Origin of the sequence: Citrobacter sp. Cc139 (assembly GCF_030334645.1) — a bacterium.
GTDB classification, from domain to species: Bacteria; Pseudomonadota; Gammaproteobacteria; order Enterobacterales; family Enterobacteriaceae; genus Citrobacter; species Citrobacter werkmanii.
Genome location: NZ_JAOWDM010000069.1, coordinates 57,348 through 172,690 on the forward strand (window position 1 = coordinate 57,348; position 115,343 = coordinate 172,690).

Sequence of the window (115,343 nt, forward strand, 5' to 3'; positions counted from 1 at the left end):
CATCGCAGAAATTCAAAGCTATTACGAAAGTTGCCTCAACCCAACGCTGATTGACGACCCGGAAAGCCTGATTCGATAACACGCTCGCGCGCCAGGATATGCTACCCTGTCGCGCATCATGTTTTCTTCTGGGGGGGTTCCATGCATATCAATATTGCCTGGCAGGATGTCGACACCGTGTTGTTAGATATGGACGGCACGCTGCTCGATCTGGCATTCGATAACTATTTCTGGCAAAAACTGGTGCCGGAAACCTATGGCGCAAAGCAGGGTATCTCTCCCCAGGAAGCCCAGGACTATATTCGCCAGCAGTATCATGCCGTGCAGCATACGCTAAACTGGTACTGCCTGGATTACTGGAGCGAGCGCCTGGATCTGGATATTTGCGCTATGACAACGGCACAGGGACCACGCGCTGTTTTGCGTGAAGATACCGTACCGTTTCTTGATGCCTTAAAAGCCAGCGGCAAGCGCCGTATTTTGCTCACCAACGCGCATCCGCATAACCTCGCGGTGAAGCTGGAGCATACCGGTCTGGCCTCGCACCTTGATTTATTACTTTCCACCCACACATTTGGTTATCCCAAAGAGGATCAGCGGTTATGGCACGCTGTGGCTGAAGAAACGGGAATGAGTGCAGAGAAGACGCTGTTTATTGACGATAGCGAACCCATTCTCGACGCCGCTGCTCTGTTCGGCATTCGTTACTGCCTCGGCGTAACCAATCCCGACTCAGGTATTGCGGAAAAACAGTACGCACGCCATCCGTCATTGAATGACTACCGCCGACTGATCCCCTCACTGATGTGAAGGAGACGCCATGAAAGAAAAGCCCTCTGCTGAAGTCAGGTTGGATAAATGGCTATGGGCTGCGCGCTTTTATAAAACGCGTGCGCTGGCCCGTGAAATGGTTGAAGGCGGTAAGGTGCATTACAACGGCCAACGTAGTAAGCCGAGCAAGATTGTCGAGCTGAACGCCACCCTCACCCTGCGCCAGGGAAATGACGAGCGGACGGTCATTATCAAGGCCATTACCGAGCAGCGTCGCCCGGCCACGGAAGCCGTTACGCTGTATGAAGAAACCGCGGAAAGCGTGGAAAAACGCGAAAAAATGGCGCTGGCGCGTAAACTTAACGCGTTAACCATGCCGCACCCGGACAGACGACCGGACAAGAAAGAACGCCGCGACCTGTTACGATTTAAACACGGCGACAGCGAGTGACTGTCACCTGCAAGAGAGATGATTATGCCGCAACATGACCAATTACATCGTTATCTGTTTGAAAACTTTGCCGTGCGCGGCGAGCTGGTGACCGTTTCGGAAACCCTGCAACAGATCCTCGAAAACCATACTTACCCGCAGCCGGTTAAAAACGTGCTGGCTGAACTGCTGGTCGCCACCAGCCTGCTTACCGCTACGTTGAAGTTTGCTGGTGATATCACCGTACAGTTGCAGGGCGATGGTCCGCTGAGCCTGGCCGTCATCAACGGCAACAACAATCAGCAGATGCGCGGCGTAGCCCGCATGCAAGGTGATATTCCTGAAGGCGCGGATCTGAAAACGCTGGTAGGCAACGGCTACCTGGTGATCACCATTACGCCGGAAGAAGGCGAGCGTTATCAGGGTGTGGTCGGTCTGGAAGGCGACACGCTGGCCGCCTGTCTGGAAGATTACTTCATGCGTTCTGAACAGCTACCGACACGGCTGTTTATCCGAACTGGCGACGTCGATGGCAAACCCGCCGCTGGTGGGATGCTGCTGCAGGTGATGCCGGCGCAAAACGCGCAGGCAGATGATTTTGATCACCTGACCGCCCTGACCGAAACCATCAAAACTGAAGAGCTGTTGACGCTGCCAGCCAACGAAGTACTGTGGCGTTTGTACCACGAAGAAGAAGTTACCCTCTACGATCCGCAGGACGTTGAGTTCAAATGCACCTGTTCACGCGAACGCTGCGCAGGCGCACTGAAAACGCTGCCGGACGAAGAAGTGGACAGCATTCTGGCGGAAGAAGGCGAGATCGATATGCACTGCGATTACTGCGGTAGCCACTATCTGTTTAACGCAATGGATATTGCCGAGATCCGCAGCAACGCTTCCCCGGCAGACCCACAGGTCCATTAAGTTTATCAGCCCGGTAGTGTGCTCTGCCGGGCTAACTCCCGCTTACTCAGCGCAATAATGCCTCTTTAGCCGTTCGCCAAGAATCACGATAACACGCCACACTCTGGGCGCTGAATCCAGTGACTGATTCGCTACCGCCTGCCGCAGGCCAATAGATTCCATGCCCCAGCGAGTAGTTTGTGAACGTTCAACACTAACCATGTCGTCATTCAGCATCAAGAGAAAGCCTCATATCGCATCAACTTCACAATTTTGAATATTGACTGACCTTTTTCGGACCATGACGACGGGAAGTGAATCGATATTGTTTATGTATGAGTTACGTATTTTTCTTACATGAATGCGATTACACTCACAAGATTTCCGCCAAAAACACTCTCCATTAACGTTTTAAGAACATTTTCCACAACAAAAAAGGGTTTCCTGCCATAATATCTGCCTCTTTGTGACAGGAGTCGCAGCGCATTCGGTCACCTGTGATTTTGCCCGATGCGTAAATCTATGAGCCTTGTCGCGGTTAGCAATCCCAAAAAAACCTTACTATTCCAGGTAATACATATTGGCTAAGGAGCAGTGAAATGCGTGTGAACAACAGTTTAACCCCGCAAGATCTCAAGGCTTATGGTATCAATGACGTTCAGGATATCGTTTACAATCCAGACTACGACACGCTTTTCCAGGAAGAACTTGATCCTTCCCTTCAAGGTTATGAGCGTGGCGTATTGACGAATCTGGGCGCCGTTGCAGTTGATACCGGTATCTTTACCGGACGTTCGCCAAAGGATAAGTACATTGTCCGTGACGACACGACGCGTGATACGCTGTGGTGGTCCGACAAAGGTAAGGGTAAGAACGACAACAAACCGCTTTCCCCGGAAACCTGGCAACATCTGAAAGGGTTAGTCACCCAGCAACTTTCCGGCAAGCGCCTGTTTATTATTGATGCTTTCTGTGGCGCAAACGCCGATACCCGTCTTTCCGTGCGCTTCATTACCGAAGTTGCCTGGCAGGCGCATTTTGTCAAAAACATGTTCATCCGCCCAAGCGACGAAGAACTGGTTGATTTTAAACCTGATTTTATCGTCATGAACGGCGCTAAATGCACCAACCCGCAATGGAAAGAGCAGGGTCTGAACTCAGAAAACTTCGTGGCATTCAACCTGACTGAACGTATTCAGTTGATTGGTGGTACCTGGTACGGCGGCGAGATGAAAAAAGGTATGTTCTCCGTCATGAACTACCTGCTGCCGCTGAAGGGCATCGCCTCCATGCACTGCTCGGCAAACGTCGGGGAAAAAGGTGATGTGGCGGTCTTCTTTGGCTTGTCCGGCACCGGTAAAACCACGCTGTCCACCGACCCTAAACGCCGCCTGATCGGTGATGATGAACACGGTTGGGATGATGATGGCGTGTTTAACTTCGAAGGCGGTTGCTACGCTAAGACCATCAAACTGTCTAAAGATGCCGAGCCGGAAATCTACAACGCGATCCGTCGTGACGCGCTGCTGGAAAACGTCACCGTGCGCGAAGATGGTTCTATCGACTTCGACGACGGTTCCAAAACCGAAAACACCCGAGTTTCCTACCCGATTTATCACATCGAGAATATCGTTAAGCCGGTGTCAAAAGCGGGTCATGCCACCAAAGTGATCTTCCTGACCGCTGACGCGTTTGGCGTGCTGCCACCAGTGTCTCGCCTGACGGCAGATCAAACGCAGTACCACTTCCTGTCTGGCTTCACTGCCAAACTGGCCGGTACCGAACGTGGCGTCACTGAACCTACCCCAACCTTCTCTGCCTGCTTTGGCGCAGCATTCCTGACGCTGCACCCAACGCAGTACGCTGAGGTGCTGGTGAAACGTATGCAGGCGGCAGGTGCGCAGGCGTATCTGGTTAACACCGGCTGGAACGGTACCGGTAAGCGTATCTCCATCAAAGATACCCGCGCGATTATCGACGCCATTCTGAACGGTTCACTGGACGACGCAGAAACATTCCGTCTGCCGATGTTCGACCTGGCTATTCCAACCGAACTGCCGGGCGTGGATACTCGCATTCTCGATCCGCGTAACACCTACGCGTCACCGGAGCAGTGGCAGGAAAAAGCCAACGCACTGGCGAAACTGTTTATCGAGAATTTCGAGAAGTACACCGACACCCCAGCAGGTGAAGCGCTGGTTAGCGCCGGGCCGAAGCTGTAATTGACGTTGCCGGATGGCGGTTTCGCCTTATCCGGCCTACAACAACAAAAAGGGAGGCATTTCGCCTCCCTTTCTTATGCGTCTTTCGTGGTGCCCTGCGCACGAGTGAAGGGAACCGGAAGCCAGGCGCGAATCGACAACCCACCCCGCTCGCTGGTGCCAATTTCCAGCATACCGTTATGGTTATCGATAATACGCTGCACAATCGCCAGCCCCAGGCCCGTACCGCTGGTACTACGCGCGCTATCGCCGCGGACAAACGGCTGGAACAGATGTTTACGCTGTTCCGGCTTGATACCCGGACCATCATCTTCCACCTGGAACCAGGCGCGATGCGGCTCCATACCGCTACTGACCTTAATCCAACCGTTACCATAGCGGGCGGCATTCACCACCATATTGGCAACCGCACGCTTGATCGACAGCGGATGCATCTTCACCTGAATGTTGCCCGGCAGCAGCGCAGTCTCAATTTCCCGCTCATAGCCGCTTTCCGCCGCGACCACTTCGCCTAACACCGAGTTCAGATCCGCCATCTCCATCGGCATCTCCTGACCGGTACGCAGGTAGTCGATAAACTGCTCGATAATAGCGTTACACTCTTCGATGTCCTTATTGATGGACTCTGCGAGATAACCGTCTTCCTCGCCCATCATTTCCGTCGCCAGACGGATACGCGTCAGTGGAGTACGTAGATCGTGACTCACCCCCGCCATCAGCAGCGTACGGTCATCGGCCAGTTGCTTCACGCCTGCCGCCATATGGTTAAAGGCACGGGTAACGGAACGCACCTCAGAAGCGCCATACTCACGCAACGGCGGCGGAATAATACCCTTCCCCACCTGCAACGCCGCATGTTCAAGATCCACCAGCGGTCGGTTCTGAATACGAATAAACAGCCATGCGCCGCCGATGGCCAGCAGCATGATCGCCAACGTATAGCGGAACAGCGGCGAAAAATCACCCTGATGGATCTCAGTCAGCGGCACACGTACCCAGATATTGGGCGACAGCCAGGTTTTCAACCACACGACCGGCGAGCTTTTGTTGACCTCAACGCGGACTTCGGTCGGGCCACCCAGCTGCTGCGCCATCTGATGGCTTAAGAATTCATAGTGTTGCGCCCAACGCAGTCCGGCCTCTTCAGCGGCCTCGTTGGAATAGAGGGAAATACCCAACTCACGATAAATTTCCCGGCGGAACGCGGGCGGCACCACCAGTTGCGTACCGTCCTCCAGTTGCAGTTTATCGGTCATCAGCATACGAACTTCGTAAGCCAGGACCTTATTAAACTGCTGGAGGCTCGGCAAAATCGCGAAGTTCAGCACGACCAGGTAAGTCGTCACCAGGCTGGCAAACAGCAAGGTGACGATGAGCAATAATGTGCGGGCAAACGAACTTCGTGGTGAGAAGCGCATTCGCCTCATGCTTTAGAACCGTCCGGAACAAAAACGTAGCCCAGACCCCATACGGTCTGGATATAACGCGGATGCGCCGGATCTTCTTCCACCATACGGCGCAGACGAGAAATCTGTACGTCGATGGAACGTTCCATCGCCGAGTATTCACGACCACGAGCCAGGTTCATCAGCTTGTCGCGAGACAGCGGCTCACGCGGGTGGCTTACCAGCGCTTTCAGTACCGCAAATTCCCCGCTGGTGAGCGGCATCGGTTCATCTTCGCGGAACATTTCACGCGTACCGAGGTTCAGTTTGAACTTACCAAAGGCAATAACCGCTTCTTCCTGAGAAGGTGCGCCCGGCAGTTCGTTCGCCTGGCGACGCAGTACGGCACGAATACGCGCCAGCAGTTCACGCGGGTTAAACGGTTTCGGAATGTAATCGTCAGCGCCGATTTCCAGCCCTACGATACGATCAACTTCTTCACCCTTCGCGGTCACCATAATGATCGGCATCGGGTTGCTTTGGCTGCGCAGGCGACGGCAAATAGACAGGCCGTCTTCACCCGGCAGCATTAAATCCAGCACCATCAGGTGGAAGGACTCACGGGTCAGCAGACGATCCATCTGCTCAGCGTTTGCGACGCTTCGAACCTGGAAGCCCTGCTCGGTCAGATAACGTTCCAGAAGCGCACGTAAGCGCATGTCGTCATCGACCACCAGAATCTTATAGTTCTCTTGCATTGTTATTACTCCCAAAGGTTCGCAACAATTAAGTGTATATTCTTAAGAAAGCTCACGTGAGTCACCAGCGAATTCTGGTATGAATTCCAGGCTAAATTGTTACAAAGCATATTAAACAGCAGCTTAAGTATACAATGTTTCTCGCAATACATTATTTATTCTGTTGATATGCTCACGTAATACTAATTGTGCGCATCATCACAGAGTCGAAGGTAAAACAATAAGATGAAAACGCCCCTGATAACCCGTGAAGGGTATGAAAAACTCAAACAAGAACTGAATTATCTCTGGCGTGAAGAGCGCCCGGAAGTCACCAAAAAGGTCACCTGGGCCGCAAGTCTGGGCGACCGCAGCGAAAATGCCGACTACCAGTATAATAAAAAGCGCCTGCGCGAGATCGACCGCCGCGTCCGTTATTTGACCAAGTGCATGGAAAATCTGAAAATCGTCGATTACTCCCCGCAACAGGAAGGCAAAGTCTTCTTTGGCGCATGGGTCGAGATTGAAAATGACGATGGCGACATCCGCAAATTCCGCATTGTCGGTTACGATGAGATCTTCGGCCGTAAAGATTACATCTCTATCGATTCGCCAATGGCGCGGGCGCTGCTGAAAAAAGAGGTCGGCGATCTCGCGGTAGTAAACACCCCAGGCGGCGAAGCCAGTTGGTACGTAAACGAGATCGAATACGTGAAGTGAGACCGGAACAATCCGAAGCCCCCGTAGATGACTGGCATTTTTGCCAGTCAATCCGTATAACTATCCCCTGATTTTTTATCCTATAGACGAAGCTATCCATGATGAATGATTCTTTCTGCCGCATTATCGCAGGTGAAATTCAGGCTCGTGCTGAACAGGTAGAAGCTGCCGTTCGCCTGCTTGATGAAGGGAACACCGTGCCGTTTATCGCACGTTATCGTAAGGAAATCACCGGCGGTCTGGACGATACGCAATTGCGTAATCTGGAGACCCGTCTGGGATATCTGCGTGAACTGGAAGACCGCCGTCAGGCGATCCTGAAATCTATCGGCGAGCAAGGCAAACTGACCGACGATCTGGCGAATGCGATCAACGGTACGTTAAGTAAGACCGAACTCGAAGATCTCTATCTGCCGTACAAACCCAAGCGCCGCACCCGTGGGCAAATCGCCATTGAAGCCGGGCTGGAGCCGCTGGCTGACCTGCTGTGGAACGAACCCTCCCACGACCCGGAAACGGAAGCCGCCAAATACCTCAACGCCGAAAACGGCGTGGCGGACACCAAAGCCGCTCTCGACGGCGCGCGCTACATTCTGATGGAGCGTTTCGCAGAAGACGCCGCGCTGCTGGCAAAAGTTCGTGATTACCTGTGGAAAAACGCGCATTTGGTTTCTACCGTGGTCAGCGGTAAAGAAGAGGAAGGGGCGAAGTTCCGTGACTACTTCGACCACCACGAACCGATTTCTACCGTGCCATCCCACCGCGCGCTGGCCATGTTCCGTGGTCGTAACGAAGGCATGTTACAGCTTTCATTGAATGCCGATCCGCAATTCGATGAGCCGCCAAAAGAGAGCCACGGCGAGCAGATTATCCAGGAACATCTGGGACTGCGCCTGAATAACGCACCTGCCGACAGCTGGCGTAAAGGCGTGGTGAGCTGGACGTGGCGCATCAAAGTGCTGATGCACCTTGAAACCGAGCTGATGGGTACCGTGCGCGAACGTGCGGAAGATGAAGCGATTAACGTCTTTGCCCGCAACCTGCATGACCTTCTGATGGCCGCCCCAGCTGGACTGCGCGCCACAATGGGCCTCGATCCGGGTCTGCGTACCGGGGTAAAAGTGGCTGTGGTTGATGGTACCGGCAAACTGGTCGCTACCGATACCATTTACCCGCATACCGGTCAGGCCGCCAAAGCCGCCGTCGCCGTTGCGGCGTTGTGTGAAAAATACAACGTTGAGCTGGTGGCGATTGGTAATGGTACGGCGTCGCGCGAAACCGAGCGTTTCTTCCTCGACGTACAGCAACAGTTCCCGCAAGTCACCGCGCAGAAAGTAATCGTCAGCGAAGCCGGCGCGTCAGTGTACTCCGCTTCTGAGCTGGCGGCGCTGGAGTTCCCGGACCTTGATGTTTCGCTGCGTGGGGCGGTGTCGATCGCCCGTCGTCTGCAGGATCCGCTGGCTGAGCTGGTGAAAATCGATCCGAAATCTATCGGCGTGGGCCAGTATCAGCACGACGTAAGCCAGACGCAGCTGGCGCGTAAGCTGGATGCGGTAGTGGAAGACTGCGTAAACGCCGTCGGCGTGGATCTGAACACCGCCTCCGTACCGCTGCTGGCCCGCGTGGCGGGCCTGACGCGCATGATGGCGCAGAACATCGTGGCCTGGCGTGACGAGAACGGCCAGTTCCAGAACCGTCAGCAACTGCTCAAAGTCAGCCGTCTGGGCCCTAAAGCCTTTGAACAGTGCGCGGGCTTCTTGCGTATCAATCACGGCGATAATCCGCTGGATGCCTCCACCGTTCACCCGGAAGCCTATCCGATTGTGGAACGCATTCTGGCCGCCACCGAGCAATCGCTGCGCGATCTGATGGGCAACAGCAGCGAACTGCGCAATCTGAAAGCCGCCGATTTTACTGACGAGCGCTTCGGGGTACCGACCGTCACCGACATCATCAAAGAGCTGGAAAAACCGGGTCGCGACCCGCGTCCTGAATTCAAAACCGCACAGTTTGCTGATGGCGTAGAAACCATGAACGATCTGCAACCGGGGATGATTCTGGAAGGGGCCGTCACCAACGTCACCAACTTCGGCGCGTTTGTCGATATCGGCGTACACCAGGACGGTCTGGTGCATATCTCTTCACTGTCGAATAAGTTCGTCGAAGATCCCCACACCGTGGTGAAAGCGGGCGACATTGTGAAAGTGAAAGTGCTGGAAGTAGACCTGCAGCGTAAGCGTATCGCGCTGACTATGCGTCTGGATGAGCAGCCAGGTGAAACCAACGCGCGTCGCAGTGGTGGAAATAACGATCGTACTCAGGGCAATCGCCCGGCCCCAAAAGCCGCGAAACCTCGTGGCCGTGACGCTCAGCCTGCGGGCAACAGCGCCATGATGGATGCGCTGGCAGCGGCAATGGGTAAAAAGCGCTAAGTTTAAACCATGTGCCGGATAGCGGTGTAAATACCGTATCCGGCATATTTACTATATTATCTTCTCTCTTCCTCATTATATTTATCACTTCATTAACAGATGAAACCTTAATTAAACATTAAGGATTTCAATAATTGCTAGCGCGAATCATTCGTCCCCAACCAGAATAAATATTGAGGAATATCAAAATTGGCTCAAATTATTATCTAATTGTACATTCCGTCACACTTATTCTATTGATGATAGAAACCATTCTCATTATCATTGGTTTGTTGATTATTTACTCTTTCCTTACGTTGGCTAATCATCTGGTCTCATGCCGCCCTGTCGCCCCATGAGGTAATCACCCAGTTAGCGAGATATAAGTAGGTCCCTATGCAATTCACTCCTGACAGTGCGTGGAAAATTACCGGTTTTGCCCGTGAAATCAGCCCGGCTTATCGTCAGAAACTGTTGTCACTTGGCATGCTACCCGGCTCATCCTTCAACGTGGTTCGCGTCGCCCCGCTCGGCGATCCTATCCATATTGAAACGCGTCGCGTAAGTCTGGTATTGCGTAAAAAGGATTTGGCGTTATTAGAAGTGGAAGCGGTGTCCTGTTAATACAGTGAGTCTATAAAAATGAAAAAACTAACCATTGGTTTAATTGGTAATCCTAATTCCGGCAAGACAACCTTATTCAACCAGCTCACTGGCGCGCGTCAGCGTGTAGGCAACTGGGCTGGCGTTACCGTTGAGCGTAAAGAAGGTCATTTCGCCACGACGGACCATCAGGTCACGCTGGTCGACTTACCCGGCACCTATTCACTGACGACAATCTCGTCGCAGACCTCTCTTGATGAGCAAATCGCCTGCCACTACATTTTAAGCGGCGACGCGGATCTGTTGATCAACGTGGTCGATGCCTCAAACCTTGAGCGCAACCTCTACCTGACGTTGCAACTGCTTGAGCTGGGCATTCCCTGTATCGTCGCTCTGAACATGCTGGATATTGCTGAGAAACAGCAAATCCGTATCGATATCGACGCCCTCTCCGCCCGTCTTGGCTGCCCAGTGGTTCCGCTGGTCTCCACCCGCGCCCGCGGCATTGAAGCGTTGAAGCTGGCGATCGATCGCTACAAGGAAAACGACACCGTCGAACTGGTGCATTATGCCCAGCCGTTGTTGCAGGAAGCGGATTCCCTCGCCGATGCGATGGCCAAAGATATGCCGCTTAAACAACGCCGCTGGCTGGGCCTGCAGATGTTGGAAGGCGATATCTACAGCCGTGCCTACGCCGGTGAGGCCGCGCAAAACCTCGATGCCGCCATTGCGCGTCTGAGTGAAACAATGGACGATCCCGCGCTGCATATCGCCGATGCGCGTTACCAATGCATCGCCGCAATCTGCGATACCGTCAGTAATACCCTGACGGCAGAGCCGAGCCGTTTCACCACCGCGGTGGATAAAATCGTCCTTAACCGCTTTCTCGGGCTGCCGATTTTCCTGTTCGTGATGTACCTGATGTTCCTGCTCGCCATTAACATTGGCGGCGCACTGCAGCCGTTATTCGATGTGGGTTCCGTGGCGCTGTTTATTCATGGTATTCAATGGATTGGCTATACGCTGCACTTCCCGGACTGGCTCACTATCTTCCTGGCGCAAGGTCTTGGCGGCGGGATTAACACCGTGCTGCCGTTGGTGCCGCAAATCGGCATGATGTACCTGTTCCTCTCCTTCCTTGAAGACTCCGGTTACATGGCGCGCGCTGCGTTTGTAATGGACCGCCTGATGCAGGCGCTGGGACTGCCGGGTAAATCGTTTGTCCCGCTGATCGTCGGCTTTGGCTGCAACGTACCGTCGGTGATGGGCGCCCGTACGCTGGATGCACCACGTGAACGTCTGATGACCATCATGATGGCACCGTTTATGTCCTGCGGCGCACGTCTGGCGATTTTCGCCGTCTTTGCCGCAGCTTTCTTTGGTCAGAACGGTGCGCTGGCGGTCTTCTCGTTATACGTACTGGGTATCATCATGGCGGTGCTGACCGGTCTGATGCTCAAACACACCATCATGCGTGGCGAAGCAACACCGTTCGTCATGGAGCTGCCGGTGTACCATGTGCCGCATATCAAGAGCCTGATTATTCAGACCTGGCAACGTCTGAAAGGCTTCGTGCTGCGTGCCGGTAAAGTGATTATCATCGTCAGTATTTTCCTCAGCGCCTTTAACAGCTTCTCGCTGAGCGGGAAAATCGTCGATAACATCAACGACTCTGCTCTGGCTTCCGTCAGCCGCGTCATCACCCCAGTCTTCAAGCCGATTGGCGTCCACGAAGATAACTGGCAGGCAACCGTCGGTCTGTTCACCGGTGCGATGGCAAAAGAGGTGGTTGTCGGAACGCTGAACACGCTTTACACCGCAGAAAACATTCAGGAAGAAGAATTCAATCCGGCAGATTTCCACCTCGGTGACGAGCTGTTCAGTGCGGTGGATGAAACCTGGCAAAGCCTGAAAGACACCTTCAGCCTGAGCGTTCTGGCCAACCCTATTGAAGCCAGCAAAGGCGACGGCGAGATGGCTACAGGCGCGATGGGCGTGATGGGCGAGAAATTCGGCAGCGCCGCCGCCGCGTACAGCTACCTGATTTTCGTGCTGCTGTATGTCCCGTGCATTTCCGTGATGGGGGCTATCGCACGTGAATCCAGCCGTGGCTGGATGGGCTTCTCCATCCTGTGGGGCCTGAACATCGCCTATTCACTGTCAACGCTGTTTTATCAGACCGTCAGCTACAAAGCGCATCCGACTTACAGTCTGGTCTGCATCTTAGCCGTCATTCTGTTTAACATCGTGTTGCTGGGTCTGCTGCGCCGTGCCCGCAGCCGGGTGGATCTCTCACTGCTGTCAACCAACAGAACGGCTAGCTCCTGCTGTTCCAGTACCACTGGCGATTGCCATTAAGGCTGAAAACGATGGCATCGCTTATTCAGGTTCGTGATTTACTGGCGCTGCGGGGGCGTTTGGAGGCAAAGCAAATTAGCCACACGCTGCATACCCCGCAGCCAATGATTGACGCCATGTTGAATCAGTTAGAAAAGATGGGCAAAGCGGTGCGGATTCAGGAAGATGCCGATGGGTGTCTGTCCGGAAGCTGCAAGAGTTGCCCCGAAGGTAAAGCCTGCCTGCGCGAGTGGTGGGCTTTGCGCTAGTTTGCCGCTCCTGCCGGATGGCGCTACGCTTATCCGGCCTACAAATGGCAGCAAACATCCAGGCCATATTTTGGCTGCGGGCCATAAGAAACTACCGTTGGTGATCCCCATACTTTTTTATCATGGCACCGTCAGCCCATATCCATATTCACTCTGCTGGCTGGGCGAATTTGACGACCCGGAGGCAGCCAGACCACTTTATGCCACAGCATTTCCATTGGTCGATATCACCGTTGTGCCCGATGACGAGATCATGCAGCACCGCCGGATGGCGCTATTGGAGCTCATCCAAAAACATATTCGTAAACGCGATTTGATAGGGTTAGTTGAAAAACTCGTCATCCTGCTTGTTAAAGGACATGCTAATGACAACCAGTTGAAAGCCCTGTTTAATTACCTGATGCAGGCCGGGGACACCGCACGTTTTAGCGAATTTATTCACCAGGTCGCCGAACGTTTACCTCAATACAAGGAAAAGTTGATGACTATTGCCGAAAGATTACGTCAGGAAGGGCACCTTAATGGTCTTCAGGAAGGTCACAGGAAAGGGTTACGACAGGGTTTGCAACAAGGCAAACAAGAGGAAGCTCTGCGCATTGCAACAACCATGTTGGCAGATGGCACAGACCCGCTGACCATCTGCAGAATCACCGGCCTGACCGCTGAGGATCTGGCTACGTGCAGCCATTAATCACCAGCCCGGCAGTATGATTCCACCGGGCAAAACAGCGGATTTATAGCCGCTGTTTTAACGCCACCAGCGCTGAGCAGAACTCCATCGGATGTGAGATAAACGGCGCATGCGCCGCTTTGGCAAACACCAACGACTCGCTTTGCGGCCACAAGGTATCCAGCATCGGGACGACTTTGCGCGGAACCAAACCATCAAGATAACCGTACATCCGCAGGAAAGGTATATCCACAGAACATAACGGCTCACGCAGATCGACCGTTTTCAGAATCTCCAGCCCGCCGTTGAGCACATCGACGTCCGGCATGGGTAATGACAGCACCGTTTTCTTCAGCGCTCGCGCATCCTGACGCGCGGTTTCCGTACCCATCGTTTGCAAGGCCAGAAAACGCTCCACCGTCCGCTGGAAATCTTCGCTCAATTGTTGCTGGAAACCGGCCAGTACTTCCGGCTTAATGCCCGGCCATTCGTCGCGCGCGCTAAAACAAGGTGAGGATGCCACGGTAACCAGCGCCTGAACACGCTCAGGATGCGTTAACGCCACCTGACTGGCGACCAGCCCCCCGAGACTCCAGCCGAGCCAGATGGCTTTCTCCGGCGCCTGTTTTAATACCCGCCCGGCCATCTCTTCCAGCGACATTGCGCCGAACCCCTGGCTGCGACCAAATCCCGGCAAGTCGACAAGATGCAGCGTGAAATGCGAGCTCAGTTCCTCACTTATGCAATGCCATACTTCCGCGTTCAGTCCCCATCCGTGCAGCAGCACAAGATGGCAATTTCCCGAACCCTGGGTCTGCCACCAGATGTCATTCATCAGTTATTGTTCTCTTTTAGCCTGAAAGGATGCATCTATGCTAACAGTACCAGGATTGTGCTGGCTATGCCGAATGCCGTTGACGTTGGGGCACTGGGGGATCTGTTCGGTTTGCACGCGGGCAACGCGTCAGCCTCTCTGCCGGTGTCCTCAATGTGGACTACCCGCCGCACATCCTTCGCTTCCCTGCGGTCGTTGCCTGCAAAAACCCCCGCCGTGGCAGCGTCTGATCGCCGTCAGCGACTATATTCCTCCGCTGAGCGGACTTATCCACCAGTTTAAGTTTTCACGCCGCAGCGAAATGGCCAGTGCTCTTTCACGTTTACTGTTGCTGGAGGTATTACAGGCCCGGCGCGTCAGCGCTCTTCCTCTGCCGGACATGATCGTTAGCGTCCCGCTCTGGCAACGCCGACACTGGCGCAGAGGATTTAATCAGAGTGATTTACTGTGTCGCCCTTTGGCGCGCTGGCTTGGATGCGACTGGGACAGGCAGGCCATCACACGGGTTCGGGCCACCGCCACACAACACTATCTCAGCGCCAGATTACGCAAACGTAACCTGAAAAATGCCTTTCGCCTTGAATTGCCGGTGCAGGGACTCCATATGGTTATTGTGGATGATGTCGTCACTACCGGAAGTACCGTCGCGGAAATCGCGCAGCTGCTTTTACGCAACGGCGCGGCGACTGTCCAGGTATGGTGCCTGTGTCGAACCTTGTAGAGCCTCGATGATGGGCGTATTATAACCAAGTAAAATAGTCAACTATTAGGCCATTACTATGATCCATATTTCCGATGCTGCACAAGCGCACTTTGCCAAACTGCTGGCAAATCAGGAAGAAGGGACACAAATTCGCGTATTTGTGATTAATCCCGGCACGCCTAACGCTGAATGCGGCGTTTCTTATTGCCCGCCCGACGCCGTGGAAGCAACCGACACCGCCATTAAATTTGACCTGCTGACCGCATATGTTGATGAACTGAGCGCACCGTATCTGGAAGATGCAGAAATCGATTTCGTTACCGACCAGTTAGGCTCCCAGCTGACGCTGAAAGCGCCAAACGCCAAAATGCGTAAAGTTGCCGATGATGCGCCGCTGATGGAACGCGTAGAGTACATGCTGCAATCGCAGATCAACCCACAGCTGGCAGGCCATGGCGGCCGCGTCTCTCTGATGGAGATCACCGATGAAGGCTACGCCATTCTGCAATTTGGCGGCGGCTGTAACGGCTGTTCAATGGTAGATGTAACGCTGAAAGAAGGTATCGAGAAACAGCTGCTGGCTGAATTCCCTGAACTGAAAGGCGTTCGCGATTTAACCGAACACCAGCGCGGTGAGCACTCTTACTACTAACGACCAGACCTGCAAGGCCCGATCAGGCGCATCCGCGTCGCCATCGGGCATTGATGCCGGATGGCAGCATAAACGCTTTATCCGGCCTGCATCCTTACATTTCTCTGCATGTCCCCTGCAACAACACCGCTATAATTTGACCCGCCTCTCATAATTTAAATTTTGCCTGCTCAGGTGATTTTCAAGCGCCGCATGTTACCCGTATCATTCATATCAGCACCTAACACACCCATAACAACCAGCTAAACTAATTAGTTTTGACGGTAATCAGCATTGGTGCTGTGAATACTCGGTTCCCGGTCGGGACAATCGGAATTTGTCATCTAAACACTGACGTTACCCATAACAAAGTAAAGGCCAGGTAAATCATGCCATTAGTCATCGTTGCTATCGGTGTAATCTTGTTACTTCTCCTGATGATCCGTTTCAAAATGAACGGCTTCATCGCTCTCGTCCTGGTGGCGCTTGCTGTCGGATTGATGCAAGGGATGCCGCTGGATAAAGTCATCGGTTCTATTAAGGCCGGCGTCGGCGGAACCCTTGGCAGCCTCGCCCTGATTATGGGTTTTGGCGCCATGTTGGGCAAAATGCTGGCGGACTGCGGCGGCGCACAGCGCATCGCCACCACGCTGATTGCTAAATTCGGCAAAAAACACATTCAGTGGGCGGTAGTATTAACCGGTTTCACCGTCGGTTTTGCCCTGTTCTACGAAGTCGGCTTCGTACTGATGCTGCCGCTGGTGTTCACGATTGCCGCGGCGGCAAACATCCCGCTGCTGTACGTTGGTGTCCCGATGGCTGCTGCGCTGTCCGTCACGCACGGTTTCCTGCCGCCTCACCCGGGTCCGACTGCTATCGCCACCATTTTCCACGCAGATATGGGTAAAACCCTGCTGTTTGGTACGATTCTGGCCATCCCGACCGTTATTCTCGCCGGTCCGGTGTACGCGCGCTTCCTGAAAGGCATCGATAAGCCAATCCCGGAAGGTTTGTACAGCGCAAAAACCTTCACCGAAGAAGAGATGCCAGGCTTTGGCGTCAGCGTCTGGACCTCTTTGGTTCCGGTTATCCTGATGGCAATGCGCGCCGTCGCGGAGATGATTCTGCCTAAAGGTCATGCTTTCCTGACAGTTGCAGAATTCCTTGGCGACCCGGTCATGGCTACGCTTATCGCGGTGCTGATTGCGATGTTCACGTTTGGTCTGAACCGTGGACGTTCGATGGATCAGATTAACGACACGCTGGTGTCCTCAATCAAAATCATCGCGATGATGCTGTTGATCATCGGTGGTGGCGGTGCCTTCAAACAGGTTCTGGTTGATAGCGGCGTGGACAAATACATCGCTTCAATGATGCACGGTTCGAACGTTTCTCCGCTGCTGATGGCATGGTCTATCGCTGCGGTACTGCGTATCGCGCTGGGTTCCGCAACCGTTGCAGCTATCACCGCAGGTGGGATAGTGGCGCCGCTGATTGCGACGACCGGCGTAAGCCCTGAGCTGATGGTTATTGCAGTCGGTTCCGGCTCCGTCATTTTCTCCCACGTGAACGATCCTGGCTTCTGGCTGTTCAAGGAGTATTTCAACCTGACTATCGGTGAGACCATCAAGTCATGGTCAATGCTGGAGACCATTATCTCCGTCTGCGGTCTGGTAGGTTGTCTGCTGCTGGGCATGGTGGTTTAATCCCTACATATCCCAAACAAAAAAGCCGGGGAAATCCCCGGCTTTTTTACTTCTTCTTCGCAGCGGCTTTGCGGCGCTTATCCAAATCCTTAATCAGCTTGTTCACCCCGTCATCGGCAAACATCTGCTCCAACGTAGCGGTGAGCTTACGCCGCCAGTTTTTGTACTGGTCGCTGGTCCCCGGGATGTTGACCGGATCCGCCATTCCTAACCAGTCCTCCGGTTGCAGACCCAGCAGCGCACTGTTGCTGTCAGCGATGTAGCGTTGCATGCCACGATTAAGCATCGGCGTCATCGACATCAGCGAGGCCTTGTGGCCCGCGCGTTTTGGCAGACAGCCATATTTGTGCAGCGCGTCCAGCAGCCCTTGTTTCGCCAACTCCCGGTCCTGATATAACCCTCGTAGCACAACCTCATCCGGGTACAGACCCAGCGCTCTACCCAGCGTCAGATCGCCACTATCCCAATAACCTTTAAGCGTAGGAAGGTCATGCGTCGCCGCGACTGCCATTGATTGTTCCGGGTACGCTTTCGGCGCACGGAAGTTTTTCTCATGGTCATTCTCAAAATAAAGCACTTTATAGGAGTACACGCCGCTATCGCGCAGCTTGCTGACGATCTCTACCGGCACAGTACCCAGATCTTCACCAATCACCATGCAGTGATGACGTTTACTTTCCAGCGCCAGAATTGAAAGCAGGTCGTCGACCGGATAATGCACGTAGGCGCCGTGATCGGCCGTTTCACCGTAAGGGATCCACCACAGACGCAGCATCGACATAACATGATCGATACGCAATGCGCCGCAGTTCTGCATATTGGCGCGCAGCAGCTCGATAAAAGGTTCGTAAGCGCGGGCTGTGATGATGTGCGGATCCATCGGCGGCAGCCCCCAGTTCTGACCCAGCGGACCGAGAATATCCGGCGGCGCGCCAACCGAGGCTTTCAGGCAGTACAGCTCACGGTCGCACCAGGTTTCCGCCCCCCCTTCTGCCACGCCGACCGCCAGATCGCGATACAGCCCGACAGGCATCGCAAAACCCTGACTCGTTTCCCAGCAGTCAGCGAACTGGGTATACGCCAGCCACTGAAGCCACAGGTAGAAGTCCACGTCATCACGATGCGCTTCGCAGAACTGTTTGACCTCTGGCGAGTCCACCGACTGGAAAGCCTCTGGCCACACCGGCCAGCCCCAGCGCAATGCGTCTTCTTTCACCTGATGCGCATGCAGGGCGTCAAAGGCCGCCTGCCAGTACAGGCTATCGCCTTCCTGAGCCACAAACTGGCGAAATGCCGCCATCTGCTCATCATCACGCGCAGAGAAGCTTTTCCACGCCATACGTAGAGCCGTCATCTTCAGTGCGGTAACGGTAGAGTAATCCACCCATACGGCATCTCGCGCCTTTTGCAGGGCTTGCTGAGTCGTGGGTTTCTGCCACCAGGCCTGTGCCTCTTTACTGTGGTGGAAATCGTCTACTGCGTTGACATCAATATAAATAATATTCAGCCAGCGACGTGACGACGGGCTGTATGGACTTGCACTTTCCGGGTTCGCCGGATACAGCGCATGAATAGGATTCAGGCCGATAAACGCGCCGCCGCGTTGTGCCACATCCACCAACATGGCGCGGAGATCGCCAAAGTCGCCAATCCCCCAGTTTTTTTCTGAACGTAGGGTGTAAAGCTGAACGCATGCCCCCCACAACTTCTGCCCGGCCAACAACGCCTGCGGTTCGTAACAGCGCTTCGGCGCCACGATGATACGGCAATGCGTACGCAACTCCCCCTGGGTCAGGGTAAGCGTGTGATATCCCTCCGGCAGTTTCGCCGGCAGATTGAAAGATTTACCGCCAACGGCATGCCCTTTGTACTGCACACCCTCTTCGGTGGTTAGCAGCCAGGTAAACTCTCCACTTCCCTCAACCGCCAACGGCATTTTTTTGCCCGCGGTATAAACCATGACGTTCGGCACCGGGGTCACCGCCACCTTCGTGGCGGCGGTGGTGCGATGCATGGCGTCAAGCAAACGCCGCTTGGTTTCGGCACCAATAGACTGCGGTTTACCGTGGGCATTAATGTAATGTGGGCTGATCCCCGCCGCCAGCGCGGCATTATCCAGACGTTTGCTTTCCATCGCGCTTCCTTAACGTTTCGCCTGCCAGATACGAGCTTGATAATCGCGAATGGAGCGATCCGAACTGAACATGCCGCAACGTGCGGTATTCAGAATCGCCGCCCGGGTCCAGGCGTCCTGGTCACGGTACAACACGTCAACCTGCTTCTGGGCTGCAACGTAGGCCGCGAAGTCCGCCATGACCAGATACGGATCACCGCCCTGCTTACCAATACTGTGCAGCATCTGGTCAAAGGCATGTTTATCGCCGTCGCTGAATTTTCCGCTTTCCAACTCCTTCAGAACAGCATCCAGCACCTTATCTTTCTTACGCCATTTCACCGGGTCATAGCCTTTCGCTTTCAGGGCTTTCACCTCTTCCACGGTATGACCAAAGATAAAGATATTTTCGTCGCCCACCTTCTCGGCGATTTCGACGTTGGCGCCATCCAGCGTACCGACGGTTAACGCGCCGTTCAGCGCCAGTTTCATGTTACCGGTGCCGGAAGCCTCTTTGCCCGCGGTTGAGATCTGCTCAGAGATATCCGCCGCCGGAATCAGCATTTCCGCCGCCGAGACACAATAATCCGGCAGGAAGACGACTTTCAGCTTGTCGCCGATTTTCGGGTCGTTATTGATGGTTTCCGCCACCTTGTTGATAGCGAAGATAATATTTTTCGCCAGGTAGTAACCCGGGGCGGCTTTCGCGCCAAACAGGAAGACGCGCGGCACGCGATCCGCCTGCGGGTTTTCACGAATTTCTTTGTACAGCGCCAGAATATGCAGCAAGTTCAGATGCTGACGCTTGTACTCATGCAGACGTTTGATCTGAATATCAAAGATTGCCTGCGGATTGATTTCAATACCTGTCCGTACCTTCACAAACTCTGCCAGGCGCTTTTTATTCGCCAGCTTAATGTCACGATAAGTCTGACGGAACTTCGCGTCGTCGGCGTATTTTTCCAGGCTAATCAACTGGTCGAGGTCGTTGGCCCACTCTTTTTTCAGCGATTTATCCAGCAGCGCGGCAAGCGCCGGGTTGCACTGTTTGATCCAGCGACGCGGGGTAATCCCGTTGGTGACGTTATGGAATTTGTTAGGCCAGAGCTGGTGATATTCCGGGAACAGATCTTTCACCACCAGATCGGAGTGCAGCGCCGCCACGCCGTTAACTGCAAAACCGCTGACCACGCACATATTGGCCATACGTACCTGTTTATTATGCACCACCGCCAGTTTCGCCCACACTTCAGCATTACCCGGCCAGGTTTTATCGACCAGTTTCTTAAAGCGGTCGTTAATCTCTTTGATGATTTGCATATGGCGCGGCAGTAGCGCTTTCACCAACTTCTCATCCCAGCACTCCAGCGCCTCCGGCATCAGGGTATGGTTGGTGTACGCAAAGGTTTTGCTGGTAATGGCCCACGCATCGTCCCAGCTCATCTGGTGCTCATCAATCAGCACACGCAGCAGCTCAGGGATCGCGATGGTCGGGTGAGTATCGTTCAGTTGAATCACTTCGAAATCGGCCAGCTCATGCAGTTTACGCCCTGCCAGATGATGGCGGCGCAGAATGTCGGCTACGGAGCAGGCGCACTGGAAGTACTGCTGCATCAGGCGCAGCTTTTTACCCGCGGTGTGGTTGTCGTTCGGGTACAGCACTTTGGTCAGTTTTTCGGCGTCGATGCCCTGCTGCTCTGCGCGCAGGAAATCGCCGTCATTAAATTTGGTCAGGTTAAACGGATGCGCGTGGCTGGCCTGCCACAGACGCAGCGGTTGCGCCACGCCGTTACGGTAGCCGAGAACCGGCAGATCCCAGGCCTGACCGGTGATGATAAATCCCGGCTCCCAGTGTCCCTCTTTGGTGACTTTACCGCCAATGCCGACCTGCACATCTAACGCCTCGTTGTGACGGAACCACGGATAGCTACCGCGATGCCAGTCATCCGGGGCTTCCATCTGCTGACCGTCGGCAAAAGACTGGCGGAACAGGCCGTACTGGTAGTTGAGACCATAGCCCGTCGCCGACTGGCCGACCGTCGCCATCGAATCCAGGAAGCAGGCCGCCAGACGCCCCAATCCACCGTTACCTAACGCCGGATCGATCTCTTCTTCCAGCAGATCGGTCAGGTTGACGTCGTGCGCTTTCAGTTCATCGCTCACCGCCTGATACCAGCCCAGATTGAGTAAGTTGTTGCCGGTCAGACGACCAATCAAAAATTCCATCGAGATGTAGTTAACATGGCGCTGATTTTTTGCCGGTTTCACCGCTGGCTGGGCGCTGAGTAACTCAGCCAACGCCCCACTCACTGCCTGCCACCACTGGCGCGACGTCATTTCGTGAGCCGACAGTAAACCGAAACGCTGCCACTGACGCGTCAGGGCTGCCTGAAATTGATCTTTGTTGAAGGTTGGCTGTGACATAGGGATTCCAGGTCCTTAGGTAATAAAACAACGTTATCGCTAGTTTGCCAGGCTCGTTGTTGACCTTCCTCATCCTGGCACGGATTAGGGAGGGAGGAGGAGCGGGGATGAGCATAAAAGTGTGATCGCCGCCACTTAAAGCAGAGAGGCATTGCCGGTCAATACGTAGGTTTCCCCCGTATCCCCCTGAAATGCATCACGGTTTCGCATTAACCTAAAGAGATTAGCCAGACAATATCAAACAGTAAGATGATATTTAGAAAAAATATGTAAACAGAGAAATAGTTTCTCACCTGAAATACGCATTCTGCTTGAGTTATTTCACATGAAAGTTTTAAGTCGAGCACAAAACTCATCGTCTTTTTATTAAACGTTACAGTAACAACATAAAAAAGTGGAATCTTTCCGCTGGGTGAAAGTCACGCTGGAACCAGTCGCCACGCCTGTTGCGACTCTTTAAAGAAATTATTGCAATAGATGTATAGATTTGTGACATAGTGCAAAATCAGACACACAAAAAGCCCGCTTAGCTTGCATAAAATACCAATCTGGCCGACCTTATATCTATTAATTACGAAGCGCAAAAAAAATCATTCTTCCCCATTTTCACACAGTGAAGTGACTAACTTATGTTGATTCCGTCTAAATTAAGTCGTCCGGTTCGTCTCGACCATACGGTGGTTCGTGAGCGCCTGTTGGCTAAACTTTCCGGCGCGAACAATTTCAGGCTCGCCCTGATCACAAGTCCTGCTGGTTATGGAAAAACAACGCTTATTTCACAATGGGCGGCGGGGAAGACCGAGTTAGGCTGGTACTCTCTGGATGAAGGCGATAACCAGCAGGAGCGTTTTGCCAGCTATCTGATTGCCGCGATCCAGCAGGCGACCAGTGGGCATTGCACCACCAGCGAAGCGCTGGTGCAAAAACGCCAGTATGCCAGCCTGACGTCACTGTTTGCGCAGCTTTTTATTGAACTGGCCGAGTGGCATCGTCCACTCTACCTGGTGGTGGATGATTATCATCTAATCTCCAATCCGGCCATTCACGAAGCAATGCGCTTTTTCCTGCGTCATCAGCCTGAAAATCTCACACTGGTCGTGCTGTCGCGTAATCTGCCGCAGTTGGGCATTGCCAACCTGCGGGTGCGCGATCAGTTGCTGGAAATCGGCAGCCAACAACTGGCCTTTAACCATCAGGAAGCGAAACAATTTTTCGATCGGCGTTTATCCTCCCCGATTGAAGCGGCTGAAAGCAGCCGGATGTGCGATGACGTTGCTGGCTGGGCCACAGCGTTACAACTGATTGCCCTTTCCGCCCGCCAGAACAATAACTCTGCGCACCAGTCGGCACGACGCCTCGCTGGGATCAACGCCAGCCATTTATCCGACTACCTGGTGGATGAAGTACTGGATAGCGTTGACCTCGGCACCCGTCACTTTCTGCTCAAAAGCGCCATCCTGCGTTCGATGAACGATGCGCTGATCGTTCGGGTCACCGGCGAAGAAAACGGGCAAATGCGACTTGAGGAAATTGAGCGTCAGGGGTTATTTCTGCAGCGAATGGATGACGTCGGCGAGTGGTTCAGCTATCACCCGCTGTTTGGCAGCTTTTTACGCCAGCGTTGTCAGTGGGAACTGGCGAGCGAGCTGCCTGAAATACACCGCGCGGCCGCAGAAAGCTGGATGGCGCAGGGTTTCCCTAGCGAAGCTATCCACCACGCTCTGGCGGCAGGCGACGCCCATATGCTGCGCGATATCCTACTTAATCATGCGTGGGGCCTGTTTAACCACAGCGAACTGGCGCTATTGGAAGAGTCGCTGAAAGCCCTGCCGTGGGAAAGCCTACTGGAAAATCCGCGTCTGGTTCTGCTGCAAGCCTGGCTGATGCAAAGCCAGCACCGCTACAGCGAGGTTAATACCCTGCTGGCCCGTGCGGAACAAGAGATGAAAGGCGACATGGAGCCGACGCTGCACGCTGAATTTAACGCGCTGCGTGCGCAGGTAGCGATTAACGACGGTAACCCTGACGAAGCAGAACGTCTGGCAAAACTGGCGCTGGATGAATTACCCATCGCCTGGTTCTATAGCCGTATCGTTGCCACCTCGGTGCATGGTGAAGTCCTGCATTGTAAGGGGGATCTTACGCGTTCACTGGCGTTGATGCAGCAAACCGAGCAGATGGCGCGCCATCATGATGTCTGGCATTACGCGCTGTGGAGTCTGATCCAGCAAAGCGAAATTTTATTTGCCCAGGGCTTTTTGCAGGCCGCCTGGGAGACGCAGGAAAAAGCGTTCCAGCTGATCAAAGAGCAGCACCTGGAACAGCTGCCGATGCATGAGTTCCTGGTACGTATCCGCGCGCAGTTACTGTGGGCATGGGCACGTCTGGACGAAGCTGAAGCGTCTGCCCGCATGGGCATTGAGTTGCTTTCCACATTCCAGCCACAGCAACAGCTACAGTGCCTGGCGCTGCTGATTCAGTGTTCGCTGGCCCGGGGCGATTTAGACAACGCGCGTAGCCTGCTCAACCGTCTGGAAAACTTATTGGGCAACGGTCGCTATCACAGCGACTGGATCTCAAACGCCGATAAAGTCCGGGTGATTTACTGGCAAATGGTGGGTGACAAAAACTCGGCCGCCAACTGGCTACGCCACACGCCGAAGCCGGAGTTCGCTAATAACCACTTCCTGCAAAGTCAGTGGCGCAACATCGCCCGCGCGCAGATCCTGCTGGGTGAGTTTGAACCGGCGGAAATCGTACTGGAAGAGTTAAATGAAAATGCGCGTAACCTGCGCCTGATGAGCGATCTGAACCGTAACCTGTTGCTGCTTAATCAGTTGTACTGGCAGGCAGGACGCAAAAATGACGCGCAGCGCGTCTTACTCGAAGCGCTGCAACTGGCGAACCGTACCGGATTTATCAGCCACTTTGTTATCGAAGGTGAGGCGATGGCGCAGCAGTTGCGCCAACTGATTCAGCTCAATACGCTGCCAGAACTCGACCAGCACCGCGCCCAGCGCGTTTTGCGGGAGATTAACCAGCACCACCGCCACAAATTCGCCCACTTTGATGAAGGATTCGTTGAGCGACTGCTTACCCATCCGGAAGTGCCGGAGCTTATCCGCACCAGCCCGCTGACCCAGCGCGAATGGCAGGTTCTGGGACTGATTTATTCAGGTTACAGCAACGAGCAGATCGCCGGTGAGCTGGCCGTTGCAGCCACGACCATTAAGACGCACATCCGCAATTTGTACCAAAAACTCGGCGTCGCCCACCGCCAGGATGCGGTGCAGCATGCGCAGAAACTGCTGAAGATGATGGGCTATGGGGTATAGTTAATGCCTGATGCGCTACGCTTATCAGGCCTGGAGTTAACTTAACACAGCTCTAATTGAATATGGTGGTCGGCAATAACCTGCATCACGCCAGCTGGCGGCAGCGTGTCGGTATAAACCGCATCCACCATGCTAATGCTGCCCATATTCACCATCGCGTTACGTCCGAACTTCGAGTGATCCACTACCAGCATGACGTGACGTGAATTCTCAATGATCGCGCGTTTGGTGCGCACTTCGTGGTAATCAAACTCCAGCAGAGAGCCATCGCTGTCGATACCGCTGATCCCCAGGATGCCGAAGTCCAGACGGAACTGGGAAATAAAGTCGAGGGTCGCTTCGCCCATAATGCCGCCGTCACGGCTACGCAGTTCGCCCCCGGCCAGAATAATGCGGAAATCCTCTTTCGCCATCAGCGTGTTTGCCACATTGAGATTATTGGTCACAATGCGTAAGTTGCTGTGATTAAGCAGCGCATGCGCCACCGCTTCCGGTGTGGTGCCGATATCAATAAACAGCGTTGAACCGTTAGGGATCTGCGTGGCAACTTTGCGCGCAATGCGCTCTTTTTCCGCCGTCTGCGTCGCTTTACGGTCATGCCATGGTGTATTGACCGAGCTGGATGGCAACGCCGCGCCGCCGTGGTGACGCAAAATCATATTTTGATCGGCCAGGTCATTCAGATCCCGGCGAATCGTCTGCGGGCTGACGGAGAAATGCTCCACCAGCTCCTCGGTACTGACGTATCCCTGTTTTTTTACCAGCTCAATGATCGCGTCATGTCGTTGTGTTTGCTTCATTATTGTTCCCTGGAATTTTGCCGGATGCGCTGACGCTTATCCGGCCTACAAATTGGTCCAAACGCACACCGCCTTCCGGCACCACAAAACTTGAGTCAAGTTCGTTTTCGCACATGAATAGTATCGGCAAACGCCATTGCCAGACCCACGGCCAGCCCGGCGATATGTGCGCCGTTCGCCATCGACATGCCGAACAGATCAAACCAGCCGGCAACAATCCAGATCAAGGCAAAGATAATCAAACCACGCTGCAGGAAAATACCGCTTTGCGGATCGCGCTCGCCGCGCAACCACACGTAGCCCATCAGCGCATATACCACGCCAGACAGCCCGCCAAACCACGGGCCGCTAAATTTCTGCTGAACATAACCGCTCAGCAAGGCGCTGATCACAGTAATGACAATCAGCTTTCCGCTGCCCAGGCGCTTTTCAACCGCGCCGCCGAGATACCACCACCACAGCAGGTTGAACAAAATGTGCATGAGCGAGAAATGCATAAACGCGTGGGTGAAATAACGCCAAAACTCAAATTTCAGCGAAGGATCGAACGGCCAGGCCAGCCAGAGCATTACCGCCTGGTCGCCCAGCACATTCATCGCGATAAACACCAACACACACGCCGCCATTACCGCCCAGGTCACCGGGCCGGCACGTTCGCGCAATGTAGCCAGAAACGGATAACGTTGATAGCGCAGACCGCTGTCGGTATGACCTGACTGCCAACTGGCCGCGAGGTAACGCGGATCGCCCGGGTTATCGAGAAATCGCGCCAGTTCAGCACGCACGCGTTCAGCCTGGGACTCATCCGCCAGCCAGACATCCGTTTGCTGATGTTGTTGAATCGTCAGAATAACGCCCTGCGTCGCCATATAATCAACAAATGCCTGCGCCACGCGGGGGTTAGCAAAAGAGGTAATCATCAACATTATTGCTGTCGCTTATTCCACACAAAAGAGGACAGTATATATATCCTGTCCGTTTCAGGCTGCATCTTTGTTAGCTTACGAACCGTATGTCACTTCTGCAGGAAAATGTCGATGCCAGGCGTCGAAGCCGCCGTCAACGCTGTAAACCGCATCATAGCCCTGCTGAAGAAGATACTGCGCCGCGCCTTTACTGCTGTTGCCGTGGTAACACATCACCATCACGGCAGTATCAAAATCATGCTCACGCATAAACGTCCCCAACGTGTCGTTCGTCAGATGAAAGGCCTGCGGCGCGTGGCCCATCGCATAGCTTTGCGGATCGCGGATGTCCACCAGCACCGCCATTCCGTGCAGGAGTTTCTGATGGGCTTCTTCGACATTAATACACTCAAACTGATCCATGGCGTTCTCTTGTTAAGTTCTACTTATATTCTGGCAGGTAACCAATATTACCCTCCAGTGTACGTTGCCTGCGCAGGTAAACGCCATAATGTTATATGTATCACTGTAAATTGTTTATCCAATGTTACCAATGGCGCAATTCTTTGCTATTATGCTCGATAACGAACATTAATGAGCTATAACGAAAGTGCGAGAGGCCAGCATGGAAACCAAAGATCTGATTGTGATAGGTGGAGGCATCAACGGTGCCGGTATCGCGGCAGATGCCGCTGGACGCGGTTTATCCGTGCTGATGCTGGAGGCGCAGGATTTAGCCTGCGCCACCTCCTCCGCCAGCTCCAAACTCATCCACGGTGGCCTGCGCTACCTGGAACACTACGAATTCCGCCTGGTGAGCGAGGCGCTGGCAGAACGTGAAGTGCTGTTGAAAATGGCACCGCATATCGCCTTCCCGATGCGCTTTCGTCTGCCCCATCGCCCGCATCTGCGTCCGGCATGGATGATCCGTATTGGTTTGTTTATGTACGATCATCTGGGCAAACGCACCAGTTTGCCGGGTTCTACTGGTTTGCGTTTTGGCGCGGATTCCGTAATGAAACCTGAGATTGTGCGCGGTTTCGAATATTCTGACTGCTGGGTAGACGATGCACGTCTGGTTTTGGCAAACGCCCAAATGGTCGTGCGCAAAGGCGGAGAAGTATTAACCCGCACCCGCGCCACCTCCGCTCGCCGTGAAAACGGCCTGTGGATCGTTGAAGCCGAAGATATCGATACCGGCAAAAAACATACCTGGCAGGCGCGCGGTCTGGTCAATGCCACCGGTCCGTGGGTGAAAGAGTTCTTTGATGACGGCATGCATCTGCCTTCGCCGTACGGTATTCGTCTGATTAAAGGTAGCCACATCGTGGTGCCGCGCGTACATACCCAGAAGCAAGCGTATATTCTGCAAAATGAAGATAAACGTATTGTGTTTGTTATCCCATGGATGGACGAATTCTCGATCATCGGGACGACTGACGTCGAATACAAAGGCGACCCGAAAGCAGTGAAAATTGATGAGAGCGAAATCAATTACCTGTTGAAGGTCTACAACGCGCACTTTAAGAAACAGCTTGGCCGTGACGATATCGTCTGGACTTACTCGGGCGTGCGTCCGCTGTGCGATGACGAGTCCGACTCGCCGCAGGCTATTACCCGTGATTACACGCTGGATATCCACGACGAAAACGGCAAAGCGCCGCTGCTGTCGGTCTTTGGCGGTAAGCTGACAACCTACCGTAAGCTGGCCGAGCACGCGATGGAAAAACTGTCGTCGTACTATCAGGGCATTGGCCCGGCATGGACCAAAGAGTGCATCCTGCCTGGCGGTGATATTGGCGGCGATCGCGAAGATTACGCGGCAAAACTGCGCCGTCGCTATCCGTTCCTGACCGAATCGCTGGCGCGCCACTATTCGCGTACCTATGGCAGCAATACTGAATGGATTATCGGCGACGCCACGTCAATCGCCGAGTTAGGCGAAGACTTCGGCCATGAGTTCTATGAGGCCGAGCTGAAGTATCTGGTTGAGCATGAGTGGGTGCGTCGCGCAGAAGATGCGCTGTGGCGTCGTACGAAAGAAGGCATGTGGCTGAATGCCGAACAGCAGTCCCGCATGACCCAATGGCTGACGGAGTATGTCGAGAAGCACCAGCTGTCGCTGGCCTCCTGATAAAAATGCCGGATGGCGGCTAACGCCTTATCCGGCCTGCAAGAGTGCATAAACATAGGCCGGGCAAGCGAAGCGCCCCCGGCCTCGGATGTTACAACCGCACCGAATCAATATGCCAGATGTTCTCGGCATACTCTTTGATCGTCCTGTCCGAAGAGAAGTACCCCATATTGGCGATGTTTATCATCGACTTCGTGGTCCACTCTTCCGGATGGCGATACAGCTCATCAACCTTATCCTGGCAATCGACATAGCTGCGATAATCCGCCAGCACCTGATAGTGGTCGCCAAAGTTAATCAGCGAATCGACCAGATCACGATAACGTCCAGGCTCCTCAGGGCTGAACACGCCGCTGCCAATCTGCGTCAGCACCTGATGCAACTCTTCATCTTTCTCGTAATACTCACGCGGCTTGTAGCCCTGAATGCGTAAAGCCTCAACCTCTTCCGCCGTATTACCAAAGATAAAGATATTCTCCGCACCCACATGTTCCAGCATCTCAACGTTGGCGCCATCCAGCGTCCCGATGGTCAGCGCACCGTTGAGCGCAAATTTCATATTACTGGTTCCGGAGGCTTCGGTCCCGGCCAGAGAAATCTGCTCAGACAAGTCGGCAGCAGGAATAATCACCTGCGCCAGACTGACGCTGTAGTTGGGGATAAACACGACCTTCAATTTATCGCCAATCTGCGGATCGTTGTTGATCACCTTCGCGACATCGTTGATCAAATGAATGATGTGCTTCGCCATGTAATAGGCTGAAGCCGCTTTACCCGCGAAGATATTCACGCGCGGCACCCACTCGGCGTCTGGATCGGCTTTGATGCGGTTGTAGCGGGTGATCACATGCAGCACATTCATTAGCTGACGTTTGTACTCGTGAATACGCTTGATCTGCACATCAAACAGCGATTTCGGGTTCACTACCACGTTCAACTGCTGGGCGATGAGCGTTGCCAGTCGCTTTTTGTTCTCCAGCTTCGCACGACGCACAGCCTGATTCACTAACGGGAAATCACAGTGCTGCTCAAGCTCGCTGAGCTGGCTGAGATCGGTACGCCAGGTGCGGCCAATGTTCTCATCCAGTACGTCAGAAAGCGATGGGTTCGCCAGCGCCAGCCAGCGACGCGGCGTCACACCGTTGGTCACGTTGCAGAAGCGGGTCGGGAAAATCTTCGCAAAGTCAGCAAACAACGACTGCACCATCAGGTTGGAGTGCAGTTCAGACACGCCATTAACCTTGTGGCTCACCACCACCGCCAGCCATGCCATACGCACACGACGACCGTTAGATTCATCGATAATCGACGTCCGTCCCAGCAGAGCGGTATCGTTCGGATACTGCTCCTGCAGCGTCTTCAGGAAGTAGTCGTTAATCTCAAAAATGATTTGCAAATGGCGCGGCAGGATTTTGCCCAGCATATCCACCGGCCAGGTCTCCAGCGCTTCGCTCATCAAGGTGTGGTTGGTATACGAGAAGACCTGACAGCACACCTCAAACGCGTCGTCCCAACTGAACTTGTGTTCATCGATCAGCAGACGCATCAGCTCAGGGATCGACAGCACCGGGTGGGTGTCGTTAAGGTGAATAGCAATTTTATCGGCCAGGTTGTCGTAGGTTTTATGCAGTTGATAATGGCGGTTCAGGATGTCCTGCACCGTTGAGGAGACGAGGAAATACTCCTGGCGCAACCGCAGCTCGCGTCCCGAATAGGTAGAGTCATCCGGATACAGTACGCGGGAGACGTTCTCGGAGTGGTTTTTATCTTCCACCGCCGCAAAGTAGTCGCCCTGGTTAAATTTACCGAGGTTGATTTCGCTACTGGCCTGGGCATTCCACAGGCGCAGCGTGTTGGTAGCGTCAGTGTCATAACCGGGGATAATCTGGTCGTAGGCCACTGCGAGGATCTCTTCGGTCTCAATCCAACGCGTTTTCTTGCCTTCCATCTGCACGCGGCCGCCGAAGCGCACTTTGTAGCGCGTGTTGTGGCGTTTGAATTCCCACGGGTTACCGTATTCCAGCCAATAGTCCGGGGACTCTTTTTGTCGACCATCGACAATGTTCTGTTTAAACATGCCATAGTCATAACGGATACCGTAGCCACGTCCGGGCAGACCCAGCGTTGCCAGTGAGTCGAGGAAGCAGGCTGCCAGGCGTCCGAGGCCACCGTTACCGAGACCGGGGTCATTCTCTTCGTCGATCAGATCTTCCAGATCTAATCCCATACCTTCCAGCGCACTTTTAACATCGTCGTAAATCCCCAACGATAACAGCGCATTGGAAAGCGTGCGCCCAATCAGAAACTCCATTGACAGATAATAAACCTGACGGGTTTCCTGGGATAATTGCGCACGGTTAGAACGCAGCCAGCGCTCCACGAGACGATCGCGCACCGCGAATAACGTGGCGTTCAGCCACTCATGTTTGTTGGCAATGACCGGGTCCTTACCAATCGTGAACATCAGTTTGTAGGCAATAGAATGCTTAAGTGCCTCGACGCTGAGTGTGGGCGATGCATAAGTAAATGGAGCGTTCATATAGGTGATTCCTGGATATCTATTTCAAGCGGTAGTAAAGCTCGCGGTAAGACTTCGCCGCGACTTGCCAGCTAAAATCCATGGTCATGGCCTGGCGTTGTACAAACCGCCAAAGCGAAGGCCGGGACCACAATACGAAAGCACGCCGGATCGCGCGTAGCAGCGACCAGGCATTACTGTCTTCAAAGACAAACCCACTGGCGATACCGTCCGCCAGGTTTTCCAGCGAACTGTCAGAGACTGTATCCGCCAGCCCACCGGTACGCCGCACCAGCGGCAGCGTGCCATACTTCAGCCCATACAACTGCGTTAAGCCGCACGGTTCAAAACGGCTGGGTACCAGAATGACGTCGGCCCCGCCCATGATGCGGTGCGAGAAGGCTTCGTGATAACCAATTTGCACCCCTACCTGTCCGGGATGTTCCGCCGCAGCGGCCAGGAAGCCTTCCTGTAATACTGGGTCGCCCGCGCCAAGCAGCGCCAGTTGCCCCCCCTGCTCTAACAGACCCGGCAGAGCCTCCAACACCAGATCCAGCCCTTTCTGACTGGTCAGACGGCTCACGACAGCAAACAGCGGCACTTTATCGTTAACCTTAAGTCCCATCGCAATTTGTAGCTGACGTTTGTTCTCCGCCTTCTCATCCAGCGTGTCGCGCGTATAGCGCGAGGCCAGTAGCAGATCGGTTTCCGGGCTCCATATTTTTTCATCCACGCCGTTCAGCACGCCGGAAAGTCGCCCTTCCCGATGACGCTGTTGCAACAGACCTTCCATGCCGTAGGCAAACTGCGGCTCGGTAATCTCCTGCGCGTAGGTCGGACTCACCGCCGTGATGTGGTCGGCGTAGTACAACCCGGCCTTCAGGAACGAAATCTGCCCGTTAAACTCCAGCCCGTGCACATTAAAGAACGACCATGGCAATTGGATGTCATCCATATGCTTTGCATAAAACATGCCTTGATACGCCAGGTTGTGGACGGTGAACACCGATTTCGCCGGATGGCCGCGGGCCGCCAGATACGCCGGGGCCAGACCGGCATGCCAGTCGTGCGCATGCACCACATCCGGGCGCCAGAATGGGTCAAGCCCGCAGGCCATTTCACAACCGGCCCAGCCGAGCAACGCAAAACGCAGGACGTTATCGGTATAAGCGAACAGGTTGGTGTCGTGATACGGACTACCCGGACGGTCATAGAGATGCGGCGCGTCCACGAGGTAAATGCCGACGCCGTTGTAATGCCCGAACAGCAGCGTAATTCTGCCTGCAAAGGTATCGCGACGCGTCACCACCTGAGCATCAGGAATGCCGCGACGGATATCCGGAAACGCCGGGAGCAGCACGCGGGCATCTACACCGTCGGCAATTTGCGCGGCCGGTAACGCCCCAAGAACATCCGCCAGTCCCCCGGTTTTTAGCAGGGGGAACATCTCTGAACATACGTGTAAAACCTGCATTATCGCTCCTGTTTGATTTGCAGTTTGCGCAGCATTTCACGCGTGACCAGCACAATGCCTTCTTCTGAGCGGTAGAAGCGACGAGCATCCTCTTCCGCATTTTCACCAATCACCATGCCTTCAGGGATAACGCAGGCACGGTCAATGATGCAACGACGTAACCGGCATGAACGTCCTACCCATACTTCAGGCAACAACACTGCCGAATCAATGTTACAGAATGAATTCACCCGCACTCGCGGGAACAGAACGGACTGCACCACCACCGAACCAGAAATAATACAGCCGCCGGAGACCAGCGAGTTCAGCGTCATTCCGTGGCTACCGGAACGGTCCTGCACAAATTTCGCCGGCGGCAGAGATTCCATATGCGTACGGATTGGCCAGTCCTGGTCGTACATATCCAGTTCAGGCGTCACCGAGGCCAGATCGAGGTTGGCCTTCCAGTAAGCTTCCAGCGTTCCCACATCGCGCCAGTACGGCTCGGATTCCGGGTCAGACTGTACGCAGGACAACGGGAAGGGATGTGCATACGCCATGCCAGCTTCGGTGATTTTTGGGATGATGTCTTTACCGAAATCGTGACTGGAGTTTTCATCGAGGTCATCTTCCGCCAGTAACTCATACAGGTAATCGGCGTTAAAAACGTAGATCCCCATGCTGGCAAGAGATTTGGTCGGGTCACCCGGCATGGATGGCGGGTTGGCAGGTTTTTCAACGAACTCGATAATTTTGTCGCTGTCGTCCACGTCCATCACACCAAACGCGCTGGCCTCTTCGATAGGCACCGGCATACAGGCCACGGTGCAACGCGCGCCCTTCTCGACATGGTCGATCAGCATACGCGAGTAGTCCTGCTTATAAATATGATCGCCTGCGAGGATCACTACATATTCCGCTTTGTAGCGGCGAATGATGTCCAGGTTTTGGGTTACCGCATCCGCCGTGCCGCGATACCAGTTTTCACCCTGCATTCTCTGCTGCGCAGGCAGCAGATCGACAAACTCGTTCATCTCTTCGCTAAAGAACGACCAGCCGCGCTGAATATGCTGTACCAGCGTGTGCGACTGGTATTGCGTGATCACGCCGATACGGCGGATGCCGGAGTTAATACAGTTGGATAAAGCAAAATCGATAATGCGGAATTTACCGCCAAAGTGCACGGCCGGCTTGGCACGTTTATTGGTCAAATCTTTCAGGCGGGTACCGCGGCCACCGGCCAGGATCAGGGCAACAGATTTTAATGGCAGCTGGCGCGCCAACATAACACGATCGTTCTTCTCTAAACTCACCATGACTAACTCCTTTTTTATCCTCTATGGAACACACACAATCCGTGCGCAGGTCCCTGCCAGACAGCCGTAAGCACCGGATTGTCCTCTCCGGCAAATGGGGGAATAGCTCGCCATTCCCCTTCAGGTAAAACGATATCTGTCACCTCAAGCGTGGCGTTTATTGCAATCAGGAAACGGTCAGAAAGCAGGATTTGCATCTGCCTCGGGCCGTTTTGCCACTCATCCGCACTTAAGGGTTGTGCGTACTTATTCAGCCAATGAACATTGCCATCGCCCTCTTCCCACCAGCAATCGCCCGTTAATGCGGGGATTTGCTGGCGAAGATGAATCAACGCGGCGGTAAAGGTGGTTAGTCCACCGTTTGCCTGCTGCCAGTCCAGCCAGGTTAAGGCGTTATCCTGACAGTAAGCGTTATTGTTGCCGTGCTGGCTATGGCCATGCTCGTCGCCGGCCAGCAGCATCGGCGTCCCTTGAGAGAGCAACAGCGTACTCAACAGCGCATGAATGCTGTCGCGCCGCCGTTCAATCAGGTCCAGCGAGCCGCCTAACCCTTCTTTACCATGATTATCACTGTAGTTATTGCTAGTGCCGTCGCGATTTTCCTCACCATTCGCTTCATTGTGCTTATTTGTGAAGCACACACAGTCACGTAGGGTAAAACCGTCGTGCGCGGTCACCAGATTGACCGTGGCGCTGGGTTTGCGGCCATTGCGTTTAAACACGTCGCTGGATGCGGCAAAACGCCCGGCGAATTCTCCTAAAGAGAGATTACGCTGGAGCCAGAAACGTCGCGCCGCATCGCGAAAATGGTCATTCCACTCGGCAAACGGCGGTGGAAAGTTCCCCACCTGATACCCGCCTTCACCGATATCCCACGGTTCCGCAATCAGTTTGATGCGTGAGAGCAGCGGACAGTTTTGGATTGCAGTGAACAACGGCGCATCCTGACGAAACGTAGGCGTACGTCCCATAACCGACGCTAAATCAAAACGAAAACCATCCACGTGGCAAGTTTCAACCCAGTAACGCAGGCATTCACACGCATACTCGACCACGCCGGGATGGCTCAGATTGAGGGTGTTCCCACAACCGGTCCAGTTGTAGTAATCGCCATCATCCCTGATCCAATAATAGCTACGGTTATCGATTCCGCGCAGTGAGAAGACGGGTCCTTCAAGATCCAGCTCGGCGCTGTGGTTCAAAACGATGTCGAGAATGACCTCAATCCCCGCTTTGTGCAGCGCTTTCACCGCATCACGGAACTCATCCAACGCGCTCTCCGGCGAGCAGGCGTAAGCCGGATGCAACGCGAACATAGCGACCGGGTTGTAGCCCCAGTAGTTCGACAAGCCCAGCCGCTGCAGACGCGGTTCGCTGGCGAAATGCGCCACCGGTAGCAGCTCAAGCGCAGTAATGCCCAGGCGTTTGAAATAGTCGATCATCACCGGATGACCCAGCGCTTTATAGGTTCCGCGAAGCTCTTCCGGCAGCTCAGGATGCAGATACGTCAGTCCTTTCACATGCGCTTCGTAAATCACGGTATTGCCCCACGGCGTGCGCGGCGGGGCATCGTCTTCCCAGTCATAATGGTCGGACACCACCACGCCCTTCAGCGCGATGGCGGCATTATCATGATGATCAGGTTCATTTAGCCCGCCGTGCAGCAGCGGGTTATCTTTTAACTCGCCATCCACCCGGCGCGCATAAGGATCGAGCAACAGTTTCGCCGGGTTAAACCGGTGGCCTTGCTCTGGTTGCCACGGACCATGTACGCGATAGCCATAGCGCAGGCCCGGACGGGCGTTGGCCAGATAACCGTGCCAAATATCGCCGCTACGCCCCGGCAGGTCATAGCGGAGTTCACAGCCTTGCTCATCGAAAACGCATAATTCAACGCGTTCGGCGTGGGCCGAGAAAAGCGTGAAATTGACGCCATGGCCGTCATACGTTGCACCATGCGGGGTGGCGTTGCCGGTTGCCAGATGCGTCATTCCCCCTCCCGAACCAGCCAGATCGTCGCCAACGGCGGCAACGTCAGGCTCAGTGAGTGCTGGCGGCCATGACTGGCGATTTCATCGCTATGCACCGCGCCGCCGTTACCGGTATTGCTACCGTGGTAATGCATCGAATCGGTATTGAGGATTTCACGCCATTTGCCCGGCTGATTGATACCGAAGCGATAGCCGTGGCGAGGTACTGGCGTAAAATTGCTGATAACGATAATTTCGTTGCCGGCCTTGTCACGACGAACAAAAATCAGCACCGAACGTTCTTTATCGTCAACCACCAGCCATTCAAAACCATAGCTGTCAAAGTCGAGCTCATGCAGCGCCTTGTGATGGCGATAAGTATGGTTCAGGTCACGCACCAGACGTTGCACCCCGTGGTGCCAGTTATCGCCGCCTTCCAGTAAGTGCCAGTCCAGACTGACGTCGTGATTCCATTCACGCCCCTGAGCAAACTCGTTGCCCATAAACAGCAGTTTCTTACCCGGGAAGGCCCACATCCAGCCGTAGTAAGCGCGCAGGTTGGCAAACTTCTGCCATGCGTCTCCCGGCATGCGGTCGAGAATGGATTTTTTACCGTGCACCACTTCATCGTGCGACAGCGGCAGAACAAAGTTTTCGGTGTAGTTGTACAGCATGCCGAAGGTCAGCTTGTCGTGATGATACTGACGATAAACCGGATCCAGTTTCATGTAGTCCAGCGTGTCGTGCATCCAGCCGAGGTTCCACTTATACCAGAACCCTAAACCGCCCATGTCCTGCGGTCTTGATACGCCGGCAAAGTCGGTTGACTCTTCCGCCATGCTCACGGCGCCGGGCACCTGTTCGCCAAGAATACGGTTGGTATTGCGTAAAAATTCAATCGCTTCGAGGTTTTCACGACCACCAAATTCGTTCGGGACCCATTCCCCTTCTTTGCGGCTGTAGTCGCGATAAATCATCGACGCCACGGCATCCACGCGCAGCGCGTCAATACCAAAACGTTCAATCCAGTACAGGACGTTACCCACCAGATAGTTGCTGACCTCACGGCGGCCGTAGTTGTAGATCAGCGTATTCCAGTCCTGGTGATACCCTTCACGCGGGTCACTGTGCTCATACAACCTGGTGCCATCAAACTCTGCCAGACCAAAATCATCCGACGGGAAATGGCCCGGAACCCAGTCCAGAATGACGTTCAGCCCCGCCTGATGCGCGGCATTCACAAAATAGCGGAAATCATCACGCGTCCCGAAACGACGGGTCGGCGCATACATGCCGGTTGGCTGGTAGCCCCAACTGCCGTCGAACGGATGCTCGTTAATCGGCAACAGCTCGAGATGAGTAAAGCCCATCCACTTGGCGTAAGGAATCAGTTGATCCGCCAGTTCGCGGTAGCTCAGCCAGAAGTTGTTATCAGTATGACGACGCCATGAACCCAGGTGCACCTCGTAGATAGAGATCGGCGCATCAAACTGGTTGGCTTTTTTGCGCTCCTCGCTTTGCACCACTTTTTCGGGCAGGCCGCAGATAAGCGACGCGGTCTCCGGGCGCATCTGCGCTTCGAAGGCGTAAGGGTCAGCTTTAATGCGCAACTTACCGTTAGCATCGATCATCTCGTACTTATACAGCTGACCATGCTGTGCGCCGGGGATAAACAGCTCCCAGATACCGCTCTCTTTACGCAGACGCATCGGGTGGCGACGGCCATCCCAGTAGTTGAACTGCCCGACCACCGAAACACGTTGGGCGTTGGGCGCCCAGACTGAGAAACGCGTACCGGTTACGCCATCCATGGTATCCGCATGCGCGCCCAGCGTTTCGTAAGGACGCAGGTGCGTACCTTCAGATAACAGCCAGGCATCCATATCCTGGATTAGCGGACCAAAACGATAAGGGTCATCAATAAGATTCTGCTGGCCATGCCAGACAACGGCTAACTGATAACGAAAGAAATTTTTACGGCGGGGAAGTACAGCACAGAAAAAACCGCGAGAGTCGAGGCAGTCCAGCTTGCCGACTTTACGTCCGGTTTTGGGTTCGATCACCCACACTTCTGTGGCGTCTGGAAGTAAGGCGCGGACTTCAAGTCCCGCGTCAGTTTGATGCATACCGAGTACGGAAAAAGGATCCGCAAAATGGCCTGCAATTAGCGCATTAATCACGTCTCTATCGATACGAACGGACATGGTTGTCATCCTGTTTTATGGTGTCACGCCTTCCAACTGATTTTCGACATCAGGTAGTGACACTTTTTTTGACCTGAACGGCGCAGCACAATTGTGCATCCTCTCTGCGTCGTCCCACCTTCAGGCAACAACTTAATACCTCCGGTACTAAGTCACCCTTAAAGAATAGCCAATGCTTTATCTTACTCCTGGTAAAAAATGAAACATCTGCGCTTACTCCTGTATTACGCAAAAAAAGGGGTGATTCCTCACCCCTTGATCGTTAACAAATTATTACGCCAACTGGCGCAGCATACGGCGCAATGGCTCCGCAGCCCCCCACAGCAACTGATCGCCCACGGTAAAGGCTGACAGGAACTCCGGTCCCATATTCAGCTTACGCAGACGGCCTACTGGCGTGGTCAGCGTACCGGTAACGGCCGCCGGGGTTAACTCACGCATGGTGATCTCCCGATCGTTTGGCACCACTTTGGCCCACGGATTGTGCGCCGCCAGCAGCTCTTCCACGGTCGGAATAGACACATCTTTTTTCAGTTTAATGGTGAACGCCTGGCTGTGGCAGCGCAGTGCGCCGACACGCACACACAGGCCATCTACCGGGATCACAGCAGAGGTGTTGAGAATTTTGTTGGTTTCCGCCTGTCCCTTCCACTCTTCACGGCTCTGGCCGTTATCGAGCTGTTTGTCGATCCACGGAATCAGGCTCCCGGCCAGCGGTACGCCAAAGTTATCAACCGGCAGTTCGCCGCTGCGAGACAGGGTCGTCACTTTACGTTCGATATCGAGAATAGCAGAAGAAGGGGTTGCCAGTTCATCGGCCACATGGCCATAGAGATGGCCCATCTGGGACAGCAGTTCACGCATGTGGCGCGCGCCGCCGCCGGAAGCCGCCTGATAGGTCGCCACGGAAACCCAGTCGACCAGGTCATTGGCAAACAGGCCGCCGAGGGACATCAGCATCAGGCTAACGGTACAGTTACCGCCGACAAAAGTCTTAATACCTTTGTTCAGACCGTCGGTAATCACATCCTGGTTAACCGGATCGAGAATGATGATGGCATCGTCTTTCATGCGCAGCGAGGAGGCCGCGTCAATCCAGTAACCCTGCCAACCGCTTTCACGAAGCTTTGGATAGATTTCGTTGGTATAATCGCCGCCCTGACAGGTCACGATGATATCGAGCGCCTTCAGCGCGTCCAGATCAAAAGCGTCCTGAAGCGTGCCGGTCGCGGTTCCACCGAACGTCGGTGCCGCCTGCCCGAGCTGGGAAGTAGAAAAGAAAACAGGGCGAATGGCGTCGAAGTCACGCTCCTCAACCATGCGTTGCATGAGAACAGAGCCGACCATACCGCGCCAGCCGATAAAACCAACATTTTTCATAGCGTTTTTTTCCTGCGAAGATGTGTGCTGTGTATGTATGCCAGTGTCCTGGTGGCATATCCTTCACCATACAAAATGCAGCCAAAGTCGCAAGTGAAATTAATCAATGATAGCGAAGCCATCAGTAATGCGACTTATCCCGCTGCGCAAGCAAGCAGAAAGTCCGCGGTAATTATCAGGGAATTTGAGTTATGAATGAAATCATTTCAGCGGCAGTTTTATTGATCCTGATTATGGATCCGCTCGGAAATCTGCCCATTTTCATGTCCGTATTGAAACATACCGAACCAAAACGCCGCCGCGCGATTATGATTCGCGAGCTGTTCATTGCGCTGTTGGTGATGCTGATATTCCTGTTTGCGGGCGAGAAAATTCTGGCATTTCTTAACCTGCGTGCAGAAACCGTCTCGATCTCCGGGGGCATCATTTTGTTCCTGATCGCCATTAAGATGATTTTCCCCAGCGCCACCGGCAACAGCACCGGCCTTCCGGCAGGCGAAGAGCCATTTATCGTACCGCTGGCAATCCCGCTGGTGGCCGGGCCGACAATACTGGCCTCATTGATGCTGTTATCACATCAGTACCCAAATCAGATGGGGCATCTGGTGATTGCGCTGCTGATCGCCTGGGGCGGGACATTTGTGATTTTGCTGCAGTCGTCGCTGTTTTTACGCCTGCTGGGCGAGAAAGGGGTGAATGCGCTGGAGCGTCTGATGGGATTGATTCTGGTGATGATGGCGACCCAGATGTTCCTCGATGGCGTACGGATGTGGATGAAGGGGTGACCGTTTTGAAGCTGGAGAGCATGGCATTTCAGAGAACGATTCCGTTCACGTTATGTTCATTGCTTCTCTGTGATCTCGTCACCAGTGAACGTGCAAGGGAGGCGGCGGTGAGCCTCCCTTGCACGTTCACGGGCATCAGCGCTTCAGAGAAATGACACCACTGAGGTGAACGGAACCCTGAGCAATAATCACATGTTCACCCTACATGCTTAACTGAACGGCATTGCACTGTAATACCAGGTATTCCTTATGCTTTTAAACCGCTGAGAAAACGTATTTTCATTTCTGCGAAGCGCCTTCCGGAATACCCTCTTGTCAGCATCGCGGATAAGCATTATCTTCTCGCTGCACCTGCAAAATCAGGTGCCAGGATTGGTCCCCTGATTACCTCATTCGCGATAAAATTCACTTTTGTCGTGCGACCAGCTACACCTCAATGGTGGGCTGGACGGTGGCGTCACAAGACGCACCGGTATCCAATGAGGCCGGTAGGACCAACTCCGTTCAGCCCGCCACCCAAAGGTTGGTCCCTTCGGTGGTGGTAAATTTCACTCATTGGAGGCTGCCCTATGGCGACTACCCCTCTCTTTTCACACTCTTTATTTACCCTGCCCTTTAGCCATGCCACGGACTTCACCGAACTGGCGGATAACTGCGAGCGTTTTGTCGAAGGGCTGGTTGAATGTCATGACCCGGTTGAAAAACTGGCGATTTGTGCACGTCTGTCGGCCTGTCTCGCGTTATTGCAACCGACCTTAACGGAGCCTGTACCGCAGCATCTACAGGCCAGTCTGACGGTAGAAACATTCCCGACCCGTTTTCCCCTTTTCGAGCCTGAGCCAGATCAGATGGGGCATTACTGCCAGCTTTTAACGCATTTGCTGATGAGCAAAACGCTTTCTGATGATATGGAGCGGGTGGCGGGTGATTTGCTGCAGGATTTGGTGGGGTATTTCGCCGACACACTGAAAGCGCCGCGTTGGTTGAAAACCGAGGATGGTGTGATGGTGCTGTAAAAAAGCCGGGTGGCGGCTTCGCCTGACCCGGCCTACGATGTGGATATGTGCTCGTTTCCAGGCCCGGTAAGCGCAGCGCCGCCGGGCAACAAGACTCAGCTCAACAGCTGGAAGGCAATCATACCAACAATCGCGCCGACCGTACCGAGGATGGTTTCCATCATCGTCCAGGTCTTCAGCGTTTGCGCTTCGGTCGCGCCGGTGAATTTCCCGAACAGCCAGAAACCAGCGTCGTTAACGTGGCTGACGACGATTGAGCCGCCTGCGATACAGATAGACAGCGCCGCCATCTGCGCGCCGGAGTAGTTCAGTTGCTCAATCACCGGCATGACCAGACCGACCGCCGTTAAGCAGGCCACGGTCGCGGACCCCTGAATGATACGTACCGCCGCCGCCAGCACGAAGCAGGTAATGGCAATAGGCAGCCCCATACCGGTTAACGCTTCACCCAGGGCCGGGCCAACGCCGGAATCAACCAGCACCTGCTTGAACACGCCGCCCGCACCAATCACCAGCAGAATAATCCCCGCCGGTTGCAGCGCGTGACCACAAATCTCCATCACCCGATCTTTTGCCATGCCCTGGCGCACTGCCAGGCCGTAAATCGCCACCAGACAGGCAACCAGAATCGCGGTAAATGGGTGACCGATAAACTCGAACCATTCATAGGTTGAAGAACCGACCGGCACAAAGCGCGCGGCGATGGTTTTCAGGCCAACCAGTACTAACGGCAGCAGGATCAGCGCCAGACTGAAGCCAAAGGAGGGCATTTTGCCTTCGCCCAGATGCGGCTCGGTAATGTCTTCTGGTACATGCAGTTCAACGTAACGGCTGATGAAATTGCCCCACAGCGGCCCGGCAATAATCATGCCCGGAATGGCTGCGCACAGGCCAATCAGGATCATCCAGCCAAAGTCAGCGTGCATTTGGGATGCCAGCAGCATCGGCGCAGGTCCCGGCAGCAGGAACGCCGCAGCGGCCGCCACCCCCGCAAACAGCGGAATAACCAGCTTCACCAGGTTCGTTCCGGTGTGACGCGCCATTGAGAACGCCACGCTTATCAGCAGCACAATCGCCACTTCAAAGAACAGCGGTAGCGCGCAAATCAGGCCGGCCAGGCCAATCGCATAATGCGCGCGGCTGTGACCGAAAGATTTCAGCATCTTGACGGCAATCTGATCGACCGCGCCGGTCTCGTGCAAAATCTTGCCAAACATCGCTCCCAGCGCCACCACAATCGCCAGGAAGCCGAGCGTGCCTCCCATCCCTTTTTCCATGGTCGCCGCGATTTTATCAAGCGGCATACCGGAAAAGAGACCTGCACCAATAGACACCACCATCAAAGCAACAAAGGCATGCATACGCGCCTTCATCACCAAAAACAGCAGTAATAAAACAGACCCTACTGCTGTTAAAACAAGCGTTAATGTAGTCACTACTTACTGCCCTGGTTAATCACTTCAATGGTGCTAGCTACCACACCGTCCAGCGGCTGATCGATATCAACCACCAGAACATCTTTTTCATTCGCATCCGGTTCTTCCAGCGCTTCGAACTGGGTTACCAGCATTTGCGTTTTGAAGAAGTGCCCTTTACGTGCCTTCAGGCGACTTTCGATTACGTCAAAATCGCCCTTCAGGTAAATGAATGAGAGGTTCGGGTTACCGTCACGCAGCTGATCGCGATAGACTTTTTTTAGCGCAGAACAGACGATCAGCGACACCTTATTGGTACGCTGCATCGCAAAAGCGGCGTCATTCAGCGCCTGTAACCACGGTTTACGGTCGTCATCGTTGAGTGGCTCACCGGAAGCCATTTTCATGATGTTGCTGCGCGGATGGAGAAAATCGCCATCAAGAAACGCGGCCTGCAGTTGATGCGCCACTTCACTTGCGACAGCAGATTTACCGCTGCCTGATACGCCCATCAGAACGTAAACGTGGTGATCATGATTAGTCGTGCTCAAAGCGTTGCCCCCACTGGTACAAGAATCAGGAAATTGTTACGGGTAACTGTTATCGGTAACATTGTCCAGCCGGATAAATAGAGAAGCAATATCCATTCGTGCCCGAAGTGTATAAGTGTGAGCTACTTCAAAGTTGTTGGCTTAAATAGATCCACCCGGTGACAAGGTGAAACCTAAATCTAACATTTTAGGTGTGACTGCTTCACCTCGGATGCGCGCCAGCAGGCGTTCTGCGCCAATGCTGCCCATTCGTTCACGCGGCGTGAGCACACTCGCCAGACGCGGCTCCATTACCTGACCGATATCATGGCCGTGGAAACCGGCAATCGCCATATCGTCAGGGATTCTCAGCCCTAAACGCTGACATTCAAAGGCCGCCCCTACCGCCAGGTCATCGTTGGTACAGAACACACCATCCAGTTGCGGATATTCACGCCGCGCCTGACGGATAAGTTCAATACCGGATGAGTAAGATGAAGACTGCTCCACCATCACGCTGTACGGCACCAGATTGGCATCGCGCATAGCCTGTTCGTAGCCCCTCTGTTTGATGATAGTACGTTCATCAAGACGCGCGCCAAGATAAGCAACATGACGGTGTCCACGGGCGATGATAGCGGCGGTCATCTGACGTGCGGCCTCGAAGTTATCAAAACCGACGGCGATATCCAGACACGGGGACTGACTGTCCATCAGCTCGACGACCGGGATACCCGCGACTTCGATCATTTTCAGCGTACGGGGTGTATGGCTACGTTCAGTGAGGATCAGACCATCGATATTCCACGACAGCATCGACTCCAGACGCTCTTGCTCCATTTCGGGCTTATAGCCGTAGTGCGCCAGCATGGTTTGATAACCATGCGCGTCGGTGACGGCCTCAATGCCGCGTAACACTTCCGCAAAAACCTGGTTGGTGAGAGACGGTAACAGCACGCCGATAGCGCGACTGGTGGCGTTAGACAGGATATCAGGTGCGCGATTGGGAATATAACCCAGCTCATCAAGTGCAGCGGCAATTTTGCCCCGCAGCGCCACGGAGACCTGCTCCGGGTTACGCAAAAAGCGACTGACCGTCATTTTGGTCACGCCCACGCGGTCGGCTACATCCTGAAGTACGGGTCTTTTCTTTTTCATCGTCCTGAAGCGTTAAAAAGGGATAGATTTCCCCAGTTTACCACGGACGCACGGAATTAATGACAAACGATGAAAAGCCGGATGTCGACGCTTTCGCGTCTTATCCGGCCTACAAAGGGCTACAGCACGTTAGACTGGCGGCAGGTCAAACAGTAACACTTCGCTGTCGCTATCGGCATGAATCGAAATTGCCTGCTCATCCCAGATTGCCAGACCATCGCTGGTGGTGGCTTTAGTTCCGTTAATGGTGACATTGCCTTTTACCACCTGGATCCAGACGCGGCGCTCGACGGCAATCTGATGCACCGACTGCTCATCTTTGAGCAGCGCCCAGCGGTACAACTCCATATCCTGGTACACTTTCAGCGAACCATCGCGGGCATCCGGCGACAGCACCAGCTGTTTGCCCTGCACCGCATCGAAACGGCGCTGTTCATAGCGTGGCGTAATCCCGTTTTCCTGGGGCATGATCCAGATTTGATACAGGTGTAGTTTCTCAGTATTGCTCGGGTTGTACTCCGAGTGACGGATCCCCGTCCCGGCGCTCATAATCTGGAATTCACCGGCCGGAACCTGCTCTTTGTTGCCCATGCTGTCCTGATGCTCCACCACGCCTTCCAGTACGTAGGTCAGGATTTCCATGTCTTTATGGGGGTGAGTGCCAAAGCCCTGACCTGCGTCGATCACGTCATCGTTAATCACGCGCAGTGCCGAGAATCCCATAAAGTTCGGGTCATAGTAGTTGGCAAAAGAAAAGGTATGCCAGGAATCGAGCCAGCCATGATTCGCATGACCACGGTCGTTCGCTTTGCGTAAATAGATCATTATGTTCACCCCCAGATGTTTTCGATGGAGTAAGTGTGGACCCAATCCGTCTGGGATCATAGAGGGTGAAAATTGACTCCTCTGTTCAAAAAATATGAACAAACTCAGAGGAGTCGGTAAGGGCTATTTGGCGAGGGTTATCGTCGCGGGAGACGCCTGTTCAAAGGCCCGTTCGAGGATTTCCAGGTTGGTAAGAACTTCAGATTCCTTGACGTAATTAGGCGTACCGACGGTCAGCGTCTGGTACAGCGCATCATAGACGCGACCGTAGTCCCCCACTTCCGGTTTCACCTCTTCTTTCACCGTAACGCCATCATCATTGACATACTCCAGCACACCAACAGAATCGTCAGCGGCGAAACCGGGTTCGCCGGGCATAATATTGGCCTTCAGGCTGGTTTCCTGCTGGTCGATACCGTACTTCACAAACGAGCCTTTGGTGCCGTGAACAATAAACTTCGGATAGTCGATTTTCACCAGATGGCTGGTTTTCACAATGGCTTTCAGGTCACCGTAGAACAACTGCGCTTCAAAGGTATCATCCGGGTTCGCCTTGTTGCGCAGACTGCGAATGTCATAGGCTACATGGTCGGGACGCCCGAACAGCGAGATAATCTGATCCATGGTGTGTACGCCCAAACCATAGAATGCGCCGTCCTGCGGCAGGCCCGGTTTGGTTTCTGCCACGGGTCGGTAGTAGTCAAAATGGCTTTCAACTTCCACTATTTCACCCAGTTTGCCGCTCTCAATCGCGTTTTTAGCCGTGAGAAAACAGGAATCAAAACGACGATTCTGATACGGCGTGACGGTCAGTCCTTTGCTTCGCGCCAGTTCGAACAACACTTTTGCTTCCGCCAGCGTCGGCGTGAACGGTTTCTCAACCAGCACGTTTTTACCCGCTTCCAGCGCGCGTTTGGCGTATTCAAAATGGCTATCAGCATGCGTACAGACGATCACCAGTTTTACCTGTGGATCGCCCAGCACCTCATCCAGATCGCTGGTGAAGTGAATGTGGGAATAGATCGGCGCCTGCTCTTCCGGTTTAGCGTGACGACGGAAAATATGCGCGACATGCCAGGTATCTTTACGATTCAGAACGTAAGGGAGATGGTAACGGGTGGTGCTTTTACCGAATCCAATAAATGCGCAGTGTAAGGTCATGAGACGATCCTTTTGAAGGTGATTATTTACACCATAGCGCAAAGCGTGAGGAGACTGAATGTTGGATTCTTTGCCGGGGACAAAATGGCAAGTAAGCCAGGCTGAAACAAAACCCTAAAAAAAAGCCAGCAAAAGCTGGCTAAAATAATACTGGAAGCAATGTGAGCAATGTCGTGCTTTCAGGTTCTCCGTAGGGGTTCCCCTGAACGCAGAGCAATAATAATCATTCTCATTCGCACTTGTCTACTTCTTTTTGCAAAAAAATGCAGTTGACGGAATTTTCTTTCTCAGCGAGTGTAATTGCTCAATTAACCCTGCAGGAGATAAGGAATGAGTGAGATAGTGATACGCCACGCTGAACCGAAAGATTACGACGCCATTCGTCAGATTCACGCCCAGCCGGAGGTGTACCACAACACGCTACAGGTTCCTCATCCTTCCATGGAGATGTGGCAAACGCGACTTGCCGATCAGCCGGGGATCAAACAGTTGGTGGCCTGCATCGATGATATCGTCGTGGGACATCTTTCCATTGCAGTTGCCCAGCGCCCGCGCCGCAGCCACGTCGCTGATTTCGGTATTTGCGTTGACGCTCGTTGGCAAAACCGCGGCGTCGCCAGCGCGCTGATCCGCACCATGATCGATATGTGCGACAACTGGCTGCGCGTTGACCGCATTGAGCTAACGGTATTTGTTGATAATGAGCCCGCCGTGGCGGTCTATAAGAAGTACGGCTTTGAAATCGAAGGCACCGGTAAGAGATACGGCCTGCGCAACGGTGAGTATGTTGATGCGTACTTTATGGCGCGCGTGAAATAAAACTTCCCCGCCCCACTTTGTGGGGCGAAACGTCCCAAACCTTCAGATCATTCCAGTTATTGTGATCTACTTCTCCTCTATCAGAACAATAACCACCTGAGTTTTATGGTTATTATCACTTTAATCTTTATCACCGATTTTTCCGTAATTTTAGCAATATTAATATTACATTTTTGTTTTTTTTTGGTTTCTGCCGTCACTTTATGGTGACAATCACAACAATATACTCCTCCCGGGACTAACTTAACCACGGTGAGGTAAAAAATGAAATTTGAACGCCATCATAGAATATTGAAGGAACTCAGTATTTCGGGAGCTGTAAAAGTTTCAAATCTGGCGAAATGTCTCAAGGTAACAAAGGAAACTATTCGTTCAGATCTCAATGAACTTGCCGGACAGGGATATCTTACTCGCTGTCATGGTGGTGCATTTATTACCCTTGATTCTCTTGATAACGTCGCAAAAAATGAAATTGCTTATGTGCTGGAAAAATATGAATCAGCACAGAAAATAAAAAAAGGTCTCTCTGCCATGAAAAATAATGTATGTGTTATTGGCTCGTTCAATGTTGATATTATCAGTTATCTACCGAGATTACCCTCAACGGGAGAATCATTGCTTGCCGATAAATTTATTTTTTCACCCGGCGGTAAGGGATGTAATCAGGCATTAGCCGCGAGCTATGCCGATTCTGATGTGCACTTTATTACTAAAGTAGGTTCAGACCATTTTAGTGATTACGCCATTAATTTTATAAACTCATCAAAAATCCATAAAAGTGTTATCTACCAGACCAAAGAAACACAAACAGGTACAGCAACCATCATGGTGAATGGAGATACCGGAGATAACGTCATCGCTATCTACCCTGGCGCCAACATGACAATTTCCCCTGATGAAATCACCATTCAGAAAGAAGCCATTGTTCATTCAGATATTGTTCTTGTACAACTGGAGACGAATTACGAAGCACTGCAGCAAACAATTCGCCTCGCACAAAAAAATGACATACCAGTCATTATCAATCCAGCGCCATACAATGACATGGTTAACACCATCATTGATAACATTGACTATATTACGCCGAATGAAACGGAAGCGGGCCTGCTGGCCAATATGGCGGTTAATGATATCGAATCAGCCAAATGCGCAGCCAAAATTATTCATCAGAAAGGCGTCAAAAATACCATTATTACGTTAGGTAGCAAAGGTTCTCTCGCTTATGACGGAACACAATTCATCTATTCCCCGGCATTTCCGGCAGTAGTAAAAAACACCGCTGGCGCTGGCGACGCTTTCAATGGTGCTCTCGCCTCTGGGCTTGCTAAAGGAAAATCACTGGCATCCGCATTGTGCTACGCCAGCGCATTTGCCTCGCTTGCGGTTGAAACACCGAATGCGTCTGATATGCCGGAAAACGAATCCGTTCTTCATCGCATTCAGGGTTCACATTACAAACAAACTATCTCTACTCACTAAATCAAGGGGCAGACTATGAACAATACGCAGAAAAAACTAAATGTGCTCTTTATTGGAGAATCCTGGCATATTCACATGATTCATTCAAAAGGTTATGACAGCTTCACTTCCAGTAAATATGAAGAAGGCGCCACATGGTTACTGGAATGCTTGAGGAAAGGCGGCGTTGAAATTGATTACATGCCTGCCCACACGGTACAAATTGCATTTCCAGAGAGCATTGATGAGTTAAACCGTTACGATGTTATTGTTATTAGCGACATTGGTAGCAATACCTTCCTGTTGCAAAATGAGACATTTTATCAGCTAAAAATAAAGCCAAATGCCCTGGAATCAATTAAAGAGTACGTCAAAAATGGCGGTGGACTACTCATGATTGGCGGCTATCTGTCATTTATGGGTATTGAGGCAAAAGCCAATTATAAGAACACCGTTCTTGCTGAGGTTCTGCCAGTTATTATGCTTGATGGCGATGACCGGGTAGAAAAGCCAGAGGGTATCTATGCTGAGGCTGCCTCACCTGAACATCCTGTTGTTAACGGATTCTCAGATTATCCGGTATTTCTGGGATATAACCAGGTCGTCGCCAGAGACGATGCCGATGTTGTCTTAACAATAAATAATGACCCATTGTTAGTGTTCGGTGAATACCAACAGGGTAAAACCGCCTGCTTTATGAGTGACTGCTCCCCACACTGGGGAACCCAGCAGTTTATGTCATGGCCATTTTATACCGACCTGTGGGTCAACACGCTTCAATTCATCGCCAGAAAATAAAAAACAATGGAGTAACGAAAGTTACTCCTTTTATAAAATATAAGGATTGATGTATGAACAAGAATAAGTACTCAACCCCCTTACTGATGCTTGCCACCATCTTAGCCGGTATGCTTTCCCCGATGCAGTCTGCCGTTAATGGACAGTTAGGACACTGGTTACAAGACGGTAATGCTTGCGCAGTAATCTCGTTTGCCAGCGGTCTGGTCGTCATGTTTTTTATTATTATTGCGCGCAAAGAAACACGCCAGCAATTCGCCTCAATACCCACTCTGATTAAAAAGAGAAAAATCCCGCTATGGAATTGGTTTGCAGGATTATGCGGGGCGATGGTCGTATTTTCTGAAGGCGCATCCGCCAGCGCGCTGGGCGTTGCCACCTTTCAAACGGCATTAATTTCCGCCCTGCTCCTTTCCGGCCTGCTGTGCGACCGTTTTGGCGTCGGTGTGGATGAGAAGAAATATTTTACGCCATGGCGCATTACTGGCGCATTGTTCGCAGTTATCGCCACAGTTTTTGTCGTGTCGCCACAGTGGCACTCAACCTCGTTTATCCTGCTCGCTATCCTTCCCTTTTTGGCAGGGTTACTCGCTGGGTGGCAGCCTGCGGGGAATGCTAAAGTCGCCGAGGCAACAGGCTCCATGCTGGTGTCCATTACATGGAACTTCATTGTCGGCTTTTGTGTCCTGGGCGCGGCGCTGGCGATCCGTATCGCATTAGGCCATGTCACCGTCCAGTTACCCGATACATGGTGGATGTATCTCGGTGGTCCTCTGGGTCTGCTGTCCATCGGGTTAATGGCGATTCTGGTGAGAGGCTTAGGGCTACTGATGCTGGGCGTAGCGTCAACAGCGGGCCAACTGCTTGGCTCTGTGCTAATTGATGAATTGATCCCTTCATTAGGCAATACGGTCTACCTGGTCACCATCATCGGTACGCTGTTCGCGTTAGTCGGTGCGATTGTTACCACCATACCTGAATACAGAGCATCCAAAATGGCGCAAAAAATGGAGGTGTCAGGATGAAAGGTTTCCTGCAAACCGTAACTGGCCCGGTGGCGAATACTGATATGGGTCTGACGCTACCGCATGAACATCTGTTTAACGATCTGTCATCGGTCGTTGACGAGCCACATTATGCTTTTTCACAACAACTGGTGGGAAAGAAAGTCAGTGCTGACCTGCAGTGGGGGCTGAAACACGACCCCTACTGCTGCGCCGATAACATGGACCGAAAAGAGATTGATGATGTTATCTTTGAAATCAATAACTTTATGTCCCTGGGCGGCAGGACGATTGTCGACGCCACGGGATCAGAATCCATTGGGCGGGACGCCTCAGCGCTACGAGAAGTTGCCTTAAAAACGGGTTTGAATATCGTTGCGTCATCGGGGCCTTATCTGGAGAAATTTGAAAGCACCCGGATCCATAAACCTGTCGAGCTGTTAGCCTCACTCATTGATAAAGAACTGAATCAGGGTATTGGCGAGACGGATATTCGTGCTGGCATGATCGGTGAAATCGGCGTATCACCTGCTTTTACCCAAGCGGAGCGTAACAGCCTGCGAGCGGCTTCTCTGGCACAATGTAACAACCCCCACACGGCGATGAATATCCATATGCCGGGGTGGCTGAGACTGGGGGATGAGGTGCTGGATATTGTGCTGGAAGAAATGAACGTCTCTCCGGCAAAAGTCTCGCTGGCGCATTCGGACCCTTCAGGAAAAGATGTCGTCTATCAACGTAAAATGCTCGACCGCGGCGTATGGCTTGAATTTGACATGATTGGTCTGGACATTACCTTCCCAAAAGAAGGTGTCGCGCCGGGCGTTCAGGAGACAGCTGATGCGGTAGCACATCTGATTGAGTTAGGTTACGCCGACCAAATCGTTTTAAGCCATGACGTTTTTCTCAAACAGATGTGGGCGAAAAATGGCGGAAATGGCTGGGGGTTTGTACCGAATGTCTTCCTCGCCTATCTGGCTGCCCGTGGAGTAGACAAAGATACTCTTCGCAAACTCTGTATTGATAATCCAGCCCGATTACTCACGGCATAATCTGCAAATAGCCCGGTGCCTGACACCGGGCCTGGTAGTAAAAATCAGTATCCCGCCGTTAAGTCATCCACGGAACGCGGATCGGACGCGCCATACAGGGCGCCATCCGGCCCAACCATAATACTTTGTGTGCTGCCCATCGCCTCTTTCAGCGCCACTTTCTGTCCTTTTTGCTCCAGCAACTTGAGCGTGTCCGGGCTGAAGCCCTTCTCGACGCGAAGCTCATCCGGCAACCACTGATGATGGAAGCGCGGCGCGTTGGTCGCTTCGGCGACGTTCATTCCGAAATCAATGCTGTTCACTACCATTTGCAGCACAGTAGTGATGATTCGACTCCCGCCAGGGCTGCCGGTCACCAGCCAGGTTTTCCCGTCTTTTACCACGATAGTCGGCGACATCGACGACAGCGGACGCTTCTTCGGCCCGACCGCGTTGGCATCGCCGCCCACCAGTCCGTATACGTTCGGTACGCCCGGCTTGGCAGAGAAATCGTCCATTTCATTATTGAGCAGAATACCGGTATTACCCGCCACAATCCCGGTGCCGAAGGTTGTATTCAAGGTATAGGTCACCGCCACGGCATTGCCGTCTTTATCCACCACCGAGAAGTGGGTGGTCTGGTTGCTTTCATACGGGGCGAGCTTGCCCGGTTTTATCTGGCTGGAAGGTTTGGCCTTGTTGATATCAATTTGATCGGCCAGCGTTTTCGCATAGGCTTTGTTGGTCAGCGCCTGCCACGGCACTTTCACAAAGTCCGGGTCACCCAGATACTCTGAACGGTCGGCATAGGCGTATTTTTCCGCTTCCGCCATGATTTGCATGGCATCGGCGCTGCCAAAGCCGTACTTCTTCATGTCGAAGTTTTCAAGAATATTGAGAATTTGCACGATGTGAATACCGCCCGAGGATGGCGGCGGCATGGAGAAGACCTGATACCCGCGATAGTCACCACTGATGGGCGTACGCTCAACGGCTTTATAGCTGGCTAAATCCTCTTTGGTCATCAGACCGCCGTTCTTCTGCATTTCGCCGGCAATCTGGTCGGCAATCGCCCCTTTATAAAACGCATCCGGGCCGTTTTCGGCAATCATTTCCAGGCTTTTCGCCAGATCCTTCTGGACCAGCTTATCGCCCTTCTTCAGCGGCTCGCCGTCTTTCCAGAAAATGGCTTTGCTGTTCTCATGATTAGGGATCACTTCGCTGCCGTAAGTTTTTAAGTCGTCGGCCAGCGCATCGTTAACCACAAAACCCTCTTCCGCCAGCTTCATCGCCGGACGCACTACTTTATTCAGCGGCATCGTGCCGTATTTCTCCAGCGCCAGCGAGAAACCCGCCACGGTACCCGGCGTACCGGATGCCAGATGCGACGTCAGCGACTTTTTCGCATCGGCGTTACCCTGATCGTCGAGGAACATATCACGGGTCGCGGCAGCAGGCGCCATTTCACGAAAATCAATCGCCGTAGTGTTACCGTCTTTGGTGCGCAGCAGCATAAAACCACCGCCGCCCAGGTTCCCCGCCTGTGGATGCGTCACCGCCAGCGCGTAACCAACGGCGACGGCGGCATCAACGGCATTGCCCCCCTGTCTGAGGATATCCACCCCGACCTGGGTGGCTAACGCATCCACCGAGGCCACCATTCCCTGCTGCGCACGCACGGGATGGAACACATCTTCCTCGACACCGTAGGATACCGGCGGTGGCGCTGCCGGCGCGGCAGCAACGCTAAAACAACTTCCTGAGAGCAGAGCAGCAATGGCTACCCGGCGTAAAAACGTCGGTTTTATCATCGTTATTCTCCAGATGTATGGGGTCGGCCCCCACTAAGCCTGGTGCATAACTCTGAAATAATCATCGTAACGGCGAGAAAGGAGTAAACTTAAGCGATCCCCGAGAGGAGAAAAGCGATGAAACGACTCTTACTTTTAGCCATGCTATTGCCGTTTGCAGGCTTTGCACAGCCCATCAACACCATGAATAACCCGAATCAACCGGGTTACCAGATCCCGAGCCAGCAGCGTATGCAAACCCAAATGCAAACGCAGCAAATTCAGCAAAAAGGGATGCTCAACCAGCAGTTGCAAACGCAAACCCGCATGCAGCAACAGCATATGGAAAACCAAATCAACACCAATTCCCAGCGAGTCCTTCAGTCCCAGCCTGGAGAGTTGAATTCGGGTCAACAGCAGATGCTGCCCAACAGCAACGGTGGCATGTTGAACGGAACCCGCAACCCGGACAGTTCGCTGAATAAACAGCAACATATGCTGTCGGAGAAAAAGAACGGCGACATGCTGAAGCCCTCCAGCACGCCGCAGCCTAACGTTCCGTTAAAAACGATTGGGCCTTAATAGGGTTGAAAATCCGGTCCTATGGTATCAATCGCATCGGTACAGATGCAGTCCACTCCCCAGCGCAGCAGCTCTGCCGCGCGCTGGGGTCGGTTGACGGTATAAACCAAAATACGTAGCCCCGCGTCGCGCAACGCATCCACGCGCGTTTCATCCAGCAACTTATGATTAAGATGAATCGAGACGCAGCCGAGCCGGGTAGTGAGTTCGCGCCAGTCGTCACGCCATTCATCAAGCAGTAAACCGCGCGGCAGTTCTGGAACCGCCTGCTGCGCAGCTTCAAGCGCGTCAATTTCAAAAGACGACAACAGCGGCGGCGTCATTCCCGCCCACAGTTCACGCGCGGCCAGCGCCACGACTTTGCCGGTTAGCGTTCCGGTGCCGGTAGTGGGTTTAATTTCAATATTCGCCATCATGCCGTGCTGACGGCAGCGCGCGGCCACTTGCGAGAGCAGCGGCAGCGGTTCGCCTTTAAACTCGCCGCTAAACCAACCGCCTGCGTCCACGCGTAATAGATCCTGCCAGTTCAGTTCACCCGCCACGCCCCAGCCGTTACTGGTCCGTTCGAGATTGTCGTCGTGCAGCAAAAAGATCTCGCCGTCTTTCGACAACTTAGCGTCAAACTCAATCATGGTATGCCCGTATCGCGCCCCCACGTCGATCGCCGCCAGGGTGTTTTCCGGAGCCAGCTTACCGCCGCCGCGATGGGCGACAATGTGGGGATAAGGCCAGTTACTCATACGCGTTGTCCTGTTTCGCCATCAAAAAGATGCAAATGATTTTCTGGCAGATGCAGCCACAGCGTGCTGCCTGCCGTCGGGCGATGCTGATGCGCCAGTCGCACCACCAGCTTTTGCTCGCCCCAGCGCCCGTGCGCCAGGTTATCCGCGCCCAGCATTTCCAGCGTGTCGACAACCAACGGCACACCGCCATCGGCCTGCGAGCTTAACGCAATATGCTCCGGGCGGATACCCAGCGTCATGTTACGCCCAATACACTCCCGGACGCTCCTGGCGATGGGCAAGGCCATGCCGTCATCCAGTTCAAAATGCGTACCCGAAGCGCTAATACGCCCATCCAGCAGGTTCATCGCCGGGCTGCCGATAAAGCTCGCCACAAAGCGGCTGGCAGGTTTCTCGTACACTTCAACCGGCGTACCGATCTGCTCGGCAATGCCTTTGTTCATCACCATCACCCGCTGGGCGAGGGTCATCGCTTCAACCTGATCGTGCGTCACATACAGCGAGGTGGTTTTCAGTCGGCGATGCAGATGTTGTAACTCCAGACGCATCTGGACGCGCAGCTTGGCATCGAGGTTAGAAAGCGGCTCATCGAACAGGAATACCGCCGGATCGCGAACAATCGCCCGTCCCATCGCCACGCGCTGACGCTGGCCGCCGGAAAGTTCGCGTGGGCGACGTTTGAGCAGTTCACCCAGTTCGAGAATACGTGCCGCCTCTTTCACCCGCTCGGCAATATGCTCCTTACCCATTCCACGGATCTTCAGCCCCCAGGCCATGTTTTCTTCTACGCTCATATGCGGGTAGAGGGCATAGTTCTGGAACACCATCGCAATGCCGCGATCTTTCGGCTCCATCTCGGTGACGCGCTTATTATCGATCCAGATATCGCCGCCGCTGACCCGCTCCAGCCCGGCCACCATCCGCAGCAACGTAGACTTGCCGCAGCCGGATGGCCCGACCATCACGATAAACTCCCCGTCCGCAACGTCCAGCGTCAGCGGTTTAATCACCTGGGTTTTGCCATCCCAGCTTTTGGTTACTGCCTGTAGTTTTAAACCAGCCATTTTTATTTCTCACTATCGACCAGGCCACGCACAAAGGCACGCTGCATGGATAACACGATGATTACCGGAGGGATGAGCGTCAGCAGCATGGCTGCCATCACCTGATTCCATTGGGTGGTACCTTCGCCGGTGGCGATCATGCCTTTGATGCCCGCTACCGCAGTGCCCAGGTTGACATCGGTAATAATTAACAACGGCCACAAATACTGGTTCCAGCCGTAAATAAAGGTGATCACGAACAGCGCCGCCAGATTGGTTTTTGACAGCGGTAGCACGATATCGCGGAAAAAACGCATCGGTGACGCGCCGTCAATACGCGCCGCTTCAACCAGCTCATCCGGCAGGGTCATAAAGAACTGACGGAACAGGAAGGTCGCGGTAGCCGACGCCATCAGCGGCAGCGTCAGGCCCGCGTAGCTGTCGAGCATTTTCAGGTTAGCGATCACTTCTACCGTCGGGAAAATACGCACCTCAACCGGCAGCATCAGGGTGATAAAAATCATCCAGAAGAACAGATTGCGCAGCGGAAAGCGAAACCAGACGATGGCGAATGCGGAGAGCATAGAGACGGTGATTTTCCCCACCGTAATACTGAACGCCATGATGAAACTGTTGAGCATCATCAGCCAGAACGGCGCGCTGTTGACGCCCACGCCGTTGACCCAGATGTATTTCATGTTTTCCAGCAACTGCGTGCCGGGAATCAGCGTCATCGGCGTTTCAAATACCGCTTTGTTGTCCAGCGTCGCCGCGACAAACGCGACGTACAACGGGAACAGGATCACCATGATTCCCAGCATCAGCATGGTATGGCTGAATATTGTCAGCCCACGACGATTCTCAATCATTGGTAACGCACCTTACTTTCCACATAGCGGAACTGCACCACCGTCAAAATAATGACCAGGAACATCAGCACCACCGACTGCGCGGCTGACGCAGAAAGATCCAGGCCGACAAAACCTTCACGATAGATCTTATAAATCAACGTCGTGGTCGCCTGTACCGGCCCACCTGCCGTGGCGGCGTCGATCACCGGGAAGGTATCAAAGAAGGCATACACCAGATTCACCACCAGCAAAAAGAAACTGACCGGCGCAATCAGCGGTAGCGCCAGTTTAAAGAAACGGCGAATCGGCCCTGCGCCATCAATCGCGGCGGCTTCAATCAACGACCGGGGAATAGATTGCAGTGCGGCAAAGAAGAACAGGAAGTTGTAACTAATCTGCTTCCAGACCGACGCGAACACCACCAGAAACATGGCCTGACCGCTGTTTTGCGCGTGGTTCCAGTCATAGCCAAACTCAGCGAGCAAATGGGTGATCAGCCCGCGACCCGGGTTAAACAGGAAGATCCACAGTACGGCGGCAACGGCGGGCGCAACAGCGTAGGGCAACAGCATCAACGTCTGGTAAAAACGGCTACCGCGCACGACATAATTCACCAGCGCAGCAAAAAACAGCGACACCAGCAGGCCGCTTACCGTAACCAACGTACTGAACTTTATCGTCGTCCAGAACGAATCAAGGTAGTACGGGTCATGGAACAGCGCGACAAAGTTTTCCAGTCCGACAAACTGGCTGGAAAGGCCAAAAGGATCAACGCTTTGTAGCGAGTACCACAGCGCTTCACCGGCGGGCCAGATAAAGAAAATAACGGTGATAACCAACTGCGGGGCCACCAGTAAATAGGGAAGCCAGCGCGAGCGAAACACCGGACGGGATGAGGACATTGAGGTTTGATTCCTGAACAGCGCCGGATGGCGCTACGCTTATCCGGCCTACGCGCATTTGTAGGCCGGGTAAGGCGCAGCCGCCACCCGGCATTTCACATTACGATTTGGTCGATTGCTCAAAGCGGCGCAGTAACTGATTGCCACGCTCAACCGCGGCATCCAACGCCTGCTGTGGGGTTTTCTTTCCGGTCCACACGCTTTCCAGCTCTTCATCCACGATGGTACGGATCTGCGGCATGTTGCCCAGACGCAGCCCTTTAGTGAACGGTAACGGCGGTTTGTTCAGCATCTGACGGGTGGCGATATCGGCCCCGGGGTTCTTATCATAGAAGCCCTGCTCGCGAGTCAGATCGTACGCGGCGGTGGTGATCGGCAGATAGCCGGTTTTCTGGTGCCATTCGGCAGCAATCTCTGGTTTCGCGAGGAAGTTAAGGAATTGCGCCACGCCTTCGTAGGTGGCTTTGTCTTTGCCCTGCATCACCCACAGACTGGCTCCACCGATAATCGCGTTCTGCGGTGCGCCCTTCACATCGGCATCGTACGGCATCATGCCGACGCCATAGTTGAATTTGGCGTAGTGGCGGATGTCGGCCAGAGAACCTGAAGAAGCGGTGGTAATGGCGCAATCCCCGTTGTAGAACTTCTCGGTGGATTCATCTTTACGTCCAAAGTAGCTGAAGTCGCCCTTTTTATTCAGCTCTTCCAGTAGTGCAATGTGTTTCACCTGCTCCGGTTTATTGAACTCCAGCACCGCATCAGTACCGTCAAAACCGTTGTTTTTGGTGGCGACCGGCAGGCCGTTCCAGGCGCTGAAGTTTTCAATCTGGATCCAGCCCTGCCAACCGCTGGCATAGCCACACTTCATACCTGCGGCTTTGAGCTTCGCGGTGTATTCCGCCAGATCCTGCCAGGTTTTTGGCGGCTGCTCAGGATCTAAACCGGCTTTTTTGAAGGCGTCTTTGTTGTAATACAGCACCGGCGTGGAGCTGTTAAACGGCTGGGAGAGTAAATGTCCGCTTTTCGAGTCAGTGTAATAACCGGAAACCGTCGGCACGAACTGAGATTCATCAAAGTTAATACCGGCCTCTTTGAATACTTCATAGACCGGTTTAATGGCTTTCGAGGCCATCATCGTTGCCGTCCCCACTTCATAAACCTGCAGCAGCGCAGGCGCGTTTCCGGTACGGAAGGCGGCAATACCTGCGCTCAGGCTTTGCTCATAGTTGCCTTTATACTGTGGAACAATTTTGTAGTCGGGATTGGCGGCATTAAAACGTTGCGCCAGTGAATCAACTTCTTTACCCAGTTCGCCTTCCATTGAGTGCCAGAACGGGATGGTGGTGACTGCCAGCGCCTGACCTGCAAATGCCAGGCTAAGTGCCAGTCCTAAAGCTGTATGTCGTAACGATATCATCGGTTATCTCTCTTGTTGTGCCGGATGCGCGATATCACGCGTTTTATGCTCGCGGGGGTAACATGACATGCTCGAATGACAGAAAAATAACTTTTTTATTACAAAAAAAAGATAGTAAGGCGACAAACAGATGGCAAGGCGGTGAAAGCGGAGTGACAGGAAAATGCGGGGTGGAGCACAACAAAGCCGGGGAGGTGCCTTACCCGGCCCATAAAAAGATTTGCCGTACAGATGAGATCACTCAGGCTGTGCGAACGTAAACTCCAGCGCCAGACCCAGGACCTGCATACCGTGGATATTATCTTCCGGCGATATCGCCACCAGACTTTCCAGAAACTTGAGCCGTCGCGACTGGGCGTTAATGATGAGCTTTCCTCGTAACGCAGGAAGCTTCAGCGAAGTGATGGGATAAACCACACGGCCAACGACTTCAACCGGCAGCTTGCGTAAGTCGACCTGCTGCAGCACACCAACAGAAGAGTACAGCAATGCAACAGGCGTAACGGCAAGCAACGGCGCGCTACTGATACTCACGAAATCCAGAAGTAGCTCGGGGCGCAGATAGTGCAGTCCATTAAAAGAGACCGTGACACCGTCTATTGCGGGCATGGGCAGCACGTCAGTTTGACGCGGTAAATCATTCATTCAATTACCATTGACTCAAGATATACATCAAGCCGTTGATTATGCAGCAAATAACCTATACTTGCTGGGACAAGGCTCGCAATACCTGCAGATTTAGCTAGCGACGTTACCTGACACGCTGCCCATTTACTCCGGTAACGTTAATCCCGACGCCAGCGTCGCTCAAATTCATTCTGTAAACGCTGCTGTTCCCGCCGCTCACGTTCACGTTGGATATCTGATTTTTCATCTTCCCAGCCAGGGCATACCGAGCTGGTGAATACTTCGCAGGGCGAGCTGGATTGTGCCAACGGGTTGGCCGGTTTCTCTTCCCAGATAGATGGATCGCGCGGGTCAAACGTTTGCGGTTCCAGTGCCTGAACACCAGATGCAAACGCCAATAACAGAGTTCCAATCATCATGCAGGTACCTGAACGTATCATCCTTTCTCCATGTTCATGTTATTATTGATAACCATTCTCAATAATAACATAACGCGATAAAAAGGGGCCATCAGGCCCCTTAGCTCTTAAGAGAAATCTTAACCGCCCAGATAAGCGCTACGCACCGCTTCATTCGCCAGTAGCGCATCGCCGGTGTCTTCCAGTACCACATGACCGTTTTCCAGCACGTAGCCGCGGTCGGCGAGTTTCAGCGCCTGGTTGGCGTTCTGCTCGACGAGGAAGATGGTCATCCCCTGCTCGCGCAACTGCTCGATGGTGTTAAAGATCTGCTGGATGATAATCGGCGCCAGACCCAGCGACGGCTCATCAAGCAACAATAGCCGGGGCTGGCTCATCAGCGCACGGCCTATCGCCAGCATCTGCTGTTCACCGCCGGACATGGTACCCGCACGCTGAATGCGACGCTCATGCAGGCGCGGAAACAGGTCATACACCCATTTGATACGTTCCTGAAACTGGTCCTTCTCGGCAAAGAAACCGCCCATCGCCAGGTTCTCTTCCACCGTCATGCGCGAAAACACACGACGCCCTTCCGGGACGATCGCCACCGCTTCACGCATGATTTTAGCCGTTTGCCAGTCGGTAATGTCTTTACCATCAAAGACAATGCGTCCGCTGGTCGCGCGTGGGTCGCCGCATAACGTACCGAGCAGGGTGGTTTTCCCCGCGCCGTTGGCACCGATAAGCGTTACGATCTCACCCTGATTGATATACAGGCTAACCTCGTGCAGCGCCTGAATTTTGCCGTAGTGGGCACTGACTTTATCGAACGATAACATCGCCTTATCCATAGTATGCCTCGCCACCATTATGCTTCACCTAAATAGGCGCGGATCACGTCCGGGTTATTACGAATCTGTTCCGGCGTCCCGTTCGCCAGCGGCGTGCCCTGGTTTACCACGTAAATACGGTCGGAAATGCCCATCACCAGTTTCATATCGTGCTCAATCAACAGAATGGTAGTGTTGTGATGATTGCGCAGCTCGGCAATCAGCTCGTCCAGCTCTTTGGTCTCTTTCGGGTTGAGGCCAGCGGCAGGCTCGTCAAGCATCAGGATCTCCGGTTGCGTCACCATGCAGCGGGCGATCTCCAGACGACGCTGGTCACCGTAGGCGAGGTTACTGGCCTGGCGGTTGGCATGCTCCAGCAAACCAATACGCGCAAGCCAGGTAGCGGCGCGATCCAGGGCTTCACTTTGCGCGCGACGGAACGACGGCGTTTTTAACAGACCGGAAAAGACACCGGTTTTCAATTGCTGATGTTGCGCCACCAGCAAGTTTTCAATCACCGTCATTTCGCGAAACAGGCGTACGTGCTGGAAAGTACGCACCACGCCCATACGCGCGATTTGCTGACCCGGCAGCCCTTCCAGATGCTGGTCACGCAGCTTAATCGTCCCACCCGTCGGTTTATAAAAACCGGTCAGGCAGTTAAAGACCGTGGTTTTTCCCGCGCCGTTCGGCCCGATTAACGAGACGATTTCCTGCGGTCTCAGTTCCAGCTCAACGTTGTTCACCGCCAGCAGACCGCCGAAGCGCATCATCAGGCCGTTAACGGATAATAATGGCTGACTCATGCCTGCTCTCCTTTTGCTTCCCCGTTTTTCAGCTTCAACTGCGGACGGGTCATCGGTAACAAGCCCTGCGGACGCCAGATCATCATCAGTACCATCAAACCACCCAGCATTAACATGCTGTATTCATTGAAATCACGCATCAGTTCGCGTGACACCACCAGCAGGATAGCTGCGAGAATGACCGCAAACTGCGAGCCCATTCCACCCAGTACCACAATCGCCAACACAAAGGCCGACTCGGCAAAGGTGAACGATTCCGGGCTGACAAAACCCTGCCGCGCGGCAAACAGCGTGCCGGCAAAACCCGCGAACGCGGCGCTGATGGTAAAGGCGGTCAGCTTGATGCGTGTAGGATTTAAGCCCAGCGAACGGCAGGCGATTTCATCTTCACGCAGCGCTTCCCACGCACGTCCCAGCGGCATGCGCAGCAGACGGTTGATGACAAACAGCGAGAACACCACCAGCAGCAGCGCCACCAGATAGAGGAAAATCACGCGATCGGACGGGTCATACTTCACGTTAAAGAAGTTGCTGAAGGTATCCCAGCCGCCTTCACGCGCGCTGCGGCTGAACTCAAGACCGAAAAAAGTAGGTTTCGGGATCTGGCTAATACCGTTCGGGCCGCCGGTGATTTCGGTGTTGTTGAGCAGCAGGATACGGACGATTTCGCCGAAGCCTAAGGTCACAATAGCCAGATAATCACCGCGCAGACGCAGGACCGGGAAGCCGAGCAGGAACCCCGCAGCGGCAGAAACCAGCCCCGCCAGCGGCAGACAGGTCCAGAAACCGAGGCCGTAATAGTGGTTCAGCAGCGCAAAGGTGTAAGCGCCGATGGCATAGAAGCCGCCGTAGCCCAGCACCAGCAGGCCGGAAAGCCCCACCACCACGTTTAAGCCGAGGCCGAGGATGATATAAATCATCGTCAGCGTGGCGATATCGACCGTGCCGCGCGAGACCATAAACGGCCATGCCACGGCAATCACCAGCAGCGCCACCAGAAACAGTTTCTGTTTAACAGTGGAGCCGTCAATCGCTGGCAGAATAAACTTCGGCCCGGAGACGCTCTTCAGACCTTTCTGGAACGCCGGACGCAACAGTTGGAAAAGAAACACGACGCCAGTGCCGATAAACACCCACTGCCAGCGGATATCCGCAGCGGTGTCCACCACCAGTTTGGTGCCGTCCAGCTCTAACTGGACGCCCATGAAGACGCCCGCCAGGATGAAGAACATGGCGGCAGAGAGCAGCGCCATTGCAAAATGCATCGGTTTCATACTTTCTCTACCTCCGGACGACCCAGGATACCGGTCGGCATCACCAGCAGTACCAGAATCAGCAACGCGAACGACACCACGTCTTTGTATTCCGTACTCAGATAAGCAGAGGAAAGCGCTTCGGCAACGCCCAAAATCAGGCCGCCAATCATCGCGCCAGGAATGCTGCCAATGCCGCCCAGTACCGCCGCGGTAAAGGCTTTCATCCCGGCCATAAAGCCGATGTAAGGGTTAATTACGCCATAGAACTGACCGAGCAGCACGCCCGCAACCGCCGCCATTGCCGCACCGATCACAAAGGTCAGCGCAATCACACGGTCAGTGTTAATGCCGAGCAGGCTGGCCATTTTCAGGTCTTCCGCACAGGCGCGGCAGGCGCGTCCCATACGCGAATAGCGAATAAACAGCGTCAGCGCCAGCATCGCGAGGAAGGTTACAATCCAGATAACCAACTGCATAGTGGTGATAGATGCAGAGAAGTTATCACTACTGCCGACAGTCCACTGGCCGTTAAACAGGCTGGGCAGCGCCACGTCGCGCGAACCTTCCGTCAGGCTGACGTAGTTTTGCAGGAAGATGGACATCCCGATAGCGGAAATTAGCGCGATCAGGCGCTTGGAGCTGCGCACGGGCCGATACGCCACCCGTTCAATACTCCAGCCGTAGGCGCTGGCAATCACAATCGCGCCGACGAAACCCGCCGCGACCAGTAGCCAACTGGAATCAATCCCCATCATCATTAGCGCAGCGATGATCATAAAGGAGACATAGCTGCCGATCATATACACCTCGCCATGGGCGAAGTTGATCATGCCAATAATGCCGTACACCATCGTATAACCGATGGCGATCAGCGCGTAGGTGCTTCCCAGCGTGACGCCGTTAAACATCTGCTGCAAGAAATAGAGGAACTGCTCGGACATAAGGTAACCTTTCTTAACCCGCCCGTTTTGCACGGGCGGTGGGATAACTCGTCTTCAGGTATTACTTCGCGACGGTTGATGAACCATCTGCGTGCCACTGAAAGACACCAAACTCAAATCCCTTCAAATCGCCTTTTTCGTCCCATTTCAGCGGCCCAATCACGGTATCAGCCCCGTGTGCTTTCAGATCTTTCACCAGATCCAGCGGCTCTTTGCTTCCGCTGCGATCCATTGCGCTCGCCAGTGACTGGACGGCTGCATAAGTGATCCACACGTATGGTCCACTTGGATCTTTCTTGTCAGCTTTAAGCGCATCGACAATTGCTTTATTCGCCGGATCCTGGTCATAACGTTTTGGCATCGTCACCAGCATGCCTTCTGCGGCATCACCGGCGATGTTAGACAGAGAGGCATTACCCACACCCTCTGGCCCCATAAACTGCGTTTTCAGGCCAACGGATCGCGCCTGGCGCAGCATTTGCCCCATTTCCGGGTAGTAGCCGCCGTAATAGACGAAGTCGATATTTTCTTTCTTCAGACGGGCAATCAGCGCAGAGAAATCTTTTTCCCCGGCGGTGATCCCATCAAAGAAGACGATGTTGGCTTTGCCCGCTTTCAGGCTGTCCTGCACCGAACGCGCCAGGCCTTCGCCGTATTGCTGTTTATCATGGATGATGGCGATGCGCTGCGGCTTCACCTTCTCCAGAATGTATTTCGCGGCGGTTGGTCCCTGAGAGGAGTCCAGACCCGCAGTACGCATAATGTGTGCGTAACCGCGCTGGGTCAGTTCCGGGTTAGTGGCGCCCGGGGAAATCATCAGGATCCCTTCGTCTTCATAGATGTCTGACGCTGGCTGAGTCGAAGATGAGCACAGGTGGCCAATAACATACTGAATACCGTCATTGACGATTTTGTTTGCTACGGCAACGGCCTGTTTTGGATCGCAAGCATCGTCATATTCCACGGCCACCAGCTTGTCGCCTTTGATCCCGCCTTTGGCATTGATATCTTTAATGGCCTGACGTGCGCCATTAAATTCCATATCACCCCACTGCGCGACCGGACCCGACATCGCCCCGACAACAGCCACCTTGATATCTTCTGCCATGACAGCATGCGACATTGCCAGTGCTATCACCCCTGTGATGATTGTTTTCGCATTCCGTTTCATTAACTGAATCCCCATTCGTGACGTAATTAATATTTTGTATTTATGTGGTTAAAAAGCAGACTGTGCTTTTTTTGAACTGCACTATTTTTACCAGTCTCATTAATGGGTTAGCGCAGTTTTTTAAGCAAAATCAGACTAAAATCTCTATATTTCAGTCGATTAAGAAAAGATAATATTCTGCTTTTCACTATAGATAAACAAAAAAAAGCACGTTTGTCAGCATAAAATAACGGTACAAAGAGCGGAATAAAATGCTGCATTCCAGGGTATTATCCTGCCTGTTTTTCAATCTCTAATGTTTCAAACTGTCATTACCGTTGTCGCAAAACTATTAACCTGGTTAATCGCATAAAAAAGAGAAAGCATCCGGGCGAATTATTTCGGTACACTGATCTCATCTTTTGTGATTTGGACATGCTGCTAATGAAGCTGACCATCGTTCGTTTAAACAACTTTAGCGCCCAGGATCTGATTGATCTGGGCAAAATCTGGCCGGAATATTCCGCCTCATCATTAAGCGTAGATGAAACGCACCGGATCTACGCCGCGCGTTTTAACGAGCGTCTGTTAGGCGCAGTACGTGTCACCCTGAGCGGCACACAAGGTGCTCTGGATTCGTTGCGCGTACGTGAAATCACCCGTCGTCGCGGCGTCGGGCAGTATTTGATCGAAGAGGTGATCCGTGAAAACCCAAGTGTGAGTTCATGGTGGATGGCAGATGTAGGCGTTGAAGACCGCAGCGTGATGGCCGCGTTTATGCAGGCGTTAGGCTTTACAGCCCAGGCAGATGGCTGGGAAAAAAGATAAAAAAGCCGGATGGCGCTGACGCTTATCCGGCCTACATGCTGGGAGCAAAAAATAAAAAACCTCCTCACAATTTTCCAAGAATTTCACGTTGCAGGAAGGCGGCAAGTTATGAAGTCCCCGGGAGCTTACATAAGTAAGTGACCGGGGTTGAATAACGCAGCCAACGCATCTGCAGCGCGAAAGGCGCCAGGAAAATTACTTGGCGTCTGTCGCCGTCCCATTAGCATGCCAGTCAAACACGCCGAATTCGAAGCCTTTCAGATCGCCCTTCTCGTCCCAGGACAGCGGCCCCATTACGGTTTCTACTGAGTTTGCTTTCAGGTACTTGGCAATTTCAGCCGGATCGTCAGACTGGTTCAGACCGGCCTGCAAGGATTGCAGCGCGGCGTAAGTGGTCCACACGAATGCGCCACTCGGATCCTGTTTCTTGGCCTTGATAGCATCCACAATCGGTTTGTTCGCTGGCACCTGGTCGTAGTTCTTCGGCTTGGTTACCAGTAAGCCTTCCGCAGACTCACCCGCGATGTTAGACAGCGACACGTTCGCTACCCCTTCCGGACCCATAAACTGGGTTTTCAGACCTGCGGCACGAGACTGACGCAGGATCTGCCCCATTTCCGGGTGATAACCACCGTAGTAAACGAAATCGATATTCTCTTTCTTCAGGCGCGCTACCAGCGTCGAGAAGTCTTTTTCACCGGCGGTAATCCCGTCAAAGAACACCACGTTAGCATTGCCTTTCTTCAGGCCGTCCTGCACCGCACGCGCCAGACCTTCACCGTACTGCTGCTTATCGTGAATGATGGCAATGCGTTGCGGCTTCACTTTTTCCAGAATGTATTTGGCGGCAGTTGGCCCCTGATCGGAATCCAGGCCGGTGGTACGCATCACCAGCTTATAACCACGCGCGGTCAGCTCCGGCGCCGTCGCTGCCGGGGTAATCATCAGAATGCCTTCATCTTCATAGATATCTGACGCGGGCTGGGTAGAAGATGAGCACAGATGGCCGATAACGTATTTAATCCCGTCGTTGACCACTTTGTTCGCGACCGCTACCGCTTGTTTCGGGTCACAGGCATCGTCATATTTCACCACGACCAGTTTGTCACCTTTTACCCCGCCCTTGGCGTTGATATCCGCAATCGCCTGCTCTGCGCCAGTAAACTCCTGATCGCCATACTGCGCTACCGGACCGGACATTGCGCCGACAACGGCCACTTTAATATCCTTAGCAAACGCCATATTGCTCAAAGACAGGGCGATACATCCTGCCAATAACGCTTTACCCTTCATATTCATCCTGACAATCCCCATTATTGTGGTTATTACGTGTGTTGTGATGTTGTTGTTCAGCACTTTATTTCGATTATTGGATAGCCACCCGTGCTTTAGCAGCATACTCTGCTAAAACATACCCGATTTTTATTATTTTGGAATAGCTAAATTTGACATGCAGATAACAACTTGATGACAAAAAGCATAAACGTCAGGAGATAGAGGGAGAGATAAAAACAAAAAACCCCGGATTTTCATCCAGGGTTTATCAGCATTTCCAGGTTTACTGGAAGATTACGCTTCGATCGCCGCGCGCAGTTTTTTCATGGCGTTCTTTTCAAGCTGACGAACACGTTCAGCGGAAACGCCGTAGCGATCGGCCAGTTCCTGCAACGTTGACTTGTTGTCTTCGTCCAGCCAACGGGCGCGGATGATATCCTGGCTACGTTCGTCCAGACCTTCCATTGCGTGAGTCAGTTTGTTCGCGGCCTGATCTTCCCAGTTATCTTCTTCAATGCCATCGGCAAAGTTAGAGGATTTATCCTGCAGATACAGAACCGGCGCCATCGGCTGGCTGTCAGACTCGTCGTCTGAAGACATATCAAACGTCATGTCCTGCGCCGCCATACGGGATTCCATTTCGCGCACGTCTTTGCTGGAAACACCCAGCTCACGAGCCACCATTTCAACTTCGTCCTGGTTGAACCAACCCAGACGCTGCTTGGTTTTACGCAGGTTAAAGAACAGCTTACGCTGTGCTTTAGTGGTCGCGACTTTCACGATACGCCAGTTACGCAGAACGTATTCATGGATCTCAGCTTTGATCCAGTGCACGGCGAAAGAAACCAGGCGCACACCCACTTCCGGGTTGAAACGGCGCACGGCTTTCATCAGGCCGATATTACCTTCCTGAATCAGATCCGCCTGCGGCAGGCCATAGCCCGCGTAGTTACGAGCAATATGAACAACAAAGCGCAGGTGAGACAGGATCAGCGTTTTAGCTGCTTCCAGATCGCCCTGGTAATGCAGCTTTTCAGCCAGCGCCCGCTCCTCGTCAGCCGACAACATCGGCCACGCGTTCGCAGCCCGGATGTAAGACTCCAGGTTACCAACAGGGGCTAAAGCTAAATTTTGCATTTCTTTGGTCATTCAAATCCTCTCAATCTTTTCATCTGGCGCGTTGGCAAAAACTAATTAACAAAAACCAGTAGCAACAACCATGCCAGAGCTTATGAGCAACGAGAATATCATTCAATCTTTTATCAGACAGTGATTTTATCCACAAGTTCCATGTCGTAATGTGTATAGATTACGCACAAAATGTGACATCACAATGAATACGCCGGGAAGAGATAACAGGGACTCTTTCCCTGCAGAGCGAACTACTCAGTGCAGGGAAAGATTATACCAGAGATTTTTTAATCGGGGGTAAAGTGGCGTAAATGTTGAACCGTGGCAAGCCAGGCTGCCACCCAGCCGATCATTGAGCACACCAGCAGTAACAACAGGCACTCGTCGAATGATAAGCCATTGATATCAAACTTAGTTCCAAAGACCTGCGCCACTTCAGTCACCGCTGACGACAGACGCATCACCAAAATTTCTGACAAAATCAGTGAAAGAAATGCGCCGGAAAAACCGAGCAGCGCGCCGCCGTAAAGGAATGGGCGCAGGATAAATCCGTCGGTTGCGCCAATCAGCTTCTGCACGTTAATGGTATCGCGACGCGCAAAAATACTCAGGCGCACGCTGTTACCAATGACGAGGAAGACCGCCGCCACCATCAGCACGCCAATCATCGCGGATACGCGCCCCACGAGTCCCGTCAGCGCCGCCAGACGAGCAAACCAGCTGTCATCCATTCGCACTTCATCAATACCGTTGATTTGTGCAATACGGTCGCGCAGGGTGTTCAGCGACTCCGTACCCTGGAAGTCCAGTTTCGGGATAACCACCGCTACGGCAGGAAGCGGGTTCTCTTCCAGCATGTCCAGCGCGCCGCCAAAACCGGACCAGTTACGGAATTCGCCCAGCGCATCTTCGCGGGAAAGATAATTTACTTTCTCAACGCCCTGTTCGGCCTGCAACTGACCAACCACCCGCGCCGCCGCGTCATCATCCAGCGTTTTTTGCAGATAGACGGTGATTTGCGGCGAAGGATAATACTGGCTTGCCGCCTGGTTTACGTTTTTATAAACCATGTAGCACACGCTTGGCAGCGTCAGGGAGATGGCGATCACCATTACCGTGAGGAAGGTCGCCAACGGCTTACTTTTCAAGTCCTGCAACGCGCCATGGAACGCATAGCGCACCTGCTCGTTAAAAACGTTGGTTTTACGTGAGTTCGGTTTTGGCGCGGCTTTCGCTCGTTTTGGCGCATTGCGACCACCGTCACCCGGCGCGCCGCCTGATTTACGAAAACGATCCAGTCGGCCACCGAACTGTTTGATTTGATTGATAGCGTCACGTCTATTCATGCGCCAGGCCTCCATGCAGGTGTCCATCACTCAGGACCAGCTGGCGGTAGGAGCGACGGGAGATCAGTCCAATGTCATGCGTGGCCATTAATACCGTGACCCCGACGCGGTTAAACTCTTCGAACAGGCGAAGGATCCCTTCCGACAGCGCGTCATCCAGGTTCCCCGTCGGTTCATCCGCCAGCAGTACCGCAGGTTTATTCACCACCGCGCGGGCGATACCCACGCGCTGTTGTTCACCGCCAGAGAGCTGAATCGGGAAGTTTTTCGCTTTGTCCAACAGCCCGACCTTATCCAGTGCCGCTGACACGCGACGACGAATATCGTCCCCGCTGGCGCCCGCGATGATCAGCGGGATTGCCACGTTGTCAAATACGGTTCTGTCCATCAACAGGTGGTGATCCTGAAAAATCATGCCAATCTGACGACGCAGAAACGGCACTTCACGGTTTTTCAAACGGCTGATGTCATGCCCGCTGAAGTAGATTTTCCCGGCGCTGGGCCGTTCAATTCCACAGATCAGCTTTAGCAGGGTACTTTTACCCGCACCAGAGTGGCCGGTCAGAAACGCCATCTCGCCAGGCTGCATATGGAAGGTCACTCCCTGCAGCGCTTGTCTCCCACCGAGATAGGCCTTGCTGACATGTTCAAAGCGAATCATTGTTAATCCTCTCGGGCAAAAAGTGCCTCTATAAAATCGTCCGCTTTAAACGGACGTAAATCCTCGATACGTTCGCCCACACCAATATAGCGGATAGGGATGCCAAACTGATCGGCAACCGAGAAGATGACCCCACCCTTCGCCGTACCGTCCAGCTTGGTCAGGGTGATACCGGTTAAGCCCACCGCTTCATGGAACAGTTTGGCCTGGCTTATCGCATTCTGCCCGGTACTGGCGTCGATAGTCAGCATAACTTCATGCGGTGCCTCTTCGTCGAGCTTCTTCATGACGCGAACGATTTTTTTCAGTTCTTCCATCAGGTGCGATTTGTTCTGCAAACGGCCTGCGGTATCAGCGATCAGCACGTCTACGTTACGTGCCTTCGCGGCCTGGATGGCATCAAAGATAACGGAGGCGGAATCCGCACCGGTATGCTGCGCAATCACCGGAATATTGTTACGCTGACCCCAGACCTGCAACTGCTCTACCGCTGCCGCACGGAAGGTATCGCCCGCCGCCAGCATCACCGTTTTACCCTGCTGCTCAAACTGACGCGCCAGCTTACCAATGGTAGTCGTTTTACCCACGCCGTTTACGCCAACCATTAAGATAACAAATGGCGTTTTACCCTCGACGTTCAGCGGCTCATCAACCTTCGCCAGGATCTCGCCCATCTCATCTTTCAGCAGGCCATACAGCGCTTCTGCATCTTTGAGCTGCTTGCGGCTGGCGCCTTCCGTCAGATTCGCAATAATCTTACGGGTCGTTTCTACGCCCACATCCGCAATCAGCAACTGCTCTTCCAGCTCTTCAAACAGATCATCGTCGATCTTTTTACCGCGAAACAGACTGATAAATCCGGAACCGAGGTTTTCTTTTGTTTTCAGCAGACTGCGTTTCAGACGCGCAAAGAAACCTTCTTTAGTTGGTTTTTCCTGCTCCTGGACCGCCTCTTCTTCTACCGGTTTTTCAACGGCAGGTTCTTCAACCGGCACCACCATGACGGCTTCTTCCGCCGCCTCGGCAGCCAGGGCCTGCGCTTCCAGTTCTTCGTCTGTCAGTTGCGGTTCGTTTTCGGCTTCTTCTTCAACCGCCTCGACGATTTCGACAGTTTCCGCTTCAGCCTGCCACTCTTCGGCAGAAACATCTGCGGTTTTCACTTCTTCCGGCAGCGGCAATTCTTCGCGTTCGATAACCGCCGCCGCAGGGGTTTCCACTTCAGGTTCAACAGTGGATTCAGCAACCGCCTCAGCCTCCGGCTGCAGTTGCCCGGCAACAGGCGCTGCTTCCGGCTGCAGTTTTTCGATTTCAGCAACTTGTTCCGTGACTTCAACAACTTCAGCAGCAAAGGCTTGTGTTTGTGCCTCGCTACCGGTTTCCTCGGCGCGCGGCTGTTCGTCAACGACGGTAGTTTCTTCAGCAACCGGTTGTTGTTCTTCGTTTTTTAGTTCTGTCTCGTTTTCCGGTGCCTGCTCTTTTTGACCAAAGCCCAGCCAGGAAAAAAAGCCACGTTTTTTCTCTTTCGCCATTTGCGACTACACTCCCCCGCTGTTGCTTCATGGCACAGCGTCAACGCTATGTACATAGCAGCTAAAAAAATGATGAAATAGTCTATCACTTATACCCAATGAATTTCGAGTTACGTCAAGGCGGCAAGCGCACGAATCCCGATGAGCTTACTTTTAGTAAGTGATTCGGGTGAGTAAGTGCAGCCAACGAAGAGGTAACTTGAAAGGCGAAGGGTTAACTTAACTCACATCACCGCCTGGCATGACATGCTATAGGCGGATTGAGCAATAATAGAAATGAAAAAACCGAATCACTCTGGTAGCGGCCAGATCCGCATTATTGGCGGGCAATGGCGTGGCCGTAAACTCCCGGTTCCGGACAGCCCCGGCCTGCGCCCGACCACTGACCGCGTACGCGAAACCTTATTTAACTGGTTGGCCCCGGTAATGGTCGATGCACATTGCCTGGACTGCTTCGCCGGCAGCGGCGCGTTGGGGCTGGAAGCGCTCTCTCGCTATGCGGCAAATGCGACGCTTCTGGAGATGGATCGCGCGGTATCGCAGCAGTTGCAAAAGAATCTTGCTACGCTGAAGGCAAATCATGCCCGCGTCGTCAACACCAATACGCTGGCGTTTCTGGCCCAACCCGGTACGCCGCATAACGTGGTGTTCGTTGATCCGCCGTTTCGCAAAGGATTACTGGAAGAAACTTTAACGCTTCTGGAAACCCATGGTTGGCTGGCAGATGAAGCGTATATTTACGTTGAGAGCGAAGTCGAAAACGGCCTGCCGCCGGTTCCGGTAAACTGGTCGCTATACCGTGAAAAAGTGGCAGGACAGGTCGCCTACCGCCTGTATCAACGTGAAGCACAAGGAGAGCACGATGCTAATTAATCTGGGACGTCTGTTGATGCTGTGCGTCTGGGCATTTTTATTACTGAATATTTTCCAACCCTTCCCACGCCCGCTTAACATCTTCGTTAACGTCGCGCTGATCTTTATGGTGCTGATGCACGGCATGCAATTGGCGCTGCTAAAAAGCACCATGCCAAAAGATGGCCCGCAGATGACCAGCGGGGAGAAAATCCGCATTTTCCTGTTCGGCGTCTTTGAACTGCTGGTCTGGCAGAAGAAGATTAAGGACCAGTTGAAGAAGTAACTGGGATGTTTTCGCCCGGCGGCGCGTTGCGAGCCGGGGCGATAAAATTTGTAGGCCGGATAAGGCGTAACCGCCATCCGGCATCAGTCAGATGAAACCTTAGCGTTCAGCCGTAAAATCAATAAAACGCGAACCTTTATAACTCAGCGTGCCCTTGTCTCCGACCGTTAGCGCATGGTACTGCCGGGCATCCAGGCGAAACGTCTGCTCCAGACCGCCGCTTTGCGGCTTAAAGCTGGCTTCATAGCGCATGCTGGTTCCTGCCGGGCTCACTTCCTGTTGACGGGATCGCCGATCGTTAAGTGGTTTTTCCCGCTTATTACTCACTACCACCTGCTTTTGCACCAGCGGTGCTGCATCGTTATCCGCTTTTTCACGCCGCTGCTGGACAAAGCGAAACGACGCGGCGACAACAATTAAGACAATGATAACAATGAAAAAAAGTGGCGGTTTGCTCATAGTATTAACCCATCAGAAAATGCGGAAATAAGCATACATTGCCTGTTATGGTGTTGTCATCTGGCAGTGTCGACCTCTACACTGAACAATAGAGCCGTAAGCACCCCGCTTACGAAAAAATAACGAATTCAAGGAACTAAGATGCTTTGGTCGTTTATCGCTGTCTGCCTTTCCGCATGGTTGTTCGTGGATGCTTCCTATCGTGGGCCCGCCTGGCAACGCTGGGTCTTTAAACCCCTCACTTTACTCCTGCTGGCGCTGCTGGCCTGGCAGGCGCCAATGTTTAACGCCATCAGCTATCTGGTGCTGGCAGGGCTGCTTGCCTCACTGCTGGGCGATGCGCTGACGCTGTTGCCGCGCCAACGTCTGCTCTACGCCGTGGGGGCGTTTTTCCTCTCGCACCTGCTGTATACCATCTACTTCGCCAGCCAAATGACGCTGTCGTTCTTCTGGCCTTTGCCATTGGTATTGGTAGTGCTGGGGGCGTTGCTGATCGCCATCATCTGGACACGGCTGGAAGAGCTGCGTTTAGCGATCTGTACTTTTATCGGCATCACGCTGATGATGGTCTGGATGGCGGGAGAACTGTGGTTCTTCCGTCCCACTGGCCCCGCGCTGTCGGCATTCCTCGGTGCCTCATTATTGTTCATCGGCAATTTTGTCTGGCTGGGTAGCCATTATCGCCGCCGCTTCCGCGCCGATAACGCCATTGGCGCCGCCTGCTACTTCGCCGGACATTTCCTGATTGTTCGTTCGTTGTATCTCTAATATCGCTTGACTCTGGAGTCGACTCCAGAGTGTATCCTTCGGTTAATACGAAATGATTATTAACCGGAGGATGCCATGTCGACGCCCGATGCCCCTGGCAAAAAAGCCCCACAATTTTCTTCTTTCAAGCCAGTGCCAGCCCCACAAAAGGCGGACGACTGCTGCTGCGAAGGAAGTTGCTCCACCCCAACCACCGTATCCGAAAGCGTAATGGGCACCCGTTATTCCTGGAAAGTGGCAGGAATGGACTGTGCCGCCTGCGCCCGAAAAGTGGAAAATGCGGTCCGCCAGGTGAGCGGCGTCAACCAGGTCCAGGTGCTGTTCGCCACCGAAAAACTGGTCGTCGACGCGGGTTATGATATCCGTCAGCAAGTTGAAAGCGCGGTACAAAAGGCAGGTTATACCCTGCGCGATGAACAAGCGCCGGAAGCCGCCCCCGAATCACGTCTGAAAGAGAACCTGCCGCTGATTTCGCTGATAATCATGATGGCGATTAGCTGGGGGCTGGAACAGTTCAATCATCCTTTCGGTCAGATAGCGTTTATCGCCACCACGCTGGTGGGCTTGTATCCCATTGCCCGCCAGGCCCTGCGTCTGATGAAAACCGGCAGCTACTTCGCCATTGAAACGTTGATGAGCGTGGCCGCGATTGGCGCACTGTTTATCGGCGCGACGGCGGAAGCCGCCATGGTGCTACTGCTGTTTTTAATTGGCGAGCGCCTGGAAGGGTGGGCCGCCAGCCGCGCCCGCAAAGGTGTTAGCGCATTGATGGCACTCAAGCCAGAAACCGCCACGCGCCTGCGTAATGGCGAACGTGAAGAGGTCGCAATCAATACCCTCCAGCCTGGCGATGTTATCGAAGTTGCCGCAGGTGGGCGTTTACCTGCCGACGGTAAGCTGCTCTCCGGTTTCGCCAGCTTTGATGAAAGCGCCCTGACCGGCGAATCGATCCCGGTTGAACGCGCCACCGGCGAGAAAGTCCCGGCGGGCGCCACCAGCGTGGATCGTCTGGTTACGCTGGAAGTGCTCTCCGAGCCGGGCGCCAGCGCTATCGATCGCATTCTGAAGCTGATTGAAGAAGCGGAAGAACGCCGCGCCCCCATTGAGCGCTTTATTGACCGTTTCAGCCGAATTTATACCCCCGCTATTATGGCGGTTGCGCTGCTGGTTACCCTCGTCCCGCCGCTGCTGTTTGCCGGCTCCTGGCAGGAGTGGATTTATAAAGGACTGACGCTGTTACTGATTGGCTGCCCGTGCGCGCTGGTTATCTCAACTCCCGCAGCGATTACCTCTGGTCTTGCCGCCGCGGCGCGTCGTGGCGCATTAATCAAAGGCGGCGCCGCGCTGGAACAGTTGGGCAGAGTCACGCAGGTGGCGTTTGATAAAACCGGCACCCTGACCATCGGTAAACCGCGCGTGACGGCGATTCATCCGGCAAGCGGTATAAATGAGGCTGAACTGCTGGCGCTGGCAGCGGCGGTAGAGCAAGGCGCGACGCACCCACTGGCGCAGGCGATTGTTCGGGAAGCGCAAACGCGCGAGCTGACTATTCCTGTCGCGAAAGAACAGCGGGCGCTGGTTGGCTCCGGAATAGAAGCACTGGTCAACGGCGAGCGCGTGCTGATTTGCGCCGCCGGTAAGCAGCCTGCCGATGCCTTTGCCGGACAGATAAGCGAGCTGGAAAGCGCGGGCCAGACGGTGGTGCTGGTGCTGCGTAACGATACCGTTCTCGGCGTACTGGCCCTACAGGATACGTTGCGCGACGACGCCCGCACTGCCATCAGCGAGCTCAATCAGATCGGCGTGAAAGGGGTGATCCTGACCGGTGATAACCCACGCGCGGCAGCAGCCATTGCCGGGGAGCTGGGTCTGGAATTCAAAGCGGGGTTATTGCCGGAGGATAAGGTGCGAGCCGTTACCTCTCTCAACCAACAGTCGCCGCTGGCAATGGTCGGCGACGGCATCAACGACGCCCCGGCGATGAAAGCGGCGACCATCGGCATTGCCATGGGTAGCGGAACCGACGTCGCCCTGGAAACCGCCGATGCCGCCCTGACCCACAACCGTCTGCGTGGCCTGGTGCAAATGATTCAACTGGCGCGCGCCACCCATGCCAATATTCGCCAGAACATTGCGATTGCGCTGGGTTTGAAGGGGATTTTCCTCGTCACCACGCTGCTCGGGATAACCGGACTGTGGCTGGCGGTGCTGGCTGATACGGGGGCGACGGTGCTGGTGACCGCGAACGCGCTGCGGTTGTTGCGTAAAGGATAATGTGTGTGCCGGATGCGGCGTTGCCTTATCCGGCCTACAGGTTACACCGTCTTTGTAGGCCGGATGGCGCTTCGCTTAATGACCTTTGCGCACTAAATAGCGGTACGGCAGCGAGTCGGTCTCTTTGGCTACCAGTTCATGCTCCATAAAGGTACAGAAGCCGGGAATGTCGCGGGTTGTCGCCGGATCGTCGGCGACAATCAGCAGCGTTTCACCCGCCTGCATACCGCGCACGGTTTTACGCACCATCATTACAGGTTCCGGGCAGCGTAGTCCCTGGGCATCAAGCGTATGGTCGGGAGAGGTAAACAGATCGCTCATCGTAGTCTCATTCATGCAAAAACGGCGTTATTTTACGCTCTGTTGTGGCGTAAGCCAATCAGGTTAACGATTGCGTGAAAAACAACCATTGCAATGTGCTCTTAAAGCAGTATCATGCGACGGTTTTTTATTGGGTTCCCTCACCCCATCCAACAAAAAGGTCACAATATGACTCCGTTTACACAATCTCAGCGCGTAAAAGCGTTGTTTTGGCTATCGCTATTTCATCTGCTGGTGATCACCTCCAGCAACTATCTGGTACAGCTACCGATCTCCATTTTTGGTTTCCATACCACATGGGGCGCTTTTAGCTTTCCGTTTATTTTCCTCGCGACCGACCTGACCGTGCGTATTTTTGGCGCGCCGTTAGCACGACGTATCATCTTTGCGGTGATGATCCCCGCGCTGCTGATCTCCTATGTTGTTTCATCACTGTTCTATATGGGATCGTGGCAGGGATTCGGCGCGCTGCTGCACTTTAACCTGTTTGTCGCCCGTATCGCCGCCGCCAGCTTTATGGCTTACGCGCTGGGACAAATTCTGGATGTGCATGTCTTTAACCGTCTGCGTCAGAGCCGTCGCTGGTGGCTGGCGCCGACGGCTTCCACGCTGTTTGGCAACATCAGCGATACGTTGGCCTTTTTCTTTATCGCTTTCTGGCGCAGCCCGGATGCCTTTATGGCCGAGCACTGGATGGAAATCGCGCTGGTAGACTACTGCTTCAAGGTACTGATCAGCATTATTTTCTTCCTGCCGATGTACGGCGTGCTGCTGAATATGTTACTGAAAAGGTTGGCAGATAAATCTGAAATATCTGCATTGCAGACGAGTTAAAGGTTCATTTTCCGAGTTGTGATAAGATGGTCGAATGAGCCGTTATGGCCGTTTATCGAAAGGAAGAAGTCAATGCGCAATCTGGTTAAATATGTCGGTATTGGCCTGCTGGTTATGGGGCTTGCGGCCTGTGATAATAGCGATACAAAAGCGCCAGCAGAAGGTGCTGCCGCAGAGAGTAGCGCCACCGGACAACCGGTCAGCCTGCTGGACGGCAAACTCAGTTTTTCCCTGCCAGCGGATATGACCGATCAGAGCGGCAAGCTGGGCACCCAGGCAAACAATATGCACGTATATTCTGACGCAACCGGCCAGAAAGCGGTGATTGTGATTGTCGGCGACAATACCAACGAAGATCTTGCCGTACTGGCAAAACGTCTGGAAGATCAGCAGCGTAGCCGCGACCCGCAGTTGCAGGTCGTCACCAATAAATCTATTGAGCTGAAAGGCCACACGCTGCAACAGTTAGACAGCATCATCTCGGCCAAAGGCCAGACCGCTTACTCTTCCGTGGTGCTGGGTAAAGTGGACAACCAACTGCTGACGCTGCAAATTACGCTGCCGGCTGACGATCAGCAAAAAGCGCAAAAGACCGCAGAAAACATCATTAACACGCTGGTTATCCAGTAACGGTTAAGACGATGACTCGGCCTCCGATGACGCCACCTGAGGCCGTTTTTTTAGCCGCCAGGTCAGCAATAACGCCACCGCCACCAGCCCGGCCGCCGCCAGGTAGATAACCGGTACGCCCGCCCACGTCATGACCAGCCCGGCCAGCGGCCCGGTAACGCCCAGCGATAAATCCATAAACACCGTATAGGTCGCCAGCGCGGCGCCCTGATTTTGCTGCGGGACGGCTTTTACCGCCACCACGCCCAGCGCCGGGAAGACCAACGAGAACCCGGCACCTGCCAGCAGAACGCCGATTTTGGCCATCCACGGCATGGAGGCCATGCCCACCAGCAGCAGTCCAACAATCTCGACGCTAAAGCAGATCATCGCGACATTGAGCCCACCTAACCGGTTGATACCATTTGGGAATAGCAAGCGGGTGCCCACAAACGTACAGCTAAAAAGCGTCAGCGCAAAAGCTGCGCCGTCCCAGCCTTTAGCATCATAAAACAGCGTGATAAAGGTGGCTATCACGCCAAATCCGGCGGAGGCCAGCGCCAGCGCCATCCCGTACAACCAAACGCGCCCAAGCACAGCGCGAAACGGTAACGGCTTGCCTTTGCTGGCCTTCACCGCCGGTCGAGGGAGCGCCAAAAGTATCGCCAGCAGCGCCACGCCCATCACGGTCAGCGCCAGTCCCTGTAAGCCACCCCAGGCGTAACACAATACGCCCAGCGGAGCGCCTATCGCCATCGCGCCATAGGTCACGATGCCGTTCCACGAAATCACCCGTCCGATATGCATTGAGCCAACAACCCCTACGCCCCATAGCGTAGAGCCGGTCCCGGCAAAGCTTTGCCCGATGCCCAGAATCACCCGCCCGATGCATAACAGCAACAAACTTACCAGCGGCCAACCTTGGGTTGAGCCTGCCAGCAGGTAACCCAGGCCACTTAAAAAGCAGCCGCACAGTCCGAAGACCACGATTTTTTTCGGCCCCAGCAGATCGGCATAGCGACCGGCATGAGGGCGGCTCAGCAGCGTGGCGAAATACTGCAGGCTGATGACCAGTCCCGCCCAGAAGGCGCTAAATCCCATCACATCATGGACATAGCCGGGCAATACCGCGAGCGGCAGGCCGATGGTCAGATAGCTGGCGAAGTTAAACATCACCACCGAAACAATGCGCAGATTAAGGCGCAAACCGCTTAACGTCGGTTCAGCGACGGGTTCGGGCATGGAAGGTCACCACATTTTCACAACAGTGTTTCATTTCTACCATGTTGCAGACCATAAATCAGCAGCCAGTTTAGGAATAACAGACGCAAGCCAACCGCTACACTTAATGCAAAAACGCAAACAGGAAGAAAACATGACAACCGCTCAGCCCGATAAAACGGGTATGCATATTCTGCTCAAACTGGCCGCTTTGGTGGTGATCCTCGCGGGCATCCATGCCGCGGCGGATATCATTGTGCAACTGTTGCTGGCGCTCTTTTTTGCCATCGTATTGAACCCGCTGGTCACCTGGTTTATTCGCCGAGGGGTGCGTCGCCCGGTAGCCATTACGTTAGTGGTCGTGGTAATGCTGATTGTTCTTACGGCGCTGGTTGGCGTGCTGGCATCGTCGATCACTGAGTTCATGGCCATGCTGCCAAAATACAATAAGGAACTGACGCGCAAAGTTCTGTATCTGCAAGAAATGGTCCCCTTTCTGAACCTGCATATGTCCCCGGAGCGCATGTTGCAGCGTATGGACTCCGACAAACTGATGACCTTCACCACCACGCTAATGACGAGTCTTTCCGGCGCCATGGCCAGCGTCGTCCTGCTGGTAATGACGGTCGTCTTTATGCTGTTTGAAGTGCGCCACGTTCCCTATAAGCTGCGCTTCGCGTTAAACAATCCGCAGATTCATATTGCGGGGCTGCATCGGGCGCTGAAGGGCGTTTCACACTATCTGGCGCTGAAAACGTTGCTCAGCTTATGGACCGGCGCCATTGTCTGGCTGGGGCTGGCGTTGATGGGGATTCAGTTTGCTCTGATGTGGGGCGTGCTGGCATTCCTGCTAAACTACGTGCCCAACATTGGCTCGGTCATTTCCGCCGTCCCGCCCATGATTCAGGCGCTGCTGTTCAACGGCATTTACGAATGCGTGCTGGTTGGCGCGCTGTTTCTGGTCGTGCATATGGTGATTGGTAATATTCTCGAACCCCGTATGATGGGGCACCGCCTGGGATTATCGACGCTGATCGTCTTTCTCTCCCTGTTGGTATGGGGATGGCTGCTCGGCCCGGTCGGCATGTTACTCTCCGTGCCGTTAACCAGCGTGTGTAAAATCTGGATGGAAACCACCAAAGGCGGCAGCAAACTGGCAATTTTGCTGGGTCCAGGCAGGCCCAAAAGTCGATTACCGGGATAAACTTGCAAATGGCACGTGAAGAATGATACACAACCCCATTATTACTAAAGGTTAGTCCTGATATGTATCAGCTCGTTCTTGGGAAAGTTTCTGTTTTAAGCGCTGGCGAACTGCCTGCCGCGATGAAAGAGCAAGCGCCGCAAGGTGCTCGCCGGGCACGCTGGCTGGCAGGCCGTGTGCTGCTTTCCCATGCCCTTTCGCCATTGCCGGACATTGTCTACGGCGAGCAAGGAAAACCCGCCTTTCCCGCTGACACGCCGCTGTGGTTCAATCTCAGCCATAGCGGCGATGACATCGTCCTGCTGCTCAGCGACGAAGGGGAAGTCGGCTGCGATATTGAAGTTATTCGCCCCCGCGATAACTGGCAGTCGCTGGCAAATACGGTATTCAGTCTTGGGGAACATGCTGAAGTTGAAGCCGAACGCCCGGAGCAACAGCTGGCGGCGTTCTGGCGCATCTGGACGCGCAAAGAAGCCATAGTAAAACAGCGTGGCGGCAGCGCCTGGCAAATCGTCAGCGTTGATAGCACCGCGCTGACCTCCTCACTCTCCGTCAGCCAGTGCCAGATCGATACCCTGAGCCTGGCGGTGTGCACCCCCACGCCATTTACCCTGACCGCCGACGCCGTGCAGCGTCTGGAAGCCTTAGCGTAAATTATCCGGGAAGTTTTTCGGCAACTCACTCGCCGCGCAGGCAATCACGTCGTCATTATCTGCCCCGCAGTCGCGCACGAAGGTGATGGTCGCGAACTCATCAATCACCTCGGTTGGATACGCCGGACCCGCATCGCGATACGACATCATCAGCGGAATATGATCATTCTGGAAGCACACCGTTTTTTCCGGATTGTTGATCACCCAGCGCGGGAAAAAGATGGTGCCGTGAAAGAGCTTGTCGCCCAGGTTTACGATCAGGCTGACGTCGGTCCCGGTCGGTTCGGTCCAGGAAATTTTATAAACACTCGCCCCTACCCGCACAATATACGCCCGCTGATCTTTCACCCAACGATTACCCACAATACCGCTGTGGATGCGGTAATCCAGCGTGGTCTCATTTTTTACGTAAATCTCGTAATTCCAGCCATTATCGTAGGTATAGACCAGATGTTTGCCGACAAATCCGCTCAAATCATGTTTATCAAAAGCGCTCATATTCGTTCTCCTCTTACTTGATGCGAGGATCTTAACGCTTCAAAAATTGGATGAATAACGCTATGTTTACATCATATTCATTCAATTTTTAGATAAGTTATGCACAAAACAACCCTTGAGCAATGGGCCCTGTTGGAGAAAGTGGTGGAACTGGGCAGCTTTGCGAAAGCCGCGGAAGAGACCAACCGTAGCCAGTCATCGGTAAGCTACAATCTGGCGCTATTGCAGGAGCGACTCGGCGTGACGCTACTGACGCCGGAAGGCCGCAGGGCGGTGTTGACCCCGGCGGGCGAGCTGTTGCTAGCTCAGGTCAAACCGTTACTGAAGGCCTTTTTATGGGTGGAGACCCGGGCAGCAACGCTGCAAAACGGCACACGAACACGGCTGGATTTGCTGGTAGATAGCATCTTCCCACGCAAACGCCTGTTCGCAATCCTCAAACAGTTTCAGCAGGCGTGGCCGCAAACGCAGGTGCGGCTGACCGAGGTACTGGAAAATGCAGACGACAGGCTGGCAGCGCATGCCGATGCGGACGTAATGGTCCTGACCCGGCGTCAGGATGTGACCGGGCGTGGTGAATGGCTGATGAACATTGACTTCGTGGCTGTTGCCCATCGCGATCACCCACTCTGCACGCTGAATGCGCCGCTGGATGAAGACGCATTACGCGCGTGGCCACTGATTCGCATTGCCGATCGCGACAACCCGCAGCAACCGGTTCGCGATGCCTGGACCTTCTCTACCATTGATGCCGCGATTGATGCAGTGATGTATCAAGTCGGTTACGGCTGGCTGCCTGAGGAGCGTATTCAGACGCAACTGGCCCAGGGGCTTTTACGTCCGCTGCCGTTAAGCCATGGCGCTCGCCGCGCCACGCCGCTGCATCTGATCGTTAAAGATACTCTCGCGCCGCTGGATGAGCAGGTGAGCACGCTACTGCGTTTATTGCGGGAGCATTAACCTTTTCCCCAGAGGCCGAACGTGTGTTACAAAATACGCTAATTCCCGCATTCTCTGTGCGTCAACGCGCCACATGAAAGGTTAATTGCAGATGCAACGAGTCACCATTACCCTCGATGACGATTTACTGGAAACGCTCGACGGCCTGAGCCAGCGCCGTGGCTACAACAACCGTTCCGAAGCGATTCGCGATATTCTGCGCGGGGCGCTGGCGCAAGAAACCACCCAGGAGCACGGCACCCAGGGCTTCGCGGTACTCTCGTATGTTTATGAGCATGAGAAGCGCGACCTGGCGAGCCGTATTGTTTCCACCCAGCACCACCACCATGATTTATCGGTCGCCACATTACATGTGCATATCAACCATGACGACTGCCTGGAAATCGCCGTGCTGAAAGGCGACATGGGCGATGTACAGCATTTTGCCGATGACGTCATTTCCCAGCGCGGCGTGCGCCACGGTCATTTGCAGTGCCTGCCGAAAGAAGAGTGATTGCCTGTTTCGTTGCCGGATGGCGGCTGCGCCTTATCCGGCCTACGTCCGTTACCGTCTGTAGGCCGGGCAAGCGAAGCGCCCCCGGCAATGATGATTACGCCATTGTGCCAATCGTCTTACGAAAACGCAGCAGCGCTATCAGGAAGAACGCACCGCCAATCGCCAGCAGCGTCAGGAACTGCGGCCAGACGATGCTAAACCCGGCCCCGCGATAAAGTATCGCCTGCGCGAGGCTGACAAAGTGGGTGGTCGGCATGGTCAACATAATGTCCTGCACCGCCTGCGGCATGCTTTCACGCGGCGTGGAACCGCCGGAGAGCATCTGTAACGGCAGTAGCACCAGAATCATCAGCAGCCCCAGTTGCGGCATGGAACGCGCCAGCGTACCCATAAAAATGCCGATCGAGGTGGTGGCGAACAGGCTCAGCGCCACGCCCAGCATAAACAGCGGTATCGAGCCTTCAATTGGCACCCCGAGCACGCCTTTTACCATCAGCATCAGCGACAGACCGGAAACCACCAGCACCACCAGTCCCATCGACCAGATTTTCGCCATCATTATCTCAAACGGTGTCACCGGCATCACCAGCAGGTGCTCAATGGTCCCATGTTCGCGCTCGCGGATCAGCGCCGACCCGGTAAGCACAATCGCCAGCATAGTGATGTTGTTGATGATCGCCATTACCGCGCCAAAGCGGGCTGGCTCCAGATTGGGGTTAAAGCGCATGCGCATTTCCAGCGCCACCGGCGGCTCATTATTGTCGCGGTAACGCCCCACAAAACTGTTCACTTCACCGCTAATGATATTCTGGATATAGCTGTTGCCGGTGAAGGCCTGGCTCATCCGCGTGGCATCGACGTTGACCTGGATATCCGGCTGTCGCCCGGCCAGCACATCACGCTGAAAATCAGGCGGAATGTTCACGGCGAAGGTGTAGCGACCGGCATCCAGCCCGGCATCCATCTCATCGGCGGTGATCATCTCCGGCGGCAAAAACCACGGGCGATAAAAGCTGTTCACTATCCGGTTCGACAACTGCGACTGGTCCATATCCGCGATGGCAATCGGCGCCAGATGCAGCGACCCCGGCAGGACAGTTGCGGAGGAGTAAACCGAAATCGTGAAGGCGAAAACGATCAGCGTCAGCATCGCTTTGTCACCCAGCAGACTGCGTAACTCTTTGATGCCAAGGTTATAAATATTGCGTAATCGGCGCATCACCCCTCCTGTTTTTTCAGCAGTAATACGCTCAGACCAACCACTACCGGAATAGCGATTGCCAGCGGGATAAATAGCTGCCAAAGATCCGCCAGATCCAGCGCTTTAGAGAACGTCCCGCGCGCAATGGTCAGAAAATGGCTGGTCGGATAAATTTCACCAATCCAGCGTCCCGGCCCTTCCAACGAGGCCACCGGATCGATCATCCCGGAAAACTGCGTCGCCGGGATCAGCGTAATAATCGCCGTACCAAAAATGGCCGCGATCTGGCTTTTCATAAACGTAGAGATTAACAAGCCCAGCCCGGTAGCAATGGTGACGTACAACAGCGCGGCCAGCGTCAGCGTTAAAAAGCTGCCCTTATGCGGGACGCCGAAGACAAACACCGACAGCGCACATAACAGCAGGAAGTTCAGCATTCCCAGCACGATGTAAGGCAACTGTTTGCCGAGCAAAAACTCGCTGCGGGTGGTGGGCGTAACGTACAGGTTGATAATCGACCCCAGCTCTTTTTCGCGCACCACACTGAGTGCGCTGAGCATGGAGGGAATCATCATCAACAGCAGCGGGATCACCGCCGGAACAATCGCCGGCAGGCTCTTCACATCCGGGTTGTAACGATAGCGCGTCTCGATGGTCATCAGCCCGTTTTGCCCGCTGGCATTGGGCTGACGGGCCATCACATCCTGCAGCCAGGTCTGGTGCATCGCCTGTACATAGCCTCTGACCGTTTCTGCGCGGCTCGGCATCGCCCCATCAACCCAGACGCCAATCTTCACCGGCGTTCCACGCGCGATGTCGCGGCCAAAATTGGGCGGTATTTCAATGGCTACAGCCACCTCGCCCGAACGCATCCGTTTGTCCAGTTCGTCATAACTGGTGAGCGGCGGCTGCTCGATAAAATAGCGCGACCCCGCCAGATTCAACGTCCACGCCTGGCTACTGACGGTCTGGTCACGATCGAGCACCGAAAAACGCAGGTTTTCCACATCCATACTGATGCCGTAGCCCATAATCAGCATCAGGATCACCGTCCCCATCAGCGCCAGCGTGGAGCGCACCGGATCGCGTCGCAGCTCCAGCGCTTCACGCCGGCTGTAGCTGAACAAACGCCGCAGGCTAAAGCCCTGGCGTGGCGGCTGATTATTTTCATGCACCACCGGCGCATCCGCTTGCGAAAGCGTCGTCTCCGGCGCCGGGCCTGCGGCCTCCTGTAACCAGGAGATAAACGCCTCTTCCAGACTGGCGGCACCGCGCTGCTTCACCAGTTCCTGCGGCGTGCCGCTGGCCAGCACTTTTCCGGCGTGCATCAGCGACATGCGATCGCAGCGCTCCGCTTCGTTCATAAAGTGGGTGGAGATAAAAATGGTCACTTTATCCTGCCGCGACAAATCGACCATCAATTGCCAGAACATGTCCCTCGCCACCGGATCGACCCCGGAGGTCGGCTCATCAAGAATGAGCATTTCCGGGCGATGAATCACCGCCACCGCCAGCGACAGGCGTTGACGGATCCCCAACGGCAGCGCGCCGGGCAACGCGTCTTCGACATCGGTCAGGCTAAAGCGCTCGCTCATCTCTTGTACGCGCTCAGGGATTTCTGCCTCAGGGATATGGAACAGCCGCGCGTGTAGTTCGAGGTTTTGCCGCACGGTCAGCTCGCTGTAGAGCGAGAACGCCTGTGACATATAGCCTACCCGGCGGCGGGTATCGATATTCTTCGGATCAACCGCTTGCCCAAACAGCCATGCCTCGCCTTCGCTTGCGGGCAGCAGTCCGGTAAGCATCTTCATGGTGGTAGATTTGCCGCAGCCATTGGAGCCGAGAAAACCGAAGATTTCCCCGCGTGGAATGCGAAAGTTAACGTGGTCAACGGCGACGAACTTGCCGAAGCGCATGGTCAAATCTTTCGCCTCAATGGCAATCTCTTCCCGCTCAGCGTGATACGGCGGGATCACCACCGGTTTGTGCGCCTGACGCTGGGCTTCAGGTAACAGCGCGATAAACGCCTGCTCCAGCGTGTCGCTGGCAGTTTTTTCGCGTAGCTGCTGCGCGCTCCCGGTGGCTAACACTTCCCCGGCGTTCATCGCCACCAGCCAGTCGAAGCGCTCGGCTTCTTCCATGTAGGCGGTCGCAACCAGCACGCTCATGTTGGTCTGGCGCTGGCGAATACTGTCAATCAGATCCCAGAATTGAGCGCGGGACAGGGGATCGACCCCGGTGGTGGGTTCATCGAGAATCAATAGCTCCGGGTCGTGGATCAACGCGCAGCACAACCCCAGTTTTTGTTTCATCCCCCCCGAGAGTTTCCCGGCAGGACGATCGCGAAACGGCGCCAGGCCGGTACTGTTCAGTAGCTCGGTAATCCGCGCTTCGCGCTCCGCTTTATCATGACCAAACAGGCGGGCAAAGAAATCAACGTTCTCATACACCGACAGCGTGTGGTACAGGTTTTTCCCCAGCCCCTGCGGCATCCAGGCAATGCGCGGGCAGACATCCCGGCGGTGCTGCGGGTCGCGCATATCGCCGCCCAGCACCATCACGTTGCCGTGTTCAATGACCCGCGCGCCGGAGATGAGCGACAACAAGCTCGATTTCCCCACGCCATCCGGGCCAATCAACCCCACCATGCAACGGGCAGGAATATCCAGCGTGATATTGTTCAGCGCGACCGTTTTCCCGTAATGCTGACTCACGCCGTCAAGGTGCGCCACGGGAGGAACAGGAACCAGCGCCAGATGCGTCATTGCGGCAACCTCACCATCAGGTCGTCAGGCCAGGCGCGATTTTCATCGACACGCACCCACGCCATGCCCGGCAGACCGGTTTTCACGTACTCGAGATGCTGCTGCAACAGCTCTGGCGGGATACGCGCTTTGACGCGAAACATCAGCTTCAGCCGTTCATCGCTGGTTTCCACCGTTTTCGGCGTGAACTGCGCGACGCTGGCCACAAAGCTGATGGTCGCCGGAATGCGCAGATCCGGCGCGGCATCCAGCACCAGTCGTGCTTCGCCGCCAATCTTCAGTAAACCAGCCTGTTCGGTAGGTAAGAAGAACGTCATGTAGACATCGCTGAGATCGACCATATTCAGCACGCGCCCACCCGCGGAAAGCACCTCGCCTGGTTCGGCTACGCGATACTGTACGCGACCGTCGCGCGGAGCTTTCAGCTCGCTGTCATCAATATCAGCGGCAATGCGACGTTCGGTAGCCTGTGCGGCTTCTACGCGGGTCTGCGCCTGAATGATGCTGGTACGAGCGGCTTCAATCGCCGCTTTGGCCGCAGAGACCTGCGCCTTTGCCGACTCCAGCGCGGCACGTGCGCTTTCTGCCGCGGCCCGATCGTCATCCAGCTGTTGCTCGGACACCGCCCCTCGCTGGGATAGCGAACGGGAACGCACGTGACGTTTAGAGACCGACTGCAGTTCCGCCTCACGCTGTTTTACCACCGACTGCGCGGCGCGCATTTCACTTTGCCGCTGTTCCAGCAACGCCCGCGCCGCCGCCACCGCGCTTTCGGCTTCTTTGATTTGCGCGATCGCCTCCAGCCGCTGTTCCTGCAGCACGCGGGTATCCATTTTCGCCAGCACCTCGCCCTGACGGACAAACTGCCCTTCCGAAACGAGGATGGTATCAATACGCCCGGCAATCTTAGTGGCAATATCCACTTCGGTGGCTTCAATTCTGCCGTTGCTGGCTGCAAACCCCTCCGGTATTCCCGCAGGGCGCAGCGTCCACCAGGCTATCGCGGCCACCACCACAAGAACACCCGCTCCCCACCACATCAGATGACGCTTAAACTTATCCATATTCGACCCGCCGTAATCCCTGTTATCAAACGTTGCGTGTCACAAAGCCCACTGAACAGCTATTCAGCGGGAGATTCCATCCGGGATGAGAAGGAATGAAAAACAATGGCCATTGAGCGAGCAGGCGTTAAAGCAACGCGCGCCGCGAAGGAAGTGAATGACGAAAATGCTGTGAAATCGGGTAGTAATGTTGTCATCATCAGCGTTCCTGGCCGGAAATGAAACACGCATACTCATAACTGCTGTCTATTGAATACTAACACCTGGATTCAAGATGTCTATTCGGTTGTAGTGGGGATATCGCCGCCGACCAAGCATGTCCAGTGATCCGCTCACCGGACACGTTCTGGGTTTAATAAACCTGCTGGTAAAGCAGCAACGCATCATCTTCATTAAGCGTAACGGGATTATTGCCCAGCAAGCGGGTCTGCTGCATGGCATCCTGCGCCAATATCGCCAGACCGTCTGCGGGAACACCAACGTCACGCAGCCTGTTGGGCGCCCCGGTTGCCGCAATAATGCTTACCATCCCGGCAATAAACGACTGGGCATCGATATCCACGTTTCCTGTCACCTGTGCCCCAATGACGGGAGCCAGCTCGGCATAAAGTGGGGCCGTTACCGCCACGTTAAACTGCAGCACCGGAACCAACATTAGCGCATTCGACAAGCCGTGCGGGATATGGTGTCTGGCACCCAAGGGATAAGCCAGCGCATGCACCGCCGCCACCGGAGAGTTAGCGAAAGCCTGTCCCGCCAGCATCGCGCCCAGCAGCACATTTTCTCGCGCTTCACGGTTGTGCCCGTCACGACATGCGGTCACCAGATGGCGACTGATTAAACGTAACGCTTCGCGGGCCAGCGCGTCCGAGAGTGGGTTTTTCTTATGCTTGCCGGTATAGGCCTCAATCGCATGCACCATCGCATCTATCCCGGCGGCGGCAGTATGGACAGGAGGAAGTCCCAGGGTCAGTTGCGCATCCAATAGCACCAAATCGCCATACAGTTGCGGGGAGACAATGCCCATTTTGCTGTCATCGTTGGTCGTCAAAATTGCAATATTGGTAACTTCAGACCCGGTGCCGGCGGTGGTAGGAATGTTAACCAGCGGTAGGCGTTTCCCGGCGACCTTGTCGATGCCGTAAAGCTCCGGCAGGTCTTGTTCAGAGTTGATTAATACAGCCACCAGCTTTGCGACATCGAGCGAGGAACCGCCGCCCAGACCAATAACCATTTCGCAGTTACCATCGCGGGCAACCTGTAAAGCTTCGCGAACGAGGCGCTCGTGTGGATCGGGCTGGACCCGATCATACAGCGTCACCTGAAACCCTGCGTTGCGCAGACTGTGCAGAACCGGCGGCAAAACCCCAGCCTTGACCAGACCGGGATCGGTCACCAGCAATACACGACGTGCGCTAAACCGATGCTGAAGAATTTCCCCTAACAGTGACGCACCCGCCCACTCGACGATGATTTCCGCTACCGTGGTAAACGCAAAATCCTTCATGGCTTTGTTCATTGAGGTATTCCTTGCAGTGAAAATGGACAGCTTTTAGCAATGCGGTTCATCAGGAGGAATGTGAAAGCTTTTCACCTCTTTACGCTCCAACATCGGGGCAATAATGCCAGTGCCAATTCGTTGAAAATGTTCCGTTTTCCGGTGAAGTTCGAGCCCCTCTGCGCAACGATAGGTTTCAAGAATCACAAAGCGATCGCCGTCTTCCGTGGAACGGAAAAACTCATACGATATATTTTCAGGCTCCTGACGCGTTGCCTCTGCCAGCATTCTGAGCGCGTCGTTAACTTTGTGACCCATCGTCGGTTGGGCAAAATAATGTGCAACGACAAACAGCTGCGTGTTTTCCATTTTTGGCTCCCGGTGGTTTAACGTAGCAAATTCACATCCCATAACGCGCTGTCGCTGCTTGATACAGCTATCGCGCCGTGCAACAGCGCCGTCCGGGCATGTTCCTCATTGCAGACAAACCCGGAGGCCACAATCGGCGGCAACACATTACGATCGGCCTGCGGCAGCAACGGCAGCATCTGCGCAGGCATCAGTTGCACATAATCGGGTTCGCTTTGCTCCACGGCTTTCAGGCTGCGTAGCCAGGTAGAGCGGTCGGTGACGAAGATTTTCTGCATGGTGATCAACCCGCATTTTTTCGCGCGCTGTACGGTTTGCAGACGCGTGGAAAGCAACCCCATCGCCCCCGTTTCGGCCACATAATCAATGCCGCCTTTATCCTGGGACAGCCCATTACAACTGTCGATATTCACGATGACGTACTTTCCCGCCTTCGACAGCAGTTCGATCACCGGCTGGAGCTTAATCAGATCGATATTGGCAATGATGCAGACTTCAGCTTTGCTGGACAGTGCGGTTTTCAGTTGCTCAATGCCGTAAATCGCCATGATGACGGGCTGGCGTGCCAGGAGCACGCCAAGGTTTTTTATCATGATTGACCTGCCTGATGTGGGTAAAGCTGAGCGCTTAAGCCCAGCTTGCCCGGGTTAAGGATATTTTGCGGATCCAGCGCTTTTTTAATATCAGCCAGAACCGACAGCGATTCACCTAAAGAAGCCTGCATGTAGGGGGAACGGAGCAGCCCGACGCCATGGTGATGGCTAAGGGAAGTATTGTGTTTAATCAGCACCGCATTTGCCGCGTCCCAGGCCGCACGATACCAGGCCGCACGCTGCTCGACGGGCACATCGCCACGCAGTGAGAAGTAAAGACATGCGCCGTCGACGTAGGCATGGGACTGATGCGCTGACCCCGCCAGCGTGCCCGGTACGGCGTTGATCGCTGCCACCACATCATCATAAACCGCGCTGAGATCGCGCCAACGCCCCACCATTTCCAGCGTATCCGCCACCAGGCCGGGGCTTTTCTTAAAGCCTTCGGCGCTTTTTCCCGTCAGATACCGGGTATCCAGCCAGCGCTCAAAGATAGATTCACCGTCAAGTTCTTCTCCGCTCTGCTGACAAATACGTTCACTGATCGCCAGCACCGCGTCGACAATGTCGGGTTCTCCCTCATCCGCAATCAACAGGACGTTGGTCTCGGGCAGGCCAAACTGCACGCCGCTTTCCAGGTTATCGTACAAGCGCAGTGCCGCTGGATTAGCGCCATGCTGTAAGATTTCGCGACACGCCTCCAGCCCACTGGCGAAGCTGGAAAAACCCCAGGCGATAGCGCGGCCATAATCCGGCAGACGATGTAGCTTCAAACGCACACGTACGATCACGCCCAGCGTACCTTCCGAACCGATAAACATTTGCTGTAAATCAGGTCCGATAGCGCTGCGTGCATAACCGCCAACGGTGATTAAGCGCCCATCGGCCAGCACCACATCCATGCCAAAAACCATATCTTCAATTTTTCCGTAGCGGGTAGAAAGCTGTCCCGCACCGCGACAGGCGACCCAACCGCCGACGGTACTGATCCCAAACGATGACGGCCAGTGCCCCATGGTCATGCCATACTCTTTTTGGATAGTTTGCTCGAAAATATCGCCAAACATGCCGGCTTCTACCTCAACAATCTGGCTTTGTGGATCAAAATCGAGCAATTTGTTGAGTTCGCAAACGTCGAGCACAATCCCCCCGCGCAGCGGCAATGCGGCTCCGGTAACGTTACTTCGCCCGGCAGAAACTGTAACCGGAATAGCGGATTCACTGGCGAGGCGCATTACGTCCTGAATCTGTTCTACGGTAGAAACGCGTACAATCACGCCTTTTGTGGTGGCAGGCGCGCCCTGGGTTTCCGCAATCATTGAACCGGCCCACCAGTCGCGGGTCCAGGTAATCACATCGGACTCCGACGTCAGCACCTCATCAGCAATCACCCGCAGCCGGTCAAACGTCGCTTCGCTAATCGCAACGGGATCTACCTGCATTCCTCTTGCGCCATTGCTGCTGGTGATCTCTGTTGCCCATGCGGGGCGAGTATGTGCGCCAATGGTATAGTTGCCACGGTTATAACCACGTTTAATCGCTTCTTTACTGATCATTCTGATGTCCCCATAAGCATTGATTTTTCATGTTTAATTGCGGCCTGATAGCTGGCTACCTGTTTTGCCACCTGTTCAGGCTGTAACCGGAGTTCTTGTTGCAGTATTTCCCCAACGCGTTCTGCGGCAATGGCTGACGCATCGCGTGCCATCAGGCGCGCGCGAATTCGACGCGACAGCACATCATCAACGGTGCTGGCAAGCTCATGGCGTACGGCATACACCACTTCCGCTTCGGTGTAGGGAAGCCCTTCCACGATAGGTTTAACCCGCGAGGGATCGGCCTGAATAATGTCACTGACAAAATGCGCTTCAGTGCCATAGCGCTCGCCCAGATGCGCAGACAGGCCGCCAGAGGCCAGAATGGCCTGTGGGTCATAGCCAGCCGCGCCCAGCAAATACGCAGTTTTCGTTGAGCAGGCTTTTTTACGGCCCAGTATTTTGCTGGCCGCATCAATGGTTTCTTCCGCCATGTGTCGCGATGTCGTCAGTTTGCCGCCGACAATGGTAATCAGTCCGTCCGCTGCAACCCTGATCTCATGGTTACGCTTCATCTCAACGGTTTTGCCGCCCGCGGTACCGACAAGCGGGCGGCAACCAGCGATACTTCCCACCACATCTTCCGGGCGCAGATCCGTTTTCAGCGCCGAGTTTGCGCCTTCCAGCAGAAAGTCCAGTTCAGTACGATTGCAGTGAACATCGTTCAAATCGCCCTGATAGTCTTCATCCGTAGTGCCCAGATAGGAGACGTTGCCCCAGCGCGTAATGGTCGCGCGCCGACTGCGTCCGGCCACCGGAATGGTCACCGTGCAATCATTGCGAATTTTCATCCACGGGATGGCGACATGAACCCCCTTCGCCGGACGGATATTCAGCGGCGATGATTCCCCTTTTTTCAGCCCACTCCAGTCACGCAACCAGACGCCCGTCGCCATAATGACCACCCGCGCTTTGACCCGGATTTCCCTGCCATCGGCATACACGATGCCCCCATTGACCTTGCCATGCTGGTCGCGTGTGGTTTCGATGACTTCGGCATGGTTTGTTACCGTCGCCCCATGAAACGCCGCCGTCCGCACCAGGGCCAGCGTTAACCTGGCGTCATCAACACGGGCATCGAAATACATAAAGCCGCCGGAGAGTTGCTCTTCTTTCAGCGTTGGGCAGTGCGATAACACTTCCGCCGGAGTTAATTTTTGGTGAAGAATACCTTCCCGCCATCCCCCGGCGAGATCGTAGGTCCAGAGCAGACTTTCAAACGCAGAGGACATGCGTTTATCAAACACGCCATTCTTATCGAGTACCGGAAATAAAAAGGGCAGCCGCTGCACCAGATGGCGAGCATTGCGGCGCATGCGCTGGCGCTCGAGCAAAGAATGACGTACCAGTCCGAGGTTCCCTTGCTCGATGTAACGCAGGCCGCCGTGCACCATTTTTGATGACTTGGATGACGTCCCCGAGGCAAAATCACTCTTCTCAATTAACGCGACCCGATAGCCGCGCAAGCTGGCATCCAGCGCCGCATAGGCCCCCGTCACTCCGCCGCCGACAATCAGAATGTCGTAGGTTTCGCTTTCCAGTCGGTCCAGTTGCTCAGGACGCTGAAGACGCAACGGTTCGGCGCCGTACATATCACTGCGTGTTTTGTTTGGCTTTCGCGAAGGGAAAAACTTCATGAGTCGGCGTGCTCCTGATTAGCGGTAGTGAGGCTGCTGGCGGTTTCCATTTCGAGCGCAATACGCATCTCCCAGCGGTTGATTTTTTGTTCGCGAAGGTCATGACTGATTTTGGGTTCAAACAGACGCGCCGTTTTCAGCGTGGCGCAGGCATCAGACAACGAATCCCACAGCAGCCCATCGGCTCCCGCCAGAAACGCCGCGCCGCGTAAGCTGGCCCTCGCCGTTTCGGCCATCCGCCGTACGGGGATCCCGCTAACATCGGCCTGGATTTGCAATAACGTGTCGCTATTGGACAACCCGCCGCCTACCACCAGTTCTTGTGTTGCGATGCCGGTTGCCGCTTCATTGGCGCGCATACAGGCGGCTACCGAATGCGCAATGCCTTCCAGAATGGCGTAGGCCACCTGCGGACGCGTGGTCGAGATTGAAATACCGTTAAGTGAGGCGCGGGCATGCGGCTGCAAATGAGGAACACGCAGCCCCGTTAATGCTGGAATGAAACTCACGCCGCCAGAATCATTAGCCTGCGCAGCCAGCTCGCTGATTTGCTCGGGTGAGTCGAACCAGCGCAGCTTTTCGCACACCCAGTTCAGGGCCGAACCGGTCGTCGGGACGAATGTTTCTACAGAGAAGTGCGAGCGTCCTTTTTGTCGGCGCGCGGTCATGGTGAGCGTACTTTCACAGCTTTTTTTCAATGTCGGCACCGTCGGCCCCATCATTAAATCAACAAAGCTGCCGGTCCCATGCATACACAACGCCTGCCCGCGCTCAGTGCAACCCAGCCCAATAGCCCCCGCAAACTGATCCCCGGCGCAAGCCCGGATCGGGACGCTGATCCCGAGGATATCTTCACGCGTAGAGCCAAAATCATCGGTATCATCGTGCAATTCAGGCAGCAATGACGTCGGGAACTTCAGGGTCTGCAGCCATGGCAAATGGTACTGATGCTCGTTGAGGCAATACGCGCCCGCGGAGGTGGCGTTGGTGGGGGTAGTGACACATTTTTTTTCTTCCGCCAGATGCCAGAGCAACCAACTGTCAACGGTGCCAAAAACCAGGGTTCCGGCCTGGTGCGCCCTCTTCACTGCCGGTGTATTGGCGATATGGTATGACGCCCAGAGGTAAGGTGAACGTATCCCAACCGGTCGTCCAATTACTGGCAGCAGTTTCGCATCCCATTCGGGGGCAAGTCGCGCCAGCTCATCCGTAAAACGCGCATCCTGCCAGACCATCGCAGGCGCCAGCGCCTTGCCAGTGATTGCATCCCAGAGCACCGCCGTTGAACGTTGCGTCGCAATCGCCAGCGCCACAATACGCATCTTGCTGTGCTGCGCATTGGCAATCGCTGTACGACACACCGCAATAGTGGCCTGCAAAATTTCATCAGCATCTTGTTCAACAACGCCATGGCGCTGGCTACTGACCTGAAGCGGCTGGTATTCAAGACAGTGGACCTGGCTATTTCGCCCCACCACTGCCGCACGCGTACCTGATGTACCTTCATCAATAGCCAGAATGACATCTTCATATTCAATCATTTCGTACTCCTGTTTGATTCTGGGGCCATCGACTCGGGATAGGGTGAATGGGGTGATTCGAACTGCGGGGCGCCAGGCTCGTTATCCGGCTGAATCGTGGTGCGAGTGGGATCCCATGGGATCACAAAGCAGACGATGCTGGCGAACAACGGCACGGCGGACATGATCAGGAAGGTCGTTTGCAAGCCGTAGAGATCACGGAAAACGGGGAAGATAAACAGACCGAGCGCCGCACCTATTGCCCCGAGCGCACCGACCACGCCATTTGCGCCTGCCCGCAGTTCACTGCGAAAAGAGAGGGATGAAAGGCTTTTCCCGTTTGCACCGGGTCCACCTGAGTGACAAAGAATAAACAACGCGGGGACCAGCAAAGAGGCCCACAGCGGCATACTGTCGCTGAACAGTCCCAGCGTGAGCAGTACGAGAAAAGCCACGGCAAAACCGATCGCCGAAGAGCGGCGCAAGCCCAGACGACGACCGATTGCAGGAGACAAGAAACCGCCAACAATACCAAATACGTTAAAAAATAGTGAACACAAGGTTGCGTACACAAAGTTTTTACCGAACATCGCGGCACTAATAACCGGCAAATACCAGCCGACGCCAAAATACTGGATTGACTGGCAGATCTGAACCGTAGAAGCCAGAATCGTACGCGGTAAATATACGCCACGGAATATTAGCAGTACATTTCTCGCCCCTTTTTCTGCTTGTCCAATGACAGGTTTTTGCTCCGCTTTTGGCGCCAGAATAAAATTATCACCGTATATTTTATTCATAGCGATCACAGCATCAGAAAGCCGTGATTTTCTCGCCAACCATACCGGACTTTCTACTAAATAACGGAACTGGAAAAAAAGTACGATGAGTCCACATAACGCTGTCACGGCAATAGAATAACGCCAGATAGCATCCCCAACATCCCAGGAATAAAACATCAGCGCTAATGCCAGATTTAAACAAACCGCAACATACCAGACCCCTTGCCAGGTGTTTAAACGGCTTTTTAGTTTCACTGGCGTGAACTCTGCCAGCATCGCCATGGCCACGGCAAAATCCATCCCGTAAGACACGCCAACAAAGAAGCGGCCCACGATTATGGTGCTGAAACTGGAGGATGACATCACTAACAGCGCACCAATCACCGCCATTATTTTGGCGATTATCAGCGGTGGTACACGTCCCCAGCGATCGGCAATCCAGCCGCCAATAGGATTAAATAATATGGCAACCCACGATGAAAATGAGGTAAGTAACGCAACTTCAGTTGCGCTCAGATTTAAATTGCGGGTCATTGGATTTAATCCAGCACTAAGAGCTGAATTTGAAAAAGCATCAAGGAACAGGCCACCTAATGCCAACCACCAAATAACACCGGCTCTGCCACTGATTTTTCCGCGAGAGTCGATGCAATTGATAACATCATCAACGCCACGGATTTTTATCGGATTTGAGAATGAGCATGCGGACATGGCTTTCCCCTTCATAATATTCGGAAGAAGGTCGCCATTAGCTAAAAAAATGCAATAAGAGACCATCTTAATTTCACAGATAGTCTCTTATCTAAAATCTGTATTTTTCCACTCTAGAAGGTAAGGGAAAGCGTGTCAAAGCGACTTTTTGCCCCATCGTTGATTCTGTGACTTGTAGCACATATGTTAATAAATCATTACAAAAACAGGTCGTCATGAGCCATTTTTCCGTTCTCAGCGGATGGGAGCGTCGCTGTGAGTGTACGTAGTCGATGCGCTGGTGGCTGATTTACGCTGAACGATCGCAGATCTTCCTGTGCAACGTTATTGCAATATTCATCAAAAATGAGTGTTGAATACGAAATTCGCTTTTACTCTAAACTCCACCACCAAAATAAAAGCATTAAAATTCATATAGATAACAGCAAAAACATTTGATATTAATCATTTAAAAAACTTATTTTTCGTTATGTTGATCACATTAACATCAAAAGAATGGTGATCTTAAAATAGGTTTTAAATATTGTGGTCAGGCCGCTAGACCACAATAAGAGGATATATCATGAAAAGAAAAACAATGGGATGGCTTATCGTTTTTCTTCTTTTTATAGTTTACATGCTTAACTATATGGATCGTTCAGCATTGTCGATCACCGCTCCACTCATCGAAAAGGAATTAGGATTCAATGCTGCTGAGATGGGTATGATATTCAGCGCATTCTTTGTTGGTTATGCTCTATTTAACTTTATCGGTGGCTGGGCCAGTGACAGATTTGGCCCCAAAACAGTATTTCTGGTCGCCGCGTTACTCTGGTCATTATTTTGTGGGATGACCAGTCTGGTTACTGGCTTATGGACTATGCTGGCTGTTCGCGTGTTATTCGGCATGGCTGAAGGACCGGTCAGCGCGGCCGGAAATAAAATCATCAATAACTGGATTTCACGCAAGGAATCTGCAACTGCGATTGGTATTTTTAGCGCAGGTTCACCGTTAGGTGGCGCGATTTCTGGTCCGGTAGTTGGCATGCTGGCGCTTTCATTAGGCTGGCGTCCGGCATTCGGTATCATTTTCCTGTTCGGTTTAGTCTGGGTATTACTATGGTATTTCACTGCCAGTGATAAACCTTCAAAAAGTAAACACCTCGCCCCGGAAGAACGTGTCGATTTTGAAAACCATGATGACATCATTTTAGCGGATGACGGTAAAGCGATGCCTTCTCTCGGTTACTACATGAAGCAGCCTATGGTGTGGGCAACGACACTGGCCTTCTTCAGTTATAACTACATACTCTTTTTCTTCCTGACCTGGTTCCCAAGCTATCTTAACCACTCTCTACACCTTGATATTAAAGAAATTAGTATTGCAACCGTCATCCCGTGGGTAATTGGCGCGATCGGTATGGTATTGGGCGGAGTATGTTCTGATTTTATCTATCGCATTACAGGAAATGCCCTACTTTCTCGCCGTCTTATTCTCGGTGTTTGCCTGGCTGGCGCGGCGATCTGTGTGGCGGTTTCAGGAACGGTTACGACGATCGGCAGTGCCGTTGGACTGATGTCAGTCTCGTTATTCCTGCTGTATTTGACTGGACCTATTTATTGGGCAGTTATTCAGGATGTCGTGCACAAAGATAAAGTGGGCAGCGTCGGTGGTGCCATGCATGGACTGGCAAATATATCCGGAATTATTGGCCCTCTGGTCACCGGGTTTATTGTCCAGTTTAGCGGTAAATATGATTACGCATTCTATCTGGCTGGGGCTATTGCGATTGTTTCCAGCTGTCTGGTATTCGTATTTGTCAAAAATAAAGGATTAAAAACAAATGAAAGTCAAAGCTGTTTACATCAATAAACCTGGTGAAATTAAAACCCGTTGGGTTGATTATCCGGAAAAGAAAGATAATGAAGTACTAATAAAAGTTGATGCTGCTGGGATATGTGGCTCTGATATTGGTGCATTTCGTGGTACTAACCCATTAGTAACCTATCCACGTATTATTGGACATGAAGTCACAGGCATTGTTATTCAACAAGGCAAGGGCATGCCAGCAAATATTAAAGAAGGTGATCGCGTTATTGTTGATCCTTATATTTATTGTGGTCATTGCTACCCTTGCTCAGTAGGCAGAACAAATTGTTGTGAAAATCTAAAAGTAATTGGTGTGCATATTGATGGCGCAATGCAGGAGGTGGTTGCTCACCCCGCACATTTAATTCACAAAATCCCTGATGATGTCGCCTCAGAGATGGCTCCGTTAGCTGAACCACTGACTATCGCACTGCATGCGCTACATCGCGCCAAACTGACGGCCGGAGAGCATATCGCCATTATTGGTGCCGGTGCGATTGGCCTGATGGCGGCACTGAGCGCATTGCGCTACGGTGCGACCCCCATTCTGATCGATATCGTGGACGAACGACTTCAGTACGCAAAATCACTGGGCGTGCCTTACGTCATCAATCCGTCGAACATCCGGGTTATTGAGGCGATCAAAGAGATCACGCAGGGGACGATGGCGCAGGTTGTAGTCGAAGCATCTGGCGCCAACAGTGCAATTCGCGAAACCCTGGATCTTGCGTCATTTGCAGGTCGTATTGCTTTCACCGGCTGGCCAAAACAGGAGACATCGTTGCCCACTAACCTGATCACGTTTAAGGAACTGGATCTGCGCGGATCGCGTACCAGTGCAGGTGAATTCGAAGAGGCGTTACAAATGCTGGCCACGCTGAACATTAATCCCGCGGATGTCGTCAGCAAGGTAGTGAATATTGATGATGTGCCTGACGCCGTGAAGGAACTCGATCAATACCCGGAACGCTATCTGAAGATCAATGCGACCTTTCATTAATTTTTCCAGGAGATAAAGCGATGGAACAAACCTGGCGTTGGTATGGCCCAAACGATCCCGTATCGTTGTCCGATGTTCGTCAAGCTGGTGCAACGGGTGTGGTAACTGCGCTGCACCATATTCCAAACGGTGAAGTCTGGTCCGTAGAAGAAATTCTCAAACGCAAAGAGATCGTAGAAAAAGCCGGTCTGGTCTGGTCGGTCGTGGAAAGCGTGCCGATCCATGAAGACATCAAGACCCACACGGGCCAGTACGATCTGTGGATCAAGAATTACCAGCAGACGCTGCGCAATCTCGCCCAATGCGGCATCTTTACTGTGTGCTACAACTTCATGCCGGTTCTGGACTGGACCCGTACCGACCTGGAGTATGTGCTACCCGACGGTTCAAAGGCTCTGCGCTTTGACCAGATTGAGTTTGCCGCATTTGAATTGCATATCCTCAAGCGCCCTGGTGCGGAAGCGGACTACAACGCGGAGGAAATTGCCCAGGCTCACCAGCGTTTTGCGGATATGAGCGAAGAGGACAAAGCCCGGCTGACGCGCAATATCATTGCCGGTCTGCCAGGTGCCGAGGAAGGATATACGCTGGACCAATTCCGTAGCCACCTTGCAACCTATAAAGATATCGACAAAGCGGCCCTACGGGAAAATTTCGCCTGGTTCCTGAAAGCCATTATCCCAGTCGCTGAAGAGGTAGGAGTACGAATGGCGGTTCATCCTGACGATCCACCGCGCCCGATTCTTGGCCTGCCGCGCATCGTTTCTACTATAGAAGATATGCAGTGGATGGTGGATACCGTAAACAGTGCGGCCAACGGCTTTACGATGTGTACCGGATCTTACGGCGTTCGCGCAGACAACGATCTGGTTGAGATGATCAAACAGTTCGGTCCGCGAATTTACTTTACGCACCTGCGTTCCACACAACGCGAAGAGAATCCCAAAACCTTCCATGAGGCAGCACATCTCTCCGGTGATGTCGATATGTACAGCGTAGTGAAAGCGATAGTCGAAGAAGAACAGCGGCGTAAAGCTGAAGGCAACGCCTCACTTATCCCCATGCGACCCGACCATGGTCATCAAATGCTTGATGACCTGAAAAAGAAAACTAACCCAGGGTATTCCGCTATTGGTCGCCTTAAGGGCCTGGCTGAAGTACGCGGCGTTGAACTGGCTATCCAGCGCGCCTTCTTCAGTCAGTAACCACATTGCCGCATGGTATCCCCGCCATGCGGTTTTCACTTTCAGTCAGCACCAGTCTTTGATAGCGCATTATCAAAGAAGATCATCAATGACAGGAGTTTGTCATGGACAATAATCTCGCCACTGCACAGATTTCCACCCCACGCCCACGCAGGGATCGTTCACGCCTCGTTTCGCGCATCGTGCATCTTGGTTGCGGCGCTTTTCACCGCGCCCATCAGGCACTCTATACACATCATTTGCTGGAAAGCAGTGACAGCGACTGGGGCATATGTGAGGTCAACCTGATGCCCGGAAACGATGCCACACTGATTCAAAACCTGAAGGCGCAGGATCTGCTGTACACCGTTGCCGAACGCGGCGCACAAACGACAGAGCTTAAAATCATTGGCTCGATGAAAGAAGCGCTACATCCTGAATTTGACGGTTGTGAAGCCATTATCCACGCAATGGCACGTCCAGAAACTGCCATCGTTTCGCTGACCATCACCGAAAAAGGATATTGCACAGATGCCGCCAGCGGCGAGCTGGATCTGAATCATCCGTTTATCCAGCACGACATTGCCCACCCACAGTCCCCCAAATCAGCAATTGGTTATATCGTTGAAGCCCTCGCGCTACGCCGCCAGCAGGGATTGAACGCTTTTACTGTGCTGTCCTGCGATAACGTGCGGGAAAATGGCCATGTCGCAAAAACCGCTGTCCTGGGTTTGGCCGCCGAGCGCGATCCGCACCTGGCTGAGTGGATTGCCGAACAGGCAACGTTCCCATGCACAATGGTAGACCGTATCGTTCCAGCAGCAACAGAAGAGACGTTAGGGCAAATCGCCGAACAGCTTGGCGTTTACGATCCCTGTGCCATTGCCTGCGAGCCATTCCGCCAGTGGGTTATCGAAGATAACTTTGTTAATGGACGTCCGGACTGGGATCGCGCGGGCGCACAGTTTGTGGAAGATGTGGTGCCGTTTGAAATGATGAAACTGCGTATGCTCAACGGCAGTCACTCATTCCTCGCCTACCTCGGTTATCTGGGCGGCTATGAGACGATTGCCGATACGATGACAAACCCGGCGTATCGCAACGCTGCGCTGGCGTTAATGCTTGACGAACAGGCCCCAACGCTGTCGATGCCTGAAGGTACAGACCTGGCAGGTTATGCGGAATTGCTTATCGCGCGCTTTACTAATCCAGCACTGAAGCACCGAACCTGGCAAATTGCGATGGATGGCAGCCAGAAATTACCGCAGCGTTTGCTGGATCCCATTCGGCTGCATCTGGCACGAGGGGAAGATTACCGTCATCTGGCTCTGGGTGTCGCAGCCTGGATGCGCTACGTCAGCGGTGTGGATGAAAAAAACAATCCGATTGATGTGGTGGACCCTCTGGCGGCACGGTATCAGGCGATAAATCAGCAATATCTGTCACCTGAAGAGCGTGTGCGGGCGCTGCTGACAATCGACACCATTTTTGGGACGGATTTGAGCGATAACACAGACTTTATCAAACGCGTAACCGCTGCCTGTCAGCAATTGCACAGCGTAGGAGCACGTGCAGCGGTAGCCGCTCTAAGTCATTAAATATTTTACTTCAAAGACCCACGATCTGTCTGACATAAGCCAGATGTTCCAGTGATTTTTGGTAAGCACCGTCAGCATCAGCCTGGCGGATCGCATCCACAATCGCTTTATGCTGAGTATTCATGCTGGTTAATACATCCCGATTGCCGGAACGCTTGTCCAGTCCGGCATACGGGATGTTAACGCGTTGTTCCCACAGCATTCGCGACATATCAAGCAGTACGCGGTTCTGGCTGGCTTCAGATACCGTTAAATGGAACTGCTTATCGAGGGAGTAAAAACCATGGACATTGTTTTCACTAATGGCTTTTTCCATGCTGAGGTGCAGCGCTTCAAGCTGACTAATAAGTTCATCTTTGCCTGCTTCTGCAGCAAGACGCGCGCAATGACTGTCAACCAACTCTCGCGAATAGAGTATTTCTTCAACCGTATAATCACTGGCGGAATGCTTTTTATCAGTAACAATAACGCCATTACCGGACTGGATGGTGATCCATCCTGAGATCTCCAGCACAATCAGCGCTTCTCTGAGCGAGGCGCGACTCACGCCAAGTTGCTTCGCCAGTTCACGTTCAGGGGGCAAGAAGCTTCCCGGCGGGAAAATACTATCGTTGATGAGCTTAATGATGAGATTGGCTATCTTTTGATAGAGCCGCTCCTGTTTTACCTCAGGAATAACCATGTGCCTCCCGTTCTCTTATCTGTGCGATTTTTAACTGATTATCTTATCATTCCCGGAGTTAAGAAACGCATGCCTGAGTCAGTTCCTTGTAACAGCGGTAAACAAATTCACTCACCAGAGACCAAATCCTGCGCGCACGCCCAGGCGCTCGACCATGCCCACTGGAAGTTGTATCCACCCAGCCAGCCGGTGACGTCCATCACTTCACCAATAAAATAGAGTCCTGGCACTTTACGGGCTTCCATCGTGCGCGATGACAGCTCGTTGGTATCCACGCCGCCCAGCGTGACTTCAGCGGTACGATACCCTTCCGTACCGTTCGGCTGCACCCGCCACTCGGTCAGGGTCTCCACCAGCGTTTGCTGATCGCGCACGTTAAGCTGTTTCAGCGAGACATCCGGGATTTGCCCTAACTGCTGTAGACATTCCACCAGGCGTTTTGGCAACTGCATAGCAAGCGTATTCTTTAAGCTCTGATTAGGGTGGGCGCTGCGCTGTTCATCCAGGAAGTTCGCAAGGTCAACATCCGGCAACAAATTAATGCTGACAAATTCACCTGGCTGCCAAAAACTGGAAATCTGCAGCACGGCCGGACCAGAAAGCCCGCGGTGCGTAAAGAGCAGGTTTTCACGAAATACGGTGCCGTCCTCGGCGGTGATAACGGAGGAAACGGATACGCCAGAGAGCACCTGAAGCTGCTCCAGCAGCGGCTTGTGTAAGGTGAAAGGCACCAGACCTGCGCGCGTCGGCAACACGTTCAGACCGAATTGTTCGGCAATTTTATAGCCAAACGGCGTCGCGCCCAGACCCGGCATCGAAAGACCACCAGAGGCGATAACCAGCTTTTTCGTGCCGACAGTCATGCCGTTCAGCGCCAGGATGAAATCTTCCCCCTCACGCTCAACGCTGAGGACTTCGCTACGTAACCGCATAGTTACGTTACCTTTTTCACACTCGTCCACCAGCATATCGACAATTTGCTGGGCGGAATCGTCGCAGAACAGCTGACCCAACGTTTTTTCGTGCCAGGCGATGCCGTGCTTGCCCACCAGATCGATAAAATCCCACTGCGTATAACGCGCCAGCGCCGATTTGCAAAAATGCGGGTTTTGACTCAAATACGCGGCAGGTTCGACATAAAGGTTGGTAAAGTTGCAGCGTCCCCCGCCAGACATGAGGATCTTGCGTCCCGGCTTTTTACCATTATCAATCAGCAGTACCCGGCTACCTGCTTGTCCTGCCTGCGCGGCACAAAACATACCCGCTGCGCCAGCGCCTATAATAACGGTATCAAACCTTTCCACGTTGCGATCCTCTCTAAAAAGCGGGGGTGAATTGTAAAGATTCCTCAGTGGTCGCACCAGCACCAAACTACCGATAAAGGGTATTTATCTGAAATATATAGGATAATTCTTTAGTGGTGTAAAACAAAGCAGGAGACAAATCAAAAAAACTCTATATTTCACTTTGCCCGCGCCGCCAAAGTCACTGATAATGCGCCGCGTTCATGTCCTCAAAATGGCGTAACGTCCTATGCTACATTTGTTTGCTGGCCTGGATTTACATACCGGGCTTTTACTATTGCTTGCTCTGGCTTTCGTGCTGTTCTATGAAGCAATTAACGGCTTCCATGACACAGCCAATGCTGTCGCAACCGTGATCTATACCCGTGCAATGCGTTCGCAATTGGCGGTGGTCATGGCTGCGTTGTTCAACTTCTTTGGTGTTTTGCTGGGTGGTCTCAGCGTAGCGTATGCCATCGTGCATATGCTGCCAACGGATCTGCTGCTAAATATGGGATCGTCACATGGCCTCGCCATGGTGTTCTCCATGCTGCTGGCGGCAATTATCTGGAACCTGGGTACCTGGTACTTTGGTTTACCTGCATCCAGCTCCCACACGCTGATTGGCGCGATTATCGGTATTGGTTTAACCAATGCGTTGATGAATGGCACCTCGGTGGTGGACGCACTTAACATCCCGAAAGTGATGGGTATTTTTGCCTCGCTAATCATCTCGCCGATTGTCGGTCTGGTGGTTGCTGGCGGCCTTATATTCATTCTGCGTCGCTACTGGAGTGGTACGAAAAAACGTGCCCGTATCCACCTGACCCCAGCAGAACGTGAAAAGAAAGATGGCAAGAAAAAGCCGCCGTTCTGGACGCGTATCGCACTGATCCTCTCCGCTATCGGCGTGGCGTTTTCTCACGGCGCGAACGATGGCCAGAAAGGCATTGGTCTGGTGATGCTGGTACTGATTGGCGTAGCGCCTGCAGGCTTCGTGGTGAATATGAATGCTTCCGGTTACGAAATTACCCGTACCCGCGATGCTATCAATAACGTCGAAGTCTTCTTCCAGCAACGCCCAGACCTGCTCAAGCAGGCGACTGGCGTAGACCAGTTGATTCCATCCCCGACGGAAACGGTCACAACGGCATCGACAGAGTTCCATTGCCATCCGGCGAATACCATCAACGCGCTTGAGCGTGCGAAAGGTATGCTGGCGAATCTGGAAACCTACGACAAGTTAAGCGTTGAACAGCGTGGCCAGCTGCGCCGTATTATGCTGTGTATCTCTGATACCACGGATAAAGTGGTGAAATTGCCTGGCGTAAGCGCTGACGATCAACGTCTGCTGAAAAAACTGAAAGCTGACATGCTGAGCACCATTGAGTACGCGCCTATCTGGATCATTATGGCCGTCGCACTGGCGCTGGGTATTGGTACGATGATTGGCTGGCGTCGCGTAGCCACCACCATTGGTGAGAAAATCGGTAAGAAAGGCATGACCTATGCCCAGGGGATGTCGGCGCAGATGACCGCCGCAGTCTCTATCGGTCTTGCCAGCTACACCGGTATGCCCGTTTCCACCACCCACGTTCTCTCCTCTTCCGTTGCGGGAACGATGGTTGTTGATGGCGGCGGTTTACAGCGTAAGACGGTAACCAGCATTCTGATGGCCTGGGTCTTCACCCTGCCGGCGGCGATTATTCTTTCCGGGGTGCTGTACTGGCTCTCCCTGAAGCTTATCTAAGCGGATGCACGGTAAAAAAGCGGGTCAGGAAACTGACCCGCTTTTTTTGTATCTGTCGTTGGTAATCAGTGCCAGATAATCAGCGCAACCATGCTGATTAGCACCAGTCCGCATAACGCGCTGGTAAGAATGAACTGACCGCGAACCCGCTCACAGCGGCGAATAAATTCATCATCATGGTGATCGCGGTAACGCTGAGCGTAGATATACCACACCAGACGCATCTGCTTGTTGGGTTGCCCATGCGAGGTAAAAAATCCCCCACCATCGACATACTGGTAAAGTAATGGATCGCAACCACGAAGTACCACTAACAGTGCGCGTAACGAAGAAAAATAGCGCGCCATATTAACAATGCAAACGACACACAAAGCCCAGAACAACGCAATGGTGCTTATCATATCTCCTCCCCGGCGACCCGCCCACGGAACTCCTTTCCGGGACTACCGCTCCCCGATACCCTACCAATCATTCAGTGAAGAGTGCTACCGAAACCGCTCGTGTTAGTATCACGCATCCGAGCGCCTCTCTAAATAGTGTAGGAGATTAGTTAATTTTTTTGCCAGAAGGTTAATCGCTATCAATGCAATTAACTAAAAAATTTGTTTAACTGCTTGGCAAGCAAGGCGGATTGACGGATTATCCAGGTCGCTATAATGTAAGGATAGTCCTTATATGGTACGTTTTTACGACTGGGCTAGCCCCGCGCATAAGGTTCGCAGGACGCGAATGACGCGGCGGCAGATAAACGCCAGCAGGCTAGTCATCGACAACTTATGGAAGGAGTAACACTATGGCTTATAAACACATTCTTATCGCGGTTGATCTTTCTCCGGAAAGCAAAGTTCTGGTTGAAAAAGCGGTCTCTATGGCGCGGCCTTACAATGCTAAAGTCTCCCTTATCCACGTTGACGTAAACTATTCCGACCTGTACACCGGGCTAATCGACGTGAATCTGGGCGACATGCAGAAACGTATTTCTGAAGAAACCCACCACGCGTTAACCGAGCTGTCCACCAATGCAGGCTACCCTATCACCGAAACCCTGAGCGGTAGCGGCGACCTGGGCCAGGTTCTGGTTGATGCCATCAAAAAATACGACATGGATCTGGTCGTTTGTGGTCACCACCAGGATTTCTGGAGCAAACTGATGTCCTCCGCACGTCAACTGATCAACACCGTCCACGTCGACATGCTGATTGTTCCGTTGCGTGACGACGAAGAAGCATAAAATGCTTGCCGCCGGGAGATAACCCGTCCCGCTGCAAACAGTAAAGCCTGTAAACGCCCGCCCGCGCGGGCGTTTTTGTTTTTATCATCCGGACACAATTAGTACATCAACCCAACAAATAAATCATAATTAGTGTGATCAACTAATTGGATCGAAAACTATCTGTATAATACTCTACCCGCACGGCTAATCGCCGCAGTCTATAACAAAATAAGACTTTTTCGGCGCGTTTAAGTATACGCGTTCATACTTTTCGGGATGGCTTTGAAAGGCGATGGAATATGAATAAAACTGCACCTACGGGCTTGCTGCAGCAACCTCGTCCGTTCTTCATGATCTTCTTTGTGGAATTATGGGAACGATTTGGCTATTACGGCGTTCAGGGCATCCTGGCGGTATTTTTTGTTAAGCAACTCGGTTTTTCTCAGGAACAGGCATTCGTCACCTTTGGTGCTTTTGCCGCACTGGTCTACGGCCTGATCTCGATCGGCGGCTACGTCGGCGACCACCTGTTAGGGACCAAGCGCACGCTGGTACTCGGTGCGATTGTGCTGGCGATCGGCTACTTCATGACCGGGATGTCGCTGCTCAAGCCCGATCTGATCTTTATTGCTTTGGGTACCATTGCCGTGGGTAACGGGTTATTTAAAGCCAACCCGGCAAGCCTGCTGTCAAAATGCTATCCACCGAAAGACGCCCGACTGGATGGCGCTTTCACCCTGTTTTATATGTCGATTAACATCGGTTCGCTGCTGTCGCTGTCGCTGGCGCCGGTGATTGCCGATAAGTTTGGCTACGCGGTGACCTACAACCTGTGCGGGGCCGGGCTTATCGTCGCACTGCTGGTCTACTTTGCCTGCCGTGGGATGGTGAAGAATATCGGTTCTGAGCCAGATCATAAGCCGCTGAATTTCCGTAATCTATTCTGCGTACTGGCCGGTACGGTAGTGACGATATTTATCTGCGCCTGGCTGATGCATAACGTGAAGATTGCCAACCTGGTGCTGATTGTCCTGTCGATTGCCGTGACGATCATCTTCTTCCGCCAGGCCTTCAAACTGGATAAAACCGGGCGCAACAAAATGTTCGTGGCTTTTATCCTGATGCTGGAAGCGGTAGTGTTCTATGTGCTGTACGCACAGATGCCAACGTCACTTAACTTCTTTGCTATCAATAACGTACACCATGAAATTCTTGGTTTCGCCATCAACCCGGTAAGCTTCCAGGCGCTGAACCCGTTCTGGGTGGTAGTGGCAAGCCCGGTACTGGCTGCGATTTATACCCGTCTGGGAAACAAAGGTAAAGATCTGACCATGCCGATGAAGTTTACGCTCGGTATGTTCCTGTGCTCGCTGGGTTTCCTGACCGCCGCCGCTGCCGGGATGTGGTTTGCCGATGCGCAGGGACTGACGTCGCCGTGGTTTATCGTGCTGGTGTATCTGTTCCAGAGTCTGGGTGAACTGCTGATTAGCGCCCTGGGACTGGCGATGGTCGCCGCGCTGGTACCGCAGCACCTGATGGGCTTCATTCTTGGGATGTGGTTCCTGACCCAGGCCGCCGCTTTCCTGATGGGAGGTTATGTCGCGACGTTCACCGCAGTACCGGAAAACATCACCGACCCACTGCAAACGCTGCCTATCTATACCAATGTCTTCAGTAAGATAGGCCTGGTGACGCTGGCGGTAACGGTAGTGATGGCGATTATGGTGCCATGGCTGAACCGAATGATTAATACGCCAAGTACCGAACAGTAATACTCAGTGCCGGATGCGGCTACCGCCTTATCCGGCCTACAAATAATTGAGAATCGTAGGCCCGATAAGCGTTGCGCCATCGGGCAATCCGTTACTCCGTCAGAGGGGTTCCGGCATAAATATCAAACCGATGCCCTTTGGTCACCACCGCGTTAGGCGTGGCCACGTCAGCCAGCGGCGGCGCGTAGTCCGGGCGTTTCACCACCACACGTTTGGTTGCCAACTGACGCGCCGGTTCCAGCAAGCCGTCAGCGTCGAGATCCGGACCCACCAGCGACTGAAACACACGCATCTCTTTCTTTACCAGCGCGCTTTTTTGCTTGTGCGGGAACATCGGATCGAGGTACACCACCTGCGGGCGTGGGGTAATATCGGTTAACGCTGTCAGACTCGAGGCATGAATCAGCTGTAAACGTTCCTGAAGCCAGCCGCCAATTTCCGCATCGGCATAGCCACGCGCCAGGCCGTCATCGAGTAACGCGGCGACCACCGGATTGCGTTCCAGCATCCGCACACGGCAGCCGACGGAGGCCAGCACAAACGCATCTCGCCCCAGCCCGGCAGTGGCATCGACCACGTCCGGCAAATAATCGCCTTTAATGCCGACGGCTTTCGCCACCGCTTCACCACGACCACCGCCGAATTTACGTCGGTGCGCCATTGCCCCGCCGACAAAATCGACGAAGATGCCGCCGAGTTTCGGTTCGTCTCGCTTACGCAATTCCAGATGTTCCGGCGTCATCACCAGCGCCATCAGGTTGTCTTCATCATGCTCCAGCCCCCAGCGGGCGGCCAGAACAGATAAGGCGCCGTCTCCGGCGCCCGTTTCATCCAGTAAACAAATTTTCACGCGAACAATCAGCCCTTGATGCCGTAATGCGCCAGCATGGCGTCGAGCTGAGGTTCGCGGCCGCGGAAGCGTTTGAACAGTGTCATCGGCTCTTCCGAACCACCGCGAGTCAGGATGCTATCGAGGAACGACCGACCGGTTTCACGGTTAAAGATGCCCTCTTCTTCAAAGCGGGAAAATGCGTCCGCCGCCAGCACGTCGGCCCACAGGTAGCTGTAGTAACCCGCTGCGTAGCCGCCAGCAAAAATGTGGCTGAAGGCGTGCGGGAAGCGGCCCCAGGTTGGGCCCGGCACCACGGCGACCTGTTTCTTAATTTCGGCCAGCGTCTCAAGGACTTTCGCCCCCTGCTCTGGGTTAAACTCCGCGTGCAGGCGGAAGTCGAACAGGCCGAACTCCAGCTGACGCAGAATAAACAGCGCCGCCTGATAGTTTTTCGCCGCCAGCATTTTATCCAGCAGTTCCTTCGGCAGCGGTTCGCCGGTTTCATAATGGCCGGAGATAAACGCCAGCGCTTCCGGCTCCCAGCACCAGTTTTCCATAAACTGACTTGGCAGTTCGACCGCATCCCACGGCACGCCGTTAATACCGGAAACACCGGCAGTTTCGATGCGGGTCAGCATGTGATGCAGGCCATGACCAAATTCGTGGAACAGGGTGATCACTTCGTCATGGGTAAACAGCGCCGGTTTGCCGTTCACCGGGCGGTTGAAGTTACAGGTCAGATACGCAACCGGTTTTTGCAGCGTGCCGTCTGATTTACGCATCTGGCCGACGCAGTCGTCCATCCACGCCCCGCCGCGTTTGTGTTCGCGGGCGTACAGGTCGAGGTAGAAGCTGCCGCGCAGTTCGTTGCTTTCGTCATACAGTTCGAAGAAGCGCACTTCCGGATTCCACACGTCAACATCGGTACGCTCTTTCGCGGTGATACCGTAAATACGTTTTACCACTTCAAACAGACCGTTAACGGCTTTGTTTTCCGGGAAGTACGGACGCAGTTGTTCATCGCTGATGCTGTACAGATGCTGTTTTTGTTTCTCGCTGTAGTACGCGATATCCCACGGCTGCAGCTCTTCAACGCCACATTCGGCTTTGGCGAAGGCGCGCAGCTGGGCCAGCTCTTTTTCCCCCTGCGGACGGGCGCGTTTCGCCAGATCGGTCAGGAAGTCAAGCACCTGCTGCGGGTTTTCCGCCATTTTGGTGGCCAGAGATTTAAAGGCGTAGCTTTCGAAGCCCAACAGTTGCGCCAGCTCGTGACGCAGCGCGAGGATCTCTTCCATCACCGGGGTGTTGTCCCACTTGCCCGCGTTCGGCCCCTGATCGGAGGCGCGGGTGGAGTAGGCGCGATACAGCTCTTCACGCAGCGCCTGGTTGTCGCAGTAGGTCATGACCGGCAGGTAGCTTGGGATATCCAGGGTCAGCAGGTAGCCTTCCTGCTCTTTGGCTTCCGCCTGCGCTTTCGCCGCCGCCAGGGCGCTTTCCGGCATGCCGGAGAGTTCAGCTTCGTCGGTCACCAGCTTGCTCCAGCCCATGGTGGCGTCGAGCACGTTGTTGCTGTACTGGTTACCCAGCTCGGACAAACGGGTGGCGATTTCGCCGTAGCGCTGCTGTTTCTCTTTCGGCAGGCCGATACCGGACAGTTCAAAATCACGCAGCGCGTTATCGACCGCTTTTTTCTGTGCAGTGTTCAGGGTGGCGTAATGGTCGCCATCACGCAGGTCGCGGTACGCTTTGTACAGACCTTCATGTTGCCCAACCCAGGTGCTGTACTCGGAGAGCAGCGGCAGCGTTTGCTCGTAGGCTTCACGCAGTTCCGGGCTGTTTTTCACCGAGTTCAAGTGGCTGACCGGAGAGAAAATACGCCCCAGCACATCGTCCACTTCCGCAAGCCTCTGGCAGAGATTTTCCCAGGTGTACGGCGCGCCCTGCGCAACGACTCGCTCAACGTTTTCACGGCAATCGTTCAGCGCCTTAGTAACGGCAGGCACAACATGTTCGGGCTGAATTTTAGAAAATGGCGGCAGTTCGAAGGGAGTCAGCAATGGATTGGTCATTAGCGCGGTCCTGTTGAAAAGAGTGAATGAAGCGCGTATCCGGCGCTGTGCATATTAATTTGTACAATGGGGTTAAGTGTAGAGGATTTCAATGCTAACCGTGACGGAAAGACGCCCGGTGGCGCTGCGCTTACCGGGCCTACGGGTAATCTGTGCCGATCTGCTGTAAACTGTGGCAAATCGTCATTTCAGCGGAATTTCATTACCCATGCTCAGTTATCGCCACAGTTATCACGCAGGCAACCACGCCGACGTCCTTAAACACACCGTTCAGAGCCTGATCATTGAATCACTCAAAGAGAAAGAAAAACCGTTTCTCTATCTGGACACCCACGCTGGCGCTGGCCGTTATCAGCTGAGCAGTGAGCATGCCGAACGTACTGGTGAATACCTGGAAGGTATCGCCCGTATCTGGCAGCAGGACGATTTGCCTGCCGAGCTTGAACCCTATATTTCCGTGGTGCAGCATTTCAACCGTAGCGGCCAGTTGCGCTACTACCCGGGCTCTCCGTTAATTGCTCGTCAGTTGCTGCGCGAACAGGACAGCCTGCAATTAACCGAGCTGCACCCGAGCGACTTTCCTTTGCTGCGCGGCGAATTTCAGAAAGATGAACGCGCACGTGTGGCCAAGGCTGACGGTTATCAACAGCTAAAAGCAAAATTACCGCCGGTTTCCCGCCGCGGGCTGATCCTTATCGATCCGCCATACGAAATCAAAACCGACTACCAGGCGGTAGTGACCGGCATTAATGAAGGCTACAAACGCTTCGCAACGGGCACCTATGCGCTGTGGTATCCGGTGGTCCTGCGCCAGCAAATCAAGCGCATGATCCACGATCTGGAAGACACCGGTATCCGCAAAATTCTGCAAATTGAGCTGGCGGTGCGCCCGGACAGCGATCAGCGCGGCATGACGGCGTCCGGCATGATTGTGATTAACCCGCCGTGGAAGCTGGAGCAGCAGATGAACAATGTCCTGCCGTGGCTACATAGCAAGCTGGTTCCCGCAGGAACCGGACACACTTCCGTAAGCTGGATCGTGCCGGAGTAATCGCAGCCATCGGTGGAACCTTTTAATTTCAGGTATACAATCGCGAATATTTTGGCGGATGGCGTAACGCTTCTCCGCCCTACAATGAACATGAAGGAGCGGTCATGACCAAGCACTATGATTACATCGCTATTGGCGGCGGCAGCGGCGGTATTGCCTCCATTAACCGTGCGGCAATGTACGGCCAGAAATGCGCACTGATTGAAGCCAAAGAGCTAGGCGGCACCTGCGTTAATGTTGGCTGCGTACCGAAGAAAGTGATGTGGCATGCCGCACAAATCCGTGAAGCGATTCATATGTACGGCCCGGATTACGGTTTCGATACCACCATTAATAAGTTCGACTGGGATAAACTGATCGCCAGCCGTACCGCCTATATCGATCGCATTCATACCTCGTACGACAACGTGCTGGGTAAAAATAACGTTGATGTGATTAAAGGCTTTGCCCGCTTCGTTGATGCCAAAACCATTGAAGTGAACGGTGAAACCATTACTGCCGATCATATTTTGATCGCTACCGGCGGGCGCCCGAGCCATCCGAACATTCCAGGCGTGGAATACGGTATCGACTCCGATGGCTTCTTTGAGCTGCCAGCGCTGCCAAAACGTGTAGCCGTTGTTGGCGCAGGTTATATCGCCGTTGAACTGGCGGGCGTGATTAACGGCCTGGGCGCAGAAACTCACCTGTTCGTGCGTAAACACGCGCCGCTGCGCAGCTTCGATCCGATGATCGTCGAGACGCTGGTCGAGGTGATGAACACCGAAGGTCCGACTCTGCATACTCACGCAATTCCGCAAGCGGTCATTAAAAACGCCGACGGCAGTCTGACCCTGCAACTGGAAGATGGCCGTAGCGAAACGGTGGATTGCCTGATTTGGGCGATCGGTCGTGAACCAGCCACGGATAACTTTAACCTGGCCGTTACTGGCGTGAAAACCAACGAAAAAGGCTACATCGTCGTTGATAAATACCAGAACACCAGCGTGCCGGGGATTTATGCCGTTGGCGATAACACCGGTGCTGTTGAGCTGACGCCGGTTGCCGTTGCCGCGGGCCGTCGCCTGTCCGAGCGTCTGTTTAATAACAAACCGGACGAGCATCTGGACTACAACAACATCCCGACCGTGGTCTTCAGCCACCCGCCAATTGGCACCGTGGGCTTAACCGAGCAGCAGGCTCGCGAACAGCACGGCGATGACCAGGTGAAAGTGTATAAATCCTCGTTTACCGCGATGTACACTGCCGTGACTTCACACCGCCAGCCGTGCCGCATGAAACTGGTTTGCGTGGGTCCGGAAGAGAAGATTGTTGGTATTCATGGCATCGGTTTTGGCATGGACGAAATGCTGCAAGGCTTCGCGGTGGCGCTGAAAATGGGCGCGACGAAGAAAGACTTCGATAACACCGTTGCGATTCACCCAACGGCGGCAGAAGAATTCGTCACCATGCGCTAATTGCACAGGTGTAGACGCTATTCACTACACGCTCAAGTCACACCCCTCCGGCAACCGGAGGGGTGTTATGTCACCTCCGCCCGCGCTATTCGGCCAACGCACGCATCTCTTTAATCAGATCAGATTTCCCTTCAAAACCGATGCCCGGCAGTTCTGGCATGACGATATGCCCCTCTTCCACCTTCACTGAATCCGGGAAACCGCCGTACGGCTGGAACAGATCCGGATAACTTTCATTCCCACCGAGGCCAAGACCCGCCGCAATGTTCAGCGACATCTGGTGACCGCCATGCGGTATGCAGCGTGATGGGGACCAGCCAAACTGCGCCAGTACGTCCAGGGTACGCAGATATTCGACCAGACCGTAGGAAAGCGCACAGTCAAATTGCAGGTAGTCGCGATCCGGGCGCATGCCGCCGTAGCGCAGCAGGTTGCGCGC

General features: G+C 53.8%; 100 protein-coding genes and 3 pseudogenes (2 of these 103 cut by a window edge). 46 read left to right on the forward strand and 57 right to left on the reverse strand.

Annotation, left to right across the window (positions count from 1 at the left end):
- From igaA to pckA, 5 genes are all read left to right on the forward strand, one after another.
- Positions 1–79, forward strand: the 3' portion of a protein-coding gene (igaA, locus tag OGV69_RS04965; protein WP_069323801.1) for an intracellular growth attenuator protein IgaA. The gene continues 2,057 nt to the left of window position 1, outside the view; 79 of the gene's 2,136 nt are visible here — the last part of the coding sequence; its start codon lies beyond the left edge, outside the window; the stop codon is at positions 77–79.
- 62 nt (positions 80–141) lie between these two features.
- Positions 142–810: a GMP/IMP nucleotidase gene (yrfG, locus tag OGV69_RS04970; protein WP_038634874.1), complete on the forward strand. Its 669-nt coding sequence runs from the start codon at positions 142–144 to the stop codon at positions 808–810.
- Positions 811–820: 10 nt separating this feature from the next.
- Entirely contained in the window at positions 821–1,222 is a 402-nt protein-coding gene (hslR, locus tag OGV69_RS04975; protein ID WP_003837900.1) for a ribosome-associated heat shock protein Hsp15, read from the forward strand.
- Positions 1,223–1,246: 24 nt separating this feature from the next.
- A complete protein-coding gene (gene hslO, locus OGV69_RS04980; RefSeq protein ID WP_016157640.1) occupies positions 1,247–2,125 on the forward strand; it encodes an Hsp33 family molecular chaperone HslO in 879 nt (292 codons plus the stop codon).
- A gap of 578 nt (positions 2,126–2,703) precedes the next feature.
- The gene (pckA, locus tag OGV69_RS04985; RefSeq protein WP_038634881.1) at positions 2,704–4,326 is read left to right on the forward strand and encodes a phosphoenolpyruvate carboxykinase (ATP); all 1,623 of its coding nucleotides are present in this window, start codon (positions 2,704–2,706) and stop codon (positions 4,324–4,326) included.
- A 74-nt stretch (positions 4,327–4,400) separates the two neighbouring features.
- Here pckA and envZ read toward each other — a convergent pair whose 3' ends face one another.
- Together envZ and ompR are read right to left on the reverse strand one after the other, a co-directional pair.
- Complete coding sequence (envZ, locus tag OGV69_RS04990) at positions 4,401–5,753, reverse strand: two-component system sensor histidine kinase EnvZ (RefSeq protein ID WP_042311918.1); 1,353 nt, start codon at positions 5,751–5,753, stop codon at positions 4,401–4,403.
- Positions 5,750–6,469, reverse strand: coding sequence for an osmolarity response regulator transcription factor OmpR (ompR, locus tag OGV69_RS04995; protein WP_001157751.1), 720 nt, complete (start codon positions 6,467–6,469; stop codon positions 5,750–5,752). The genes envZ and ompR overlap by 4 nt, the downstream gene beginning before the upstream one ends.
- 225 nt (positions 6,470–6,694) lie before the next feature.
- On the opposite strand from ompR, the gene greB reads away from it, so the two are divergent.
- From greB to OGV69_RS05025, 6 genes and pseudogenes are all read left to right on the forward strand, one after another.
- Positions 6,695–7,168, forward strand: a complete 474-nt coding sequence (greB, locus tag OGV69_RS05000) for a transcription elongation factor GreB (protein WP_003023524.1) — start codon at positions 6,695–6,697, stop codon at positions 7,166–7,168.
- Between the two features lie 98 nt (positions 7,169–7,266).
- Positions 7,267–9,600, forward strand: coding sequence for a Tex family protein (locus OGV69_RS05005; protein ID WP_069323800.1), 2,334 nt, complete (start codon positions 7,267–7,269; stop codon positions 9,598–9,600).
- A 375-nt stretch (positions 9,601–9,975) separates the two neighbouring features.
- Entirely contained in the window at positions 9,976–10,203 is a 228-nt protein-coding gene (feoA, locus tag OGV69_RS05010) for a ferrous iron transporter A (RefSeq protein ID WP_003023519.1), read from the forward strand.
- Positions 10,204–10,221: 18 nt separating this feature from the next.
- A complete protein-coding gene (gene feoB, locus OGV69_RS05015) occupies positions 10,222–12,540 on the forward strand; it encodes a Fe(2+) transporter permease subunit FeoB (protein ID WP_038634892.1) in 2,319 nt (772 codons plus the stop codon).
- An 11-nt stretch (positions 12,541–12,551) separates the two neighbouring features.
- Positions 12,552–12,788, forward strand: coding sequence for a [Fe-S]-dependent transcriptional repressor FeoC (gene feoC, locus OGV69_RS05020; protein ID WP_069323799.1), 237 nt, complete (start codon positions 12,552–12,554; stop codon positions 12,786–12,788).
- A gap of 70 nt (positions 12,789–12,858) precedes the next feature.
- Positions 12,859–13,479, forward strand: a pseudogene (locus OGV69_RS05025) (Rpn family recombination-promoting nuclease/putative transposase); the annotation flags it as partial.
- 43 nt (positions 13,480–13,522) lie between these two features.
- Here OGV69_RS05025 and bioH read toward each other — a convergent pair.
- Entirely contained in the window at positions 13,523–14,293 is a 771-nt protein-coding gene (bioH, locus tag OGV69_RS05030; protein ID WP_069323798.1) for a pimeloyl-ACP methyl ester esterase BioH, read from the reverse strand.
- 37 nt (positions 14,294–14,330) lie between these two features.
- Here bioH and gntX point away from each other — a divergent pair, with 37 nt between their 5' ends.
- The 3 genes from gntX to gntT all read left to right on the forward strand — a co-directional run bounded on the left by gntX (position 14,331) and on the right by gntT (position 17,333).
- Positions 14,331–15,014, forward strand: coding sequence for a DNA utilization protein GntX (gene gntX / locus OGV69_RS05035; protein WP_038634901.1), 684 nt, complete (start codon positions 14,331–14,333; stop codon positions 15,012–15,014).
- A gap of 58 nt (positions 15,015–15,072) precedes the next feature.
- Complete coding sequence (nfuA, locus tag OGV69_RS05040) at positions 15,073–15,648, forward strand: Fe-S biogenesis protein NfuA (RefSeq protein ID WP_003023509.1); 576 nt, start codon at positions 15,073–15,075, stop codon at positions 15,646–15,648.
- Positions 15,649–16,016: 368 nt separating this feature from the next.
- Positions 16,017–17,333, forward strand: a complete 1,317-nt coding sequence (gntT, locus tag OGV69_RS05045; RefSeq protein WP_003023507.1) for a gluconate transporter — start codon at positions 16,017–16,019, stop codon at positions 17,331–17,333.
- 46 nt (positions 17,334–17,379) lie between these two features.
- On the opposite strand, the gene malQ is transcribed toward gntT, so the two are convergent.
- Together malQ and malP are read right to left on the reverse strand one after the other, a co-directional pair.
- The gene (gene malQ, locus OGV69_RS05050; RefSeq protein ID WP_069323797.1) at positions 17,380–19,467 is read right to left on the reverse strand and encodes a 4-alpha-glucanotransferase; all 2,088 of its coding nucleotides are present in this window, start codon (positions 19,465–19,467) and stop codon (positions 17,380–17,382) included.
- A 9-nt stretch (positions 19,468–19,476) separates the two neighbouring features.
- Positions 19,477–21,870 carry a maltodextrin phosphorylase gene (gene malP, locus OGV69_RS05055; protein ID WP_069323796.1) on the reverse strand — a complete coding sequence of 798 codons (2,394 nt, stop codon included), beginning with the start codon at positions 21,868–21,870 and terminating at the stop codon, positions 19,477–19,479.
- 629 nt (positions 21,871–22,499) lie between these two features.
- On the opposite strand from malP, the gene malT reads away from it, so the two are divergent.
- Positions 22,500–25,205 carry an HTH-type transcriptional regulator MalT gene (malT, locus tag OGV69_RS05060; protein ID WP_069323795.1) on the forward strand — a complete coding sequence of 902 codons (2,706 nt, stop codon included), beginning with the start codon at positions 22,500–22,502 and terminating at the stop codon, positions 25,203–25,205.
- Between the two features lie 41 nt (positions 25,206–25,246).
- On the opposite strand, the gene OGV69_RS05065 is transcribed toward malT, so the two are convergent.
- The 3 genes from OGV69_RS05065 to glpE form a co-directional block, all read right to left on the reverse strand.
- Positions 25,247–26,005: a DeoR/GlpR family transcriptional regulator gene (locus tag OGV69_RS05065; RefSeq protein ID WP_003023499.1), complete on the reverse strand. Its 759-nt coding sequence runs from the start codon at positions 26,003–26,005 to the stop codon at positions 25,247–25,249.
- A 95-nt stretch (positions 26,006–26,100) separates the two neighbouring features.
- Positions 26,101–26,931: a rhomboid family intramembrane serine protease GlpG gene (gene glpG, locus OGV69_RS05070; protein WP_038634914.1), complete on the reverse strand. Its 831-nt coding sequence runs from the start codon at positions 26,929–26,931 to the stop codon at positions 26,101–26,103.
- A 75-nt stretch (positions 26,932–27,006) separates the two neighbouring features.
- The gene (glpE, locus tag OGV69_RS05075) at positions 27,007–27,333 is read right to left on the reverse strand and encodes a thiosulfate sulfurtransferase GlpE (RefSeq protein WP_038634917.1); all 327 of its coding nucleotides are present in this window, start codon (positions 27,331–27,333) and stop codon (positions 27,007–27,009) included.
- 202 nt (positions 27,334–27,535) lie between these two features.
- Here glpE and glpD point away from each other — a divergent pair, with 202 nt between their 5' ends.
- Entirely contained in the window at positions 27,536–29,044 is a 1,509-nt protein-coding gene (gene glpD, locus OGV69_RS05080) for a glycerol-3-phosphate dehydrogenase (protein ID WP_038634920.1), read from the forward strand.
- Positions 29,045–29,135: 91 nt separating this feature from the next.
- On the opposite strand, the gene glgP is transcribed toward glpD, so the two are convergent.
- The 6 genes from glgP to asd all read right to left on the reverse strand — a co-directional run bounded on the left by glgP (position 29,136) and on the right by asd (position 39,885).
- Entirely contained in the window at positions 29,136–31,583 is a 2,448-nt protein-coding gene (gene glgP / locus OGV69_RS05085) for a glycogen phosphorylase (protein WP_038634923.1), read from the reverse strand.
- Positions 31,584–31,602: 19 nt separating this feature from the next.
- Positions 31,603–33,036, reverse strand: coding sequence for a glycogen synthase GlgA (gene glgA, locus OGV69_RS05090; protein ID WP_069323794.1), 1,434 nt, complete (start codon positions 33,034–33,036; stop codon positions 31,603–31,605).
- On the reverse strand, positions 33,036–34,331 hold the full coding sequence (gene glgC, locus OGV69_RS05095; RefSeq protein WP_069323793.1) for a glucose-1-phosphate adenylyltransferase: 1,296 nt from the start codon (positions 34,329–34,331) through the stop codon (positions 33,036–33,038). The genes glgA and glgC overlap by 1 nt, the downstream gene beginning before the upstream one ends.
- Before the next feature lie 14 nt (positions 34,332–34,345).
- Positions 34,346–36,322, reverse strand: coding sequence for a glycogen debranching protein GlgX (gene glgX / locus OGV69_RS05100; RefSeq protein ID WP_069323792.1), 1,977 nt, complete (start codon positions 36,320–36,322; stop codon positions 34,346–34,348).
- Positions 36,319–38,505, reverse strand: coding sequence for a 1,4-alpha-glucan branching enzyme (gene glgB / locus OGV69_RS05105; protein ID WP_069323791.1), 2,187 nt, complete (start codon positions 38,503–38,505; stop codon positions 36,319–36,321). Before glgB ends, glgX begins: the two co-directional genes overlap by 4 nt.
- Positions 38,506–38,778: 273 nt before the next feature.
- Positions 38,779–39,885 (reverse strand): aspartate-semialdehyde dehydrogenase, encoded by a 1,107-nt coding sequence (gene asd / locus OGV69_RS05110; RefSeq protein ID WP_069323790.1) that lies wholly within the window; start codon positions 39,883–39,885, stop codon positions 38,779–38,781.
- Between the two features lie 191 nt (positions 39,886–40,076).
- On the opposite strand from asd, the gene yhgN reads away from it, so the two are divergent.
- From yhgN to OGV69_RS05125, 3 genes and pseudogenes are all read left to right on the forward strand, one after another.
- The gene (gene yhgN, locus OGV69_RS05115; protein ID WP_003023480.1) at positions 40,077–40,670 is read left to right on the forward strand and encodes an NAAT family transporter YhgN; all 594 of its coding nucleotides are present in this window, start codon (positions 40,077–40,079) and stop codon (positions 40,668–40,670) included.
- 569 nt (positions 40,671–41,239) lie between these two features.
- Positions 41,240–41,686: a lipoate--protein ligase family protein gene (locus OGV69_RS05120; RefSeq protein ID WP_069323789.1), complete on the forward strand. Its 447-nt coding sequence runs from the start codon at positions 41,240–41,242 to the stop codon at positions 41,684–41,686.
- Positions 41,680–41,859: pseudogene (locus tag OGV69_RS05125) on the forward strand (MarC family protein); the annotation flags it as partial. The gene OGV69_RS05120 and the pseudogene OGV69_RS05125, both read left to right, overlap by 7 nt.
- Here OGV69_RS05125 and gntU read toward each other — a convergent pair.
- The 5 genes from gntU to OGV69_RS05150 form a co-directional block, all read right to left on the reverse strand.
- Positions 41,782–43,122 (reverse strand): gluconate transporter, encoded by a 1,341-nt coding sequence (gene gntU / locus OGV69_RS05130; RefSeq protein ID WP_032940610.1) that lies wholly within the window; start codon positions 43,120–43,122, stop codon positions 41,782–41,784. The pseudogene OGV69_RS05125 and the gene gntU overlap by 78 nt on opposite strands.
- Complete coding sequence (gntK, locus tag OGV69_RS05135; protein ID WP_038634945.1) at positions 43,122–43,652, reverse strand: gluconokinase; 531 nt, start codon at positions 43,650–43,652, stop codon at positions 43,122–43,124. The genes gntU and gntK overlap by 1 nt, the downstream gene beginning before the upstream one ends.
- Positions 43,653–43,793: 141 nt before the next feature.
- A complete protein-coding gene (gntR, locus tag OGV69_RS05140) occupies positions 43,794–44,789 on the reverse strand; it encodes a gluconate operon transcriptional repressor GntR (RefSeq protein ID WP_038634949.1) in 996 nt (331 codons plus the stop codon).
- Positions 44,790–44,918: 129 nt separating this feature from the next.
- Entirely contained in the window at positions 44,919–45,614 is a 696-nt protein-coding gene (gene yhhW / locus OGV69_RS05145) for a quercetin 2,3-dioxygenase (RefSeq protein ID WP_069323788.1), read from the reverse strand.
- A gap of 123 nt (positions 45,615–45,737) precedes the next feature.
- Entirely contained in the window at positions 45,738–46,775 is a 1,038-nt protein-coding gene (locus OGV69_RS05150) for an oxidoreductase (protein ID WP_069323787.1), read from the reverse strand.
- Positions 46,776–47,105: 330 nt separating this feature from the next.
- Here OGV69_RS05150 and yhhY point away from each other — a divergent pair, with 330 nt between their 5' ends.
- From yhhY to OGV69_RS05175, 5 genes are all read left to right on the forward strand, one after another.
- Positions 47,106–47,594, forward strand: coding sequence for an N-acetyltransferase (gene yhhY, locus OGV69_RS05155; protein ID WP_069323786.1), 489 nt, complete (start codon positions 47,106–47,108; stop codon positions 47,592–47,594).
- Positions 47,595–47,858: 264 nt separating this feature from the next.
- On the forward strand, positions 47,859–49,073 hold the full coding sequence (locus OGV69_RS05160; protein WP_069323785.1) for a PfkB family carbohydrate kinase: 1,215 nt from the start codon (positions 47,859–47,861) through the stop codon (positions 49,071–49,073).
- A 15-nt stretch (positions 49,074–49,088) separates the two neighbouring features.
- Positions 49,089–49,850, forward strand: coding sequence for a glutamine amidotransferase (locus OGV69_RS05165; RefSeq protein ID WP_069323784.1), 762 nt, complete (start codon positions 49,089–49,091; stop codon positions 49,848–49,850).
- Positions 49,851–49,903: 53 nt separating this feature from the next.
- The gene (locus tag OGV69_RS05170; RefSeq protein WP_069323783.1) at positions 49,904–50,875 is read left to right on the forward strand and encodes a DMT family transporter; all 972 of its coding nucleotides are present in this window, start codon (positions 49,904–49,906) and stop codon (positions 50,873–50,875) included.
- Entirely contained in the window at positions 50,872–51,906 is a 1,035-nt protein-coding gene (locus OGV69_RS05175; RefSeq protein WP_069323782.1) for a phosphotriesterase family protein, read from the forward strand. Before OGV69_RS05170 ends, OGV69_RS05175 begins: the two co-directional genes overlap by 4 nt.
- Before the next feature lie 44 nt (positions 51,907–51,950).
- Here OGV69_RS05175 and ggt read toward each other — a convergent pair whose 3' ends face one another.
- The gene (gene ggt / locus OGV69_RS05180; RefSeq protein ID WP_069323781.1) at positions 51,951–53,696 is read right to left on the reverse strand and encodes a gamma-glutamyltransferase; all 1,746 of its coding nucleotides are present in this window, start codon (positions 53,694–53,696) and stop codon (positions 51,951–51,953) included.
- A 117-nt stretch (positions 53,697–53,813) separates the two neighbouring features.
- On the opposite strand from ggt, the gene OGV69_RS05185 reads away from it, so the two are divergent.
- Positions 53,814–54,257 carry a DUF2756 family protein gene (locus OGV69_RS05185; RefSeq protein ID WP_038634965.1) on the forward strand — a complete coding sequence of 148 codons (444 nt, stop codon included), beginning with the start codon at positions 53,814–53,816 and terminating at the stop codon, positions 54,255–54,257.
- Here OGV69_RS05185 and ugpQ read toward each other — a convergent pair.
- The 12 genes from ugpQ to livK all read right to left on the reverse strand — a co-directional run bounded on the left by ugpQ (position 54,254) and on the right by livK (position 65,245).
- On the reverse strand, positions 54,254–54,997 hold the full coding sequence (gene ugpQ / locus OGV69_RS05190; protein ID WP_069323780.1) for a glycerophosphodiester phosphodiesterase: 744 nt from the start codon (positions 54,995–54,997) through the stop codon (positions 54,254–54,256). The genes OGV69_RS05185 and ugpQ overlap by 4 nt on opposite strands.
- Entirely contained in the window at positions 54,994–56,064 is a 1,071-nt protein-coding gene (locus OGV69_RS05195) for a sn-glycerol-3-phosphate import ATP-binding protein UgpC (RefSeq protein WP_069323779.1), read from the reverse strand. Before OGV69_RS05195 ends, ugpQ begins: the two co-directional genes overlap by 4 nt.
- Before the next feature lie 2 nt (positions 56,065–56,066).
- A complete protein-coding gene (ugpE, locus tag OGV69_RS05200; protein WP_069323778.1) occupies positions 56,067–56,912 on the reverse strand; it encodes a sn-glycerol-3-phosphate ABC transporter permease UgpE in 846 nt (281 codons plus the stop codon).
- Positions 56,909–57,796 carry a sn-glycerol-3-phosphate ABC transporter permease UgpA gene (gene ugpA, locus OGV69_RS05205; RefSeq protein WP_069323777.1) on the reverse strand — a complete coding sequence of 296 codons (888 nt, stop codon included), beginning with the start codon at positions 57,794–57,796 and terminating at the stop codon, positions 56,909–56,911. The genes ugpE and ugpA overlap by 4 nt, the downstream gene beginning before the upstream one ends.
- Before the next feature lie 100 nt (positions 57,797–57,896).
- Positions 57,897–59,213, reverse strand: a complete 1,317-nt coding sequence (gene ugpB, locus OGV69_RS05210) for a sn-glycerol-3-phosphate ABC transporter substrate-binding protein UgpB (protein WP_016154831.1) — start codon at positions 59,211–59,213, stop codon at positions 57,897–57,899.
- Between the two features lie 237 nt (positions 59,214–59,450).
- Positions 59,451–59,858, reverse strand: a complete 408-nt coding sequence (locus OGV69_RS05215; protein ID WP_038634978.1) for a hypothetical protein — start codon at positions 59,856–59,858, stop codon at positions 59,451–59,453.
- A gap of 140 nt (positions 59,859–59,998) precedes the next feature.
- Complete coding sequence (locus tag OGV69_RS05220; protein WP_069323776.1) at positions 59,999–60,280, reverse strand: hypothetical protein; 282 nt, start codon at positions 60,278–60,280, stop codon at positions 59,999–60,001.
- Positions 60,281–60,378: 98 nt separating this feature from the next.
- Positions 60,379–61,092, reverse strand: a complete 714-nt coding sequence (livF, locus tag OGV69_RS05225) for a high-affinity branched-chain amino acid ABC transporter ATP-binding protein LivF (protein WP_087856271.1) — start codon at positions 61,090–61,092, stop codon at positions 60,379–60,381.
- A 17-nt stretch (positions 61,093–61,109) separates the two neighbouring features.
- The gene (gene livG / locus OGV69_RS05230; protein ID WP_003827578.1) at positions 61,110–61,877 is read right to left on the reverse strand and encodes a high-affinity branched-chain amino acid ABC transporter ATP-binding protein LivG; all 768 of its coding nucleotides are present in this window, start codon (positions 61,875–61,877) and stop codon (positions 61,110–61,112) included.
- Complete coding sequence (livM, locus tag OGV69_RS05235) at positions 61,874–63,151, reverse strand: branched chain amino acid ABC transporter permease LivM (protein ID WP_038634986.1); 1,278 nt, start codon at positions 63,149–63,151, stop codon at positions 61,874–61,876. The genes livG and livM overlap by 4 nt, the downstream gene beginning before the upstream one ends.
- Complete coding sequence (gene livH / locus OGV69_RS05240; protein ID WP_003827575.1) at positions 63,148–64,074, reverse strand: high-affinity branched-chain amino acid ABC transporter permease LivH; 927 nt, start codon at positions 64,072–64,074, stop codon at positions 63,148–63,150. Before livH ends, livM begins: the two co-directional genes overlap by 4 nt.
- Before the next feature lie 61 nt (positions 64,075–64,135).
- On the reverse strand, positions 64,136–65,245 hold the full coding sequence (gene livK, locus OGV69_RS05245; protein WP_069323775.1) for a high-affinity branched-chain amino acid ABC transporter substrate-binding protein LivK: 1,110 nt from the start codon (positions 65,243–65,245) through the stop codon (positions 64,136–64,138).
- 423 nt (positions 65,246–65,668) lie between these two features.
- On the opposite strand from livK, the gene panM reads away from it, so the two are divergent.
- Both panM and OGV69_RS25290 read left to right on the forward strand, forming a co-directional pair.
- Entirely contained in the window at positions 65,669–66,052 is a 384-nt protein-coding gene (gene panM / locus OGV69_RS05250) for an aspartate 1-decarboxylase autocleavage activator PanM (RefSeq protein WP_038634992.1), read from the forward strand.
- Positions 66,037–66,164: pseudogene (locus tag OGV69_RS25290) on the forward strand (hypothetical protein). The gene panM and the pseudogene OGV69_RS25290 overlap by 16 nt, the downstream one beginning before the upstream one ends.
- An 83-nt stretch (positions 66,165–66,247) precedes the next feature.
- Here the strand turns inward: OGV69_RS25290 and livJ are convergent.
- From livJ to ftsY, 5 genes are all read right to left on the reverse strand, one after another.
- On the reverse strand, positions 66,248–67,351 hold the full coding sequence (gene livJ, locus OGV69_RS05255) for a branched chain amino acid ABC transporter substrate-binding protein LivJ (RefSeq protein ID WP_139815584.1): 1,104 nt from the start codon (positions 67,349–67,351) through the stop codon (positions 66,248–66,250).
- A 270-nt stretch (positions 67,352–67,621) separates the two neighbouring features.
- Positions 67,622–68,476, reverse strand: a complete 855-nt coding sequence (rpoH, locus tag OGV69_RS05260; protein WP_038634997.1) for an RNA polymerase sigma factor RpoH — start codon at positions 68,474–68,476, stop codon at positions 67,622–67,624.
- 269 nt (positions 68,477–68,745) lie between these two features.
- The gene (gene ftsX / locus OGV69_RS05265; protein ID WP_038635001.1) at positions 68,746–69,804 is read right to left on the reverse strand and encodes a permease-like cell division protein FtsX; all 1,059 of its coding nucleotides are present in this window, start codon (positions 69,802–69,804) and stop codon (positions 68,746–68,748) included.
- On the reverse strand, positions 69,797–70,465 hold the full coding sequence (ftsE, locus tag OGV69_RS05270) for a cell division ATP-binding protein FtsE (protein ID WP_006687468.1): 669 nt from the start codon (positions 70,463–70,465) through the stop codon (positions 69,797–69,799). The genes ftsX and ftsE overlap by 8 nt, the downstream gene beginning before the upstream one ends.
- Before the next feature lie 2 nt (positions 70,466–70,467).
- Positions 70,468–71,994, reverse strand: a complete 1,527-nt coding sequence (gene ftsY, locus OGV69_RS05275; RefSeq protein ID WP_069323774.1) for a signal recognition particle-docking protein FtsY — start codon at positions 71,992–71,994, stop codon at positions 70,468–70,470.
- Between the two features lie 276 nt (positions 71,995–72,270).
- On the opposite strand from ftsY, the gene rsmD reads away from it, so the two are divergent.
- Positions 72,271–72,867, forward strand: a complete 597-nt coding sequence (gene rsmD, locus OGV69_RS05280; protein WP_038635007.1) for a 16S rRNA (guanine(966)-N(2))-methyltransferase — start codon at positions 72,271–72,273, stop codon at positions 72,865–72,867.
- A complete protein-coding gene (locus tag OGV69_RS05285; protein ID WP_042311836.1) occupies positions 72,857–73,132 on the forward strand; it encodes a DUF1145 family protein in 276 nt (91 codons plus the stop codon). The genes rsmD and OGV69_RS05285 overlap by 11 nt, the downstream gene beginning before the upstream one ends.
- Positions 73,133–73,231: 99 nt before the next feature.
- On the opposite strand, the gene OGV69_RS05290 is transcribed toward OGV69_RS05285, so the two are convergent.
- The gene (locus OGV69_RS05290) at positions 73,232–73,591 is read right to left on the reverse strand and encodes a DUF2500 domain-containing protein (RefSeq protein WP_038635012.1); all 360 of its coding nucleotides are present in this window, start codon (positions 73,589–73,591) and stop codon (positions 73,232–73,234) included.
- Positions 73,592–73,732: 141 nt separating this feature from the next.
- On the opposite strand from OGV69_RS05290, the gene OGV69_RS05295 reads away from it, so the two are divergent.
- A complete protein-coding gene (locus tag OGV69_RS05295) occupies positions 73,733–74,359 on the forward strand; it encodes a lysoplasmalogenase (RefSeq protein ID WP_069323773.1) in 627 nt (208 codons plus the stop codon).
- Between the two features lie 75 nt (positions 74,360–74,434).
- On the forward strand, positions 74,435–76,633 hold the full coding sequence (zntA, locus tag OGV69_RS05300; RefSeq protein WP_227408969.1) for a Zn(II)/Cd(II)/Pb(II) translocating P-type ATPase ZntA: 2,199 nt from the start codon (positions 74,435–74,437) through the stop codon (positions 76,631–76,633).
- A 75-nt stretch (positions 76,634–76,708) separates the two neighbouring features.
- Here zntA and tusA read toward each other — a convergent pair whose 3' ends face one another.
- Complete coding sequence (gene tusA, locus OGV69_RS05305; protein WP_038635021.1) at positions 76,709–76,954, reverse strand: sulfurtransferase TusA; 246 nt, start codon at positions 76,952–76,954, stop codon at positions 76,709–76,711.
- Between the two features lie 168 nt (positions 76,955–77,122).
- Here tusA and OGV69_RS05310 point away from each other — a divergent pair, with 168 nt between their 5' ends.
- Together OGV69_RS05310 and OGV69_RS05315 are read left to right on the forward strand one after the other, a co-directional pair.
- Positions 77,123–77,788, forward strand: coding sequence for a 7-cyano-7-deazaguanine/7-aminomethyl-7-deazaguanine transporter (locus OGV69_RS05310; RefSeq protein WP_038635023.1), 666 nt, complete (start codon positions 77,123–77,125; stop codon positions 77,786–77,788).
- 72 nt (positions 77,789–77,860) lie between these two features.
- A complete protein-coding gene (locus tag OGV69_RS05315) occupies positions 77,861–78,418 on the forward strand; it encodes a DcrB family lipoprotein (RefSeq protein ID WP_286469166.1) in 558 nt (185 codons plus the stop codon).
- A gap of 3 nt (positions 78,419–78,421) precedes the next feature.
- Here OGV69_RS05315 and OGV69_RS05320 read toward each other — a convergent pair whose 3' ends face one another.
- A complete protein-coding gene (locus OGV69_RS05320) occupies positions 78,422–79,639 on the reverse strand; it encodes an MFS transporter (RefSeq protein ID WP_069323772.1) in 1,218 nt (405 codons plus the stop codon).
- Between the two features lie 133 nt (positions 79,640–79,772).
- Here OGV69_RS05320 and OGV69_RS05325 point away from each other — a divergent pair, with 133 nt between their 5' ends.
- Complete coding sequence (locus tag OGV69_RS05325) at positions 79,773–80,822, forward strand: AI-2E family transporter (protein ID WP_032940622.1); 1,050 nt, start codon at positions 79,773–79,775, stop codon at positions 80,820–80,822.
- Positions 80,823–80,884: 62 nt separating this feature from the next.
- Positions 80,885–81,475, forward strand: coding sequence for a 4'-phosphopantetheinyl transferase AcpT (gene acpT / locus OGV69_RS05330; protein WP_038635032.1), 591 nt, complete (start codon positions 80,885–80,887; stop codon positions 81,473–81,475).
- Here acpT and OGV69_RS05335 read toward each other — a convergent pair.
- Positions 81,467–81,973, reverse strand: coding sequence for a phenolic acid decarboxylase (locus OGV69_RS05335; protein ID WP_069323771.1), 507 nt, complete (start codon positions 81,971–81,973; stop codon positions 81,467–81,469). The genes acpT and OGV69_RS05335 overlap by 9 nt on opposite strands.
- Positions 81,974–82,072: 99 nt before the next feature.
- Here OGV69_RS05335 and OGV69_RS05340 point away from each other — a divergent pair, with 99 nt between their 5' ends.
- Both OGV69_RS05340 and nikR read left to right on the forward strand, forming a co-directional pair.
- Positions 82,073–82,933: a LysR family transcriptional regulator gene (locus tag OGV69_RS05340; RefSeq protein ID WP_069323770.1), complete on the forward strand. Its 861-nt coding sequence runs from the start codon at positions 82,073–82,075 to the stop codon at positions 82,931–82,933.
- A gap of 91 nt (positions 82,934–83,024) precedes the next feature.
- A complete protein-coding gene (gene nikR, locus OGV69_RS05350) occupies positions 83,025–83,426 on the forward strand; it encodes a nickel-responsive transcriptional regulator NikR (protein WP_006687486.1) in 402 nt (133 codons plus the stop codon).
- A 97-nt stretch (positions 83,427–83,523) separates the two neighbouring features.
- On the opposite strand, the gene OGV69_RS05355 is transcribed toward nikR, so the two are convergent.
- From OGV69_RS05355 to OGV69_RS05400, 10 genes are all read right to left on the reverse strand, one after another.
- Positions 83,524–84,648 carry an ABC transporter permease gene (locus OGV69_RS05355; RefSeq protein ID WP_069323769.1) on the reverse strand — a complete coding sequence of 375 codons (1,125 nt, stop codon included), beginning with the start codon at positions 84,646–84,648 and terminating at the stop codon, positions 83,524–83,526.
- Positions 84,648–87,395: a ribosome-associated ATPase/putative transporter RbbA gene (gene rbbA / locus OGV69_RS05360; RefSeq protein WP_069323768.1), complete on the reverse strand. Its 2,748-nt coding sequence runs from the start codon at positions 87,393–87,395 to the stop codon at positions 84,648–84,650. The genes OGV69_RS05355 and rbbA overlap by 1 nt, the downstream gene beginning before the upstream one ends.
- Complete coding sequence (locus OGV69_RS05365; protein ID WP_069323767.1) at positions 87,392–88,459, reverse strand: HlyD family secretion protein; 1,068 nt, start codon at positions 88,457–88,459, stop codon at positions 87,392–87,394. The genes rbbA and OGV69_RS05365 overlap by 4 nt, the downstream gene beginning before the upstream one ends.
- Before the next feature lie 352 nt (positions 88,460–88,811).
- Positions 88,812–89,978, reverse strand: coding sequence for an iron-containing alcohol dehydrogenase (locus OGV69_RS05370; RefSeq protein ID WP_069323766.1), 1,167 nt, complete (start codon positions 89,976–89,978; stop codon positions 88,812–88,814).
- A gap of 33 nt (positions 89,979–90,011) precedes the next feature.
- Positions 90,012–90,326, reverse strand: coding sequence for a putative quinol monooxygenase (locus OGV69_RS05375; protein ID WP_038635050.1), 315 nt, complete (start codon positions 90,324–90,326; stop codon positions 90,012–90,014).
- A 17-nt stretch (positions 90,327–90,343) separates the two neighbouring features.
- A complete protein-coding gene (locus OGV69_RS05380; protein ID WP_042311797.1) occupies positions 90,344–90,919 on the reverse strand; it encodes a glycerol-3-phosphate responsive antiterminator in 576 nt (191 codons plus the stop codon).
- A complete protein-coding gene (locus OGV69_RS05385) occupies positions 90,916–92,475 on the reverse strand; it encodes an FAD-binding oxidoreductase (RefSeq protein ID WP_069323765.1) in 1,560 nt (519 codons plus the stop codon). Before OGV69_RS05385 ends, OGV69_RS05380 begins: the two co-directional genes overlap by 4 nt.
- The gene (locus OGV69_RS05390; protein WP_069323764.1) at positions 92,472–94,151 is read right to left on the reverse strand and encodes a glycerol-3-phosphate dehydrogenase/oxidase; all 1,680 of its coding nucleotides are present in this window, start codon (positions 94,149–94,151) and stop codon (positions 92,472–92,474) included. The genes OGV69_RS05385 and OGV69_RS05390 overlap by 4 nt, the downstream gene beginning before the upstream one ends.
- Positions 94,148–95,692 carry an FGGY family carbohydrate kinase gene (locus OGV69_RS05395; RefSeq protein WP_038635060.1) on the reverse strand — a complete coding sequence of 515 codons (1,545 nt, stop codon included), beginning with the start codon at positions 95,690–95,692 and terminating at the stop codon, positions 94,148–94,150. Before OGV69_RS05395 ends, OGV69_RS05390 begins: the two co-directional genes overlap by 4 nt.
- On the reverse strand, positions 95,689–97,179 hold the full coding sequence (locus tag OGV69_RS05400) for an MFS transporter (protein ID WP_312027930.1): 1,491 nt from the start codon (positions 97,177–97,179) through the stop codon (positions 95,689–95,691). Before OGV69_RS05400 ends, OGV69_RS05395 begins: the two co-directional genes overlap by 4 nt.
- A gap of 547 nt (positions 97,180–97,726) precedes the next feature.
- Here OGV69_RS05400 and OGV69_RS05405 point away from each other — a divergent pair.
- The 4 genes from OGV69_RS05405 to OGV69_RS05420 all read left to right on the forward strand — a co-directional run bounded on the left by OGV69_RS05405 (position 97,727) and on the right by OGV69_RS05420 (position 102,795).
- On the forward strand, positions 97,727–99,016 hold the full coding sequence (locus OGV69_RS05405) for an MFS transporter (RefSeq protein WP_038635066.1): 1,290 nt from the start codon (positions 97,727–97,729) through the stop codon (positions 99,014–99,016).
- On the forward strand, positions 98,988–100,013 hold the full coding sequence (locus OGV69_RS05410; RefSeq protein ID WP_286469169.1) for a zinc-binding dehydrogenase: 1,026 nt from the start codon (positions 98,988–98,990) through the stop codon (positions 100,011–100,013). Before OGV69_RS05405 ends, OGV69_RS05410 begins: the two co-directional genes overlap by 29 nt.
- A gap of 20 nt (positions 100,014–100,033) precedes the next feature.
- Positions 100,034–101,218, forward strand: a complete 1,185-nt coding sequence (gene uxuA, locus OGV69_RS05415; protein WP_038635071.1) for a mannonate dehydratase — start codon at positions 100,034–100,036, stop codon at positions 101,216–101,218.
- Positions 101,219–101,322: 104 nt separating this feature from the next.
- Positions 101,323–102,795, forward strand: coding sequence for a fructuronate reductase (locus tag OGV69_RS05420; RefSeq protein WP_069323762.1), 1,473 nt, complete (start codon positions 101,323–101,325; stop codon positions 102,793–102,795).
- A gap of 10 nt (positions 102,796–102,805) precedes the next feature.
- Here the strand turns inward: OGV69_RS05420 and OGV69_RS05425 are convergent, their stop codons facing one another.
- Both OGV69_RS05425 and OGV69_RS05430 read right to left on the reverse strand, forming a co-directional pair.
- Complete coding sequence (locus tag OGV69_RS05425) at positions 102,806–103,477, reverse strand: FadR/GntR family transcriptional regulator (protein ID WP_069323761.1); 672 nt, start codon at positions 103,475–103,477, stop codon at positions 102,806–102,808.
- A 107-nt stretch (positions 103,478–103,584) separates the two neighbouring features.
- Positions 103,585–104,781: a BaiN/RdsA family NAD(P)/FAD-dependent oxidoreductase gene (locus OGV69_RS05430; protein ID WP_069323760.1), complete on the reverse strand. Its 1,197-nt coding sequence runs from the start codon at positions 104,779–104,781 to the stop codon at positions 103,585–103,587.
- Positions 104,782–105,010: 229 nt separating this feature from the next.
- Between OGV69_RS05430 and pitA the strand changes: the two genes are divergently transcribed.
- Complete coding sequence (gene pitA, locus OGV69_RS05435) at positions 105,011–106,510, forward strand: inorganic phosphate transporter PitA (RefSeq protein WP_038635082.1); 1,500 nt, start codon at positions 105,011–105,013, stop codon at positions 106,508–106,510.
- A gap of 65 nt (positions 106,511–106,575) precedes the next feature.
- Here the strand turns inward: pitA and uspB are convergent, their stop codons facing one another.
- Positions 106,576–106,911: a universal stress protein UspB gene (gene uspB / locus OGV69_RS05440; protein ID WP_003023371.1), complete on the reverse strand. Its 336-nt coding sequence runs from the start codon at positions 106,909–106,911 to the stop codon at positions 106,576–106,578.
- A gap of 392 nt (positions 106,912–107,303) precedes the next feature.
- On the opposite strand from uspB, the gene uspA reads away from it, so the two are divergent.
- The gene (gene uspA, locus OGV69_RS05445; RefSeq protein WP_003023368.1) at positions 107,304–107,741 is read left to right on the forward strand and encodes a universal stress protein UspA; all 438 of its coding nucleotides are present in this window, start codon (positions 107,304–107,306) and stop codon (positions 107,739–107,741) included.
- A gap of 281 nt (positions 107,742–108,022) precedes the next feature.
- Positions 108,023–109,495: a dipeptide/tripeptide permease DtpB gene (dtpB, locus tag OGV69_RS05450; RefSeq protein ID WP_038635084.1), complete on the forward strand. Its 1,473-nt coding sequence runs from the start codon at positions 108,023–108,025 to the stop codon at positions 109,493–109,495.
- 91 nt (positions 109,496–109,586) lie between these two features.
- Here dtpB and rsmJ read toward each other — a convergent pair whose 3' ends face one another.
- Both rsmJ and prlC read right to left on the reverse strand, forming a co-directional pair.
- On the reverse strand, positions 109,587–110,345 hold the full coding sequence (gene rsmJ / locus OGV69_RS05455; RefSeq protein WP_038635086.1) for a 16S rRNA (guanine(1516)-N(2))-methyltransferase RsmJ: 759 nt from the start codon (positions 110,343–110,345) through the stop codon (positions 109,587–109,589).
- Between the two features lie 8 nt (positions 110,346–110,353).
- On the reverse strand, positions 110,354–112,396 hold the full coding sequence (prlC, locus tag OGV69_RS05460) for an oligopeptidase A (RefSeq protein WP_051594491.1): 2,043 nt from the start codon (positions 112,394–112,396) through the stop codon (positions 110,354–110,356).
- 208 nt (positions 112,397–112,604) lie between these two features.
- Between prlC and OGV69_RS05465 the strand changes: the two genes are divergently transcribed.
- Together OGV69_RS05465 and gorA are read left to right on the forward strand one after the other, a co-directional pair.
- On the forward strand, positions 112,605–113,447 hold the full coding sequence (locus OGV69_RS05465; protein ID WP_038635089.1) for a 23S rRNA (adenine(2030)-N(6))-methyltransferase RlmJ: 843 nt from the start codon (positions 112,605–112,607) through the stop codon (positions 113,445–113,447).
- A 104-nt stretch (positions 113,448–113,551) separates the two neighbouring features.
- Positions 113,552–114,904 (forward strand): glutathione-disulfide reductase, encoded by a 1,353-nt coding sequence (gorA, locus tag OGV69_RS05470; protein WP_042311770.1) that lies wholly within the window; start codon positions 113,552–113,554, stop codon positions 114,902–114,904.
- Positions 114,905–114,989: 85 nt separating this feature from the next.
- Here gorA and OGV69_RS05475 read toward each other — a convergent pair whose 3' ends face one another.
- Positions 114,990–115,343, reverse strand: the final stretch of a protein-coding gene (locus tag OGV69_RS05475) for a mandelate racemase/muconate lactonizing enzyme family protein (protein ID WP_069323759.1). Its footprint extends 810 nt past the window's final position; only the last 354 of its 1,164 coding nucleotides appear in the window; its start codon lies off the right edge, out of view; the stop codon is at positions 114,990–114,992.

What these genes read in the sequence shown, in the direction of transcription:
- yrfG (WP_038634874.1), top strand. Translation starts at nt 142, where the DNA reads ATGCATATCAATATTGCCTGGCAGGATGTCGACACCGTGTTGTTAGAT.
- hslR (WP_003837900.1), top strand. Translation starts at nt 821, where the DNA reads ATGAAAGAAAAGCCCTCTGCTGAAGTCAGGTTGGATAAATGGCTATGG.
- hslO (WP_016157640.1), top strand. Translation starts at nt 1,247, where the DNA reads ATGCCGCAACATGACCAATTACATCGTTATCTGTTTGAAAACTTTGCC.
- pckA (WP_038634881.1), top strand. Translation starts at nt 2,704, where the DNA reads ATGCGTGTGAACAACAGTTTAACCCCGCAAGATCTCAAGGCTTATGGT.
- envZ (WP_042311918.1), bottom strand. Translation starts at nt 5,753, where the DNA reads ATGAGGCGAATGCGCTTCTCACCACGAAGTTCGTTTGCCCGCACATTA.
- ompR (WP_001157751.1), bottom strand. Translation starts at nt 6,469, where the DNA reads ATGCAAGAGAACTATAAGATTCTGGTGGTCGATGACGACATGCGCTTA.
- greB (WP_003023524.1), top strand. Translation starts at nt 6,695, where the DNA reads ATGAAAACGCCCCTGATAACCCGTGAAGGGTATGAAAAACTCAAACAA.
- OGV69_RS05005 (WP_069323800.1), top strand. Translation starts at nt 7,267, where the DNA reads ATGATGAATGATTCTTTCTGCCGCATTATCGCAGGTGAAATTCAGGCT.
- feoA (WP_003023519.1), top strand. Translation starts at nt 9,976, where the DNA reads ATGCAATTCACTCCTGACAGTGCGTGGAAAATTACCGGTTTTGCCCGT.
- feoB (WP_038634892.1), top strand. Translation starts at nt 10,222, where the DNA reads ATGAAAAAACTAACCATTGGTTTAATTGGTAATCCTAATTCCGGCAAG.
- feoC (WP_069323799.1), top strand. Translation starts at nt 12,552, where the DNA reads ATGGCATCGCTTATTCAGGTTCGTGATTTACTGGCGCTGCGGGGGCGT.
- bioH (WP_069323798.1), bottom strand. Translation starts at nt 14,293, where the DNA reads ATGAATGACATCTGGTGGCAGACCCAGGGTTCGGGAAATTGCCATCTT.
- gntX (WP_038634901.1), top strand. Translation starts at nt 14,331, where the DNA reads ATGCTAACAGTACCAGGATTGTGCTGGCTATGCCGAATGCCGTTGACG.
- nfuA (WP_003023509.1), top strand. Translation starts at nt 15,073, where the DNA reads ATGATCCATATTTCCGATGCTGCACAAGCGCACTTTGCCAAACTGCTG.
- gntT (WP_003023507.1), top strand. Translation starts at nt 16,017, where the DNA reads ATGCCATTAGTCATCGTTGCTATCGGTGTAATCTTGTTACTTCTCCTG.
- malQ (WP_069323797.1), bottom strand. Translation starts at nt 19,467, where the DNA reads ATGGAAAGCAAACGTCTGGATAATGCCGCGCTGGCGGCGGGGATCAGC.
- malP (WP_069323796.1), bottom strand. Translation starts at nt 21,870, where the DNA reads ATGTCACAGCCAACCTTCAACAAAGATCAATTTCAGGCAGCCCTGACG.
- malT (WP_069323795.1), top strand. Translation starts at nt 22,500, where the DNA reads ATGTTGATTCCGTCTAAATTAAGTCGTCCGGTTCGTCTCGACCATACG.
- OGV69_RS05065 (WP_003023499.1), bottom strand. Translation starts at nt 26,005, where the DNA reads ATGAAGCAAACACAACGACATGACGCGATCATTGAGCTGGTAAAAAAA.
- glpG (WP_038634914.1), bottom strand. Translation starts at nt 26,931, where the DNA reads ATGTTGATGATTACCTCTTTTGCTAACCCCCGCGTGGCGCAGGCATTT.
- glpE (WP_038634917.1), bottom strand. Translation starts at nt 27,333, where the DNA reads ATGGATCAGTTTGAGTGTATTAATGTCGAAGAAGCCCATCAGAAACTC.
- glpD (WP_038634920.1), top strand. Translation starts at nt 27,536, where the DNA reads ATGGAAACCAAAGATCTGATTGTGATAGGTGGAGGCATCAACGGTGCC.
- glgP (WP_038634923.1), bottom strand. Translation starts at nt 31,583, where the DNA reads ATGAACGCTCCATTTACTTATGCATCGCCCACACTCAGCGTCGAGGCA.
- glgA (WP_069323794.1), bottom strand. Translation starts at nt 33,036, where the DNA reads ATGCAGGTTTTACACGTATGTTCAGAGATGTTCCCCCTGCTAAAAACC.
- glgC (WP_069323793.1), bottom strand. Translation starts at nt 34,331, where the DNA reads ATGGTGAGTTTAGAGAAGAACGATCGTGTTATGTTGGCGCGCCAGCTG.
- glgX (WP_069323792.1), bottom strand. Translation starts at nt 36,322, where the DNA reads ATGACGCATCTGGCAACCGGCAACGCCACCCCGCATGGTGCAACGTAT.
- glgB (WP_069323791.1), bottom strand. Translation starts at nt 38,505, where the DNA reads ATGTCCGTTCGTATCGATAGAGACGTGATTAATGCGCTAATTGCAGGC.
- asd (WP_069323790.1), bottom strand. Translation starts at nt 39,885, where the DNA reads ATGAAAAATGTTGGTTTTATCGGCTGGCGCGGTATGGTCGGCTCTGTT.
- yhgN (WP_003023480.1), top strand. Translation starts at nt 40,077, where the DNA reads ATGAATGAAATCATTTCAGCGGCAGTTTTATTGATCCTGATTATGGAT.
- OGV69_RS05120 (WP_069323789.1), top strand. Translation starts at nt 41,240, where the DNA reads ATGGCGACTACCCCTCTCTTTTCACACTCTTTATTTACCCTGCCCTTT.
- gntR (WP_038634949.1), bottom strand. Translation starts at nt 44,789, where the DNA reads ATGAAAAAGAAAAGACCCGTACTTCAGGATGTAGCCGACCGCGTGGGC.
- yhhW (WP_069323788.1), bottom strand. Translation starts at nt 45,614, where the DNA reads ATGATCTATTTACGCAAAGCGAACGACCGTGGTCATGCGAATCATGGC.
- OGV69_RS05150 (WP_069323787.1), bottom strand. Translation starts at nt 46,775, where the DNA reads ATGACCTTACACTGCGCATTTATTGGATTCGGTAAAAGCACCACCCGT.
- yhhY (WP_069323786.1), top strand. Translation starts at nt 47,106, where the DNA reads ATGAGTGAGATAGTGATACGCCACGCTGAACCGAAAGATTACGACGCC.
- OGV69_RS05160 (WP_069323785.1), top strand. Translation starts at nt 47,859, where the DNA reads ATGAAATTTGAACGCCATCATAGAATATTGAAGGAACTCAGTATTTCG.
- OGV69_RS05165 (WP_069323784.1), top strand. Translation starts at nt 49,089, where the DNA reads ATGAACAATACGCAGAAAAAACTAAATGTGCTCTTTATTGGAGAATCC.
- OGV69_RS05170 (WP_069323783.1), top strand. Translation starts at nt 49,904, where the DNA reads ATGAACAAGAATAAGTACTCAACCCCCTTACTGATGCTTGCCACCATC.
- OGV69_RS05175 (WP_069323782.1), top strand. Translation starts at nt 50,872, where the DNA reads ATGAAAGGTTTCCTGCAAACCGTAACTGGCCCGGTGGCGAATACTGAT.
- ggt (WP_069323781.1), bottom strand. Translation starts at nt 53,696, where the DNA reads ATGATAAAACCGACGTTTTTACGCCGGGTAGCCATTGCTGCTCTGCTC.
- OGV69_RS05185 (WP_038634965.1), top strand. Translation starts at nt 53,814, where the DNA reads ATGAAACGACTCTTACTTTTAGCCATGCTATTGCCGTTTGCAGGCTTT.
- ugpQ (WP_069323780.1), bottom strand. Translation starts at nt 54,997, where the DNA reads ATGAGTAACTGGCCTTATCCCCACATTGTCGCCCATCGCGGCGGCGGT.
- OGV69_RS05195 (WP_069323779.1), bottom strand. Translation starts at nt 56,064, where the DNA reads ATGGCTGGTTTAAAACTACAGGCAGTAACCAAAAGCTGGGATGGCAAA.
- ugpE (WP_069323778.1), bottom strand. Translation starts at nt 56,912, where the DNA reads ATGATTGAGAATCGTCGTGGGCTGACAATATTCAGCCATACCATGCTG.
- ugpA (WP_069323777.1), bottom strand. Translation starts at nt 57,796, where the DNA reads ATGTCCTCATCCCGTCCGGTGTTTCGCTCGCGCTGGCTTCCCTATTTA.
- ugpB (WP_016154831.1), bottom strand. Translation starts at nt 59,213, where the DNA reads ATGATATCGTTACGACATACAGCTTTAGGACTGGCACTTAGCCTGGCA.
- OGV69_RS05215 (WP_038634978.1), bottom strand. Translation starts at nt 59,858, where the DNA reads ATGAATGATTTACCGCGTCAAACTGACGTGCTGCCCATGCCCGCAATA.
- OGV69_RS05220 (WP_069323776.1), bottom strand. Translation starts at nt 60,280, where the DNA reads ATGATACGTTCAGGTACCTGCATGATGATTGGAACTCTGTTATTGGCG.
- livF (WP_087856271.1), bottom strand. Translation starts at nt 61,092, where the DNA reads ATGGATAAGGCGATGTTATCGTTCGATAAAGTCAGTGCCCACTACGGC.
- livG (WP_003827578.1), bottom strand. Translation starts at nt 61,877, where the DNA reads ATGAGTCAGCCATTATTATCCGTTAACGGCCTGATGATGCGCTTCGGC.
- livM (WP_038634986.1), bottom strand. Translation starts at nt 63,151, where the DNA reads ATGAAACCGATGCATTTTGCAATGGCGCTGCTCTCTGCCGCCATGTTC.
- livH (WP_003827575.1), bottom strand. Translation starts at nt 64,074, where the DNA reads ATGTCCGAGCAGTTCCTCTATTTCTTGCAGCAGATGTTTAACGGCGTC.
- livK (WP_069323775.1), bottom strand. Translation starts at nt 65,245, where the DNA reads ATGAAACGGAATGCGAAAACAATCATCACAGGGGTGATAGCACTGGCA.
- panM (WP_038634992.1), top strand. Translation starts at nt 65,669, where the DNA reads ATGAAGCTGACCATCGTTCGTTTAAACAACTTTAGCGCCCAGGATCTG.
- livJ (WP_139815584.1), bottom strand. Translation starts at nt 67,351, where the DNA reads ATGAATATGAAGGGTAAAGCGTTATTGGCAGGATGTATCGCCCTGTCT.
- rpoH (WP_038634997.1), bottom strand. Translation starts at nt 68,476, where the DNA reads ATGACCAAAGAAATGCAAAATTTAGCTTTAGCCCCTGTTGGTAACCTG.
- ftsX (WP_038635001.1), bottom strand. Translation starts at nt 69,804, where the DNA reads ATGAATAGACGTGACGCTATCAATCAAATCAAACAGTTCGGTGGCCGA.
- ftsE (WP_006687468.1), bottom strand. Translation starts at nt 70,465, where the DNA reads ATGATTCGCTTTGAACATGTCAGCAAGGCCTATCTCGGTGGGAGACAA.
- ftsY (WP_069323774.1), bottom strand. Translation starts at nt 71,994, where the DNA reads ATGGCGAAAGAGAAAAAACGTGGCTTTTTTTCCTGGCTGGGCTTTGGT.
- rsmD (WP_038635007.1), top strand. Translation starts at nt 72,271, where the DNA reads ATGAAAAAACCGAATCACTCTGGTAGCGGCCAGATCCGCATTATTGGC.
- OGV69_RS05285 (WP_042311836.1), top strand. Translation starts at nt 72,857, where the DNA reads ATGCTAATTAATCTGGGACGTCTGTTGATGCTGTGCGTCTGGGCATTT.
- OGV69_RS05290 (WP_038635012.1), bottom strand. Translation starts at nt 73,591, where the DNA reads ATGAGCAAACCGCCACTTTTTTTCATTGTTATCATTGTCTTAATTGTT.
- OGV69_RS05295 (WP_069323773.1), top strand. Translation starts at nt 73,733, where the DNA reads ATGCTTTGGTCGTTTATCGCTGTCTGCCTTTCCGCATGGTTGTTCGTG.
- zntA (WP_227408969.1), top strand. Translation starts at nt 74,435, where the DNA reads ATGTCGACGCCCGATGCCCCTGGCAAAAAAGCCCCACAATTTTCTTCT.
- tusA (WP_038635021.1), bottom strand. Translation starts at nt 76,954, where the DNA reads ATGAGCGATCTGTTTACCTCTCCCGACCATACGCTTGATGCCCAGGGA.
- OGV69_RS05310 (WP_038635023.1), top strand. Translation starts at nt 77,123, where the DNA reads ATGACTCCGTTTACACAATCTCAGCGCGTAAAAGCGTTGTTTTGGCTA.
- OGV69_RS05315 (WP_286469166.1), top strand. Translation starts at nt 77,861, where the DNA reads ATGCGCAATCTGGTTAAATATGTCGGTATTGGCCTGCTGGTTATGGGG.
- OGV69_RS05320 (WP_069323772.1), bottom strand. Translation starts at nt 79,639, where the DNA reads ATGCCCGAACCCGTCGCTGAACCGACGTTAAGCGGTTTGCGCCTTAAT.
- OGV69_RS05325 (WP_032940622.1), top strand. Translation starts at nt 79,773, where the DNA reads ATGACAACCGCTCAGCCCGATAAAACGGGTATGCATATTCTGCTCAAA.
- acpT (WP_038635032.1), top strand. Translation starts at nt 80,885, where the DNA reads ATGTATCAGCTCGTTCTTGGGAAAGTTTCTGTTTTAAGCGCTGGCGAA.
- OGV69_RS05335 (WP_069323771.1), bottom strand. Translation starts at nt 81,973, where the DNA reads ATGAGCGCTTTTGATAAACATGATTTGAGCGGATTTGTCGGCAAACAT.
- OGV69_RS05340 (WP_069323770.1), top strand. Translation starts at nt 82,073, where the DNA reads ATGCACAAAACAACCCTTGAGCAATGGGCCCTGTTGGAGAAAGTGGTG.
- nikR (WP_006687486.1), top strand. Translation starts at nt 83,025, where the DNA reads ATGCAACGAGTCACCATTACCCTCGATGACGATTTACTGGAAACGCTC.
- OGV69_RS05355 (WP_069323769.1), bottom strand. Translation starts at nt 84,648, where the DNA reads ATGCGCCGATTACGCAATATTTATAACCTTGGCATCAAAGAGTTACGC.
- rbbA (WP_069323768.1), bottom strand. Translation starts at nt 87,395, where the DNA reads ATGACGCATCTGGCGCTGGTTCCTGTTCCTCCCGTGGCGCACCTTGAC.
- OGV69_RS05365 (WP_069323767.1), bottom strand. Translation starts at nt 88,459, where the DNA reads ATGGATAAGTTTAAGCGTCATCTGATGTGGTGGGGAGCGGGTGTTCTT.
- OGV69_RS05370 (WP_069323766.1), bottom strand. Translation starts at nt 89,978, where the DNA reads ATGAACAAAGCCATGAAGGATTTTGCGTTTACCACGGTAGCGGAAATC.
- OGV69_RS05375 (WP_038635050.1), bottom strand. Translation starts at nt 90,326, where the DNA reads ATGGAAAACACGCAGCTGTTTGTCGTTGCACATTATTTTGCCCAACCG.
- OGV69_RS05380 (WP_042311797.1), bottom strand. Translation starts at nt 90,919, where the DNA reads ATGATAAAAAACCTTGGCGTGCTCCTGGCACGCCAGCCCGTCATCATG.
- OGV69_RS05385 (WP_069323765.1), bottom strand. Translation starts at nt 92,475, where the DNA reads ATGATCAGTAAAGAAGCGATTAAACGTGGTTATAACCGTGGCAACTAT.
- OGV69_RS05390 (WP_069323764.1), bottom strand. Translation starts at nt 94,151, where the DNA reads ATGAAGTTTTTCCCTTCGCGAAAGCCAAACAAAACACGCAGTGATATG.
- OGV69_RS05395 (WP_038635060.1), bottom strand. Translation starts at nt 95,692, where the DNA reads ATGATTGAATATGAAGATGTCATTCTGGCTATTGATGAAGGTACATCA.
- OGV69_RS05400 (WP_312027930.1), bottom strand. Translation starts at nt 97,179, where the DNA reads ATGAAGGGGAAAGCCATGTCCGCATGCTCATTCTCAAATCCGATAAAA.
- OGV69_RS05405 (WP_038635066.1), top strand. Translation starts at nt 97,727, where the DNA reads ATGAAAAGAAAAACAATGGGATGGCTTATCGTTTTTCTTCTTTTTATA.
- OGV69_RS05410 (WP_286469169.1), top strand. Translation starts at nt 98,988, where the DNA reads ATGAAAGTCAAAGCTGTTTACATCAATAAACCTGGTGAAATTAAAACC.
- uxuA (WP_038635071.1), top strand. Translation starts at nt 100,034, where the DNA reads ATGGAACAAACCTGGCGTTGGTATGGCCCAAACGATCCCGTATCGTTG.
- OGV69_RS05420 (WP_069323762.1), top strand. Translation starts at nt 101,323, where the DNA reads ATGGACAATAATCTCGCCACTGCACAGATTTCCACCCCACGCCCACGC.
- OGV69_RS05425 (WP_069323761.1), bottom strand. Translation starts at nt 103,477, where the DNA reads ATGGTTATTCCTGAGGTAAAACAGGAGCGGCTCTATCAAAAGATAGCC.
- pitA (WP_038635082.1), top strand. Translation starts at nt 105,011, where the DNA reads ATGCTACATTTGTTTGCTGGCCTGGATTTACATACCGGGCTTTTACTA.
- uspB (WP_003023371.1), bottom strand. Translation starts at nt 106,911, where the DNA reads ATGATAAGCACCATTGCGTTGTTCTGGGCTTTGTGTGTCGTTTGCATT.
- uspA (WP_003023368.1), top strand. Translation starts at nt 107,304, where the DNA reads ATGGCTTATAAACACATTCTTATCGCGGTTGATCTTTCTCCGGAAAGC.
- dtpB (WP_038635084.1), top strand. Translation starts at nt 108,023, where the DNA reads ATGAATAAAACTGCACCTACGGGCTTGCTGCAGCAACCTCGTCCGTTC.
- prlC (WP_051594491.1), bottom strand. Translation starts at nt 112,396, where the DNA reads ATGACCAATCCATTGCTGACTCCCTTCGAACTGCCGCCATTTTCTAAA.
- OGV69_RS05465 (WP_038635089.1), top strand. Translation starts at nt 112,605, where the DNA reads ATGCTCAGTTATCGCCACAGTTATCACGCAGGCAACCACGCCGACGTC.
- gorA (WP_042311770.1), top strand. Translation starts at nt 113,552, where the DNA reads ATGACCAAGCACTATGATTACATCGCTATTGGCGGCGGCAGCGGCGGT.